Genomic DNA, 114,494 nt, shown 5'->3' on the forward strand with positions numbered 1-114,494 from the left:
GTAACGTTCGGCCACATTTCTTAACTCGCGGACATTACCTGGCCAGTTATGCGTCAGGAGTGTGCGTATTTGATGGCTTGATGGAAGCGGCGCTTCCATTTGGTAACGCGCATTTGCGACTAAAAGAAAATGATGGAACAGGAGCGGAATATCTTCCCGGCGATCTCTTAATGGTGGAACCTCCAAGGTCACCACATTGAGGCGATAGAGCAGGTCCTGGCGAAACTGTCCTGCTTCACTGGCCTCTTTAAGATCTATCTTCGTGGCTGCCACCACGCGCATATCCAGCGGTATTAATGTGTTCGACCCGAGCCTTTCTACCACGCGTTCCTGTAATACTCTGAGCAGTCTCACTTGAACGGGCATTGGCATACTCTCAATCTCGTCAAGAAAGAGGGTGCCTCCATTGGCATGTTCAAACTTTCCTATGCGTCGTTCATTGGCCCCGGTGAAAGCGCCGGATTCATGTCCAAACAGCTCGCTCTCAATCAGACTCTCGGGTACTGCACCACAATTGATTGCAACAAAGTTTTTATCACGTCTTTTTGAGTGCTCGTGTAGTGAACGCGAAATCAGCTCTTTACCTGTGCCTGTTTCGCCCAGCACCAGTATATCGGCAGCCGCATTCGATACCTGGGCAATCGTTGCACGCAGTTTTTGCATCGCCGGGGTGCGGCCAATAATGCGTGGACCCGGTACGGCCTGTGCCTCAAGTTCCAGCTTCAGCGACCGATTCTCCAATGTCAGCGCACGCTTATCGACCGCACGACGAACCGTATCGATGAGCTTTTCAGCGGCAAAGGGTTTTTCAATAAAATCATAAGCACCATCCTGGATTGCACTGACTGCCATGGTAATGTCGCCATGACCGGTAACGAGGATAACCGGGATATCCCGATCAATCTGCAATGCCTTTTCAAGAAACGTGAGGCCATCCATACCTGGCATTTTAATGTCACAGACCACCGCGCCATTCCATTCCAAAGAGAGTAGTGGCAATACTTTTTCAGCACCGTTGAAACTTTGTACATCAAAGCCCGCTAATTCCAACGTCTGTTGATTGGCCATTCGAATGTGTTTTTCATCATCAATGAAAAATATGATTGGGTTTATATTACTCATTGCTTGGTATAATTTCCCAGCTTATGCAGCTGTAAGATTGGAAAGTTAACGTTAGGTCGTCACTATACGTTGATCTACTTGTTTTTCACGCAAAACGGCCAAGTCTAAACGCAAGGTAAAAATTGCCCCACCTTTTTCCTGGTTGCCTGCCGTTAATGAGCCATGCAACATCTCAACAATCCGATAGGATATTGAGAGCCCAAGCCCAAGCCCTCGCTCTTCAGATTTTGTTGTAAAGAATGGATCGAAGATACGCTCTAAATTTTCCTCGGCGATTCCGGGGCCGTTATCCAGTATCTGAATTGAAGCCTTGTTATCATCAGTAGCGACTCTTAGCTGAATCCACCGAGTGGATTGTTGTTCAACCGCATGAACCGCATTGGAGATCAAGTTAACCAAAACCTGTTCAAGCTGAACCATATCAGCCATCACATAGACCTCTTCTGCAGGGAGGAAACGACGGAATTCCGTTTCAGTATCTTTCAGCTGTGGCCCCACAATTTTTAGCGCATTCTCAATAACGGCTTGAAGTGATACGGTCACTAACTGACCCGTCGTCTTACGTGAAAACACTTTCAACTGTCGGCTGATCTTTGCCATCCGCTCGGTTAGTTCAGCAATCTGTTCGAGGTTCCAGCTTGCTTCCTCTTTTCTGTCTCGAGCGAGATAGGCTCTAGCATTATCCGCGTACGACCGAATAGCCGCGAGTGGCTGATTCAATTCGTGATTGATACCGGAAGACATCTGCCCTAGTGCAGCCATCTTCGCCGCTTGTATCAGTTCATCCTGTGTTTTACGCAGTGTTTCATCGGTACGCCGATGTTCTTCAATTTCTCTAAGCAGGCGGATGTTTGCATTGGTGAGATCAGACGTACGTTCTTTCACGCGCTGTTCAAGAATACGTTTTGCCCGTTGCTCATAGCGTTCCCGCTCTTTCAATCGTCGGCTTCTTTGCACGAAATAAAAAACCAGAAAGACCAAAGCAATATAAACTATCGTGGTAATAAAGAGTGACTTGAGCACTTGCGCATTGACCACACCAAGTCCCGCAAAGATATGGACTTGCCAACCCGCATCAGGCATGGCTCTTACAAGCATAAGGTGATCACTTTTCCTTGGGTCGCCAATATTGACGACCTGCGCCTGACCAGTAAGCTCATCTTTCAGTGTAACGTTTAATGTGCCGATTTTGGCATTACCATAACGACGGCTGTCTTGTACTCGGCTAATGACTTCTTCATCCAGTGGATAGAGGCTTTTATAGCGCCAATCATCATTGGTCGAAATGAAAATCACCCCGTCGGGGTCGGTAACGACAAACTCCTCTTTCAGCTCCCGCCAACTCTCTTCGAAACCCTGAAGCTCGATTTTGATCACAACCGCGCCAAGAATTCCGGCATCACCTTTAACGGGATACGCAAAATAGTAGCCCCGTTTATTGGAGGTTGAACCCAGTGCAAAATAGCGCCCGAGCTTACCTTTCATCGCCTCTTGGAAATAGGGGCGATAGGCGAAGTTTCGACCAATGAAGGGGCGCTCTGAAAGCCAGTTTGATGCCGCAATGGTCCAACCTTCCGCATTCATCAGATAGGTATCAGAGGCATTCGCCACCTCGTTAATCGTTTCAAGATAGCGGTTTAAGGCGGTGATGCTTTTTACATCATTGGGGTTTTCAAGAAAATTAATCAGGAGACTGTTTGTTGCCAGCAGTTCAGGCAAAAACTTGTACTTTTCAAGCTCCCCTTCCAGGTTCGCAATGAACAGGCGGAGTTGATGCTGATTCTGTTGTTGTAGATTTTCGAGGGCCAATTGGCGCGACCAGTGCCCGGTCTGCCATAACAGTATAATGAGGAATAAACCCACCCCCAGAAACAGCGATCGCTGAATCACACTAAAGTGTTTTATTTGTAGGCTGTTTTTATCCATAACTTGAAACCAAGTATAGGCCGTATAAAAGAGATATACCCCATACAAACAAAAAACCCCGCCAGATTGGCGGGGTTTTTTGCACAACATACACTCAGGACTTTTTGATTTTCCGAAGTTTTTCGATTGCTCGTAACTGAGCGACTGCTTCTGCCAATTCAGCTTGCGCCTTGGCATACTCAAACTCTTCTTTTTGACCCGCTAGCGCATCTTCTGCTCTACGTTTGGCTTCGATAGCCGCTGCTTCGTCAATATCTTTAGCACGTATAGCCGTATCCGCCAAGACAGTCACCAGATGAGGTTGTACCTCAAGGATTCCGCCCGAGACATAGAAATGTTCCATCTCTCCTTTACCTGTATCTACCCGGACATCACCTGGTTTCAGACGTGTCACAAGCGGGGTGTGGCGTGGCGCAATACCGAGTTCGCCCATCACACCAGGCGCATATACCATCTCTGCCTGACCCGAATGAATCGCTCCCTCTGCACTAACAATGTCCACATGAATAGTCATGGCCATTTAGTTTCTCCAGCTTCGATTAGTCGCCAGCTCCACGCTCAACGGCTTCTTCAATGCCGCCAACCATGTAGAAAGCTTGCTCTGGCAGGTGATCATACTCACCCGCAAGGATCGCCTTGAAGCTCGCAATGGTATCTTTAACAGATACATACTTGCCTGGGCTACCCGTAAATACCTCAGCAACGAAGAACGGCTGAGAAAGGAATCGCTGAATCTTACGTGCACGAGCAACGGTCAGTTTATCTTCTTCAGACAGCTCATCCATACCCAGAATCGCGATAATATCCTTCAGCTCCTTATAGCGTTGCAGGGTACCCTGTACGCCACGTGCTACACCGTAGTGTTCTTCACCCACAACGTGTGGATCAAGGATACGTGAGGTAGAGTCCAATGGATCCACCGCTGGGTAGATACCCAGCTCAGCAATCTGACGGGACAGAACCAGCGTCGCATCCAAATGCGCAAATGTGGTAGCAGGGGAGGGGTCAGTCAAATCGTCCGCAGGTACATAGACCGCCTGGAATGATGTGATTGATCCTGTCTTGGTCGAGGTAATACGCTCCTGCAAGACACCCATTTCAGCCGCCAGCGTGGGCTGGTAACCTACCGCCGATGGCATACGACCCAGCAGTGCCGATACCTCGGTTCCTGCCAGGGTGTAACGATAAATGTTATCAACGAATAACAGTACGTCACGACCCTCATCACGGAAGTTCTCCGCAATGGTCAAACCGGTCAGTGCAACACGGAGACGGTTTCCAGGAGGCTCGTTCATCTGGCCGTAAACGAGCGCCACTTTATCAAGTACGCCGCCTTCAGCCATCTCGTGGTAGAAGTCGTTACCCTCACGAGTACGCTCACCTACGCCGGCGAATACAGAGAAACCTGAATGCGCTACCGCGATGTTACGAATCAGCTCCATCAGCGTTACGGTCTTGCCAACACCCGCACCACCGAACAGACCAACCTTACCACCCTTAACGATAGGCATGATCAGGTCGATAACCTTAATACCGGTTTCAAGAATTTCGGTCGCTGTAGACTGATCTTCCAGTTTCGGTGCAACACGATGAATCGGCATGAATTGGTCGGTTTTAACAGGACCTTGCTCATCGATAGGTGTACCAAGAACGTCCATGATACGACCCAGGGTGCCCTGGCCAACTGGAACAGTAATAGGAGCACCTGTGTTAACGGCCTCCAAACCACGTTTCAGACCATCCGTTGAACCCATTGCAATGGTACGGGCAATCCCGTCACCCAACTGCTGTTGAACTTCCAGGGTCAGACCCACTTCTTCGATCTTCAGCGCATCGTAGACCTTCGGCATATGGCCCATGGGGAACTGTACGTCCACCACAGCACCGATGATTTCCACCACTTTACCCGAACTCATCTCTGGTTCCTCTTGTCGCTGTCGACGACTATCAAATGTTTAAAATCTTAACCTGTTCTACACAAGGACTTATACTGCGGCGGCGCCAGCCACGATCTCAGAGATCTCCTGGGTAATGGCTGCCTGACGTGCCTTGTTGTAGACCAGCTGTAGCTCATCAATAAGGTCGCCTGCATTATCGGTAGCGGATTTCATCGCCACCATACGTGCAGACTGCTCACAAGCTCCATTTTCTACCACCGATTGATAGACCAATGACTCGATGTATCGTGTCAACAGTCCATCTAGAACCTCTTTAGCATCAGGCTCATAAATGTAGTCCCAGTGATGCTTCAGTTCTTTTTCTGTGCTTCCGGCGATGGGCACCAGCTGCTCAACAGTTGGGGCTTGTGTCATGGTATTTACAAAAGCGTTGTAGGCTATGTAGATCCGATCAATTTCGCCTTTTTCATACGCATCAAGCATCACCTTAACCGTACCGATCAACTGTTCGATATGCGGTGCATCGCCAAGATGGGTTGCCTGGGCAAGTACCTTGCCACCGAAGCGCTTGAAAAAGCCCAATGCCTTGGATCCGATGGTGCAGAAATCAACCTGTATACCCGCTTCCTGCTGTGCCCGAATATCTTTCGACAACTTACGAAACAGGTTGCTGTTCAAACCGCCACAGAGCCCTCGGTCTGAAGAGATAACGATATAGCCAACCCGGCTAATATCGCGCTCCTTCATAAAGGTATGGGTATACTCTGGATGCGCGTGATACAGGTGTCCGATAACATTTCGCATCTTGTCCGCATAGGGACGCGTTGCGTCTTTCCGGTCCTGCGCCTTGCGCATCTTGGCAGCTGCCACCATCTCCATAGCAGAAGTGATCTTCTGCGTATTTTTGATGCTGGCAATCTTGGTGCGTATCTCTTTTGCGCCTGCCATGATTAAACCTTATCTTTCAGCTTTATAGACTTCATGCTTACCAAGTATGGTTGGCCTTGAAATCCTTGATGGCGTCATGCAGTGACTTGGCAATCTCGTCATTGTAATCAGCCGATGCATTGATCTGATCGCTCAGTGCTTTCTGATTGCTACGCATGTAGGAGTGCAGCGCTGCTTCAAAATCAACGATCTTGTTTGCAGGTACATCGTCCAGATAGCCTTCGTTGGCAGCGAACAGGGAGGTTGCCATCTCAGCAATAGAGAGCGGGCTGTACTGTGGCTGTTTCATCAGCTCAGTTACACGCTCACCACGCTCCAGCTGGGCACGGGTTGCGTCATCCAGATCCGAAGCAAACTGAGAGAAAGCCGCCAACTCACGGAACTGAGCCAGTGCGAGACGAACACCACCACCCAACTTCTTGATGATCTTGGTCTGTGCGGCACCACCTACACGAGATACCGAAAGACCTGCATTAATAGCAGGACGGATACCTGCGTTGAACAGATCGGCTTCGAGGAAGATCTGACCATCCGTAATGGAGATTACGTTGGTCGGTACGAACGCTGATACGTCACCGCCCTGGGTTTCAATGATGGGGAAGGCGGTCAATGAACCGGTCTTACCTTTCACTTCGCCGTTGGTAACCTTCTCAACAAACTCAGCATTAACTCGAGCAGAACGCTCCAGCAAACGAGAGTGGAGATAGAAAACGTCACCAGGATAGGCTTCACGACCGGGTGGACGACGCAGCAACAGGGAAACTTGACGATAAGCCCAAGCCTGCTTGGTCAAATCATCATAGATAATCATGGCGTCTTCGCCGCGATCACGGAAGTACTCACCCATGGTTGCGCCAGCATAAGGTGCGATAAACTGCATTGCTGCAGAATCTGCTGCTGGTGCCGCAACGATGATGGTGTGGTCCATGGCACCGTGCTCTTCGAGCTTACGGACAACCTGTGCAATGGTAGAGTTTTTCTGACCAATCGCTACATAGATACACTTAACACCGGTACCTTTCTGGTTAATGATCGCGTCAATAGCGATAGCCGACTTACCCGTTTGACGATCGCCAATGATCAACTCACGCTGACCACGACCTACCGGTACCATAGCATCGATAGCTTTCAAACCAGTCTGAACAGGTTGATCAACCGACTTACGATCAATAACGCCTGGTGCTACCTTCTCAATTGGGGAGGTCTGGGTAAACTCCACAGCACCTTTACCGTCAAGAGGGTTACCCAATGAATCAACCACGCGACCGAGCAGACCTTCGCCGATCGGCACCTCCAGTACACGGCCGGTACACTTGACTGCATCGCCTTCTGAAAGGTGGGTGTATTCACCCAGGATTACCGCACCTACGGAGTCACGCTCCAGGTTGAGAACCAGACCATAGGTATTGCCTGGGAACTCCAGCATCTCGTATGACATGGCATCTTCGAGGCCATGGATACGGGCGATACCGTCGGTGAGACTGATAATAGTGCCCTCGTTACGGGCTTCAGTCTTTAGATCGAACTTTTCGATCTTCTTTTTGATCAGCTCGCTGATCTCGGATGGATTGAGTTGCATGATGGCTTCTCGCTTAGATTCCTAATTCGTTCGCCAGTTGCTGCAGCTGCCCGCTGACGGAACCGTCTATTACCATGTCACCTGCTCGGATGTGGAGACCACCAATCAGGCTGGCATCCTCTTCGCTTGTGACAATAATGTCGTATCCCAGTTTGGCTTTCAGCGCATCGGCTATTTGAGTTTCCTGATCCTGCTCCAAAGCATAAGCAGAGGTCACATGCACATGCAGTATCCTCTGGCTTTCCGCCTTGAACTGCTCGTAAAGAGCGGCTATCTCACCCGCAAGGGCAAGGCGACCATTCTCTACCAACACTCGAATCAGGTTCTGCCCCTCTTCATTGAAGCGGTCATCACCAATTTCAAGGACAAGCTCGATCAAGCTGTTCTTGTCGAATTTGGGATTGGTAATAACCCCGGCCATGGTTGATTCTGCAACCACCGCCGCGAGAAACTCTAAAGTTTCTGACCATGGACCCAGTGTCTCGGTCTCTTGGGCTCGGCTAAATACCGCTTCGGCATAAGGACGGGCTATTGTGGTTGTTTCTCCAGCCATAGCTGCGCCTTAGATCTGTTGGGCCAGTTTTTCGACGATATCTTTGTGGGCTGCGATGTCGATCTCCTTACGAAGAATCTTTTCCGCACCCGATACCGCCAGCTCAGCTACCTGTCGACGCAGTTGTTCACGAGCACGATTAACTTCCTGCTCGATCTCCGCCTGGGCAGCAACAATAATACGTTCGCTTTCTGAACGTGCATTGCCTGTAGATTCATCAACAATCTCGGAAGCACGCTTCTGAGCTTGATTAACGATTTCTGCTGCTTGGCCTTTTGCTTCACGGATAACTTCTTTGGCGCGTTCTTTAGCCAACTCTTGTTCGTGTTGACCATGTTCCGCGGCCGCCAAGCCGTCTGCAATCTCCTTACGCCGTGTATCGAGTGCGCCCATGATGGGAGTCCATACGAACTTCATCGTGAACCACACAAACACTGCAAAGGATAGAAGCTGACCAATAAGAGTCAGATTTATGTTCATCCCGGATTTACCTCGCTTTTGACGAGATGAAAGTCAGTATGTTCGAGAGAAGCCAAAATTATCCAGCAACCGCGAACAAGACGTACATCGCCAAACCAACAGCGATCATAGGAACGGCGTCAACCAGACCCATTACGATGAAGAATTGGGTACGCAGCATTGGAATCAGTTCCGGCTGGCGGGCAGCGCCCTCGAGGAAACGTCCACCAAGAACACCGATACCGACTGCGGCGCCCAGTGCACCTAGGCCCATCATCAATGCACCAGCAATGTACAACAGTGCAGTTGCTTCAGTCATTTCTATCTCCCGTTTGTCGTGAGGTTGTAAAGTTAAACGAAAAAACGCTATTAAATTAATGCTCGTTATGAGCCATATCCAAATAAACTATCGTCAGGGTCATGAAGATGAACGCCTGCAGTGTAATGATCAGGATATGGAAGATCGCCCAGCCCAGTTGCAGTACTCCACCAAACAGGCCAAGTACCACGCCAGCGTTATACATGATGGCGATCAGGATGAAGATCATCTCGCCCGCATACATGTTACCGAAGAGTCGAAGCGCCAATGAAATCGGCTTTGCTATCAGACTGACGAACTCAAGGACAAAGTTGATCGGAATAAACAGCAGTTTAATGATCGCATTGTCTGAAGAGAAAGGTTGCAGGGTCAATTCACCCATGAAGCCACCCACACCCTTGATCTTGATGCTGTAGTAGAGGGTGAGTATAAATACGCCGATCGCCATACCAAAGGTAGCATTGGGATCCGTTGAAGGTACGACCTTCATAAAGTGGATACCCACCGCACCGGCCAGGGCGGGGATGACATCAACAGGCACCAGATCCATCAGGTTCTGCAGGAAAATCCAGATGAAAATGGTCAGTGCCAGTGGCGCAACCAATGGATTGCGGCCGCTGAAGGAGCCCCGGACGCTGTCGTCAATGAACTCAACCAGCATTTCGGCAAAGTTCTGCGTTCCAGTCGGAATGCCTGCAGTAACGCGATCCGCTATCTTTTTTCCAAAATAGAGAAACAGAGCGCCCAGCAGAATTGACCAGAACATGGTGTCCACGTGGATAGCCCAGAAGCCCATCTCTTTGGCTTCTTCTGCACTGTGTGCAATGCCCCAAGTACCATCCGCATGCTGACCATAGGTCAGATTGGTCAGATGGTGCCTAATGTATTCGCTAGAGGTAAGTGTATCGCCTGCCATTGTGCTATCACGTAACCCAAAAGTCGTTTAGTCCAAAAGTTGGATGATCACTATTGGCATCATCTGCACCAGCAGAAAAACGCCAAATAGGGCCCCAACACTCAGTGGCTTGATCCAGAGGATAACCCCTGCAAAAAGCAAACCCGTCAGAACGAGTTTCAAAATTTCTGCCCCGTAAAAGCGGGCGAGTAACTTACCTGGCTCTTGTGCGGTGTAGCGGACAAATATCCGATACGCAAAAAGGGCGTTCGCCAGGGTTGCGATCACACCCCCTGCTAAACCTGAGTAAGCAAAAACACCCCCTGCGACGACCAGCAAGAGCAAAGCCGCAGTCAATGTAGCTACCAGTTGTACCAGGATGGTGCGGTAGGCTTGACGCTTATCTGCCAGATGCATCAGCAAAGATCTCCAGCAGTCAAAAACCGTACTTAAAAAGCCGGCGCAGTATAAATGCTGCGCTGCATAAGGTCAAACGATGGGCGAATAAATTTTTTGATTATCCACTGAAACAGGCTTAATGGTTTGCACAAAAACAGGATTTAACCTACTGAATATGCTCAAGAATGCCGTCCAGCTCATCCAAACTGTTATAACTTATAATCAATTTTCCCTTACCGCCGCTACCTTGTTGTAGCTTCACACGAGCGCCTAATCGCTCGGTAAGGTCCGTCTCCAGTGAACGCACATTCGGATCTTCCTTGACCGGCGCTTTACTCTTAGCGCCTTCCGGCCCTTCACCCTGAAGTCGACGTACCAGCTTTTCAGTCTCACGCACTGATAGTCCCTGGAGACTCACTTGGCGTGCGGCTTCGCTCTGCAGGGCCCCTTTCAAGCCAAGCAGGGCACGGGCGTGGCCCATCTCTATGCGGCCCTCTTCAATCAGGGTTTTCACATCAGGATTAAGTTCAAGCAGACGTAGCAGGTTGGTGACCGTGGTGCGGGACTTGCCTACCGCACGAGCAATCTCCTGATGAGTCAGTTCGAATTCATTCAACAGACGGTGCAGCGCACCGGCCTCTTCCAGAGGATTGAGATCATCTCGCTGAATATTTTCGATCAGCCCCATCGCCATGGCGGTCTGGTCATTCACATCCCGAATAACCACCGGAATCTCGCTTAGCCCGGCTTGCTGTGTGGCGCGCCAACGTCGTTCACCGGCAATGATCTCGTACTCGTTATTATCGACAGGACGCACCACGATGGGCTGAACGACACCCTGTGCCGCGATGGAATCTGCCAGTTCCTGCAAACTATCCGGATTGAAGTCCCGGCGCGGTTGATAACGACCCCGACGTATCCGATCCACCGGCAGGGAAGTCAGGTTATCGGAAGCCCTTGCTTCAGCCGGGGCATCTTCAGATTCTCTGCTTACGGCATTACCCAGGAGGGCATCCAGTCCGCGTCCGAGGCCTCTTTTCTTTGCTGCCATGTTCTGGTTCCAAAATACGCGTGTCGCAGTGCGACAAGATTTTTATTATGCCTGTGCGGCCACTCGTTTTTCCTGTCGGCGCAGGAGCTCGCTGGCCATCGCCAGATAAGAGACTGCACCCCGTGAGCTTTTATCATACAGTAAAACCGGTAATCCATGGCTGGGCGCCTCGGCTACCCGCACATTCCGCGGAATGATTGTCCGGAAAACCTGATCGCCGAAATGTTGGATCAGCTGAGCCGACACCTCATTGGTCAAATTGTTTCTCGGATCATGCATGGTGCGAACGATGCCGTCGATTACCAGATGACTGTTACGGCTGCCCTGAATCTGCTTGATGGTGCTGATCAGCGCCGATAGTCCCTCAAGGGCATAGTATTCACACTGTAATGGGATCAATACACCGTCCGCGGCCACCAAGGCATTCACCGTCAACATATTGAGCGAGGGGGGGCAATCGATCACGATATAATCGTAGCGATCTTTAGCGCCTGCAAGGGCCAGACTGAGCCGCTTCTCTTTTAGCGGCACATTCATCAAACCCACTTCTGCAGCCGTAAGATCAGCATTGGCAGGGAGTACGTCAAAGCCCGCTGCAGGCGTCTTCACCACGGCTTCGGAGAAAGTCGATTCGCCGAGCAGGACATCACAGCTGGAGCTGGAGAGATTATGTTTATCCACGCCGCTGCCCATAGTCGCGTTGCCCTGTGGATCCAGATCCACCAGCAGCACCTTACGTCTGAATGAGGCCAACGAGGCCGCCAGGTTGACTGCCGTTGTGGTCTTCCCTACGCCACCCTTCTGATTTGCGACACAAATTATCCGACCCATAACCTAATTCCACGCTTGTTAACCGGCTGTGCCAGGTATGCCTAATCCCTTTCTCGTCTAAAATATCGAGCGAGCCGTTGAGAATATCAGAAAGCAGGGGAGATGCACGACCTTTACCCCATGATTCCCCCTAAAATTTCTCATTGTGCAGGCAAATCTACTCAACTGGTCGAATATGAATCCCCTGAAGGCTGAATTACTTGAACAGATCTTCAGCAGCCTGACGGAGATTCTGGTTGGCCGTGTTGCCTTCTGAATCAAGCTCCGCTGTGGCTTCGAAGAATTCGCAATAATTGGCCCGCTCCTTCGCCATAACCCTTTCTGCCATCGGTTCCTGGCACTGATTAGTCCGGGCAGGATCATACCAGCGGCAGTTACGACAGACTCGGGTGGGTTTACCGCAGGCTAGGCAGGCCGTCTCTCGCCCATAGTCGGCGGCTGACAATTCAGCACCACAGTGCCAACATTTCCCAATGATTGATCTGGTCACCTGCTCTCCTCCTTTAGACGTTTGGAGCCACAACGATAGCTCACTAGCGGCGGCACAAGGCCAGTCTACTCCAAAAAAAGAATCCCGCGGAGTGATTCACAACCGGTTCTAACCTTGAAGTTCTGCCTTGGGTAACGCATATTTACCTGACATGGGTATTTACCCTGACTCGTCACAACCGGTGGCAAAGGACTATCTAATGTATGAAACATTGCGAGAACTGGGCGTTACCGATCTTGACCGGATTGAGAAATATACCCTGAGGCAAGAGGGTGATGAAGATATTCTGAAGATCTATTTCAAACGCAAGAAGGGCGATCTTTTCGCCCATAGCATGAAGTTCCGCCATGGTCGCTCCAAAAAGATGGTGCAAGTAGACAGTGGCACACACAAATACAAAGAGGTGAGCGAAATCTCACCGACCATGCTGAAATTAACCCAAGAGCTGGATCAGGTGGTGCGGCATGAAGAGAGTGTCTCTGACTTCAAGAAGCGGATCATCAACGATATCGATCACCTGGAGGCGGTAATGAAACGCAAACTGGATCAGCTGAGGAGTGATATCGAAAACCTCGACTAAATCTGCCTGATCACACTTCCCTAGGATCGGTTTTTCGCCAGAAACCGATCCAGCTGATTGGCAAAGGCCTGACGATCACGTTTATCCAGGGTAGGGGGGCCTCCTGTGTTGACCCCACTGCTACGCAATTCTTCCATAAAATTGCGCATGGAAAGCCGCTCCCGAATATTCTCCCGGGTATACATCTCCCCGCGCGGATTGAGCGCATAGGCACCTTTCTCTATGGCGCCCGATGCCAGAGGGATGTCTGCGGTAATCACCAGATCACCAGCCACCGCCTGACGAATAATCTCATTGTCCGCCACATCAAACCCGGCCGGTACCTGTATGGATCGAATAAAGGACGATGCAGGTGTCTTTATAGGCTGATTCGCCACCAGTATTACCGGAAGGCTCAAGCGTTCGGCCACCCGAAACAGGATCTCTTTGATTACATTGGGGCAGGCATCCGCATCAACCCAGATCTGCATTATATTCTCCTGCTAAGATTAGGCTGGTTTTACCAGTAGGGCATGACGCTCGCCATCACTGCCATGCACCTTAAGGGCTTCAACATCAATTCGATAACCCTCCGCTACCAATTCTGCAATCTCATCACTGGGTATGGTGCCTTTCATCGCCAGCAGTAGACCCTCTCTTGCCAAAAGATGGTGGGTCAATTGCACCATCTTCGGCAGGGCGGCAAAGGCACGTGAGGTAATGGTGTCAAAGGAAACATCCGAGCGGTAGGCCTCTACCCGTGCCTGCACAACCTCTACATTCTGCAACCCCAGTGTAGTTATCGCCTGTTGGATGAAGCGGGTCTTTTTTCCGTTTGAATCGATCAGGGTGAATTGGCAGGCAGGTCTGGCCACGGCAAGGGGAATACCCGGCAATCCAGGACCTGTACCCACATCCAGAATGCGCTGGCCTTGTATCAGATGCAGGATAGACAGGCTATCGAGCAGCTGCCGGGAAACCATCTCATTGGCATCCCGGATGGCGGTAAGATTAAAGGCCTGGTTCCATTTGAATAACAACGCGAGATAATCCAGCAAGGATTTCTGCTGCAGTTCAGACAGATCGACCTCCATCGCCTGAAGACCCTCATGGAGTTGGCGTTGCCACAACGCCCTATCAATGCTCATGATTTCCGCTTCAGATGGATCAGCAACAGAGAGATGGCGGCCGGCGTCATACCGGGAATCCTTCCGGCCTGACCAATGGTAGCAGGTTGGCTTTTAATCAACTTTTCACGGACCTCCGTTGAAAGACCGCGCACCTTGGCAAAATCAAAACCCTCTGGCAGTTTTAAGCTTTCGTTTGCCCGCTGTCGTTCAATCTCCACCTCCTGACGCTTGATGTAGCCGGCATATCGCGCTTGTATCTCCAACTGCTCCGCAGCAGCACCATCGGCTATTGGCGGACTCAACTCTGGGATCGCACAAAGCTCTGCGTAGTTCACATCCGGACGCGCAAGCAGATCCAACGCCCGTGTCTCTTTCGAAATAGGTGTACCAAATGCAGCCGTTACCTGCGCGGCGATGGCCGAGTTGGGCTGCACCCAGATATCGCGCAGACGCTGCTGTTCCCGTTCAATGGCCTCTCGTTTCTGTGCAAAACGTTGCCAACGTTCATCTGGAACAAGCCCCAGTTTCCGGCCTTGCGCCGTGAGACGCAGATCCGCGTTATCTTCCCGCAACATCAATCGGAACTCTGCCCGACTGGTAAACATCCGGTAGGGCTCCTGAGTGCCCTTGGTAATCAAATCATCCACCAGAACACCTAAATAGGCTTCATCACGACGCGGACACCAAGCATCTTGATCGCGAATTTTCAACACGGCATTCAGGCCCGCCAACAGACCCTGGGCAGCCGCTTCTTCGTAGCCCGTCGTACCATTGATCTGTCCGGCAAAAAACAACCCATTGATAAAGCGTGTTTCGAGGCTCGGTCGCAGATCTCTAGGATCAAAATAATCATACTCAATCGCGTAACCCGGTCGCATAATCCTGGCCTGTTCAAAGCCAACCATTGAGCGCACCAGCTCATACTGCACATCAAAGGGAAGGGAGGTGGAGATACCGTTTGGATACACCTCATTACAGTCCAGCCCTTCCGGCTCAATAAAGATCTGATGAGCATTTTTATCGGCAAAACGCACTACCTTATCCTCAATCGAGGGGCAGTAGCGTGGGCCGACACCTTCAATCACACCGGTATACATGGGTGAACGGGACATGCCGCCACGGATAATCTCATGGGTCCGTTCATTGGTGTGGGTGATGTGACAGCTGACCTGACGGGGATGCTCTTCCCTTGATCCCATAAATGAGAACACGGGTGCCGGGTCATCCCCTGGTTGCGCCTGTAACTGTGAATAGTCGATAGTCCGACTATCGATCCGCGGAGGCGTGCCGGTCTTGAGCCGGGCCACATTGAGCGGCAGTTCCCGCAATCGCGCCGAAAGTGCATTAGCGGGTGGATCACCAGCACGCCCACCTTCATAGTTGTTTAACCCAATATGAATACGGCCACCCAGAAAAGTGCCTGTCGTCAGTACCACCGCCTTAGCGAGAAACTTGAGACCCATCTGGGTTATGACGCCGGTAACCTGGTCATTCTCTACAATCAGGTCATCCACCGCCTGCTGGAACAGATCCAGATTAGGCTGATTTTCTAAGGCATAGCGAACCGCCGCCTTATAGCGTACCCGATCGGCCTGGGCGCGAGTCGCCCTGACCGCAGGTCCCTTGCTTGCATTAAGTATGCGGAACTGAATGCCACCTAAATCCGTAGCCCTGGCCATTACGCCGCCTAAGGCATCGACCTCTTTGACTAGATGGCCTTTGCCTATCCCACCAATAGCAGGATTGCAGCTCATCTGACCTAGGGTCTCAATATTGTGACTGAGAAGGAGGGTACGCGCGCCCATTCGGGCCGCCGCCAAGGCCGCTTCTGTGCCGGCATGTCCGCCACCCACAACAATCACATCATAACTATCGGTATAAAACATGTTGACTCAAGTGTTAAATAGATCAGCCTAATAGTGTACCCCTTGAGGACGATTTGCTGAAACAGGCCTGTTCCCATTTAAATTTAATGGGAATGCTATTGAGGCAGGCGGCTCAACCACCCTATTTGCCGGGAACTGTCCTAAGGAACCGTATTGCGTAGGTCTCGAAAAGAAATTCCTAGACTGATGAAACACCCGATGCCAACACCAAGCGGCACAACTGTAATCAACAAATTATAAAGTAATGAAGCCGCAATCGACTCCTCCTGGCTTATTCCAAAAGGTAACAGACCCACTACAAAGGCCGCCTGAATGGTACCGATAAACCCAGGGGCGGTAGGCAATGACATCCCGACTGCGGATAGAAATAACACAATAGCCGCGGCCGCAAGCGATATCTCAATATTGAGTGCAAGCAGGGTCAAATAGAGTGAAGTCAGCATTGCTAACCAAGTCAGTACACTCAGAAAGATAACTTTGAGCAGAATCGCTCCCTTTCGCAAAACTGTCACACCCTCTATGGCATCCTCAATCCATCTTTTAACGGTTATTAAAAATACTTTAGACGGCAGGGAGTCGAACAGGGCCTTCAGAAAAGATCTGGTATGCGGGGGAGAGAAGAGGAGCAGTGCAATTGGAATGATGGCAAGCAATATCAGGTAACTCACCGTCATTACAAAACTGTTCAGCAGATCTGAATGAAATGTGACGAAAACAAAAGAACATAACAAAAAAATAAGCACCATCAATAAATCAAATATTTTTTCTAACGCAATGGTTGATAGTGCAGTGAATGCCGCGACAGGATAGCGGCGAGAGAGGAGAATAGCCCGAGTGATCTCACCCGCTTGAAACGGCAGTAGAATATTTCCAGCATAACCTAGCATCACATAGGGGATTAATTGTTCGGTTGAGAGATTAATTTTTGATGAGAGCAGTAAATGCCACCGGTATGTTTTAAAAACAAAAAAAAGCGCGTAGGCAAAAAGCGCCCAAAGAATCATTTTACCGTCTATCTGCTGGCTGCCAATTTGCCAAACATCCGCCAACTTGACATTGCGAAGTGCAAGCCACAGAAACAGTATTGATAAGGCAATACCACCCAGAAATAGTAAGCGCTTTCTAACGGTTGGCGAATTCATTGGCTGGCATTACATAGGTGGACCCTACCTCTGATGAGGCGTGCACTCGTTTCATTGCCCTTTGTAATCTTGTCAAAGAGTCTTGGTCTTTAGATAGGTTCATCGCAACCTTATTATTAGTTTGGTAAAACTCCTCAAATAGAATAATTCTGCCTGACTTTTTTGCAGCCTGTTCAATTAGGGCCGTAATCGATTGCCCTCCAAAATCCCGACCAAAGGTAGAAATGGAAATGATAGGCAACCGTTTGTTCAATAGCGCATCGGCAAGCACTGGAGCAGTGCGCGAACTTATTAAGGCTATTTGGCTTTTTGACAGATAGCGCATGGCTTCTGCCAATCCGGCATTATCTGTAACAATAACTAAATCATTTACAGTGGCTTGGCTAATAACCCAAGCACCTTTGACCCGGTCATACTCATGTTCAGGGTTTTTTACCAAGAACATACCACCAACAAAATTGTGCACGAGTAATAGACCCGCAAATACCATCAGGGCACTTTGTTTTTGTTTTACAACACAGGCCTCAAAGAGAAACACCGCTAATAGAATCATTAAAGGCGGCAAGGCCATAATCCAGGCCTCAATCCCTGCCGGATTCAACCGCCCAACCACAGCGCCGTATAGTAATAGCCATACAATAATGGTCACTGTTTGAGTATCAAGAACACGCTTAAGGGATAAAGGCCAAGATACAATCACGATACGCGACGCGACAACCAGTAACAATATCAATGACACAATTGGAAAATAAACTATCCATCCCGCACGTTGTGCTAAAAATACCTCCTCTGCAATAACATTATTAGAGAAAGCACGATTGATTAATTGCACGACAACATCAAAGCCGAAGATCCAATTAGCTGATACCAAATCATGTGATAGCGAAAATGCTGATCGAATAAGTGAAACAAATACCGTCTTAACAGAGAGGGTCGGAATCATAAACTCATCCGAGCGCTGTGATAGAAATGCAATAAAGCTATGGAGAGAAAAGGTCGCTTGCCAATAGAGAAAGTAGCCGGCCAGGTATCCTATCCCCACAACTAGCGATCCAGGAATTAGATACTGCGCAAGCAAAACAAGGCCTTCTTTGTACTCCTTCGTGATAAAGAGCACTGGAAACGCAAAAAACAGGGGGATGACAGCAGGCTGATAAAAAAGAACCCCTAATCCCGCCACACTTCCCACTAATGAGATTTTGAAACCTGTGCTACATTTTTCCAGCTTTTGGCTATCCAAATACTGTGCTAATAAATGGTAGATCAACAAGCAGAGTAAAATAGCCGGTATATACACTTCTGCTTCCGATGCATAACGCCAAAACCCATAGCTGCTGCCTAATACTATGGCTGCCATACCTGCTGTAAAGTTCGAAAGTTTGAAGTTCAGTGTTAAAATTCTAATTACAAGGATAAGGGCCGTGGCAGCACACATTGCCGAAAAGAATCGCATTAATGCAAGCGCAGAGATATCCAAGCTGAATGCAGAGCCTACTACGTACAGCCCGCGCATCAACATATGATAGAGCATTAAGCGCGGATCAGAGATGTGCGTAATGGGGAAATTTTCAGCACGATAAGCAAATGCATAAACATCGTCAGTTTCACTAAGATTACCAGCCGTAGTAAAATAGTAGAACGCTACAATACCTACAAATAAAACACTTGTTGTAAACCTCCGGCCTTCGGCAACCTTCCGAACTAATACTGAAAGCGTATGACTGTGCATATTCATTTGTTTAATTAAACTTGGGCACTATCTGTTTAAGGCTTTCGACATTAAGGTGATTTACTTGTGAAATCAGTGGTCGAATTTCAAATAGTTGACTGTAGCGTTTCATTATCCTCGACATCAATGCGATCTTCTCTTGTGATGTTTTCCTCATACCAGGTATATAATGTACGTCAACAGAATCATCACTGCCCAAAAAATCCGTCGCATGCAAAAGGAATGAAGGTGTGATATTAAATGTGCGGCAAAGTGAAAACGCCATGTGAAAATAAATATTTGCTAAAAACTCTGATCTATCGGCAAGGTAATTGATGTATGTGCCATGGAAGGGTAAACGTAACAATGGCAGGGTAGAAACAGGTAGTTCTACTATGCGTCCCATGTTAGTGATTAATGTATAGGGCTTTAGTGGTTGCCAGCACTCAGCCAAGCTACCGTACAGATGGTTATTCAACGTCGTTTCTGTTTTTAGGTTTGCCGATTGTGTACGCTGATACCAGCGCGCCAACATACCGAGTGAGTTGGGCAATGATGAAGTATCATAAATATAATCACACTCTTGCAAGACCTCCAGCATTGCCTTGGAAATACCAAATGCGGGGCCACGAAATCCCCGTGGCTTTTGGCCCGTCGCGTTTTGAATAGAAACTTCGGCTCTTTTAATGTCTGCCAGAATGGTTTCTTTGGGAAGATCATGTAAATCGATAGCGTGATCGTAAGAGTGGTTGCCTATTTCATGCCCACGCTGAGAACATTCAGATAACAGCGATTGCAGTGCACAATTTTCAGCATCACGTCCAACAATAAATACCGTCAAGCGTAATTCATGCTGATCTAAAAAATCGAGGATCCTTGGTAGGGCAATTTCTAAAAAAGAAGGATAGGTCTCCCAACCTTTAATGCCAAAGCTCCGTTGATAACACCACAGATTATCCAGATCAATAGACAGGGTAGCGGATTGCTTGGCGTCTATATCCACTTCTTTTATACACCCGCTTCTTGTGCAAGAAAATATTCGGCCCCGGTGTTCGCAAGATTAACCGTTTCATCCACACTTAATGAAGCATTCACAATGTGTGCAGAATTAATGATATAAAGGCCCGGAACAGAGGTAGCCATTGACGGTAATTTTGAAGTGTAGTTTTGTGTTGCAACAGCTACAACATGACGTGTTCGTGATATCTTAAATGCCAATATTTCTGATCTCTTTAGATCCGGGAACATACGCACTAAGCCAGCAATAAAACGGGCTTCTATCACTTCATCTGCTGCAGCAAAAAGAGGATCATCAACGGGTAGGTACTTCGGAAGATAGACTAAATGTTTGCCATTAAATTCTACTGCAGAATCCACCAACGTTGACATTTCAATAATGGTTGTGAAGGGTATTGTTTCATCGGTAATATAGGTCAGGTAAGCTTTGCCCAATGGTCGCGTCAAAATAAGTGATGCGCAAATAATCCCCTGATAAAGAATTTGACTATGAGCCTTTATCTCATCTTCACTCAGCGCTTTACAATGGTCTACTGCAATAGGTGATGCACATGTATCGATAATGCGATCAAATTTTAGGCTATCCTCTTTACTGTCCACCGTTAGCTCATTGATACCCTTGGTTATTGAGGATACGCGCAACCCCGTTTTGATAGTAACACCTTCTGATAAAGCCCTCTGTTCAAGCACAGATAATACTTTTTGGTAACCACCAGGGACATAACCAAACATCTCTTTTTTCATTCCACCACGCCGCGCCGCATAAAAGCGCCGGATCACTGACCAAATATAGGCCGCAGATGCCTTTGAATAATTACTGCCTAATTTTGAACGCAGTAGAGGCCGCCATAAATTCTGGTATGTACTTTTTCCCGACAACTGCGTCAGCCACTTTTCAGCACTAATGGCTTCCAGCTTTTTACCCTTTTTGATCCGTGACCCATAAACAATGGTTGCAGCCAGACGTACTTTATCAATAAGCGTTAATGCGGGAAGGCGAATATAGTCCCACGCATTATTCAAAGGATATAGATCCTGTCCGGTGTAGAAATTTGTCTTAGTCACTCGCCACTCAATCAGCGCTTCAATCGCCAATTCTTCTAGCAACGATCGTAACCGAAGATCCGACAACATAATGACATGATAATAACGATCCCAGCTTATACTGCCCAACTGCCAAGAAGAGACCAGCCCACCCAAATTGGAGGCCGCCTCTATCACTGTAACACGGTAGCCAGCCTGGGTTAATCGGAGAGCAAGCGTCAAGCCGAGCATACCACCACCTACAACACCAACCGATGGCCTCTCTTTGTTGATATCTTTACTCATATGTGTGATGGGTCAATCCTAGGATCTTCCGGCATCGGCTTTCTAAACCAGCGCTTCGCTGCCAAATGGAAGATCAGTTTCAAATGATCTCCTGTTGTCTTAATCAAGTTAATTTTTGATTCGCCTAAAAGCCTTACTTCCAGGATTGCAGGGTATTCTTTGATCCTATATCCTGCTATATCCAGCCTCCCTAATATTTCAGTAACACCACAAAACCCATGATTATAGAGTTTCATATCCTGTACCGTCTTGAGACGATATAAGCGGAAGCAACTGGTATAGCTTGTTAACTTATGCCTTAAAACACAGCGATACATCAATGCTGACCCACGCGATAATACTGTGCGCCATAATGGAACATTACGCATAGCCCCTCGTTCATGTGCGGGTGATGCGACAACCACATCAACATCCTCTCTGAGTAGCTCAATCATGTCCAGTAACTGGTCAGGTGAAAAAGTACAATCTGCATCAAGTACAGAAAGCAAATCGGTAGTCGTATGTTGGATACCGGTTAATATTGCAGCCGCTATTCCCTGATTGTTTTCATGTCGTAGAAACTTGCAGTTCTCCTGTTCAGAAAACAACTGATTCAACTCCACCCATGTGTTGTCTCTACTTCCATCATCTATGAATATGTACTGTAGGTTAAAAACAGATTTTGATTTTATTGCAAAACGATCCAGCGTCTTTTTTAAATAGGGCAGAGTGGCTTCTTCGTTATAGCACGGTATAAGCAATGTCAATGGCTGGCTGGCTGTTAATCGACCAAGGTGTTCTTGTACTGATACTGATTCAATACGCCGAGTTAACTGTGGAGCGGGCTGTTGCATAATATCCAGCTCCAAATATTCAGCAACAGATGAAAATTGATGTGTTGTCAGGTAATACTTAATCTTATCTGACATCGAATCCAGATTACGATAGTGGCGTAACCTCTGTAATATGTTTGCGGCGGCTATGATCGGTTGTCCTGTATCCAATTCCCATGTGTGGAAATAGAGCACCAGTGGTTCTTCATGTTCAAGCAGCCATCTTTCAACACCCCATTTTAGTAACCCATGGGGTAACTGCCGAAAGTAATTTCCTCCCGAAATGGGTAAAGACCAATAGAGTAACTGTTGAGAGGAAATCGGTATCTCAAAAAGTGAACCCTTAATGCCACTATGTTGATGTATTACCGTACGAGACGGTTGATTTGAAAACTCACGACCTAAACGGCAAATACTGGAATCATAACTAAATCCTTGTTCAATTAATTGGTCCAGAATCCATAACTCTTTTTCACCGATCCAACCACGCCCTAAACGAAAGCCATAGATGGCTGTTCCTAGTGCATCCTCCATCGCATAGCGTGATCTTCTCAGGTCCTGAGCAAAAACATTTTCAGATACTTCATTTATGTCATAGTGAAAATAGCCCTGACAGGCTACCTCATGCCCCGCACCTATAATATCTATCAACAAATCTGGATGATTATCAGCGATCCAGCCACAAGCAAAAAAAGTCGCTGTATTATTTGTTTCAGCTAACAATTCAAGCGTTGTGTATAAATTACTTTTTAACCTCGTCTCGAATCGTTCCCAGTGATCCGTTGGTATGAGATTACGAAATGCACCCACCTGAAAGTAATCCTCCAACACAATAGTAAGGATATGCTTACGCTCTCCCATATTGGTAGAGCCTTCAATCATTAGCTGATTTATCAGTTGGGTAATGCAAAGTGTACAGCGGATGCTTCAGGGTCTTTACGAGAAGATCATAGTCTATCTCTATCCGAAGATTACTTAACAAGGCCGGTATAAGGCCCACCTGTTGTGAAGTGCAGACTATGTAAGTGTAAATCCGCGGATTGTCTTGTAGCACCTTAATAACCCGTTCCAGTTTGATTATTTCAGACCAGGTTCCACGAACAAACATAACCACTTTGGGTTTTGTGACAGGATGCTGAATCATTCAGGCCAAACCCCCGCTTTATTTGAGGGAAATGTAAATCTTACTCTTGTCAGAGTGTACAAGATTCAGGTCTACATACCAGCCATAATTATACCGGACACAACTCGACTAATGACTTTTCAACTCAAAATAGCCTGAATTCCAGCCGTCCATTAAGCTTACCCTTTGAACAGATTGGTAGGTTACCGGTCATTTGCACTCAACAGACGCCCGAGCACCTTACACTGAGTTCCCATGTGAACCATGACGGGAGTGGTAGCACCTTGCTCATCACAAAACTCGCGGCAGGTGCGGTAAACGCTGTTCAACTGCCAGATCAACTCATTGGCCAGCAGTTCCATCTCATTGATCTCTTCCATGGCGGATTCCTGTGGATCATTTTCCACACCTCGGGACCAGTCAATCAACTCATCCTGATCGAGTCCAGAACGCTGAATCATGTTAAGTACGTTAGTCGCGACCACTGTAGTTAATCGTCCTTGCTTATTGAGAGAGGGGAGTTCATGCGTCAGTCGGGTAAGTTTTTCAAGTACAGGTAACACCTTCTGCAGAGTGACCAGGCGATCCTGCAACCTTGCGGCTACTATCGCAAGCTCATCACGATCACAGCCTGTCATCTGCAGACCCGATTTTTTCAGGATCTGCATCATCGCCTCATAGACAGGTTCTGAGTGCTTCCCAACATTCAGTTGCAGATAGGGCCGAGCATCCATAAGATTGCGTCCCCGCCTTGAAAACTGCTTCATTCGCAGTGCCTGCAGTGTATCGACCAATCCAATGATATTACTCAAAATGCTCAGCCGGTTGCCAGAACGGCCAGTTGGATAGCCCGTACCATCAAAGCGTTCATGGTGTTCAGCAACGGCGGTGACCACCTCCTGGGTCACACAAGAGAGGTTGGAGAGGAACAGGTCGGCGACTAGCACATGACTCATAATTGCTCGCCAATCTTCAGCCGAAAGTGTGCCTTTCTTGTAAACAATGGCCGGATCAATGTGGAGAAAACCCAAATCCCGCGTCAGACCCGCAAAAAAAGCCGCACGGATCAGATCACTGGGCATCCGCATCTCTCTGGCCAGCAGCGCACCCAGCCAACCACCAAACAGGCCCCCCTCATAATGCTCAGGTAATCGCTCCTTGAGTACGGTTACCTTTTGACAGAGACAACTGCTAACGGCAGGAAAGTGGAGCAGTGCCTTGAAATCCGCTTCAAAATTAAGCATTCGATTGATACGAGCAACATCGGTGAATCGGCGGGACAACAAGGAAAAATCCACGGCCAGTTTATCACCATTAATCTGATTATTGAGGGCAACCTGTTCTTCCAGCGGTTTTATCAGTTTGTGTTGCAGTATTTTGTCGGCGACCGCCCGATCTATTCGTGAACCTGTTTTAACCAACAACACGCCACGGTTGTTACAAATATCCTCAGTCGCTTGTACTTCATTCGTCTCATTAACTTTGGCAAGGTACTCGACGTAGTGATCCGGTTGAAAGGTACTTTCCAGTGGAGTTTTGAGCGGATTGCAGTGAGCGTCGACTAAGGCATCTTCCATTTGTAGCTCTCCCTTTCGCAAACATGACAAGGAAAGATACGACTAATCCTTAGTGCTTGGGAAAAATTAGCACTGAAACCTTAGTGTGACAAGGGAATTATCAAATTAATCTATCCCCGCAAATAAAATTTGCCCTAAACGTAAAAAACCCCTGGCCAGCAATGCAAGCCAGGGGTCATTTCATTCAACACTTCAATCCTGACCCAAATCTTCGTGCCATCCCGTATCCAGACCAAACTCAAAGGTGTGCATACGGTAACCTTCAGGAAAGGCCTGTTTTAGACGCCGTTCAAATTCAGCATAGACCTCTTGTTTATGCTGCTGTACATCATAATCACGCGTGCCTGTTTCAACATCAGGCACATCAAGTTCCATCTTGAATTCGATTTCAGGTGCCATTTGGATTCTGACTTTACCCATCTTCATTCTCCTCTTCCGGGAGTGGAGGCCGGGAAGCCCCAGCCGCACTCATAGGGATTACTTACATCAACGGTACGATCATCAACGCTACAATGTTAATGATCTTGATCAATGGATTAATCGCTGGGCCCGCCGTATCTTTGTAGGGATCACCCACGGTATCGCCAGTTACGGATGCCTTATGTGCCTCTGAACCTTTGCCGCCGTGATTATCATCTTCAATAAACTTCTTGGCGTTATCCCAGGCACCACCACCAGTGGTCATCGATATCGCTACGAAGAGCCCGGTAATAATCGAACCCAGTAGCACACCACCCAATGCCTGTGGCCCAAGCAATAAACCCACCGCCAGTGGTACGGCAATAGGCAGGAGGGAGGGGAGTACCATCTCCTTGATTGCTGACTTGGTCAACATATCAACTGCGCGTGAATAATCCGGCTTGGCAGTCCGATCCATGATGCCGGGGATCTCTTTAAATTGCCGACGTACCTCAACCACAATACCGCCCGCTGCACGACCCACCGCTTCCATGGCCATTGCACCAAACAGGTAGGGCACTAGACCACCAATAAACAGGCCGACAATTACCAGGTGGTTGGATAGATCAAATGTCATGTCTTGGCCGGTATGATGGGACAGTTCACGGGTATAATCCGCAAACAGTACCAATGCCGCCAGTGCAGCAGAACCGATTGCATAACCCTTGGTAACAGCCTTAGTGGTATTACCTACGGCATCCAGTTCATCCGTAGTGGTACGGATCTCATTAGGCAGTTCTGCCATCTCCGCAATACCACCCGCGTTATCGGTGATCGGACCATAGGCATCAATGGCAACAATAATACCGGTCATGGAAAGCATGGCCGTTGCCGCAATCGCAATACCGTAGAGTCCCGCCATACTGTAGGAGGCAAGAATACCTGCACAGATAACAATCAGCGGTGCAGCAGTTGAACGCATGGAAAGTGCCAAACCCGCAATGATATTAGTACCATGGCCGGTAGTGGATGCTGCTGCCAGTAGACGCACGGGTTTGTAATCCGTTGAGGTGTAGTAATCGGTGATCACCACCAGTGCAGCGGTAATCAGCAGGCCAATCAATGCCGCACCATACACGTCCATAATTGCATAAGTACCATTGTCACTCATTAACCACTGGGTCACTGGATAAAAGGCAATCGCAGACAATACCGCTGAAACGCCCAGTGCTCGATACAGGGCATTCATGATCTTGCCGCCCTCTTTTACCGATACAAAGAAGGTGCCAATGATCGAAGTGATAATTGAGATACCCCCTAATACCAACGGAAGTAATGCCGCATTCGGGCTATCCGTAAACATCAGCGCACCGAGCATCATGGTCGCAATGGTGGTAACGGCATAGGTTTCGAAGAGATCCGCTGCCATGCCTGCACAGTCACCCACATTATCACCCACGTTATCAGCAATAACCGCAGGATTGCGTGGATCATCCTCTGGGATTCCCGCTTCAACCTTACCAACTAGGTCGGCGCCCACATCAGCACCTTTGGTAAAGATGCCACCACCCAGACGCGCGAAGATGGAGATCAGCGAACCACCGAAGGCCAGACCAATGAGGGGGGACAGTTTTACCACTTCACCTGCCGGTGTTAATTCCACCAGCATGCCGTAAAAACCTGCTACCGCTAACAGCCCCAAACCGACAACCAGCATTCCGGTGATGGCGCCACCACGAAAGGCAACGGCTAAAGCCGGATTGAGTCCTTGCTTGGCTGCCTCTGTCGTGCGCGAATTGGCACGTACCGAGATATTCATACCAATATAGCCAGCCAGGCCGGATAAAATTGAACCAACGGCAAAACCAAAGGCCGTAATAGGATCAAGCAACAGATAAATTACGCCGAACAGGATCACTCCAACAACCCCGATGGCCATATACTGACGATTAAGATAGGCGGACGCCCCCTCTTGTATCGCCTGACTGATGTTGCGCATCTCTTCTGATCCTTCCGGCTTGGCGAGTAGCCAGCGGATGGAATAGGCGCCGTAGGCAATCGCACCTACCGCACACAACAGTGCAAAAACAAGACCCGATGACATGTATACCTCCAAAAATCGTTTTGATTTAAGGCCGGGCCACTCTAGTTTTGATGGTCATGATTATATAACCCGGCAACTGCTTGCCAGGCAGGGATACTTGCGGATGTCTAATGACGCTAGACTGCAAGCGTGAGTATCTTTTTCTCTGAGCTAACTGAACCGATCTCTGGCAAACGGACTCATCCTAGACCTGCTCGAAGCGGTGGGATAATCAGAATTCACTTTGCAACAATTAAAAAAAGCTATGTTGCATTAGCAGCATATTAATAGTTCACGATGTGCTAAATTCAGTGCTAGTAAGGGCTAGCGGTTCTGCTGCTTTGCAATAAATGAGGGGGAGTCAATCCAGAAAAAGTCCCTAATGATTAATCAGACTTTTTTTGGTTTAAAGCAACTTTTACTTATGTTTGACAAAACGCAGATTTATCCCCGTTTAACCGGTAATCCTGCGGTTTGGCGCCTAAACTTTTTGAACCATCCCAAAAGGTATTACTCTTTAAATAAAGCGATAATAAAAACAGGAAAAACCATGAAAGAGCTGCTAGATCAGGTTGTTCGTGAAGCGGGTAGGATTATTGTTGGAAAAGAGCAGACCTTGCGTTTGGCCCTTACCTGCCTTCTGGCTAATGGGCATCTTCTGATCGAAGATCTTCCAGGTGTAGGCAAAACCACCCTGGCTCATACCCTGGCCAAACTACTTGGTTTGCAGTATCAACGTATTCAGTTCACCAGTGATCTGTTACCGGCTGATATCATGGGTGTCTCTGTCTATCACCGAGGTGATGAGTCATTTCAATTTCATCCGGGGCCAGTCTTCACCCAACTGCTGTTGGCAGACGAGATCAACCGGGCTACTCCGAAAGCGCAGAGTGCACTGCTGGAAGCGATGGAAGAGCGACAGGTTACTACGGATGGTAAAACCCGCGCACTCCCTCAGCCCTTTTTTGTTATCGCCACCCAGAATCCCGCCCATCAGATTGGCACATTTCCACTGCCTGAATCGCAGCTCGATCGCTTTCTGATGCGTCTGCATATCGGTTACCCCGATGAACAGGCCGAACGGCTGCTACTCAGTGGAGAAGATCGACGGCGCCTACTGGAACAGTTGCCGGCCTGTCTGACACTCGAACAACTCAAGATTTTACAGCAGCAGGTATCGAACATTTATGTCGCCGATGCCCTGCTCGACTACATTCAGGATCTGCTTAAGTTCAGCCGCACAAGCCCCCGATTCAATCATGGGCTTTCACCCCGTGCCGGCCTGGCGCTGATTAACAGTGCCCGCGCCTGGGCCTTACAAGCGGGTCATCAAGAGGTGTTGCCAGAGGATGTTCAGGCCGTACTTGCTGCAACCGTAGGACATCGTCTGCACTCCAGTGGTGACACAGGTATCGATGAAGGCGCTTCACTCGCTCAGCACTTGTTGCAGTCTGTCCCCTTGCCATGAACATCCGACTGCCGGAACGTTTTATCAGACGCTGCCGGTGCAATCACCGTGATGAGGCGATGATAGGAACACGGCAGATCTACATCATTCCCTCACGCTACGGGTTTGGATTCGCACTCTTACTGTTGTTGATGTGGATCGGTTCCATCAACTATGCCAACAATCTGGGTCTGCTCCTGACCTTTCTCCTTGCAGGACTCGGCCTGGTAACGATGCTCCACACCTGGAGAAATCTGCTTGGTCTGGGCCTTCGGCTGAGTCGTGCAAATCAGATCTTCGCCGGCGAACAAGCCTGCTTTGAGATTCAACTGATCAACCAACGCGCCGATGAACGTCCTGCAATCTGTTTACAGTTTGAGCAGGGTGAGGCGCTGTATCGTGATCTGCAACCCGACAGCGACCTAATCGTTAAGCTGCACATCGACACCGAACGAAGAGGGCGCCTGCCGATCCCCAGATTGCAGGCCTCAACGACCTATCCACTTGGTCTGTTTTATGCGTGGAGTTACATCGAGCTGAAGGGCGAAGCACTGGTTTATCCTGCCCCGGGCCCCAAGCAAGCCGTGACTCACCTGCCCAGTTATCAACGCAATCAACAGGGTGACAAAGGTGTGGGCGCCGATGATTTTGTCGGGTTGCGTAGTTACCGCCCAGGCGACTCACCAAAGCAGATCGACTGGAAGGCCCAAGCGAGAGAGCAAGGGTTACACACCAAACAGTTTGGCGGCGACCGGGCCGATCTCTCCTGGTTAGATTGGGATCACTATCCCCACCTGGATGTCGAGGCCCGCCTTAGCGCACTCTGTCGTGGTGTGTTGGATGCCGTTGAACAACAGCAGGCGTTTGGACTTCGTCTGCCAGATCAGATACTCAAGCCCGCACGCAGTGAAGCACAGCGATTAGCGGCACTGCGAGCCCTGGCACTGTTTGGCGAGACGGCCCAATGAAGCACGCCGACAATATCAATACCCCCTTGTTGTATCGCCTTAGCTTCATAACGGCACTGGTGGTGGCACCCCATTTTCAGCGCCTGGATCTGAGTATCACGTTAGCCTTGCTGGCCGTCCTGACGCTGCGGTTAACTACACTCTATTTCACGCGCTGGAAACCCGGTCGGCTGCTGCTGTTTTTCGTCACGATCCTTTGCGCTGTTTTGATTTTTTCTGTTTACCCCTTGCTGATGGGGCTTGAAGCAAAAGTAGCCCTGCTGTCACTGATGCTCAGTCTTAAATTGATGGAGTGTCGTACACAGCGGGACCTGAAGATAGTTGTGTTTCTCGGCTACTTTACCTTGATCACCCATTTTCTGTTTGATCAAGAGATGCTATTGGTCGGTTATATCTTTTTAATGGTCATTGCGCTGACCAGTCTGTTGGTCGAATCCAGTCGCTCATCGAAGGCGACGGGCTGGCGTTTTACTTCATTGCGTTATTCCGCGTCACTGTTGTTACAGGCGATGCCTATTATGCTGGTGCTGTTTTTCCTGTTTCCCCGGATCAGTGGCCCATTGTGGAATCTCGGAGTGGATAACTCCACCGGCCGTACCGGGTTGAGTGACAGCATGACACCAGGCAGTATCAGTAATCTGATTCGTTCACGGGCGGTGGCCTTCCGGGTTGACTTCGACCAGGCGGCACCGCCACCCAGGCAACGCTATTGGCGTGGCCCAGTGCTCTGGCGCACCGATGGAAAACGCTGGACACGTGCAAAATTTTTACAGGCTGCACCGGTCACCTACCGCAGTTCAGCGCAACCTATACGTTATCAAGTGACCTTGGAGCCTTCGCCTAACGACTGGCTCTACGCACTCGACTTGCCGGAGACCCTGCCCCCGGAGGCGACGCTCCTCCCGGACTTCCAGATATTGGCTAAAGAGATTCGCAATCAACGTTACCGGTACGCCGCCACTTCACGACTGGCGTACCACACCGGCCCACTCAATCAACGTGAACAACGCCTGGCCCTGCAGTTGCCAGACAATATCACCACCCGCATGGAAGAGTTGGTGAGACAGTGGCGTCTCGAGGCAAGCACTGATCGTGATCTGGTCAATCGGGCACTGCGCCATTTTCGGACAGAACCTTTCTATTACACCCTGACGCCACCCTTGTTGGGTGACAATCCAAGTGATCAATTTTTATTTGAGAGTCGCCGTGGCTTTTGTGAGCACTATGCCACCAGCTTTACTACCCTGATGCGCATCGCGGGTATTCCCTCCCGCGTAGTGACCGGTTATCAGGGCGGTGAACTGAATCCCATTGGCAACTACCTGATTGTCAGGCAATCCGATGCCCATGCCTGGAGTGAGGTGTGGCTGGAGGAGAGTGGCTGGACACGGGTTGATCCTACCGCCGCCGTTGCTCCCGAACGCATTGAGCAGACGTTTGAGTTTGATCTGGAAGAGAACAGTGGTTTAGGTATCCCGGTGATCTTCTCGGCAGGTGACTATGGCCTGTTTAAGAATTTAACCCGGCAATTCCGCCTCGGCGTTGATGCGGCCAACGCCTCATGGCATCGTTGGATTCTGGGCTACTCTAAAGAGCAGCAACAGAAGCTGATGCAGCAGTTCGGGCTGGAAAACCTCTCCGCGATGAAACTGGCTTTGGGTATGATACTGGCAACCGCGCTGCTGATACCCATATTGCTCTATCTGTTACGGCTACGCGGCGAGGTGAAACCCGATCCGGTGGTTAAAGATTACCAACGGTTTTGCAAACGGCTAAGCCGCACAGGGATCAAACGCTTTCCCCACGAAGGCCCGAAGGACTTTGCCCAACGGGTGATGCGTAAGCGGCCCGATTTGAAACCATCGGTCAATGCCATCACCCAGCACTACATCAAACTGCGCTATGGTCGATCAGACGGCACGAAACTTCGCCAGCAGTTTCACCGACTGGTGAGACAGTTTCGTGCCTGAGTGCCAACGGCTTCTTACCAGTTCTCCGCCAACAATTCAAAATGAGCTTGAGGGTGGAGACAGGCCGGACAGACATTGGGGGCCGCCTCGGCCTCATGCAGATAGCCACAATTGCGACAGCGCCACACCATCTTGCCTTCACGTCTGAACACCTTGCCCGCCTCGAGATTGTCCGCCAGCATTTTATACTGCTTTCCGTGCTGCTTCTCGGCAATGCTGATGGCTTCAAAAGCGGCTGCCACCTGTTTGAATCCCTCTTCACGCGCTATCTTGGCAAAACCAGGATACATCTCAGTCCACTCATGCTCCTCACCTGCTGCTGCCGCACGCAGATTCTCAAGTGTGGTTCCAATCATACCTGCAGGGAAGGTCTCGGTGATTTCAACCTCACCGCCTTCGAGAAAATTGAAGAATCGCTTAGCGTGCTCCTTCTCCTGATTGGCTGTCTCTTCAAAGATGGCGGCAATCTGCACCAGACCCTCTTTGCGCGCCGCACCGGCAAAATAGGTGTAACGATTCCTCGCCTGGGACTCTCCGGCAAAGGCAATCAGCAGATTCTTTTCTGTTTGTGAACCTCTAATACTTTTTTCCACGGTACATCTCCCTTCAAACCTTATAACACGTCTGGTTTATAGTACCGCTAAACGCTTTGCGAATACCACTTGGATAGATAAGTGGCTAATAAGATACCGAGGAAAATAGTGACCATGCCGATGACATGAAAAGGTCTGAACGCCTCCCCCAAAAACAACACCGCTAACAGGCTGGCGAAAACTGAAATCAGGTTGCAATAAAGTCCCGCTTGATTCGCCCCACCGATCAATACCGCCTTGTTCCAAAAGTAGTAGGAGAGGATGGAGGGAAAGATCCCCACATAGCCAAGGATCAACAGCGTATCAATGTTGAGACTAAGAGTCTCCCGCCCACTGGTATCCCAAAGATAAAAAGGCAAAATGCCGATAGTACCGAGGAAAATCAAAAACAGTAGTAAGCCCAGCTTATCCAACTCAGTGGGCAACTTCTTGACCAAAACCGAGTAGAGTGCAAAACCGAATACCGCAGTAAGCATCAACAGATCACCGGGATTGAGTTGGAGGCCAAACAGCACCTGCAACTCTCCCCGGGAAACCACCACACCGACCCCGATCAATGCCAACAACATACCCAGTTTTTGTAGCCCGTTCGCACGTTCCTGCCCAAACAACCAGGTAAGAAGAAATACACTCAGTGGCATGGTCGCACTTACGACACCGACATTGATGGCGCTGGTCCACTGCAGGGCTAAATATTGAAATGAGTTGTAGAGCGAAACACTCAATAAGGCCAGAAGAGTGAGTAGCGCGATATGCCTTCGGTAATAAGCCAGATCCCGCAGACAGGCGCGCCAGGCAAAGGGCAATAATATGACAAAGGCCAGCACCCATCGCCAGAAGGAGAGCTCAATACCCGACATGAAGTTAAGGGCATACTTACCGACCACGGCATTGCCGCCCCAGAACAGGGTGGTCAATATCAGCAGTATCGCAGGCCGTTCAAGCGGTCCTGTCGTGCTCAATGGGTTAGTGACTCAAAGTCAGCCACACTCACATCAATTAATGCCGAGGCCTGTATGTGGTCGGGCATTGTCGCCACGCAATCATTGATCACCTGAGTCGCATCTGCACCGAAAGCGCCGTGTTCGGTCATGAACTGATCCAGCGCCGCACTCTGCCCTCGGATCATCTCCCGCACAACGGAATGGGTGCCTAACGTTTCACCGGGGTAGCGTTTTAAGAGGTAAGCGAAGACAAAGGCCATATTGGTCATACCTTGAATCGAGATCCTGGCAAGACCCGCGGCAACCGCCAAACGTGCCGCATAGATGGCATCGATCACGGCATGATGAATGCTGAAGCCCTGATCCCAGCAGTCATGCACAATCCCTTTGCTCAGTCCCACTTCCCACTGTCGGGTACCGCCCGCGCCCCCATTAAGAAAACTGAGGTAGTCCGATTGTGCCTCACCCCCCAGTTTACCCTGATTAAAACAGTCCGCATGGATAGCCGCCGCCGTGGCGATCCCATTCAGGCCATTGAACACCATGTGATGGCCAATCAATTTTGTAACGGCACCCGCGGAGGGGGAGGGACCAAAATATTTTGGATGCCCTAGTCTTTGCAGCATTGGCAACAGACGCTGGTAGATTGGCTCATCACCGCTGGCCAAGATCAACATCCCTTTCGGATCAGCACCGCCCAACTGGGCACCCAAAGGACCACCGGTCAAGGGATAGTTGATGTAATCAACGTGTTGGCCGGTACAGAATTGAAATGCCGCCTCCGCAAAATCCGGGCTCACCGTTGAGAGATGCAGGATAAAAGAACGCTTTGTTGAAACCGCCTTTAAACGTTGGGTCAGTTCACTGATAATCTGGATGTCATCTCCATTCTTCCCGGCACAGACCACCACACCATCCAGATCGCCCTGACCTACCAACGCATCAAGCGACGGGACCAGTTCAGCACCATGGGTTTTCCAATCTGCACGGTATTGATCCCGGCTACCACCCCGTGTTCCCCGATCCTGAACACGCAGCACTTTAGCCGTTCCCCCTTGATTCAGGTGGGTAGCCGCAGGCCCTGCCATCATGCCCAAGCCACCTACATAAGCCAGTTTCAACATACCTTTTTCCTAATCACTGAAGCGTCTTTAAAAATCGCATCTTAGCAGAACTGGGCAGCGAATATCCGATACAGATAGGGTGGGTTTTGATAAGTTTGCAATTGCTGGGGAATCACCGATAGAGTGGGGTGTCATAACCCGGAACGAGATTATCCAGGTAGGGAATAGGATACATGAACAAGCCGTTAAAGTGGTTGCTGTTAGGATTACTGCTAATGGGTCTGATAGGTTGTGCCTGGAAAACCTGGGAACAGGCCACGGCCTATGAACATCAAACACTACAGATTATCCAACAACTTCAGGCCGATACTCAACTGGAAAACAGTGGCAGGCAATTGCTTGAGGCGCTCAGCTTCGGCCTTTATGACGGCTATTCAAAACAACTCGACAGCCTAAACCAACAGAAGGCGTTACAGGCCGCTTATAAAACCTCTGTCGATCAGTTAACCGGGCTGTTTTTACTCCTATCCGCAAGCTTCATGCTCTTCGCTTGGCTGCTGGGACAACGGAAGGTGGGGGAATTGGGTTACGCCATGTTAACCATCGCCGTTATTGCTTTAGTTGTCGGGTTGACCACGCCGATCCTTTCCGTTGAAGCGAGCAAAGATCTACCCGTACTGGGGGATACGGTACTGCAGTTTCAATCGAAAGGTATCTTGACCACTATCACCGGGCTTTGGGAGCATGGCAACCAGTGGCTGGCACTGCTGCTGCTGCTGTTCAGTGTGTTGCTGCCGTTGTTGAAAACGGCTGTCGCCTGGTTGACCCTATTCAGCCGAACCCACCATATCTCCCTGCGTGGCCTTCATCTCAGCCGGCATTTGGGGAAATGGTCCATGGCGGATGTCTTCGTAGTAGCGATTCTGGTGGTGTTCTTTTCCAGCAATGAAGGTGGCCTGACGCAGGCGGAAGTACAGGCAGGGCTCTGGTTTTTTGCACTCTATGTACTACTTTCGCTGCTTGGTTCCCAGTTGATATCCCGAGCACTCAAGCATCTACCGAAAAAGGACTCTCCCTCAGTGGAATGAGAGCATCTTTGCCTTGGTGAGTAACAGCTCCCAAGTCATCTCATAACTGGGCGGAACCACTTGTTTGCGGCGCTGTTTAGGCAGGTCACTCAGCAGGCAAGCACCTTCCGGCTTATCTTTGGGAAAGGTGCAATCACCCGCAAATAGCACAATACCGCTCACTGGAATGTTTGGAACCAGCGATTTGACCGTGGCCGTGAGCAGGTGGATTTCGTGGAGCGGGTTGGTGAACCGGTTCGATGCACCCCTGAGTACTTGCGTCCACTGGTCGGTATCCTTACCCCCGAAGATATTGCCATCAAACCAGTTGACCACGACCAGAAGAACGCCCTTGTGTGTCAACACAACAAAGTCTGCCGCCACCACACCATCGAGGCCATCAGGCACCATCAACCCTTGATGGACCTTTGGCCCCAACCGCTTAACCGCCCGGCGAATCTGGTACTGTTTCAGCGAGGCGCTGGCATTTTTACGGAGTACAAAACCAAGCAATAAGATGGCTATCACCGCAATAGCAATGACCAACCAAAGGGTTTGTTCGGGTGTCAGAGAAAACATGGGGAAGTAAAACAATCCGTCCGGGATACTTCAGACCGAACATCCGGTCTGACAAAAAGATTCAACAGATGCGGAGTTTGGCGAACTCCATCGGTCAGGACAACCTTTTTTTAGTCTTTCTGAAAACCAGCACTCAACATGCCTGTCGCCTCGACTTATTTGCCAATACAAAAACTACTGAAGATCTGGCCCAGAAGATCATCGGCGGTAAACTCACCGGTGATCTCACTCAGTGCCTGTTGGGCCTGACGCAAATCCTCTGCCAAAAGCTCACCTGATCCTTGCCCTTCTAATGCGGTCTTACCCGTAAGTAGGTGCTCACTAGCACGCTTGATTGCATCCAAGTGTCGGCGACGGGCAATGAACTCTCCTTCCTGTTCGGAACTAAAGCCCATGCATTGCTTCAGGTGCTCTCTGAGTAAATTGATGCCGCTTCCGCTCTTGGCGGAGAGGGCAATCTCCGTACCGCTCGCGGTTTCACTTTTTTTGGGTAAACCACCGCTCTGGTCGATCTTGTTGCGCACAAAAGTGATAGGGATTTCCGCAGGCAGCAGGGTAGGATCATAGGCGCTGTGCTGCGGATCCAAGTGATCATCGAAAATCCACAGGATCCGATCGGCCTTGGCGATCTCGGCCTTGGCACGCCGGATGCCCTCCTGTTCTACCTGATCCAGACTCTCACGCAAGCCGGCCGTATCGATCAGGTGCAGGGGCATACCATCAATCTGAATCTGCTCGCGCAGCAGATCCCGCGTCGTACCCGGAATATCTGTCACAATGGCAGACTCCCGCCCTGCTAAGGCATTCAACAGGCTCGACTTGCCGGCATTCGGCAGTCCCGCAATCACCAGCGTCATACCATCCCGCATCAAGCGACCCAGTTGAGCACTCTTCTCCACATCCTCAACCGCCAGGATAATCTCTGCCAGATCTCCGCTCACCTTGCCATCCGATAGAAAATCGATCTCCTCTTCGGGAAAATCAATGGCGGCCTCTACATACATACGCAGTAGAATCAGCTGTTCAACCAGCCTGTGAATCCGTTTAGAAAATTCTCCCTCCAGGGAACGCACGGCAAGACGCGCGGCCGTAGCTGTACCACTCTCAATCAGATCAGCAATCGCCTCAGCCTGGGCCAGATCGAGTTTGCCATTGAGGAAGGCGCGTTGACTGAACTCACCCGGATGGGCCAGGCGCACACCGCAATTCAAAACCTGCTGCAGGAGTAGATCCAGCACAACAGGGCCACCATGACCCTGCAGCTCCAGAACATCCTCGCCCGTAAAAGAGTGGGGGCCGGGGAAAAACAGGACTAAACCTTCGTCCAGAACTTGCCCCTCCCCATCACGGAAACGGGAAAACTGAGCATAGCGGGGTTTGGGTGTTTTGCCGGTAATGCGCTCGGCTACGTGCGTAGCCAATTTACCAGAGATCCGGATAACGCCGATCCCGCCCATTCCGGGCGGGGTGGCGATAGCCGCTATCGTCTCCTGTGAATCCACAGGGTCACTCGACGCATCAGGCCTTAGCGGCGGCATTCTCTATCTGGCGGGTGATATACCACTGCTGGGCAATGGAGAGGATATTATTGGTCACCCAGTAGAGTACCAAACCCGAGGGGAAGAAGGCGAAGAACACCGTAAACACAAACGGCAAGGCCATCATGATCTTGGCCTGCATCGGATCGGGTGGTGCCGGATTAAGCTTCTGCTGAATGAACATGGAGATACCCATGATCAAGGGCAATACGAAGAACGGATCTTTAGTGGCCAGATCTTCAATCCAGAAGATAAACGGCGCTTGGCGCATCTCGACACTTTCCAACAATACCCAGTAGAGCGAAATAAATACCGGTATCTGTACCAAAATAGGTAGGCAGCCACCCAGTGGATTGATTTTCTCTTTCTTATACAACTCCATCATGGCTGCATTCAGACGGGTTTTATCTTCGCCAAAACGCTCTTTCAATGCCTGAATGCGCGGGGTCATCCTCCGCATATTAGCCATCGATTTATAGCTCGCCTCGGACAGTTTGTAGAAGACCAGCTTGATCATCAGGGTTAGTAGAATAATCGACCAACCCCAGTTACTCACCACAGACTGAATCTGCTTGAGCAACCAGAATATCGGCTGTGCAATGACGGTCAACCAGCCGTAATCAACACTCAGATCCAGCCCTTTAGAGATGGCCTTCAACTCATCCTGAAGCTTTGGGCTGGCGACAAAGCCCGTGGTGAAGGTTTGAGCAGAACCATTAGCGATGGTAACTGAAGGGGTGTAAGCACCCAATACATAACGATTGCCAGGCAGTACGTTAGTGTAGAAGGTTCCTTGCTGATCTTCAGGTGGAATCCACGCACCCAGGAAGTAATGCTGCAGCATGGCGATCCAACCACCTTTGACGGGTCGTTCTAACTTGGCCTCTTCCATATCTTCAAAGTCGATCTTTTCGTATTTGTTCTCTTCGCTGTAGATCGCACCACCGGTATAGGTGTAGATCAGTTTCGATGAGGCACTCTCATTTGCAGGAGGGGTACGCATCAATTGACGGTATTCACGACCTACCCAAGGCTTATCGGAACCATTTTCAATAATGTGCTGGACCGTCACCAGATAACTGCCACGCTGATAAGTGAAACGCTTGGTTACCTTTACACCATCAGGACTGGTCCAGAAGAGATCAACCTGTAATTGTTCTGCCCCCTCTGCCATCTCAAAGTGGGTACCACTGGCCTGATACGGGGTCTCATGGCTGGGCGCATGACTCCCTTCACCACCAATCAGTCCTGACTGGGCTATAAACAGGTCCGGTACTTCCGGTTTCATCAATTGAAAACTGTTTACCTTGTCACCCAGACTTGCGGGGTAGTCATTCAGAAATACTGTCCGGATATTACCGCCCACAGTACCAATTTCCATACTGTAGAGATCGGTCTTGACCGATACTGATGGGACAGAGAGCTGTTGTTGCGGGCTGGACTGGGGAACCGCAGAGGTCGAGGATATAACCGGTACGGACGTCGGTGCACCAGTGGAACCGGGGACAGAAGCGGAAGGAATAGCACTCTGTGCATTACTGTTTTCCGCAGGCTGCGCCGTAGTCGCCGTTAGCTGAGGTTTAGGTCCATAGTCCTCTTCCCACGCCTGCCAGATCATCATCAAAATGAAGGCCAATGAAAAAAACAGTATCAGGCGAAGGTTATCCATGGATTCTCTCAAACTCGGATGTCGAAAATGATCTCTGCCGTTGTGGCAAAAGCAGCATTATGAACTGAAAAAGCAGTTAAGCGGAGTTTTTTTGATCTCAACCACTGTTGGCTGGCAGTGCTTGAATCGCACGCGTCCAGTGTTTGTCGAGAGAGTGGCGCAGCTGTTGTTTATCATCCAACTTAACGCCGCGTCCGCACAATACTACAACATCCAGTCCAGCTAACTCCTGCTGCCTGAGCCGAAAACTCTCTCTGACAACCCGCTTAACCAGATTTCTGTCAACGGCCCGCTTCAGGATTTTTTTTGCTATTGCTGTGCCCAGACGGGCAGTGGCCTTACCATTCGCCAGAAAGAGCACAGTAAAGTTTCGATCAGATGATCTGCTGGACTTTTGGAAGACCCGCTTGAAATCTGCAGGTTTTAACAACCGCAGATCTCGACCAAAACTTGCCTGACTATGGGGCAAAGCTGATCGAAGGAAGTTTTATTTAGAGTCCGAGACGCTCACGGCCCTTAGCACGACGTGCGCTGATGACCTTACGACCGTTACGTGTCGCCATACGAGCACGGAAGCCGTGGGTACGTGCACGCTTCAGATTGCTGGGTTGAAAGGTTCTTTTCATGACTAGATACCGGGTAAATTGTTTATAAAGCTTCTCTTAACCAAATGGCAGAAAAAGCCCCTGAAAAAGGGCGCGTATGTTACGACGCCAATGGGGTTGCTGTCAACACGGTACGCGCTTTTAAAGTCACGCTAAGCCGCTGATTTAGCAGAAACAATAGGTAAGCTGGTTTAGACACCGAATAAGTCCGGAACAAAACCTCCATAATTCTGACATGCTATAAAAATATTCTTACTAATCAATTTGTTAATTAATTTTATTAAGCAGGCAATAGTAAGTCGTACGGTGCCAAGGGTGATGTTTAAAAGCTGTGGATAAGCCAAACAAAGCAGAGTAAACTCACGCCACCGCATAGCGAATGACCGAATGCAGGCTCTATAAGAAAGCCCGACATCTCTATTGCCGCGACACTAAGTCAGCCGCTAAGCCAATCTATTGCCGTTCGCATACACGGCCTTAAAATATAAAGATAACGAACGATCGTCTCTCAAACTAGGATAGTCAGCACACGTGAATTTTTGGAGCAAGTGTACAGATCGTTTAGAGAATGATCTTCCTCAGCAACAGTTCAATACCTGGATTCGCCCACTGCAGTCGGTGGAAGATGCGCAGAGCATCCGCTTGTTAGCACCCAATCAATTCGTGCTCAACTGGGTTCAAAATCATTATCTAAACGATATTACCGAATACCTACAAAGCATCGCTGGTGCCAATGCCCCTTCTGTGTCACTTGAGATTGGCTCTCGTGCAGCCGTGCAGTCACCGCAAGAATCCAGCATAGAGCGAATTCAATCGTTCAAGCCAACACCCGCTGCACCAATTCGTCATGTTGACGAAGCGCCCATGCCGAGCAACCTGAATCCTAATTTTGTCTTTGATACCTTTGTAGAGGGTAAGTCAAATCAACTGGCCAGGGCCGCTTCCATACAAATTGGCGAAAATCCAGGCACGGCCTATAACCCATTATTCATCTACGGAGGCGTCGGCCTGGGCAAGACCCATCTAATGCATGCCGTGGGTAACATGATCGTAAAAACCAATCCCAAGGCGCGGGTCGTTTACGTCCATTCTGAAGGCTTTGTTGCTCAGATGGTAAAAGCACTGCAGCACAATACGATTGATGATTTCAAACGGCGCTTTCGCAGCGTCAACGCACTCCTGATCGATGATGTGCAATTTTTTGCCGGGAAAGAACGATCACAGGAGGAGTTTTTCCATACCTTCAATGCCCTTTTCGAATCACAACAACAAATCATCCTCTCGAGTGACCGTTTCCCCAAAGAGGTGTCCGGTTTAGAAGAGCGTTTGAAGTCCCGTTTTGGCTGGGGTCTGACCGTTGCCATTGAACCACCAGACCTGGAGACACGGGTTGCGATCCTGAAGAGTAAAGCCGATCAGTTATTTGGCGTCGACCTGCCCAATGAAGTGGCCTTTTTTATAGGTAAACGTGTCCGTTCAAATATTCGAGAACTGGAGGGTGCCTTGCGGCGGATCATCGCCAATGCAGAATTCACCGGACGAGCCATCACCCAGGAATTTGCCAAGGATGCCCTGCGTGACATGCTGGCGGCACAGGATAAGCAAGTTACTATAGAAAATATTCAAAAGACCGTTGCAGAGTATTTTAAGATACGGACGTCTGAATTACTCTCCGCAAAGCGGAGCCGGACCATCGCCAGGCCAAGGCAGATTGCCATGGCACTGGCCAAAGAGCTGACTAACCACAGCCTCCCGGAAATTGGTGAAGCCTTTGGTGGGCGTGATCATACAACGGTGCTTTATGCCACGCGGAAAATCGTTGAGCTGAAAGAGAGTGATCATCGAGTGGAAGAAGATTATGCAAACCTGTTAAGAACACTCACCAGTTAGTGTGGATAAACTGTTGATGTTTTCACAACAAAGCAGCATGCTTAAGTTATCCACAGATCATAAACAAATCTTTCATGAGATATACGGCTGTTATCAACAACAATAATTGATTACAACGCCTTGAATAATATAGTGAATATCAAAACAACTAACTGTTTTATGGCTGTGTAATAATAACAATAAATTTATATAAATAATTTATATCTATTAAGAGTGCTCTGACATGAAGATCGTTACAACAAGGGATAATCTATTAAAACCTCTCCAACAAGTAGGTGGTGTAGTAGAGAGAAGACAGACCCTACCGATTCTCGCCAATGTCTTGATCAATGCGGCAAACGGAAAGATAAACATCACAGCAACAGACCTTGAAGTTGAGATGAAAACTTCAGCGGCTATTGAGTGTGATGGGGAAATTGATTTCACACTCCCTGCAAGAAAGCTTCTTGATATTTGTAAGTCATTACCTGAAGACGCCAATATTGAGTTCAATGTTGATAATGAACGAACGGTCATAAGATCAGGAAGAAGTAGATTCACATTAGGTGTTCTACCCGCAAATGACTATCCATCCATTGAACCTTCCGCAAGCAGTCATCGATTTACTGTCACGCAAAAATTATTAAAGCGACTCATTGAAAAAACACAATTTGCCATGGCCTTGCAGGATGTCAGGTACTATTTGAATGGTCTGTTACTTGAAATAGGCAATGGGATGATACGCGCCGTGGCAACAGACGGTCATCGTTTGGCGTTGAGTGAGGCTGAATGTGCCATAGACCAGGAGTCAGGGATACAAGTCATTTTACCCAGAAAGGCTGTATTGGAATTGGCTAGATTATTAGCCGATACAGAAGATCAGATCGATATTGATGTCAGTAGCAATCACATCCGATTTTCATTGGGAGAAACCAGTTTTACCTCTAAACTAATCGATGGTAAATTCCCTGATTATCAGCGTGTTATACCCGCAAACCCGGATAAAGAAGTGCTCGCTAATCGTGACATTCTAAAGCAAGCTTTGACACGAACATCCATTTTATCCAATGAAAAATATCGGGGAATACGCTTTCAAATCAGTTCTGGCTTACTGCAACTTCTTGCACATAATCCTGAGCAAGAGGAGGCAGAAGATGAGATGGAAATTGACTATCAAGGTGACGAACTGGTTATTGGATTCAACGTTGGCTACTTGATCGAAGTCCTTAATGTCATTGAAAGTGAGAACGTTAGAATGTCATTGAGTGACTCAAACAGTAGCTGTCTGATTCAAAATGTAGCTTCCGATGAGAGTCGCTACGTCATTATGCCTATGCGTCTCTAGCCATAAAGTGGGACTGATGGCCTACATCAGTCCCTAATTCACACAACTAAATTCCTCGGAAACGGGCATCACCCGTGCCAATCAAGCGCCTAAAAGTAGAAAACCTTCGTAACATCGCTTTAGCAGATGTCGTTTTCGGTCCTCAGTTTAATTTCATCTATGGTATCAATGGGTCGGGAAAAAGCACACTACTCGAAGCCATATACATGTTGGCACGTGCGCGGTCATATCGTTCTAATCGTTTTGGATCGGTAGTGCGCCAAGGCGAAAAACAGTTACAACTCTTTGCAGAAACCGAACATTTTCAAAAACACCGTATCGGGCTACAAAAAACGTCAAGCCAAACGAAGATTCGCGTTGATGGAAACAATATTAAAAGGGTTTCCGAAATAGCCAGAATCACACCCCTTCAAATTATTACGCCGATGTCACATGAAATACTCGATCGTGGTCCGGAGTATAGAAAGCGCTTTATTGAGTGGGGGGTGTTCCACGTGGAACACAATTACTTCAAATGTTATCAGCAGTTTTATAAAGCACTAAGACAGAGAAATGCCTTGGTTAAAATTGGACAGACTGATATCGATAGCTGGAATATATCTGTTGGTGAATTGGGTGAAAGGGTTAATGAATATAGGGAATCTTACGTTGAGGCACTCTCAGTAAAATTTAAGGAAGAGAGTGAGTATTTAAACCCAAATAGTAATTACAATTTAATTTGGAAAGCGGGCTGGGATCGGAGCAAAACACTTTATGAAGTGCTGAATGGATCTGTCGTTTCCGATATCAAAAGAGGTTTTACACAACATGGCCCACAAAGAGGTGATATGAAGATCTTTGAAGGCAACAGGTGTGTGGAACAAACGCTGTCACGAGGGCAACAGAAAATGCTTATCGTAACGCTGCATCTAGCACAAGCATCGCTTTACAAAGAACGTACCGGCCTTTCCCCTATAGTCATCATAGATGATTTGATCTCTGAGTTGGATTTAGATAATCAGAAAAAGGTGCTTGATCGATTGCTGGATCAGGCATGCCAAGTATTCATTACAAGTATCGATAATATTCAATATATAAAGCCCAATCTGAGAAAGGATTTTGTAATTTCCTCAGGTTTAATAAAGGCCCTTTGATTAGTTATAGAATAGTGGTTCCACGTGGAACATAAGTGTTAAAGATAAACTTAAAAGGCTCAAAAGTGTATAATGAGTCGTTCTTATTCAGGAGTGTTATATGAGTTACGACTCTTCAAATATCAAGGTTCTAAAAGGTCTAGACGCTGTCCGTAAACGTCCTGGTATGTATATTGGTGATACCGATGATGGTACGGGTCTACACCATATGGTTTTTGAGGTGGTTGATAACTCAATAGATGAAGCGCTTGCAGGCCACTGTACAGAAATAACAGTATCTATATTAGACGACGAGACTGTCCGAGTGACAGATAATGGTCGTGGCATCCCAGTGGATATGCATCCTGAAGAAGGAAAATCAGCGGCAGAGGTCATTTTGACCGTGCTCCATGCCGGCGGTAAATTCGATGATAACTCCTATAAAGTATCCGGCGGACTTCATGGGGTGGGTGTTTCTGTTGTTAATGCGCTTTCAGAAGTGCTTAAACTGACCATTCATCGTAATGGGCATACGCACTACCAAGAGTATTTTCACGGTGAAGCGAAAGCACCATTGGCTGTTATTGGTGATACGGATAAAACGGGTACAGAGATAACCTTTAAGGCGAGTAAGCAGACGTTTACGAATATTGAATATCACTATGAATTGTTGGCAAAGCGTCTTCGAGAACTTTCATTTTTGAATTCAGGTGTACGCATCAAACTGACAGATGAACGTAATGATCGCCAAGATATATTTGAATATGAGGGTGGCATCAAGGCTTTCGTAGAGCACTTGAATAGAAAGAAGACACCGTTACATGAAAATGTATTCTCATTTACTGTTGAAAAAGATGATGTATCGGTCGAGTTGGCGATGCAATGGAATGAGTCCTATCAGGAAAATGTCTTCTGCTTCACCAACAATATTCCTCAAAGAGACGGTGGCACACACCTTGCCGGTTTTAGAGCGGGCCTGACACGCACCTTAAATCAATATATTGATCAAGCGGGGCTAGATAAAAAGCAGAAGGTCAATACATCAGGGGATGACGCGCGCGAAGGACTGACGGCGGTCCTTTCGGTCAAAGTCCCTGATCCTAAATTTTCCTCCCAAACCAAGGATAAACTTGTTTCATCTGAAGTGAAGGGCATTGTTGAATCCGTTCTTTCAGAAAAATTGAGTGACTATCTGTTGGAGAATCCGGCAGCTGCAAAACAGATTGCCGGTAAGATGATAGAGGCCGCGCGGGCTAGGGAAGCCGCACGAAAAGCTCGAGAGATGACACGCCGTAAGGGTGTCCTCGATATTGCGGGTCTTCCGGGAAAACTGGCAGATTGCCAAGAGAAGGACCCCTCTCTGTGTGAAATCTATCTGGTGGAGGGTGACTCTGCGGGTGGGTCAGCCAAGCAGGGTAGGGATAGAAGGACACAGGCCATTCTACCCCTTAAGGGTAAGATCCTTAATGTTGAAAAGGCGCGTTTTGACAAGATGCTCTCCTCTGCAGAGGTAGGCACCCTGATTACCGCATTGGGATGTGGTATTGGACGTGAAGAGTTTGACCCAAACAAACTGCGCTATCATCGAATAATAATCATGACCGATGCGGATGTGGACGGTGCTCATATTCGTACGCTTCTATTGACCTTTTTCTACCGTCAGATGCATGAGCTGATAGAACGGGGCCATGTCTATATTGCCCAGCCACCGCTCTACAAAGTCAAAAAAGGCAAGCAAGAACAATATCTGAAAGATGATGCTGATTTGAATGCATACCTCTTACAAGCCGCACTGGATAACGCAGAGTTATACGTTGGAAGCGGTGCACCCGCACTGTTAGGTGTATCCCTGGAAGAGTTGTCACAACAGCATCTCTCTACCATGGCAACTGTGGTGAGAGTCGGTCGGCGCTTCGATCCATCCGTTGTTGAAAAGCTGATCTATATGCCCCGTCTCACTGAAGAGCTTATCTCAGATCAAACGGCCTGTTCGAATTGGTTGAGTGAGTTACAGCTTCGAATGAATGTTGATCAATTCGCCTCTAATCGCTTTGAGATTCATCCAGAAGAGGACAGTGAAGGTGCACTTATAGGTATTAGGATCATTCGTTATGTCCATGGTATCAATACCGATACTATGATACCAATGGAGTTTTTCAGCAGTAGTGATTATCGTCGACTGGTTGAAATGGGTGAAAAACTCGATGGCCTTATTGGGGAAGGGGCCTATGTAAAACGTGGTGAAAAACAGGCTGAGATAAGCAGTTTTTCACAGGCGCTCAACTGGCTAATGGAAGAGGCAAAACGAGGGCAACATATCCAGCGCTATAAAGGTCTGGGAGAGATGAATCCAGATCAACTGTGGGAGACGACAATGAATCAGGAGTCCAGACGGCTGCTTCAAGTGAAAATTGAAGACGCGGTTGGCGCCGATGAGATATTTACCACCCTGATGGGTGATCAGGTTGAGCCAAGAAGAGATTTCATCGAAAAAAATGCGTTGACCGTGGAAAATTTAGACGTCTAATAATAGCACTCTGGCAAAAAAAGAAGGGCCGTACAGGCCCTTTTTTTGGGTGTCATTGTAAAAATGTTAGTAAGTACTTACTCTTGCGGCTGTATCTGTTGCATAGTTGTTTCTATCCAGTTTTCAACTTCCTGATTAATCTCAGCAGCCTTTCGGCCAGTGGTCGGAATTGGATCACCGACTTTAACGATAACGGTCCCGGGATATTTACGAATGTCACGGCGTTTCCAGAAGCTACCCGCATTATGCGCAATGGGAATGACAGGTGCGCCCGTCTTTTCGGCAAGTAGAGCGCCACCCATGCCATAGCGCTTACGCTGCCCTGGCGCAACGCGGGTCCCCTCAGGAAATATCACTATGAGGCGTTTCTGTTTGAGACGTTCGATTCCCGTGTCGATTACCTGCTTGGCCGCTTTCCTGCCGGCTTTTCGATTGATTGCGATAGGTTGTACGGTGGCGGCAGCCCATCCAAAAAAGGGCACCCACATCAGTTCACGCTTTAATACCCAGGCTTGCTCCGGTGGCAGCAGTGAGCGTAGGGCCATGGTTTCCCATGCAGACTGATGCTTTGCAAGAACTATGGCACCTGATTCGGGGATCTTCTCCAATCCTTCTATTTGATAGTCCAGATTGCAAAACAGCTTAAGAAACCAAAGATTCACACCACCCCAGGCATTGGCGATCTGACAACGCTGCCGATAGGGGAGTATCCACCCGACAATTGACAGCAAGCCTGCCATGATAATGGTGCTGATCACCATGCTGGACAGATAAAGTAGGGATCTGATTAAGATCATTGCGATACACTTTCCTCATGCAATAACGCATCTACGGCGTCACTGAGATTATTATAAATAGGGATACTCGGGTCTAAATCAGGATGTGCTAACGTGCGTTCCCCCTTTCCCGTTTTGACTAATATGGGTCGGGCACCAACCGCCGCTGCAGATTGCAGATCACGTAGGCTATCGCCTATGCAAGGTACGCCGGAGAGATCGGCGTAGAATCGCTCGCTGATCTGCTTGAGGAGTCCTGGCAGAGGCTTCCGACAGTCACATTTATCTTTGGATCCATGGGGGCAGTAAAAGATCCCTTGGATCTGTCCGCCTTCACCGGCAAGACTGCGGAGTAATTTGTTGTGGATGGCGTTCAAATCATCTATCGACAATAGACCCCGTGCCAAACCTGACTGGTTGGTGGCAATAACGACGCGATAACCCGCCTGATTCAGGCGAGCAATGGCTGCCAGGCTACCGACTATCGGGTGCCACTCTTCAGGTGTTTTAATGAACTCATCAGAGTCTTCATTAATAACACCATCACGGTCTAGGATAATGAGTTTCATGAAAGTAAGTGCTTACTCCGTTTGAAAGTCATGCTTTTAATGGCTGATTCTATCGGTATGTACTAAGCCTGCAGTATAGAAATATCCGCGACACCCAGGAACAGTGCACTCAACCGATTTAGCAAGGCTAATCGATTGGCACGAATGGCCGGATCATCGGCCATCACCATCACCTGATCAAAGAACGCGTCTACAGGTTCTCTCAATGTAGCCAGACTTGTCAGAACCTGTTCGTAGGCAAACTTCTCCATAAGCGGTGAGATTTCCAAGGTCTTTTGATCGATACCCGCATAGAGGGCCTGCTCTTGTTCGGACTCAAACAGCGAGGGGTTAACGTCGCTGGCGATTGGCAGCTCACTCTTTTTCAGGATATTGCGAATCCGTTTGTTGGCAGCTGCCAGTGATTCAGCCTGCGGCAGGGCCCGGAAGGCGATTACAGCCTGTATACGGCGGTCAAAATCGGCAATCGATTCAGGCCTTGTGGCGGCCACTGCTTCAAACAGATCGATAGCAATCTGTTGATCCAGATAGATGCCCTTTAAGCGATCCATCATAAACCCATACACCTGATCAACTGTGTCTGCTGCGGGTTGTCTATCCGCGAGCAGTTTGGCTGCCGCTTCTAACAGCTGATTGAGATTTACGGGCAGATTATGCTCACGCATGATGCGCAGGGCACCCAGCGCCGCACGGCGTAGTGCGAAGGGATCCTTGTCGCCCGTAGGTTTCATACCGATGCCAAAGATGCCAACCAGGGTATCGAGTCGTTCTGCCAGAGAGAGCGCGATTCCGGTTTTCGTTTTCGGCAGCTTGTCGCCTGAGAAACGGGGCATGTAAAACTCATCCAGGGCTGTGGCAACCTCATCTGCCTCACCATCACGCTTGGCCAGATAGCGCCCCATGATGCCCTGCATCTCGGGGAATTCGAGCACCATCTCAGACATCAGATCACACCGACTCAACATGCCGGCTTTTTCAGCCAGCGCCTTATCACCCTCGATCATGCTGGCGATCAGGGAAGCCAGGGCCGCGACACGGACACTCTTGTCGTACATGGAGCCCAGTTTTTGCTGAAACAGGACGGTTTTTAATGAATCAATCCGACTGTCGAGTGTGTGCTTGCCATCCTGACGCCAGAAAAACATGGCATCACTCAGCCTGGGTCGAACAACACGCTCATTGCCCTCTTTAATGAGCTCTGGTTTCGGGCTGTCGATATTGGCGATTGTGATGAAGTGGTTCATCAGGTTTCCTTGATGATCCACCAGATGGAAATACTTCTGGTTTTTCTTCATGGTGCTGATCAGCGCCTCGTGGGGCACTTCAAGAAAACCTACCTCGAAACCTGCGGTGATGGGAACGGGCCATTCAACCAATCCTGTCACCTCATCCAATAAATCAGGATCGATCTCCGCATGTCCGCCAATGGCTTCGGCACTCTGCTGCACCTGCAGGCGGATTTTTTCCCGACGCATTTCAAAATCGGCCAGGATATAGCCCTGCTGTTCTAACTGTTCAGCATAACGGCGGGGGCTTTCGATGGTGATCGTATCCGGGTGATGGAAACGGTGTCCCCGAGACTCATTGCCGGCTTGAGTATCTAAAAGTTGGCAGGGAACAATGGCGTCCCCCAGCATGAAGACCATCCATTGTACGGGACGCACAAACTGGGCCTCTGAACTGCCCCAGCGCATGCGCTTGGGAATGGGCAGGCGATTCAGTGCTTCTTCAGCAATACTCGGCAGAAGGGTCATGGCAGGCTTGCCCTGTTCACTGACCTGGTAGACCAGCCATTCACCCTTATCCGTGGTTAGACGTTCAAGTTGGTCAACCGTCGTTCCACAGGAGCGGGCAAACCCCTCGGCCGCTTTTGACGGATTACCCTCGGCATCAAAGGCGGCTTGAACGGCGGGTCCACGACGCTGCGATTCACTATCCGGTTGCGCCGTTTGGCAGTCTTCGATCAACAGAGCGAGGCGTCTCGGCGTGGCATACGCCTTGACGGCGCCATGGCGGAGATTGGCTCGATCCAGGCCTTCCAAAAAAGAGGCCGTGAAAGAATCTGAGAGTTTCTTCAGTGCAATCGGGGGCAGCTCTTCGGTGCCGAGTTCAAACAGCAAATCGGCAGACTGACTCGCGCCTTCCGGCCGTCCAATTTCATTCCCGACGAAATTGTCAGCCATTGGCTTGCTCCTTCTGATCTTTAAGCATGGGGAAGCCGAGTTTCTCTCGGGCATCAAAATAGGCTTGGGCGACGGCACGGGCGAGCGTGCGCACCCGTAGGATATAGCGTTGTCGCTCGGTTACCGAGATGGCATGACGGGCATCCAGTAGGTTGAATGCATGGGATGCCTTTAAGACTTGCTCGTAGGCAGGCAGTGGCAATCCAAGCTCAATCAATTTGCTGCTCTCTTTTTCGCACTGGTCAAACAGGGCAAACATGAACTCTACATCGGCATGCTCAAAATTGTAGGCAGACTGTTCAACCTCATTCTGATGGAAGACATCGCCATAGGTGACGGGGCCATTCGGGCCATGCGTCCAGATCAGGTCAAACACACTCTCAACACTCTGCAGATACATCGCAATGCGTTCCAGTCCGTAAGTGATCTCCCCGGTTACCGGACGACAGTCGAGTCCACCAACTTGCTGGAAATAGGTAAACTGGGTCACCTCCATACCGTTTAGCCAGACCTCCCATCCCAGACCCCAGGCTCCCAGGGTAGGTGATTCCCAGTTGTCTTCGACGAAACGAATATCGTGGACCTTGGTGTCGAGTCCCAGCATCTCCAGTGATCCCAGGTAGAGTTCCTGAATATTCAGCGGTGAGGGCTTCATTGCTACTTGAAACTGGTAGTAGTGCTGTAAACGGTTGGGATTTTCGCCGTAGCGACCATCCGTCGGACGACGTGAGGGTTGTACATAGGCGGCATTCCACGGCTCGGGGCCGATGGAACGGAGAAATGTGGCCGTGTGGAAAGTGCCGGCACCCATCTCCATGTCGTAAGGCTGAAGAATGACACAACCTTGATCTGCCCAGTATTGCTGCAGGGCAAATATTAAACCCTGAAAAGTCGTTGCGTCAGGGCTATTTTTAGATATTGTCATAGCTTAAAGTTAAGGCTCTATATATAAAAGGAAAAGTTAATCGCGCCAGTATATCTTTTTGGCAGCTGATTGTTGAGCCTGTTGCACATTTATGATGGATTTTGCCTCTTTGCTACCTGTCGGTGGGTTATCCGGCCAGAGTTGTCCCTAGGATTATATTTCCATATTGAACAATACTTTGAAGTCAGGTGACCCAAGCGCATACAATACCCGTTCGATACGCCTCCAGATTTATTACCGTCATGACAAAACAACGTAAAGCCGTAGCCCTCATCTCCGGTGGGCTCGACTCATTATTGGCCGCCAAAGTGATTCAGGAACAGGGTATTCATGTAGAAGGGATCAACTTTTTCACCGGCTTTTGTGTTGAGGGACATACCCATGCCATCCGCCAAAAGGACCGCTCCCGGCCCAAGCGCAACAATGCCTTGTGGGTTGCAGAGCAGTTGGGGATCAAGCTGCATATCGTGGATATTATCGAGGAGTACAAGGATGTGGTGTTTAATCCCAAGCATGGCTATGGCGCCAATTTAAACCCTTGCCTGGATTGCAAGATCTTCATGGTTAAGAAGGCCTTTGAATGGATAGAGGAGAATGACTTCGACTTTATTATCACCGGTGAAGTCGTTGGACAGCGGCCAATGTCGCAGCGTAAAGATACCATGCCGGTAGTGGCCCGGGATTCAGGCGCGGCAGATCGCTTGGTCAGGCCGCTCTCTGGTCAGAATCTGCCGGTAACACTGCCTGAGCGTGAGGGTTGGATCTCCAGGGATGGACTGTATGGTTTCAATGGCCGGAGTCGCAAACCCCAGATGGCATTGGCCAAACAGTTTGGTTTGGAAGATTACGCCCAACCGGCGGGGGGTTGCTGTTTTTTGACCGATGCGCAATATTCAGTCAAGTTGGCTGATCTGTGGAAGGCGCGTGGCGAAAAGCAGTATGAGATCGATGATATTATGTTGCTTAAGGTCGGTCGTCATCTCAGGCCAAAGCCACACTTCAAGGTGATTATCTCCCGGGAGGAGGGCGAGGGTAATTTTCTCCACGGCTACCGCAAAGAGTACGTTGCCCTGAGTACGGTCAGCCATGCCGGTCCGCTGGCTCTTATTGAAGGTGAGGTTGATTCCGCTGACATTGAGCTGGCTTGCCAACTGGTTGCCCGTTACAGTCAAGGCAAGGCTGAAGCGCAGGTCGAGATGGATGTGCGCCATTTGGATGGCACCCACCAGCAGGTCAGCGTGAAACCACTTTCCAGCGATGCAATTCCACAAGCGTGGTATATATGAAAACAGTGATTGTCGACGCAAGGCGTTTACTCTGTCCTATGCCCGTGATTAGGGTGCAGAATCAAGTGAAGGAACTGCCTGCTGGCACACGGGTTGAGGCGATCTGCACCGATCCCGGTGCACTGAATGATATACCGGCCTGGTGCAGGATCAACGGCCATAAGCTGATTGAAACCCGAACGGAAAATAACGAATACATCATTGTTGTGGAAGTGGTTGAGGGCGATTGAAGGCGATGGATCAGCGAGCGGAGGAGAAACAGCTACGTTATCAGGCCATTCAGCGCGTCACGATTGTGGGTGTGCTGGTCAACCTCGTACTCGCAGTCAGCAAGACCAGTATTGGTTTCATTGCCCAGTCTCAATCACTGGTGGCGGATGGTATTCACTCTCTATCTGATCTGCTGTCGGATGCGCTGGTATTCTTTGCTTCAAAACATGCCCATCAAGGCCCAGATGAGGACCACCCCTATGGGCATGGGCGTTTTGAGACGGCAGGAACGCTCGGTCTGGGTCTGTTGCTGGCCCTGGTGGCCATTGGCATCACCTGGGATGCGGTGGAACGCCTCTTCTCACCGGAGGCACTGCTTCATCCTAAGCCCCTTGCCCTGTATGCCGCACTCTTCTCGATCCTCGCTAATGAGTGGCTTTACCATTACACGGCACGGGTAGCAAGGCGGATAAAATCTGATCTGTTGCAAGCCAATGCCTGGCACCATCGTTCGGATGCACTCTCCTCCATCGTGGTATTGGTGGGTGTCGCCGGTACTATGGCGGGTCTTCCCTATCTGGATGCCATCGCAGCCATCGGCGTCGGTCTCATGATTGCCAAGATTGGCTGGGATCTGAGCTGGCCTGCATTCCAGGAGTTGGTGGATGAGGGTCTGGATGAAGATCGGCTGGAAAAGATTCGTGGAATCATTTGCCATATTGGCGGAGTGCAGGATATTCATATGCTTCGCACCCGACGCATCGGTGGCGAGGCCACGGTTGATGTGCATATCCTGGTTGAACCCTGGTTGAGTGTTTCGGAAGGCCACATGATTGGCCAGACGGTGATTGATCGGTTATTGGAAGGGGTCAGTGAAGTGATGGATGTCACCGTCCATATTGATCCGGAAGATGACGAAATCGCCATTCCCTGTGAGGGGTTGCCCTTGCGGGCGGCCGCAGAAAAACTGCTTGAACAGCAGTGGACCGATATTCCAGGTGCTGATCGTCGTAAGCGGGTCGTGTTTCATTATCTGGAGGGAAAGATAGGCGTCGACGTCTACTTCTCATTGGATGACTTGGCGGAGCCTGAAATACTGCGAGCCTTTCAGCAGACGCTGGAAGAACGGGCCTTGCGAAGACCAGAGTTTGGCGCCGTGCGGGTATATTATGGCTAACGCACCATAATGGGGCCTTATTGCTGTTTTACGCACCATTATAGTGCTTTTATTGATCGCTGACCGCCGGAACCCCTTCATGGGCGTACCTTTTTTGCACCTCCGCCCACGCTGTGATGGGGCGCTAATTGACTGTATTTATTTCTGTTTCCAGAGATGGGTACATTCGTAGTAAAATCACGGGCTCGGTCATGGAGGGGAGTTTTTTGGTCCCATGGTCGTGGCACAGTACTTGCTAATTCTACGGGCATGCTTTGACTGCCCTGAACTGGGCATCTCAAAACTTACTCATTTTTTAGTGTGTGGCCACAGTGTGGTCCAAACAATTTAATACTAACTGCTGGAGAACCTCATGGCCTCAAAAGTCCTGAAGATGATCAAAGACAACGAAGTGAAGTTCGTCGATTTCCGCTTCACCGATACCCGTGGTAAAGAGCAACACGTTTCTGTTCCTGCTCACACTATCGATGAAGATCTCTTCACCGACGGTAAGATGTTTGATGGTTCTTCCATCGCAGGTTGGAAGGGTATTAATGAATCTGACATGATTCTGATGCCGGATGCATCAAGTGCTGTTCTGGATCTCTTCTCGGATGAAGTGACCATCAACATCACCTGCGATATCCTGGAGCCTTCCACCATGGAAGGGTATGAGCGTGATCCCCGTTCTGTAGCACGTCGTGCTGAAGCTTACCTGCAATCTACCGGTATTGCCGATTCCGCATTTTTTGGCCCAGAGCCTGAATTCTTCATCCTGGATGATATCCGCTGGGGAGCCGACATGAGCGGAGCCTTCTACAAGATTGATTCGGAAGAGGCTGGCTGGAACTCTGAGCGCGTTTACAATGACGGCAACATCGGTCACCGTCCTGGCACCAAGGGCGGCTATTTCCCCGTACCGCCAGTTGACTCACTAAACGATATCCGTGCCGCCATGTGTCTGGCGATGGAAGAGATGGGTGTTCCTGTTGAGGTTCATCACCACGAGGTTGCTACCGCAGGTCAGTGTGAGATCGGTACCAAGTTCAGTACTCTGGTAGAGCGTGCAGACTGGGTTCAGATCCAGAAGTACGTCACCTGGAACGTCGCTCACGCTTATGGCAAGACGGCTACCTTTATGCCGAAACCGCTGGTAGGTGACAACGGTTCCGGTATGCACGTGCATATGTCGCTGGCGAAAAATGGCGAGAACCTGTTTGCCGGTAACCTCTATGGTGGTCTGTCTGAGACTGCACTGTATTACATTGGTGGTGTCATCAAGCATGCCCGTGCCCTGAATGCCTTCACCAACCCTTCCACCAACTCCTATAAGCGTCTGGTCCCTGGATTCGAAGCCCCTGTTATGCTGGCTTACTCAGCCCGTAACCGTTCTGCCTCCATCCGTATCCCATTTGTCAGTAGCCCCAAGGGTCGCCGTGTTGAGGTTCGTTTCCCGGATCCTACCGCTAACCCCTATTTGGCCTTTGCTGCATTGATGATGGCTGGTCTGGACGGTATCCAGAACAAGATTCACCCCGGTGAGGCGATGGATAAAGACCTGTATGACCTGCCAGCCGAAGAGGCCCTCTCTATCCCGACCGTCTGCCACAGTCTGGATCAGGCGCTTGAGGCACTGGATGCAGATCGTGAATTCCTCACCGCTGGTGGTGTATTCACCGATGATCTGATTGATGCCTTCATCGCCCTGAAAATGGAAGATGTGACACGTATCCGCATGACCACCCACCCGGTGGAGTTTGACATGTACTACAGCTTGTAAGCACTTCCTTTCTACGTTGTTAAAAACGCCTCCATCCGGGGGCGTTTTTTATACAGGCTTTGTTCCTCTAGCATCACTCATCGACAAAACAGTACGGTTGGTCTGGCCGCTATTGAGAGGATCACTACCCTGAGCTATGCTCACAGTATGAGAGCATTATTCGTTTTATGTCTGCTTTTGCTATCCGTCCCCGGGCAATCGGAGATTTATAAATGGGTGGACAGTAAAGGCGAAGTTCACTATTCCGACACGCCCTCGCGGGATGCGGAGCAGATAAAGCTGTCTGATCCCACCATTTACACGCCAACGGGTGTCGCAGCTTCAGCCGGTTCTGCTCAGACTCCCGCAGCAAAGGCCCCAGATAAAATTAACTACAGCAGTTTTGTCATTGTGGCGCCTGGAAACAATGAGGTGGTGCAGAGCAATGATGGTACCGTGACGGTCCAGTTTCAGATTGAGCCCGGATTGAAGTCAGGTCATTACATCTTGCCCGTGTTGGATGGCACTATCCTTACCCAGAAAGCGACCAGCTCAGTCTTGATACTGAATGGGTTAGAGCGAGGCGCGCACATGCTGCATGCCAGTATCTATAATGCGGGCGGCAGTCTCTTGTCTCGCTCTAATATCGTACAGTTTTTTGTTCGACAAACCTCTGTTGTGGAAGATGGTAAGTCTCCGGATTTGCCAGATTCTGGCAGTAGTGGCCAATCGGGTGTTGATGCGCCTCAGTACAAACCTGGTGCAGCTCCTGGTTACACGCCAGGAGCCAGTAGCAACTTCACACCTGATCCCACCGATTCATCACCTGGCCAGGACAACACTAAGTTCGACCCCACCAGTAAACCGATCTCATCGTCACCTGGGCAGACTAATCCGGCCTTCAAGCCGAATTATTAATCCTGCCGGAGCGCTCTAAAGCAGCCTCCCTACAGAAGGGTTGTAATAAAACTCGTCTGATTGAACACCCATGCACTATATTAGTGCATGAGTGTTCTCTGTCTTTTGCCTCTTCCTCGCCGTACAGGCCTGTAAATAGTGCTAAAAGCGTAACAGAGCGCTATTTCGATTATTGGTTCAGAAATTGCTACAGGCTCAGCTATGAATGAGATCTACGCCACACTGAAAACATATCAGCAGCGCATTTTGGAAAATCTCAGTACCGCTGTGCTGCTGTTGGATAAAGCGCTCTGCCTACGCTATATGAATCCTGCGGCAGAGATGCTTTTCGAAGTCAGTGTACGCCACATGGTGGGTAATCCCGCTGAATTGCTGATTCACTGCGAAGAAGGGGTAACCCGTGAGAGTCTGATGCAGGCATTGGAAACAGGCCACCCCTTTACTGAGCGCGAACTGAATCTTTCCCTGCCGGATGGCAAACGAGCAACAGTAGATTGTACGGTCATTCCACTGCATGAGTCGGATGAGGATTGCGGTCTATTGATCGAGATTCAGCAGATTGACCGGCAATTGCGCATCAGTCGTGAAGAGCATCTGCTGTCGCAGCATCAGGCCGCACAGGAGTTGATCCGTGGTCTGGCCCATGAGATCAAGAATCCTCTCGGTGGTTTGCGAGGTGCGGCGCAACTACTGGAACAGGAGCTGCCCGATTCGGCGCTGATTGAATATACACAGATCATCATAAACGAAGCGGATCGCCTGAAAAATCTGGTCAACCGGATGTTGGGCTCTAATCGGTTACCCACTCTGCAGGAAGTGAATGTTCACTCACTACTGGAGCGGGTACGCAATCTGGTGTTAGTGGAGTCACAACAAAAACTGAATATCACACGTGATTATGATCCGAGTATTCCAGATCTACTGTTGGATCGTGACAGCATTATTCAGGCGTTGTTGAATATTCTTCGCAATGCCGCCCGAGAAATTAGTGGTGATCCACAAGGCTGCATCATCTTGCATACCCGTATCTTGCGGCAATTCACCATCGGTAATCGACGTTACCGTCTGGTGGCGCAGATTGGTATTGAAGATAACGGCCCGGGTATCCCCGAATCGATCAGAGAAAAGCTCTTTTACCCGATGGTGACTGCCAGCGATGATGGGGTAGGCCTAGGCCTCAGCATCGCTCAGTCACTGATTAATCAGCATGGTGGACTTATTGAGTGCACCAGCGAGCCCGGAAAGACACTTTTTAGTGTGTTGCTGCCAGTGGAGAACCCGAATGCCACCAAATAGTAGTGTATGGGTCATCGATGATGATCGTTCTATTCGCTGGGTCCTGGAAAAGGCCTTTGAAAAAGCCGGCTTGAGTGTCCGCTGCTTTCCCAGTGCGGATGGCGTTTTGGAGTCGCTGCTGCGAGAGCAGCCAGACGTGATTGTCTCGGATATTCGCATGCCGGGAATGGATGGATTATCACTGCTGGAAAGGATTAACGAGGTCTATCCCGATCTGCCGGTGATCATCATGACTGCCCACTCGGATCTGGACAGTGCCGTAGCCGCTTATCACGGCGGTGCCTTTGAATATCTTCCCAAACCCTTTGATGTAGATGAAGCGGTAGAGCAGGTCTCGCGCGCCTGTCGCAAGAGCCGTGGTGCTACACAACGGAAAGAGGAGGAGACCCAGTCGAGTCCGGAAATAATTGGCGAGGCCCCGGCAATGCAGGAGGTGTTTCGTGCCATCGGTCGCCTTGCACGCTCCAATATCACTGTATTGATCAATGGTGAGTCCGGCACCGGCAAGGAGTTGGTTGCCCAGGCGCTGCATCGACATAGCCCGCGGGCGAAGCAGCCCTTTATCGCCTTGAATATGGCGGCTATTCCAAGAGATCTGATGGAGTCTGAGCTATTTGGTCATGAGCGCGGTGCCTTTACCGGCGCACAAGCTCGAAGGGTGGGTCGCTTTGAGCAGGCCGATGGTGGCACCCTGTTTCTGGATGAGATCGGTGATATGCCTCCAGAGCTGCAGACTAGGCTGCTGCGTGTGTTGGCGGACGGTGAGTTTTATAGGGTCGGTGGCCATGAACCGGTGAAGGTGGATGTGCGGATCATTGCGGCCACACATCAGAACCTGGAGCAGTTGGTTAAGGAGGGCCGTTTTCGCGAGGATCTGTTTCACCGCCTGAATGTGATCAGGATACACATACCCTCGCTGAGTGAACGTCAGGAGGATATCGGTCTGTTGATGCGTTATTTTCTCTCTTTGGCCGCAGAAGAGCTGGGGGTAGAGACTAAGACGCTACTACCTGAAACGTTATCCACACTAGAGCAGTTGAGTTGGCCGGGCAATGTTCGGCAGTTGGAGAATACGGCCCGCTGGTTGACCGTCATGGCTTCTAGTCAGGAGGTCCACATCAAGGATTTACCACCCGAGCTGCTTGAGTCGGATGAGCCGAGAGAACAGGGAGAGGATTGGCAATTATCTCTGCGTAACTGGGCACGCAAGCGATTGCTACAGGGGCATGAGGCTTTGCTCGATGAAGTTACGCCCGCCTTCGAGACGATTATGATTGAAACTGCACTGGAGCAGACTGGCGGTAGAAAGCAGGACGCTGCTAAACTACTGGGGTGGGGCCGCAATACCCTGACCCGTAAGATTAAAGAGCTGGGTCTGGAGGTCCAAGATACCTAACGAGCAGTACGCATAGGAATATAAAAATGGATAGTAGCAGTATCGAACTACCAGGCACTGAGATTGAAAGCATCGACATTGAGAATGGCCAGGTTTCGATCCGTTTTTCGCCGGCCTACATCATCAAGACAATATCGGGCTCAGATGAGCGCACACGCTGGCGCCAAGTGGGTACCCTGATTTTTTCCGAGGCTGAACTGGAAGGCGAAATACCGACAGTACCCTGTATCTGTGAAGGGGGCGATGTTGGGCAGAGCGTCTTTACCTACCGGGATATGATTCCACTCCCGTTTGAGGGGAGAGGCCATGCCCACTGTGATCTGCGTATTAAAGGAACAGATCAGCACCTCAAGGTAGTGGGGGAGCGGGTCAAGCTGGATATGGATGACCGGCCCTACTATATCGAACATATTCGTTCGTCTTAAACTATTTCGCTTGGACTGGTTTTGCTCGGTTACTAGCGCGGCAATGCCAGTGCCCGAATAGGTACCAACAGTTCTGGCTGATCCCACTCCCGGCTTCCCAGGGCGCGATAGACAATACGTCCTTCCTGATCCACGACATAGGTAATGGGCAGGCGCATCGCATCCCAGCGGGTTGATACCTCCGTATCAAGATCGAGCAGGATGGGGAAATCAACTGGCTCTTTCTGCAGATAGTCTGTAACCCGTTTTTCCTTCTCCCCGACATTGATAGCGATCAGCTCAATGCCGTGCTTTTTTAACCATGCCGCCCCACGATTTAAAGCAGGCATCTCCTTTCGACAGGAAGGGCACCAGGTGGCCCAGAAGTTGATAACTACGACTTTACCCCGATAATCATTCAGCGATACCGTTTTTCCATAGGTATCCTTTAATGTAAAAGGCGGTGCTTCGGGACGCGCATCCACGAGTGACAGGAGACGCGCCGCTGATGCAGTCCCAATAGAGAAAAAGAGCAAAAGCGCCAACAGGGTAGCGGTTAATCGCGGGGTATTCATGGGATTGTTTCCAGCAGCAGCTTGGCCATAGCACTTCGGCATATCATGGCTTAGATATTCAGTAGGGCCTGGGCGTGGGCGATTTGGTCTTTTGCCTGCTCCAGTATTTTAAGGCTCATACGAGGCGTTAACTCGCCCAACTCAAGCCGGCTGTGGGCCGGGACTTCATCAATAGCCGGCAGGTGTAGTCCCTTGTTGTTGCCGATATAACTGTGCAGTTGGGCGATGATCACCAGGTCACAGTAGTCTGGAACCTCACCTTTATTCCGCATCCACTGTTCGGCCTCCAGGGCGGTGATGACAAAATCGCTGGGAAAGCGCCAGTTGTTCATGATCATGCTACCGATCTGGGCACGCATATTGGTGATGGCCTGATCAATCATTGCTGGCTGCATTGCTTCGTCTGGAAAATTTTTCGCGTAGTTCAGAATGGCCACGATACCGATATCGTGCAGGAGTCCTACCAGCATGGCATGCTCTGGTTTAAAGCGTCGATCCTGTTTTGCCAATACATAGCAGATTGCTGCCACATGGGTGCTGTGTTTCCAGAGTTGTTGCATACGACTCTGCAGGAGCGCAGAGTCAGATTGAAACAGCTCTTTAAGGGCATAGGAGAGGACCAGCTTGTGGGTGACATCACCCCCCAGTCTGACCACCGCTGCGCTGCAGGTGTCGACGGGGTTTCTGCCGCCATAAAAGGCGCTGTTCGCCGCTTTAATCAGTTTTGCCGTGATGACCGGGTCAATCTGTATAAGCTCGGCAATCTGCTGAGCATCACTTATACCATCCTCCAGGGCTCGGCCAATACGAATGGCCACTTCGGGTAGGCTGGGCAGCTGAAGACAGTCTTGCTCGAGGTCACTTAGTAGTTGCGCTGAGAGCTGATCTTCAAAATCGGTCGTTTCATTGAGCGCCTCACCACTGACCTCATACCCTTCAATTCCTCCTTGGATGGGGTGGTTGGCCGACAGGTTTTCCAGATAGGCATTATCGATCATCAGATACCGAACAGGGGTCTGGCATTTGACCTGATATTGACGCGGGCGCAATTGGGCAATAGGGGACATTGCTGAGCGGTCGTCGGCGCTGATCTCCCGCTTATGCCCATCCTTGGAGGAAAGTAACAGGGTGCCTTCCAGTAGAAAATAGGTTTGATCATCATTGCTGGCCAGTTCCATCAGTATCTGATTAGGAACGGCTTGCTTTATTTCAGCCACGCCAGCCAGCAGCGTTAACTGCTGACCGCTGAGCGCTTGCAAGGGTATGAAGCGCTTAAGTTCGTCAGTGCTGGGGTGGTTTATTGTACGATCCATGATGCTAAACCCTGTTACCGCCTGCTTCACAAATGAGCGGGGTTGGTATTGAACCGGTTTTAAAAAATCTTGCCTGTTGCGTTAGTCACTCAAAGGGCGTAATCGTTCAGCAGCAGGTTCTGGCCGGTCTGGGACTATTAAGCGCAAGCGTACCCGTTAACTGCTGAACCGATTGCAATCCGTGTCTTTCAAGATACGCTGTTATACCACGATTTATCTTGCCGCAGATCAGCGGGTCGTAAAACAGTGCTGTACCAATGCCCACTGCCGTTGCGCCGGCGATCAGGAACTCCAGGGCGTCTTCTGCCGTAGTGATTCCACCTTGACCGATAATGGGGATGCCGTGATCTCTGCACACCTGATAGACCTGGTGCACCTTGAGCAGTGCAACTGGCTTGATGGCAGGACCAGAGAGCCCACCCTGATTATTACCAATGATAGGTGTTCGGCTTTCGATATCAATGGCCATGCCCATTAAAGTATTAATCACCGCGAAGGCATCTGTTCCTGCCTCGATACAGCCGCGAGCATTGGCAGCAATATCGGTCTGATTAGGAGAGAGCTTGGTGATCAGGGGTTTATTTGTGAGCTTGCGACACGCTTCCACTACGCGGGCAGACATCGCGGGATCATTACCAAAGGCCACGCCACCCTCTTTGACATTTGGGCAGGAGATATTGATCTCGATGGCATCAATGGGGGAATCATCAAAACGCCGGGTGACTTCCTCGTACTCCTCAATGGTAGAACCAGAGACATTGGCAATAAAGCGTGTTTCAGTGAAATCCAGTGTCGGCAGGATTTCCCGTACCACCTTGTCGACGCCGGGATTCTGCAGGCCGATCGCATTGAGCATGCCTTCCGGGGTTTCGTAGATCCGGTGAGGTGTATTACCCAGCCGTGCTGCTCCGGTGGTGCCTTTCAGACAGATCGCCCCGGCATCCCTATTGCTAAAGCCGGCCACCCGTGTGTACTCTTCGCCAAAGCCTACACAGCCTGAGAGTAGCACCAGGGGTGTGTTGAATCTGAGACCGCAGAAATCAACGGCAAGGGGCGAGTCACTGGTTGTTGTCATTTTAATGGTTCCGTTTTCATGTTTAACATAGCGCTGTATGAGCCCGAAATTCCGCCCAATACAGGTAATATCATACGCCTCTGTGCCAACAGTGGCAGCAGACTTCATCTCATCCATCCGCTCGGATTTACTCTGGAGCATAAGCAGCTGCGAAGGGCCGGGCTAGATTATCATGATCTTGCCTTGCTCGAAGAGTATGCAGACCTGGATACCTTTATGGCTGAGCAAACCCCCCAGCGACTATTCGCTTGTTCGACGCGGGGCAAGCGCTGTTATAGCGATGCTGAATTTCTACCGGGGGACACGTTATTGTTTGGTCCAGAAACACGCGGTCTTCCGCAGGTGTTGTTGGACGGGTTACCGGATGAGCAGTTGATTCGAATACCCATGCAGGCGGGCAACAGAAGTCTTAATCTCTCCAATGCAGTCGCCATCATTCTTTACGAGGCGTGGCGTCAGCAGGGCTTTGCAACGTTATCGCGTTAACCAATTTCTGGTTTTTTATCTCTTTCCAGCAGGGCTTGCACCGCAGATTTTGGATCAAGACCCTGATACAGCACCCGTTGAATCTGCTCGGTGATAGGCATCTCTACACCGAGTGCATGCGCCTTGCTACAGATCTCCCGGGTTGCCATTACCCCTTCAACTTCTTGGCCAATCTCCTGCTTCGCCTGTTTGATGGTGGCACCACGTGCCAATGCCAGCCCCATTCTGCGGTTTCGGGATTGGTCATCCGTGCAGGTCAGTACCAGATCGCCCATACCCCCGAGGCCGATAAAGGTCTCCATCTTGCCGCCCATTGCGAGCCCCAGACGCATAATTTCATTCAGGCCCCGGGTGATCAGTGCGGCACGTGCATTGGCGCCGAAGTGGAGGCCATCGGAGATCCCGGCACCGATGGCCATGACGTTTTTTGCAGCTCCGCCTATCTCCAGGCCAATAACATCATTCGTGGTATAGGCGCGAAAGCAGTCGGAGTGGAGATAGCTGGCAATGCGTTCAGCATAGACCTCGGATTCAGAGGCGACGGTTACGGCGGTTGGCAGACCTGCCGCAACCTCTTTGGCAAAGCTGGGTCCTGAGATCACCGCTGTTGGTCGTGTATTACCAAGGATCTCTTCAGCGACCTCGTGAAGTAAGCGGCCGGTTTCCGGCTCCAGTCCTTTGGTTGCCCAGCAGAGACCGATGCCGCTTGGCAAATACGAGGCAATGTTTTTCAGCGCGCTGGCAAAGGCATGGCTGGGTACGGCAACCAGCACTTCATCCACGCCCTTCAGCGCTTCCGTGAGCTCAGCAACCGGATGAAGATTCTCCGGGAATGGAATACCCGGAAGAAAAACCCGATTCTCCCGATCGTTTGCAAGTGCCTGCATCTCTTCAGGCAAGTGTCCCCACAGCTTTACCTTGACGCCATTGCGCGCCAAGAGAATCGCCAGTGCCGTGCCCCAAGAGCCGGCACCAATGACAGCAAAGACGGTAGAAGCCCCGGACATGGTCAATTAGTGGGTAGCCGGCTCTGCTGACTGGGCTTGCTCTTGCATGTGCTGAGCGTAGAGTGCGTCAAAACTGACTGGAGTGAGGAGCAGTTGCGGGAAGCTGCCTTTGCTGACCAGATCGGAGACCACTTCACGGGCATATGGGAAGAGGATATTAGGACAGTAGGCACCCAACATGTGTCCCATCTCTGCATCCGGGAAGTTGCGGATGGTGAAGATACCACCTTGTTGTACCTCAACCAGATAGGCAGTCTTATCGCCGATCTTTGTGGTGACGGTGACGGTTAGGACAATCTCAAACAGGTCATTATCCAATTTGCTGACGTTACTGTTGAGATTCAAGTTAGATTCTGGTTTCCACTCTTGGGTGAATATGCTCGGCGAATTAGGCGTCTCAAAGGAGATATCTTTCACAAATATACGCTGCAGTGAAAATTCGCGGCTCGGCTCAGTAGCTTGGGCATTTTCGTCGGTCATAACTTGGATCTCGGTTGTCGTTCAATTAAAGGGTTAAGAGGATTATTTCTTGCTGACGGGCAGACTATCACTCTGCCAGGCTAGCATACCGCCTTGCAGGTTATAGACCGGTTCAATGCCAGCGTCGCGCAGGGTTTTGCAGGCGGCGGCGGATTGAGCTCCCGAGCGGCAAGCGACAATGATCGGTTTTCCCTTATGCTTGGCGACCAGATTGATCTGATTCTTCAAGGCAGTGGTCGGGATATTGATGGCATTGACGATATGGCCGTTGTTGAAATCAGCAATTGGGCGAACATCCACCACAACGGCATCCTCACGGTTGATCATCTGGGTAGCCTGCATCGGTGCAACGGAGAGCTTACCGCCAAACCCGGCAATCAGATTCTGTGCAATCAGCACCAGCACGATCACGAGGCCGGAAAAGAGGAGAATGTGATTGGTTATAAATTCAATAAGTTGTTGCATGGATATCGGCTGCTTGATGTCAGTAAATAAATGGGATTGTTCGAGGGAGCCCATTCTAGACCAGGGCGCGGGGACGTACCATCCTTGAGCAGGAAATTATACCTTTACGAAATGGGATCGCCATCCTGCGTTGGATTAAACACAAAACGGGAAATTAGCGTTCCCGTTTTGTTTTATGCATGAGCTCAATCGCGCAATGTGTGGGTTGTTTAGTGCCCGTGCGAGCAAAATACCTCACGCATCATGCCGATCAGTTTTAAGGTGCGGGAATCACTGACCCGATAATAGACGCGATTGGCATCCTTACGGGATGCGAGAATACCTTTATCCCTAAGAATGGCGAGATGCTGTGATATGTTGCTTTGGGAGGTGCCGACGTGCTCAACGATCTCTTGCACACTGATCTCTTCATCGCCAAGGGTGCAGAGAATCTTCAATCGCAGCGGGTGTGACATCGCCTTCAGTGAGCGCGATGCGCGTTCAATATCTTCATCATCAGCCAACAGGCCGTCGATATCATGATCGACTTGATTTGTGCTACCGAGCACAGGGACTTTGGGGCTTCCAAATTTTTGTTCCATTACACTGGGCCTTGGTTAATACAACTATGGTTACTAAAAAATACACACGTTGGTAATCAGAGAAAAGAGATTGGGCAAGACCCCGATATAGCTGATAAACCGCCAGGTTAGACGTGCTACAGCATTTCTCTACTACTACTTAAACCCACTGAAACTCAACGAAACTCAACGAAACTTTATAAAGAAAACAATAATAAGCTGTTTTACGCAAATGTATCCTGTTTTTCAATCACAATAAATACTTAACCCATATTTATTAATGGGTTTTATCCAGAAACGGTTAATGTTGATCCTATTAAAATGGTGTAATATCGCGTTTATTTCAATGAGTTAGCCCATTTACTGGGATAATACGCATTATGGAGTGCCAACAGAGATGTCTTCCAGAGTAAAACCTGCTGTTCTGCTGATCATGGATGGCTGGGGTTATAGCGAGGAACCGCGCTCAAACGCCATCCTCGCCGCCCATACACCAGTGTGGGATCAGTTGTGGGAGCAATCGCCCCATACCCTGATTGGTACTTCCGGGGCTGAGGTGGGTCTCCCGGATGGTCAGATGGGCAATTCTGAGGTGGGTCACCTTAATCTGGGTGCCGGTCGTGTGGTCTATCAAGAGTTTACCCGCGTCAGTCGCTCAATTCGCACAGGCTCCTTTTTTACCAATCGAACCCTGGTGGATGCTGTTGACCGGGTCATTGAAAAGGATAAGGCGGTTCACATCTTTGGTCTGCTCTCTCCCGGCGGCGTGCATAGCCATGAAGGGCATATCCACGCCATGGCCAAACTGGCCGTAGAACAAGGTGCCAAACGGGTCTATGTGCACGCTTTTCTGGATGGGCGGGACATGCCCCCCAAGAGTGCGGCCGCTTCTATCAGGGCAATGAATGACCAGTTCGAGGCGCTTGGATGTGGGCGCATAGCCAGTATTGTAGGTCGATTTTATGCCATGGACCGGGACAATCGCTGGGATCGGGTACAGCAGGCCTATGACATGCTGGTATTGGGGCAGGCTGAATTTACCGCCACAAATGCCGAACTCGCATTGCAGCAGGCCTATGAGCGAGGCGAAACGGATGAGTTCGTCAAGACCACCCGCATCATCCCTGAAGGCGAGACCGGCATTACCATAGAAGATGGTGATGCGGTGCTGTTCATGAACTACCGCTCTGACCGCGCCAGGGAGTTGACTCGGGCCTTTATTGAGGCCGATTTTGATGGGTTTGAGCGGATGCGGGTTCCACAGCTAAGCAGTTTTGTCAGTCTTACCGAGTACAGCAGCGATTTTGATATTCCCGTGGCCTTTCCCTCAGAGCGGCTGGACAATGTCTTTGGCGAGTACATCTCCAAGCTGGGATTGAGGCAGCTGCGTCTGGCAGAAACAGAGAAGTATGCCCATGTTACCTTCTTCTTTAACGGTGGACGTGAAGAGGTCTTTGAGGGTGAGGATCGCATTCTAATCCCTTCACCAAAGGTCAATACCTATGATTTGAAGCCGGAGATGAGTGCGCCAGAGGTGACCGATGCACTGGTTGAGGCCATCGCCAGTGGTAAATATGATGCCATTATTTGCAACTATGCCAACTCAGACATGGTGGGTCATACGGGCCAGTTTGATGCGGCGGTGAAGGCGATTGAGGCACTCGACCACTGCCTTGGAAGAGTGGTTACCGCCGTGCAACAGGTGGGCGGCGAAATGCTGATCACGGCTGATCATGGCAATGCGGAGCAGATGGAGGATGTAGAGAATGATCAACCTCACACTGCCCATACCCAAAATCCGGTACCCTTGGTCTATGTGGGCCGCCCGGCCCAGCTAAAACAGAACGGTGCGCTGTGTGATATAGCCCCCACCTTGTTGACCCTAATGGGACTGCCAGTTCCCTCCGAGATGCAGGGCCACTCATTGCTGGAGATGATTGATGCGGATGAAGAAAGTGCAGTGCAGCCGGCCTGATGTCCCGTGAATTGCCTGTGATGAGGCGGGTGGGTGTTTGCCTGCTGGTGCAGCTGATGTTGCTTTATCCTTGTGTCGGTGTTGCAGAGACCTCAATCAGTAGTCGAGAGGGCGAGCTGCAAAAACTGCAAGGAGCAATCTCCTCGCTGCAGAGTGAATTGAGTGACAGTGAAAAAGCCCGACAGACCTTGCAAAGCCAGTTACAAGTAGCTGAACAGAAGATCGGAAAAACTACCCGGCATCTTCGGGTACTCGCAGGTAGTTTGAAGCGACAACAGCAGAAGTTGGATCAACTCAAGAGCGAGCGGGCCGATCAGATTAAAGCACTTGAACTTAATCGACGGGCTCTGGCTCAGCAGCTTCGTTCTGCTTATGCCATGGGGCGTCAGGAGCGCGTCAAGATCTTGCTAAATCAACAGGACCCTGCCGTGGTAAGCCGCATGTTGGTCTACTACGATTATTTCAACCGTGCCAGGAATGAACAGATTGCCCGCATCGGAACGGTGCTGAGTGATTTACAGGAGACGGAAGCCGCCTTGTTGGTAGAGGATCGGCATCTGCGAGAAATCCAGGCCAAAGTTGTCAGCGAGAAGACTGCGCTTGATGAAGAGCAACAGACAAGGGAGAGGGTGCTCGCCAGTTTGAAGCTGGATATTAAGAGCAAAGGTGAGATTCTGCTAGGCTATAAAAAGGATGAACAGCAGCTCCAATCGCTGGTCAAAAGGCTACAAACAGAGCTATTGACGCTCCCGGTCGAGACAGAGAAGCATAAGCCGTTCAAGCAACTAAAAGGTAAGCTGAAGTGGCCAACCAAAGGGCGCCTGGCGAACAGTTTTGGAACGGCCAGAGGTGCCAGCCTAAAATGGGATGGTGTTGTGATCGCCGCAAAAGAGGGCCAGGAAGTGCGTTCGGTGCATCATGGCCGGGTCGCCTTTGCCGACTGGTTGCGGGGTTTTGGTCTGTTGCTGATCATTGATCATGGCGATGGCTATATGAGTCTTTACGGCCACAATCAAAGCCTTTTTAAAGAGGCCGGCGAATGGGTGGAACCCGGGGAATCGGTTGCCTTAGTGGGCAACAGTGGTGGCCAGACCAACCCAGGGGTATATTTCGGCATCCGCTACAACGGACGACCCGTCAATCCGAAGCAGTGGTGTGAAGGTATTCGAGGAAAAAGGATAGGGATGCAACAGTTGGATTTTGCGAATACATCCAGACTCGCCTCCTTAATTAACGATGCATCCATGATCAACAGGCCTGACGCTATTGACATGGCGGCAAGATAACCGAAGCAGAGAAGCAGGGTATGAAAAATCGAATTGGTGTGGTGCGGTTACTCTCCATGGGTTTTGTGGCCGGTGTGTTCATCACCCTCAGTACAGCCTTGTTGGCTGAAGCGCCTAAGCAGCCCCTTCCGATGCAGGAGCTGCGGGCGTTTGCGGAAATCTTCGGGCGCATTAAAGAGAACTATGTTGAGCCGGTGGAAGACAAGGTGCTTTTGGAGCATGCGATACGTGGCATGCTGGCTGGATTGGATCCCCATTCATCCTATCTGAATGAAGAGGAGTTCAGTGAGCTACAGGAAGGCACAAGCGGAGAGTTTGGTGGATTGGGCATAGAGGTCGGCCAAGAAGATGGTTTTATCAAGGTCATATCACCGATTGACGATACACCTGCTCAGCGGGCAGGTGTCAAGGCGGGTGATCTGATCGTACGCTTGGATGAGAAACCGGTGAAAGGGATGAGCCTGGAAGAGGCGGTCAATCTGATGCGAGGCAAACCAGGCTCTGAAGTGGTTTTAACCATCGCCAGAGAAGGTTTAGAGAAGCCGCTGAGAATCACCATTGTGCGGGATGTGATCAAGGTAGCCAGTGTCAAGGGCCGCTTTTTGGAAGAGGGCTTTGCATATATTCGCCTCTCCCACTTTCAGTCGCGAACCACTGAGGATATGTTGAAAAAGATCAGTCAGCTGAAGGGCGAGAGTAAAGCCGGCATCAAGGGGTTGATACTCGATTTGCGTAACAATCCAGGCGGTATTTTGAATGGTGCAGTGGCCATTAGCGATGCTTTCCTGACCGATGGCATTGTTGTCTATACCCAAGGTCGAACGGAAGATTCACGACTTGATTTTAATGCCGCGCCCGATGATGTACTGGAAGGTGCGCCGATAGTGGTGTTGGTTAATGGTGGCTCGGCTTCAGCCTCCGAGATTGTTGCAGGCGCCCTGCAGGATCATAAGCGGGCCATCATCATGGGCAGTCAGACCTTTGGTAAAGGCTCGGTACAGACCATTATTCCTGTGACAAAAACCGCAGCGGTAAAGCTAACGACGGCGCGCTACTTCACACCCTCTGGCCGTTCCATCCAGGGTGAGGGTATTAAACCCGATATTGAGCTTTCCGATGCTCAGCTCACCCGCAAGGAGGTAGACGAGGCGACACGGATAAAGGAATCAGATCTCGCGGGCCATTTGGAAAATGGCAATGGCAAGCAGGAAAAGACCGATAAGACGCAGGACAATAAGCCTGCGAGTGAGGTGGCCAAAAAGTCGGCTATAGAAGATGATTATCAACTCAATGAGGCACTCAATCTATTGAAAGGCCTCAGTATCTTCAATAGCTGGGGATAGAATGACACTAAGTTGCGCTCAGAAGATTAGCGCCAGGGTATGGCTACTGAGCCTGCTTTTGCTCAGTGCCTTCCATCTCAATGCAGCGGGTAATCCTCCGCAGCCTGTTATTGCGGTGATCATTGATGACATGGGGAATCATGGTGGTTGGGGTGACGCGGCACTTCAACTTCCTGGGGCGGTTACTTATGCCTTTCTGCCGCACACCCCACATGCACATCGATTGGCGCTCGAAGCGCATGAGAAGGGTAAAGAGGTGATGCTGCATCTACCGATGCAGTCCCATGAGGGGAATCCACTTGGCCCCGGTGCTCTGACACTGCACATGACTGAACAGGCCTTCAAGCGTACGCTGGATGAAAATCTTCAATCCATTCCCAATGTGAAAGGGTTGAATAACCACATGGGTAGCCTATTGACCCGTCACCCCGGTGCAATGGCCTGGCTGATGCAGGGCATCAAGACGCATCCTGAACTCTTTTTTATTGATAGCCGTACCACCTTAGCGACGGTGGGTCAGCAGATGGCCACCGAGTATGAGATCCCCAGTGCCAGTCGTGATGTTTTTCTGGATAATGATCGGGATCCTGTGGCGATTGCCCGGCAGTTTGACCAGCTCATCAAGCGAGCGCAACGCCAAGGCTATGCCATCGGTATCGGGCATCCCTATCCGGAGACCGCCAGGGTACTGAAGCAGAAGCTGCAGGAACTCTCACCGCTCGGTATCCGTTTGATCCCCGCCTCTGAAATGGTTGAATACCAAAGGAGCAGAAACCCATGGCCCGCATCCTCATCCCCCTCGCTCAAGGTTGTGAAGAACTCGAAGCCGTAACGGTAATTGATCTGCTAAGAAGGGCAGGCCTTGATGTTGTCACAGCCGGTCTTGAGGCCGGTCCGGTCAAAGCCAGCCGTGGCGTGATGTTATTACCCGATGTGCTGCTGGATGATGTGCTTGACCAGCCGTTTCAAATGATTGTGTTACCGGGAGGCCTGCCTGGGGCCGATCATCTGGACCGTGATCCCAGAATTCGCACGCTACTCGAACGTGTTACCCGTGAAAATGGGTATACCGCGGCGATCTGTGCGGCGCCAAAGGTGTTGGCCAGTGCCGGTCTACTCGCTGGCCGACGGGCCACGGGCTATCCCGGTGTACTTGAGCCGCTCAATTTACAGGATGTAGCGATTGATACGGCGGCTGTGGTACAGGATGGTCAGGTCATCACTTCACGGGGACCCGGAACCGCGATGGATTTTGCCCTGGAATTGATCAGCATCCTGGCCGGTAAGGAAAAGCGTGCCGAGGTCGAAGCCGGGCTGGTTCGCTAATCGCCCAAGCTGGTACCTACCCGTTTTGCACTGATTATCCAGGGGTGATCCAGCGGCACCAACTTCTTGCGACCCGCGACCTCTTCAAGCGGTACGGCTACGGCGTGCTCGCCTTCAGAAGCCACCATCACGCCATAGGTTTCTGCAGCAATCAGATCGGCACAGGCACTGCCCAAGCGGGTAGCCAGCAGACGATCTGCTGCAGAGGGTGCGCCCCCTCGCTGCACATGACCTAAAATAGTGACCCGGCTCTCTAGGCCTGTCAGTAGCTCCAGCTGCTCTGACAACTGAACGGTATGGATGCCGGAGTGATGTGCCTCCAGTGATTTGAGCTGCTTTTTTGCCTTCTTCTGTTCTTTCTTATCGATTGCATTGAGTCGCCGCGCCTCCGCGGCTTGGATGAGTGCTGCCTGCTCCAGGGACCGGGCGCCCTCCGCCACGGCGACAATACTGAAAGGTTTGCCGTGCTTTACCCGCTGTCGGATCGCCTCTGCCACGTGGTCGATGTCATAGGGGATCTCTGGTAGCAGTATCACATCGGCGCCACCGGCAATGCCGGCCCCCAGCGCCAGCCAGCCGGCACGATGACCCATGATCTCCACCACGATGATGCGGTGATGACTATGCGCCGTGCTGTGCAGGCGGTCGATTGCCTCGGTGGCAATACCCAGTGCGGTATCAAAGCCAAATGTGGTGTCGGTTCGTGCTACATCGTTATCGATAGTCTTTGGCAGGGTGATGATATTGAGGCCTTGCTGTTTCAGGTGTAGGGCGTTTTTCTGCGTACCCCCGCCACCTAGGCAGATCAGCACATCCAGCTGGTTTTTATGGTAGTTCTTGACGATAGTTTCCGTCATATCCTGCATTATGCCGTCGACCAGCATGCGGTGTGGTTTGTCCCGACTGGTGCCCAGTATCGTTCCGCCGCGGGTCAGAATACCCGACAGGATGTTACCATCCAGCCGAGTTGAGCGGTTCTCCATCAGTCCACGAAAACCGCCTTGAAAGCCGATCATCTGCATACCGTAGTGGCCTTGGGCGCTCTTACCCACACCACGGATGGCTGCGTTTAAACCGGGACTGTCCCCTCCCGCCGTTAATATACCTACCCGTTTGCTCATTATTTTTATCCTGGATTAGTCAAATCAGTTTATGACAAGATAGCAAATAAAGTGTGTCGACAGCAGAATCGAAATATTCGTCAGACGCAATATAATAATAACCAAGGAGGTGTCGATGTCGTTGCGAATAGTCACTCTATGCGGCCTGCTATGGTTCTTATTCGTAATAGCACGCGTGGGCTATGCGGCGCCCTCAGGTTACGATGTGGTGACGCTCAATAACGGCGACATCCATAATGGCACAGTTGCTCAGCCTCGCTTCACACTCAAGACAGACTATGGTCTGGTATCCATACCCTACGCAAGAATGGCCAGCCTGGTGCTGGGTGATGGCGAAAGGCCCGATCGAATTACCACGCATTTTGGTGACCGCTTCAGTGGCGAGTTGCAGGAACGCGAACTGACCGTACTCCGGGTGCTGGATCCAACATTGCCCGTGGCCTTAGAAGATATCAGCAATATTCAGTTTGCCCATCGCACGCTACGCCCGAAAATACACAAGTCGCCGGATATTGTAATCACGCAAAGTGGAGATAATTTTTCAGCACGGGTGGTATCGGAAGCATTAATGATGAGCAGCCAGTCTGGATTGAAGATGCTCAGTCCCTCAGATATGCAGTTGCTGGATGTGGTGTCGTTGAATGACGGGGAGGACTATCAGGCACAGATTACCGCTAACGATGGTGCGATATACCAAGGAAAGCTGGCGCTGCCATCCGTCACGGTTGAAACGCGCTTTGGTAATCGACTGGATATACCCCTTACCCGCCTGAGTCGTTTGGCGCTGCGTGTCAATCATTCAGGCAAGCGTAGCCTTTTTCTCTCTACGCTACGGCTTAACCCGGCGGATCTGATTCAGGATCGCATGCGGGATGGCTCAATGGGTCCCCGGTTGATTGCACTGGGCGGTGGCGCTTTCTCCAGGGGAGATCTGCAGGGCGATGGGGATGGGGATGAACAGCCCCCAGTGAAGGTTCAGCTTGCGCCCTTTGCCATAGGTATCTACGAAGTGACCTTTGATGAGTATGACCAGTTTTGTGAAGATACTGGATATCCTAAGCCAGACGATCAGGCTTGGGGTCGGGGTAGCCGTCCGGTAGTGAATGTATCCTGGGAAGATGCCAAGGCCTATTTAGAGTGGCTGAGTCGCCGTACTGAACAGCGCTATCGACTACCAACGGACGCGGAATGGGAATATGCCGCGCGGGCGGGAACCAGCAGTCGTTACTGGTGGGGTAATGAACCCGCACCTTATCGCGCCAACTGTGCCGAATGCAGCAGCCTTTGGGATGGAGAGAAGAGCGCACCGGTGGGACGATTTCTCCCGAACCCATTTGGCTTGCATGACACGGCAGGTAATGTGTTTGAGTGGGTGGAAGATTGCTGGGTCGATAACTTCTCTGAACTATCGCTGGATGGCAAGGTGCCGGATCAGACAGCGTGCGGCAAGCGAGTCATTCGGGGCGGTGCCTGGAGCTTTCCTGTTAAAGAGGTGCGGTCAGCCAATCGCTGGCGGGATTTCCCCTCGCGCAGCAGTGATGATACCGGCTTTCGTGTGGTGCGGGAGTTGGATTGATCCCGAGCTATTTATCGTGCGGGGTCAGAGTCAAGCCGTGCCAGGTAGTCAGCTCAATTCTCTTACAGTGGGCGGCATGACTCTGACCCCTATCACTATCAGCCGTTGTGCTCCTGCCAGGGCGTATCGGGCAGGGATTTGATATAGAGATCCTGTTTCATATAGGGGATCTCGATGCCTTCCGCCATGAAGCGTTTGTAGATGGTGCAATTGAGTTCATGGGAGACCTTGCCACGTAGTTCTGGTTTTTCCACCCAGGCCATCAGGTCAACCACCAGACCGGAATCGCCGAAACTGCGAAAACGCACCCGAGGTACGGGGTCACTACACACCTGCGGCTCCTCCTCCCCGATGGCCTGCATCAGGGCGCACACCTGATCAATATCACTGCCATAGGCCACACTGACGCGGATGCGAATACGGTATTTCTCATGGGGCCCGCCCGACTCATTGATCACCTTGCTGTTGCCCATGACCGAGTTGGGTATGGTCACCTCTACATCATCCCGGGTCAGCAGGCGGGTGCTGCGGATACCGATATGGGTCACCATGCCGCGCACGGTATTGTCGATCACCACATAATCGCCAATCTTGTAGGGTGAGTCGGCCAGGATGAAGACGCCAGAGAAGAGATTGGCCAGGGTGTCCTTGGCGGCAAAACCAATCGCAATACCGGCGATACCCGCCGAGGCGAGCCAGGCGGTCATGTCCACATCCCACGCCTGGAAGATGAAATAGACCCCCAAGGCAATGATGATAATGGCGACCAGATTGGTAAACAGTGGCAGGGTCTGGGGTCGAACCAGGCTGGTGGCATCACCGTGTCGGCTGAAGCTGCTGAGGATCACCCTGGAGGCGCGCAGGCCAAACAGCATCCACCAGAACAGCAGCAGACTGATGATGGCAGCGCGGGTGGCTGTGAGCAAGGTGGGTGACAGCTCAGCAACTGCGGCAGCCAGCAGCATACCGAGCAGCACCACGGTCCAAAACAGGGGGCGGTGCAGCAGGGTGATCAGCTGATCATCCAGGGATGTCTTGGTATGCTGGGTCAACTTGCGGATACCCCGGTTCACAAACAGACCCACCAGTTTGGCTGCCAGTAGCGATAACAACAGAATGACCGCCGCCTTCATATAGGGCGATTGACCAAACAGGCCGATTACCGGCTTGAGCTGTTCCAGGATCGATTCCATCTATTAAGGGCTCCAGCGTCTGTATAACAAGTTAGTTTTCGGATGCTTCAATTTGAAAGCCATGGCCTGAGCGGAAAAGCGCAAACAGTGCCAGCAGGGGAAGCATGGCGTACAGGGCGACCTCATAGGTTGAAAATAAATTAACACAACAGAATGCCAGGAAAACCAAGGTCAAAAAATAGACAGCCCTTGTCATACGCAGCCTGATACCACAGGCAGGACAAGTGTAGGTCACATCCATAAAGCCATGCTTGACCAATGAGCGGTTAAGCGCCTTTGTTTTGATGGTCTGTTTGCAGCTTGGGCAGAGATAGATGTTCATTGGGTGATTATAGCTAAGGGGCTTGGAGCTATAGTGCCTCGGTGAGCAATGGAAGTAATTTGTATTTTTGTGTGGCTATACAAGTTGTAATTCTTCTCGCACTTTACACCACAAAAGCAGAGTTTCTGCCCATTCAGAGGTGAATTCTTCTTCGTCAGAAGTTTGTAAGGCCCTGATGTTTTCTTCTAGTAGTTTTCTGGCTAACAGACAGTATTCTTGTTTTATTGCTGAATTGGGTATTCGCTTTGCGATGTCTACATATCCTAGGTTATGCATATCATTTTCAGTTAATCCTGTTTCGTGATAGACAGACTTCATGAATTCACGAAATTGAGATCGGGTGTGCTGGAGTTGTTCCAAATTATCCATATTTTGAATTTGTCCTTTTAGAATACTTAGAGTGCTTGTCTCAAAGGTATTATTTTTTAACACACCCCGTGTCACCTAGTACAACCTTTCCTGCCATGGTTCAAGAAAACCGGGGCAGGGTTCATGCTATGGTTCATCGTTACAGGATTACACGGCAAAAGGAGCGTTCATGGCTTATATCCTGGCAATACTGGGTGGGTTGCTTTCTATCGGTACACTGGGTTTTGAAGCAGGTGTCTTCGGGGCATTGATCGGTTATCTGTTGGGCAGTGTGTTACTGCAGGGGCGTCAGTTAGAGAAGCTCTCTACTGAGGTTCAGCAACTGCGTTCTCAACAACAGCAACCTCGTCATCCCGATCGGCAGACGGCACAGCAAACTGCGCCACCGAGTGGTGTATCGGTTGCACGGGAGATGGATACGGAACCCCCTGAGATCGATTTTGATCTGGAGTTGCCGGATGAAACGATTGTGCGCAAGGCCTCGCCGAAACCGCAAACCAAGCGGGGGCCGATTCGTCCGAAAGAGCGGCATCAGCAACCGGATATCTTGGAAAAGCTCACCGCCGCAATCAAGGGCTACTTTACCGGTGGCAATCTGATCGTCCGGGTGGGCGTGATAGTGCTCTTCTTCGGTGTCGCCTTCCTACTCAAGTACGCCGCTGAGCATAGCCAGATCCCGATCGAGTTCCGCCTGGCTGGTGTGGCGATCGGCGGCATGGTGATGCTGGCCCTGGGCTGGCGGTTGCGCAGTCGGCGTGAACTCTATGGCCTGGCCCTGCAGGGTGGTGCAGTGGGTGTGCTCTACCTGACCGTGTTCTCAGCGCTGCGACTCTACAGCGTCATCCCCGCAGAGATCGCCTTTGGTCTGCTGGTCCTGTTTGTGGTGTTCTCCGGTTTGCTGGCGTTGTTACAGAATGCCAGTTCTCTCGCCATACTGGCGACGGCCGGGGGGTTCCTTGCACCGGTGCTGACCTCCACGGGAGAGGGCAGTCATGTGGCCCTGTTCAGTTACTATCTGCTGCTCAATGCCGGTGTCCTGGCGATGGCATGGTTCAAGGCGTGGCGACTGTTGAACCTGGTGGGGTTCTTCTTCACCTTCGTTATTGCTTCGCTCTGGGGTTATCAGTATTACCGTCCTGAGTTCTTCGCTACAACAGAGCCGTTCCTGATCGCCTTCTTCCTGATGTATCTGGCCATCGCGGTCCTGTTTGCTCTGCGTCAGGCGCCGAATCTGAAGGGTGTGGTGGACGGCACGCTGGTGTTTGGTGTGCCGTTGGTCTCGGCCGCGTTGCAGGCAGCCCTGGTAAAGGATATGCCGTTTGGACTGGCGTTTAGTGCCCTGGCGATGGGTGCGATCTATCTGTTGCTGGCCCTCTGGCTGTTCAAGCGGGGTGGCAGCGCACTGAGGATGCTATCGGAGAGCTTCCTTGCAGCCGGTGTGGTGTTTGCCACCTTGGCGATTCCGTTTGCGCTTGAGGGGCGACTGACCTCGGCCTTCTGGGCGTTAGAAGGTGCGGCGATGGTATGGATTGGTATCCGCCAGTCTCGCCGGATTCCCCGTCTGTTCGGCCTGCTGTTACAACTGCTGGCAGGACTGCTTTATCTGGAAGGGGGCTACTGGGCGGATTGGGGTATGCCGATCCTGAACAGCCATTTCCTCGGTGCCACGCTGATCGCCTTTGCTGGCCTGTTTACTGCCTTCTATCTGGATCGACATGCGGATAAACGTGCGGCCTATGAGGCCCTCGTGCCACCGCTGCTGTTTGTCTGGGGCATACTCTGGTGGTTGGGTGGTGCCATCCAGGAGCTTGATCGTTTCAGTCATGGCCGTGATGAAGGGGCCTGGTTACTGCTTCTGTTTGCCCTTACCGCCGCTGTTGCGGAGTGGCTCAGAGTCCGGTTGAATTGGCCGCGGCTGGTGCAGGTTGCACTGGGGTTATTGCCGGCACTGGCGCTGGTTGCTTTGGGCATCTGGCTGGATAAGGGCCATCCCATGACAGGCTATTTTGTCACCTTCGCTTGGATTGTGGCGCTTACGGTTCAGTATGGTCTGCTTTATCGAAGCGATCGTCAGGAAATGACAGCAAGGCCCTTCTGGCATGCCGGCAGTTTCTGGTTACTCACCTTCCTGTTGACCACGGAGGCGGCCTGGCGTCTGGACAAGGCGGTAGCAGGTAGCCACCTGTGGGAGATGATCCCCTGGGGAGCGGTGCCGGTGGTGATGGCTTTGGGGCTGTTGACCCTGGGTCAAAGGCTGGCCTGGCCGGTGCAGCGGCATATCCTCAGCTATAACATCCATGCGCTTTTGCCGGTCGCCCTCTACCTGTTGGGCTGGTCGATGCTGGCCAATGCCGTCAGTCCGGGTAACCCCTGGCCGCTGGATTATCTGCCTGTCATCAATCCTCTGGATATGACCATTCTCTTCTCGCTATTGTTGCTGGTGAAGTGGTGGCAGCGGGTGGGAGACTGGTTGCTGGAGCGGGGGCTTGCCGCACGGGACTTTTTCGCTGTGCTGGGTGTGGCGCTGTTCCTCTGGTTCAATGGCATGGTGGCCCGCTCTGTACATCACTGGGCCGGAGTGCCGTTTGATCCCGATCTGCTGTTTCAGTCCCAGGTGTTTCAGGCCGCTATCGCGGTACTCTGGGCTACCCTTGGGCTGGGCTGTATGCTGGCCGGCACACGTACGCAACGCCGGGTATTATGGCTGGTGGGTGCTGGCCTGATGGGTCTGGTGGTGCTCAAGCTGTTCCTGGTGGATCTCTCCAATACCGGCACGGTGGCACGCATTGTCTCCTTCATGGGGGTGGGTGTACTGCTGCTGGTCGTAGGCTATTTTTCACCCGCACCGCCGCGGCAGATAGCGGAAGTAGAGCCGGTTCAAAAGGAGGAGGTATGACGATGTGGCGGGTGTTCCTGATAACGGCCCTGGTCTGGAGCGGTGGCTTGTGGGCCGAGCCTGAAAAGGCCCTTGAGCAGAACGATTTTGCCTGGGGTATCACACTGGAGCCGGGTGCCAGCAGCCCGTTCTATCAGTTGCCGTTGCCCCCGGCGGTCTATGAAGGGGTCACCCGTGGGGATCTGGGTGATCTACGGCTGTTTAATGGTAAAGGGCGTCTGTTGCCCCATGAGTTATCGTTACCACCACGGATAAAAATGGCGGATGAGTCGTTGGCACCGGTCAAGTTATTCCCCCTGTTTGGTACACGGACGGCGGATCTGCAACTGCTCTCCATGCGCTTTAGCCGTTCTACCGAGCAGGGTCAACTGACCCTGGAGCAGCGCCAGTTGCATCGTGATCGGAATGAGGTACTGCGTGGCTATCTGCTACAACTCTGGGATGGGGAAGAGCGGCCTGCTATTCGGGCAATAAAGCTGCAGTGGGCGTCCGAATCTCAGGGGTTTATACATCCGCTTCGACTGGAGCAGAGTGATGACCTGAGTCGCTGGCGTCCACTGGCCAGCGCGGCCGTGATGGCGGATCTCGGTTATTCCGGGGAGCGCCTGATCAAGCGTGAAATCGAGCTGCCGAAAAAGACCGCCCGCTATATCCGTCTGACCCGGGTGGATGGCGAGTCTCCAATTGAACTGACCGCTGTTGATAGGGTGATTAAGGGGCGTTCGGTCATACAGCCAACCTCCATACTCAATATCACGACAATTCAACGGGGTGAGCAGCCGGGAGACTATCGGTTTGAACTGCCCGGGCGTCTGCCTGTGACCGGAATGAACGTGATACCGGGTGAGCAGAATACCCTTGTGCGGGTATCGCTCTATTCCCGTGACGATGAGCAGGCGGCCTGGACACGCCGATCCAGTGGCCGGGTCTATCGATTACAGGTGAATGAGACACCCTTTGAGCAGACCAGTTTGACGCTCAACCGAACCAGTGATCGCTACTGGAAACTGACGGTGGATCAGGTCGGGGGCGGTCTGGGTGAAGTCCTGCCCACGATCAGGGTTAACTGGCTGCCACATCAGTTACAGTTTGCCGCCCGGGGAGAGGGGCCATATCTATTGGCTTACGGCAGTGCGCGGGCAAAGGCGGCCCAAGCGGCATCACTGCTCAATGGTTTTACCCCTCTAGAGCAGGAACAACTGGTCAGTCAATCCATTGCTGTGGGTGAGCCGTTGGCGTTGGGCGGTCCAGCGGCACTTACTGTTGAACGAAGCTATGATTGGAAACAGTGGTCACTTTGGGGTGTGCTGATACTGGCTACCTTGTTACTCGGGTGGATGGCCTGGTCTACCCTGCGGCAGATGAAGCGGGCGGATGGCTGAGGTGGTGGAAGTTTAGAGCTGCATTTTTCAATGAAGGTAGGGTGGGCGCGTTTTTTGTGCCCACGCGGACAAATTTTTCACCAGACAGTTCGTCTGATCTATACCATTTCCCCGCCATCCCAATCCCTGCGGGGCAAGGATACCATCTAGGTGGATATGCAATTCGTCTATTAACTAGTATTGTTCTCTGGCTCGGTTTCCCTTACTTTGAAGATTATTAAAACTGCGTGGGCAAAACATCTTGCCCACCCTACCCGGCTGCATAGAAAACGAGGCCCAAAACTAAAATCGGATAGCAAGAGAATAGATATGAACAGATTTAATGCCTTATTATTTATCGGATTATTGGTAACCAATGTGTTTACTTTAGGCGGAAAAGTAAACGCAAGCACAATTAGTAGTGTTGACGATGCGTTATCATCAAAGTCGAGCACATACGATTTATTACTAAGCCGAATCGAAAATGAACTAGGCTGCGGGATTTACAAGGAATCTAATGACAAGCTATGCATATCATCGATCCGCCATTTTCCCGGTAAACCGGAAGTATTAGTAACCGTAACTTTTTCCGAGAGCAGTGAATATCTGTTGAAATATTACAAAACTAATACTCCAACTAATCATACTGATAAATTAAAGAAAATAGCCAAATCTACAGCAGAAAAGCTAGGAATCATTCCATCACCTAATACTGATGGAAAGCTTTGGTATGGGGCGCTACAGGATCTTAATCTTGAAATAGATGGGTTAGATAATAAAGCCTTCATTAAGAGTTTTGTACGTAATATTACGTTGCAAATATTTGTGAAAGATAAGGAGTCTGTATTTTTAATACACCTAACAAACGGCGATAATATAATTATTCGATCCTTTCCAAGGAAGATATGATAAGCCATGTAGGGTGGGCACGTTTTTTGTGCCCACGCGGAGAATCATTCACCAAACCGTTCGCCTGAACAGGTCAATTCCCCACCACCCCAATCTATCCCCATTTCACCACGGGCCACATAGCGATGAAACGTAGAATAAGGCCAATCGACTACGTGCTCGCATAGCCCATGCTTGACCGGGTTGTAGTGTATGTAATCGACGTGCCGCGTAAAGTCCTGGTCATCGCGGATGCGGTGTTCCCAGTAACGTCGTTGCCATAGTGTCGATTCTCGATGTTTATGTTTCGAAGCGCTCATCCAATCAAGCCGTTTATAGTCCGTTGCACAGGCTAAGCTTACGGAACGCTTTATCAGGCCCCATCGGACTGCATAGTCCGCATCATCCGATGGCAGGGTCCAGATGCAATGCAGGTGATCAGGCAACAATACCCAGGCATCGATTTTGAAGGGCCGATTGGTCCGAACCGATTCTATTGCTTTTCACAAGGCATCGCGTACCTTGGTGTCGCATAGCAGGGGTTGTCGGCGATAAGTGACCAGCGTGAAGAAATAGGTTGCGCCTTTCGTGTTGGCGCGGCGATAGTGGGACATCCTTGTTCCATTTGTTTATGCAGATTGTTAAAGCCGCGTGGGCAAAACATCTTGCCCACCCTACCGAGCTTTTTTATTCTAGCCCTTCAGCCAAGACCGGAGCAGGGTCAAACCACCTACGGCAGTAAGCCCAATACCCGCTGTGGTTACAACGGCAGCAGAGAGCAGTTGTCCGGGGCCAAGCAGCAGGGTGAGTGTGCCAGTGATCAATAGGGTGCCACCACTGATGGTGCCAATCAGATTGCGTTGGTGCTTTTTAGAATCCGCCCGGAGTTTTTCCAGTTCTTCCGATTTCCAGTTCAGTTCTAGCCGTCCCTCGGAGGCATCCACCAGGACCTTGTGCAGCAAAATGGGCATGTCGGCCGCATATTCGGTCATCTTGGGCAGGTTCTTTTTCAGCTTGCGGGTGAAGGCTTTCGGCCCTACCTGATCTTTCATCCAGCGTTCCAGATAGGGTTTTGCGGTGGCCCACAGATCTAGCTCGGGATAGAGCTGACGACCCAATCCCTCGATATAGAGCAGGGTCTTCTGCAGCAGCACTAGCTGAGGCTGTACCTCCATATCAAAACGCCGCGCGGTCTGAAACAGATTGAGTAGAAAATGCCCGAAGGAGATCTCACTCAGGGGTTTGTTGAAGATCGGTTCACAGACTGAGCGGATGGCGGATTCAAACTCTTCAACCCGGGTGCCTTTGGGTACCCAACCGGACTCCACATGCAGTTCAGCCACCCGGTAATAATCGCGATTGAAAAAGGCCAGTAGATTCTCAGCCAGATAGCGCTGATCCTCGGTAGTGAGTGAACCGACAATGCCAAAATCGACCGCGATATAGCGTCCGCTGGGCTCGACAAAGATATTGCCCGGGTGCATGTCGGCATGGAAAAAGTTGTCCCGGAATACCTGGGTGAAGAAGATCTCGACCCCCTGGGTGCCCAGCTGTTCCATGCTGATTCCGGCGGCCTTGAGTGCCGCTATGTTACCGACCGGGATGCCGTGGATACGCTCCATGACCAAGACATTGGTGCGGGTGTAATCCCAGTAGATCTCAGGCACAAAGAGGATGTCACTGCCTTCCCAGTTACGACGCAACTGGGCAGCATTGGCGGCCTCACGCTGCATGTCCAGCTCATCCAGGATGGTCTTTTCGTAATCTCTAACCACTTCCACGGGGCGCAGCCGTTTGCCGTCTTTCCAATAGCGATCAGCCAGTCCAGCGATGATATAGAGCAGTCCGACATCCCGACGAATGACCCGTTCGATATCCGGCCGAAGGACCTTCACAACCACCTGCTTGCCGTCCTTCAGCTCGGCGGTATGAACCTGGGCGATGGAGGCGGAGGCAAGTGGTTTCTCGTCAAACGAGTTGAGGACATCCTCAATCGGGTGACCAAATGCATGTTCAATGATTTTTCGGGCCTTCTGGCCGGAGAAGGGGGGGACGGCATCCTGCAGCTTGGCCAGCTCATTAGCGATATCATCCGGCAGCAGGTCCCGGCGGGTGGAGAGGATCTGACCAAACTTGATAAAGATCGGCCCGAGATCTTCCAGTGCCTGACGTATCCGCACCGGATAGGGCGGTAACTTGTGCCGGCGCAGCCAGTAGAACGGCGACAGATAGAGCAGAAACCGAACCGGACGAAACAGGTGGGTGGCGAGGATCACCTCATCCAGACCATGGCGTAGCAGCACCCAGTTGATATGCAGGAGGCGCAGGGCCTCTTTGGGACGGATCACTGAGTATCGCCTCGCTTTTCGTTGTTGAGTTTTTCTTGTAGCAGTGCGGTGCGAACCTGTAGCCGCTCAACGTCATCCCGGGTCTGGTCGACTTCTGCCAGAAACTGCTCAATCTCTTCCCGTTCCGGGAGTATCTGAATCTCCTGCTGCAGCAGCTCCTTGAAGTCCAGTTTGAGGGTATCAAGAGAGCGTCGTCCCCACCCGGCAATATCCTTTATGACGCCAACAATATCGTCGGCAACCAGCGTGCCGGTATAACTGGCGAGCTTGGCCTCCCAGTCGATGCTCATGCCACCCAGTATCTTGCCAAAGCGGTGTGCCAGTTCGGTATCGCCAGCGATCACCACATCGCCGGAGAAGAGCTGGTCAGAGCTGGTCTGCTGGTTGCCCATGCGGGCCAGGGCCAGAGGGGTCCCACGCAGGGTGCAGTCCGGTTCATCTTCACAGTGTGAGAATAGCTGCACGCCGGCCGGACCTGGGATCAGGTAGAGGGTCTGGCCGAGACCGGCCAGCTCAAAGGCGATCACCTTGCCATGCAGACTGGCCATCTGAGAGCGGGCTTTGGAATCCAGATTGAGATACTGGTTAAAGACCTGTTCGAGGCCAGCGACTGCAACAGCGGATAGGCTCATTGTCAGAACCCCTGAGGTTACAGTTTGAAACCGCGGTGAACAGCGACGATACCGCCTGTCAGATTGTGATAATCGCAGCGCTCCAGACCGGCCTGCTCCATCATTCCTTTGAGGGTCTCCTGGTCCGGGTGCATGCGGATTGATTCCGCGAGATAGCGATAGCTCTCTTCATCATTGGCCACCACTTTGCCGATTTTCGGCAGCAACTTGAATGAGTAGAGGTCGTAGACTGTCTTCAAAGGTTTGCCCTGGGGGTGAGAGAACTCCAGTACCAGGACGCGTCCACCCGGTTTCAACACCCGCTGCATCTCATTCAGTGCTTGTTGTTTGTCGGTGACATTGCGCAGGCCAAAGGCGATGGTGATGCAGTCGAAACTGTTATCCGGGAAAGGGATCTGCTCGGCGTTGACCTGGGTGTAGGCGAGGTTGCCCACCAGCCCCTCGTCGGCCATGCGGATGCGACCCTGGTTGAGCATGGCGGCATTGATGTCGGTCATCACCACCAGGCCTTCGGGGCCCACCAGCCCGGCAAAACGAGCGGCCAGATCACCGGTGCCGGAGGCGAGATCGAGGATTCGCTGACCGCGGCGGATGCCCGCCAGTTCAACAGCAAAGCGTTTCCAGATCCGGTGGATGCCGAAAGACATCAGGTCATTCATCAGGTCGTAGCGGGTGGCAACAGAGTCAAAAACCGCCTTCACTCGTCCGGCTTTTTCCTGGGCGTTGATGGTCTCAAAACCAAAATGTGTGGAGTTGTTATCCGTCATGTTGCTGCCTTGAACTGCATGTGAGAATAGCGTTATTACCGAATGGTGCAGAGTGTATCGGTTTTTGACCTATTCAGGAACCAACACTCAGTTATCGGCTTTACGTTTGTGACCGGCCGCTTCCAGGCGTTTCAGGTAGCTTTGCCAGTTTTGCTCATAGTTGGCACCCAGGTTATACAGGTATTCCCAGGAGTAGATCCCGGTGTTGTGCTCATCATCAAAATGGAAGGTGACGGCGTAATTACCCACAGGTGTGATCTGGGCGATGTTTACATCCTCTTTGCCAATCTGCAGCACCTCCTGCCCGGGACCATGGCCCATGACCTCTGCCGAAGGGGAGAAGACCCGCAGATATTCACAGGGGAGGGTGAATTTAGCGCCATCATCGAAGGTGATATCAAGCACTCGTGAGTGCTGATGGAGATTCAACTCTTTGGGTACAAACTTGGACATGTCATCTACTCCAGACAGTGGGGCCGGCCCTGCTTACAGGATAAACCGGCTCAGATCCTCATCCGAGGCCAGTTCGGATAGGTTGTTGTCAACATAGGCCGCATCAACAATGACGTGGCTTCCAGGGACTTCTGTGGCGGTGAACGAGATACCCTCAAGCAGGCGTTCCATCACCGTGTGCAGGCGACGTGCGCCGATATTCTCTGTGCCTTCATTAACCTGCCAGGCCACTTCAGCGATGCGGCGGATGCCCTCCTCAGTAAACGAGAGGGTGACGCCCTCCGTTGCCATCAGGGCAATGTATTGCTCAGTCAGCGAGGCATCGGGTTCGGTTAGGATGCGAATAAAATCTTCTGTACTGAGGGCATCCAGTTCGACTCGAATCGGTAGGCGGCCTTGAAGCTCCGGAATCAGGTCCGAAGGCTTGGCCAAATGGAAGGCACCCGAGGCGATAAACAGGATATGGTCGGTTCGTACCATGCCTTGTTTGGTGGAGACGGTACAGCCTTCAACCAGTGGCAGCAGATCACGCTGTACACCCTGGCGGGAAACATCGGGACCGCCGTGTTCGGAACGGGTGGCCACTTTGTCCAACTCATCCAGAAAGACAATGCCCTGCTGTTCAACTTTCTCCAGTGCGGTGAGTTTGAGGTCTTCATCATTGACCAGCTTGGCGGCCTCTTCATCCTGCAGGATGCGCAGGGCGTCCTTGATGCGCATCTTGCGCTTGCGGGTCTTGCCGCCACCCATGTTCTGGAACAGACCCTGTAGTTGGCTGGTCATCTCTTCCATGCCGGGAGGGGCCATGATCTCGACACCCAGGCTGGCACCGGATACTTCGATCTCGATCTCTTTGTCGTTCAGTTCGCCATTGCGTATCTTGACCCGAAACTTGTTGCGGGTTGCCGATCCGTCCTGGCTGTTGCTGTCACCTTCCCAGGTGGTGGGGCGCGGCAGCAGAACATCCAGTATGCGCTCTTCGGCGGCATCGGCGGCCTGATCCTTGACCTTCTCCATGGCCTGTTCCCGGACCATTTTCATGGCAGAGTCTGCCAGGTCACGGATGATGGAATCGACATCCCGGCCGACATAACCGACCTCGGTAAACTTGGTCGCCTCGATCTTGATGAAAGGGGCATTGGCCAGCTTGGCCAGACGGCGTGCTATCTCGGTCTTGCCGACACCGGTGGGCCCGATCATCAGGATATTCTTGGGGGTGATCTCACTGCGCATGGCAGGATCAACCTGGCTTCGACGCCAGCGGTTGCGTAGGGCTATGGCCACAGAACGCTTGGCGGCTGATTGACCGATGATGTGCTTGTCCAGCTCCTGGACGATCTGTTGTGGGGTAAATTCAGGCATGATTTTGGGGTTCAGCTTTCCGCGTCGAGTTCTTCGATGACGATATTGTGATTAGTGAATACGCAGATATCGGCGGCAATGCCGAGACCTTTTTCGACGATCTCCCGGGCGCTGAGATCGGTGTTATGTAAGAGTGCGCGGGCGGCGGCTTGGGCGAAGGGACCGCCAGACCCAATGGCCATCAGATCCTCTTCCGGCTCAATGACGTCGCCAAGGCCGGTGATCATCAGTGAGGCGGTCTTGTCTGCGACCAGCAGTAGCGCCTCCAGTTTGCGCAGGGTGCGGTCGGTACGCCAGTCTTTGGCGAGTTCCACAGCGGCCCGCATCAGGTGGCCATGGTGTTTCTCAAGCTTTGCTTCAAAACGCTCAAACAGGGTGAAGGCATCTGCTGTAGCACCGGCAAAGCCAGCCAGTACCTGGTTTTTATACAGACGGCGAACCTTGCGGGCGTTGCCTTTCATGACGGTATTGCCCATGGAGACCTGGCCGTCTCCGCCGATTACGACCTTGCCATTACGGCGGATTGAAAGAATTGTTGTGCCCCTGATTGGCTCCACTCTACTGCCCCTTGTGTCTAAATTGTTACCTATTCTAACTGATCCAACATGGGGAGAATAACCGCCAATTTCAAGGGAAGTCCTGAAGCGTGTAAAAATACCGGTATAATCCGCGCGGGTCCAAACCGGACCCGGCAAGACTTTGTGGAGCGCTGATGGCGATTACTCATTTCATATCCCACCATTTTCACCTCAACGAGCAGGCGGAACCTTCAGTTCATCTGCGTGAAACGGAATTGGCCGTGGATGATTTGACCGAGACCCTGGCGATGGATCTGAAGCGGGCCTATCTGAGCCGGGTCAATCGTCAGCATGGGCAGTTTTCTGGTGAGGCTGAGACGGCGGGACTAGCCGGCTGGCTGGATGGGCTGCTGCAGGAAAAGAGCGATTTTCTGGCCTTTAGCGGACAGGTGGCCAATCAGTTGTTGGCGCTGCTCAAGGAGCAGGAGGTCGAGCTGCGGGGGCACCTGGTGCTGTTTCTGGAACAGCAGTTTGATCAGCAAGCGCTCTATCTGTTTGTTGTTAACCAGCGTATTGCGACCCGGATAAATGAGCAGCAGGCGGTTGAGCCAGTCCTGACCCTGGATCTGGGGGCCTCGCTGATGGCGATCAAGGTTGATCTGACCCAGTGGAAGGGCGAGGGGGGTGCCTACCTCTCCATGACAGCCTCCCGCGCCGGTAAGGGCGGGGCGACATTGCTGGAGCAGCTGACTGGATTCAGTGAAGGCATTGATAAAGCGGCGGTAACCCGGGATTTTCTTGAGCGCATCGAGCTGTTTAGCCAGAATCTGCCTGAAGAGCAGGTGAATGACTACCGCAGTCAGGTGGTCTCTTACTGCATGGAGCAAGATCTTCAGGATGAGCCGGTAGAGATCGGTGGACTCTCTCAGGCCGTAGAGGGTGTTGATCCCTCTGTCTTTTCCAGTTACCTGGCGGATAACCTGCCTAGTGGAAACAGCAAATTGCTATTGGACCGAAAAAGTCTACAGCGCTATGTGAAATTTGCCGGCCGGGAAAAAGATCTTGCCATCAGCTTTTCTTCCTACCAGCTGAACAAACGGATCCATTATCAGGCCGACTCCGATACCCTAAGTATCACCGGCCTACCGAAGACGCTGCGCAGTCAGCTATTGGGGCATGTGGAGGAGTAGCGTGATTGTGCCGGCTCCAGCTTATGCTGGATCAGCCGCTAAACTTTGATAGCCGATTGAATAACCGAAGTGCCTACTATGACCAAAAGAGCAGATGCATTACAGATTCGTCCGGTGGGCGAGGGCGAAGGGCTGGTTTTCGTGACCCGGAGGTTGGTGCGATTCAGTCATGTGGATCCGGCGGGTATCGCCTATTTTCCCCGTATTCACAATTTTATCCATGAGTCCTTCGAGGACCTCTGGGAAGAGTATATCGGGGTGCGTTATTTCTACCTGATTCAGGATCTGCGTATCGCATTCCCGATGGTGCATACGGAAGTGGATTTTATCCAGCCACTGCGGTTTGGCGAGCGCCCGGAGATCCGGGTCTCCTGCTTCAAGCTGGGCCGTAGCTCACTGGGCTTGCGGTATAATATCTATGTGGATGATCGACTCTGCGTGGATGCTCGCACCACCACTACCTGCATTGATGCGGACAAGCTGAAGAGTCAGCCAGTTCCCCAGGAGTATCGGACCTTCTTTGAAAAGATCTACCATCCCCAATAGCTATGAGTTGTGACGCCTTTGACGAAAGGCGGCGTCTTCCGCTTCCAGGCGGTTCAGTTCGTTTTCACTGAAACCGCACTGTATACGGGCCTCGTGATTAAAGGGTCCCTTGGGGTAACTCCCCAAATACTGCTGCAAAAGCTTGAAAAAGGTGGCGTCCGGTTCCAGCCCTTCCTCTCTACAGCGGTAGTGAAACCAGCGAGTTCCCGCGCTGACATGGCCGATCTCTTCATTGGCGATTAGGGTCAGGATGGAGGCCGTTTTACTGTCTCCCAGCTCCAGAAATTTTTCCCGGGTCTGAGGGACCACATCCAAAGCCCGCGCTTCAAATACCCGATGCACGATAGCCATGCGATCCATCAAGTCGTGTGCCGTATCGACGGCACTGCCCCATAATTCATCGTGGGCCGTGAAGTCGCCGTAGTCAAAGCCCATGGCCCTGAGTTGGTTACGTAGGGCGAAAAAGTGCTGGCTTTCTTCCCCGGCACATTTGACCCAATCTGCATAATAGTCACGGGGCATCCTGCGAAAACGGTAGATCGTATCCCAGGCCAGGTTCACTGCGGTCAGTTCTATATGGGCCAGAGAGTGTATCAGTGAGGCGCGTTTGGTGACCGAGCCAAAGCCACGCTTGCTGACCTGTTGCGGCGGTACCAGAATGGGGCGATTGAGGCGGCCTGGCTGTGAGTAAGCGATAGGCTTGTCATCGGCATCCAAGGAGAGACAGCCGGCATTCCAGGCTGCAACCACCTGCAACGAGGCGTCCAACTTTTGATCGGGATCTGCGATCAAAAAGCAGCGCTGTGCCTCTTCGTAAAGCGTCTTCACAAATCTAACCTGCTGTATCGGCTGTGTTTGTGTGGGGTCACTTCTTTTTCCGGGCCCGGGGATGGGCACTGTCATAGACTTGGGCCAGGTGTTGAAAGTCCAGATGGGTGTAGATCTGTGTGGTGCTGATATCGGCGTGGCCAAGTAGTTCCTGCACTGCGCGAAGATCACTGGAAGATTCCAGTAGATGGCTGGCAAAGGAATGCCTGAACAGGTGTGGGTGAAGGTTGCGATTGATCCCCTGCTTCAAGGCCCACTGCTTCAGGCGTTGCTGAATGGAGCGGGGCTGTAATCGGGTGCCGCGCTGGCTGACAAACAGGGCCTGTTCATCGGGTTTTGCAATGTTCCCCCGTAGCTTTTTCCAGGCTGTGATGGCAGCCAGTGCCTTGCTGCCTACAGGGATGCGGCGGCTCTTGGCACCCTTTCCGGTGACTTCCAGCGTGGCGTCGGTTGTGTCGATATCATGGAGGTTTATTGAGACCAGTTCGGCCAGCCGTAACCCGGATGAGTAGAGGAGTTCCATGATGGCCAGATCACGTTGATCCAGAGCCGTTTCAGGGACGGCATCTAACATGCTGCTGAGCAGATCGGCATCGAGGGTGTCAGGTAGGTGCTTGTCTGACTTGGGTGCCCGGATGCCAACGGCAGGGTTATTATCGGCCTTGCCCTCACGCATGAGATAGCGAAACAGGGCGCGTATGGCTGAAAGTTCGCGCTGCAGGCTTTTGCCGCTGATGCCCTGGCGGTGTCGTTGCGCAATGAATGTACGGATGTGATGGAGGGTGACACTGTGCCAGGCGGTTATTTTCTGTTCATGGCACCAGCCAGCGACCCGTTCAAGGTCGCGAGTGTAATTTGTGAGGGTATGCGCTGCGAGACGTCGTTCGTAACGCAGGTGCTGATTAAATGCTTCCAGCTCCTGTTGAAGCGGGTCAGAATGGTGCATCAGAGACCGGGTTCCGAGACTACCTCCAGCGTCTTGCTGACAATCTCTCCCAGCCGGATCAGGTAATCTGTCCCCATGCCGGGGTGGAAGCGGTGTTCACTGTGGCTGCCGATCGCCAGGATGCCCAGCAAGCTCTCGCCTGAGATCGGTATGAGAGCGGTTGAGGCGATGTCATCCGCTTGTGGCCCAAATAAATACTTTAACTGCTTGGTGGGGAAGCGACCGCAGCGCGGTTTATTGCTGTTGAGAAACTCCCGGAACCCATCCAGATCAGGGTTGGTCTGGGCGTCGGCCTCGCTGGTTGAGTAGAGATGCAGTTCCACCGCCTCGGCACGAAAATCGTCATGTAGCAGATCCTGCAAGGTATTGATCACCTCATCAAAATCGCAACACTCAATCAGCTTTACGGTCAGATGGTGTAGGCGGTCATTGAGCAGCTCGTTCTCTCTGGCAATAGCAACGAATTCGTCCAGCTTGCGCCGGTTCTGTTCGCCCTGTTCACGCAGAGCAGTCACTTGGCGCTCAATAAGTGAAACTGCTTCACCGCTGGTATGGGGCAGCCGTAGCTTGCACAGAATATCGGGATTGCGTTCAAAGAAATTTGGATTCTTGTTTAGAAAATCGATAACCACCTGCTCCATTTCTGAATAATCAGTGGTACGTTCAGATTGTGGACTCATAGCTCGATCATTCCTTCAAAAACCGTTACTGCGGGGCCATACATGAGTACAGGGTCGCTTTTATTCCGCCACTCTATCACAAGCTCACCACCGGGCAAGCTGACCTTAACCCTTTTGTTAAGCAGTCCGCGTAGCTGCCCTGAGACGACGGCCGCACAGGCACCGGTACCACAGGCCAGTGTCTCGCCCACGCCGCGTTCATAGACCCTGAGACGGATCGCCTCGGGGGATAGGATTTGCATGAAACCGACGTTGACGCGTTGAGGAAAGCGGGGGTGTTTTTGCAGGGCCTGACCCAGCGTTTCAACCGGTGCGGTGTCCGTATCCTTCACAACGATCACGGCATGAGGATTGCCCATGGATACTGCGCCCAATTGTACGGTTTCACCGGCTACTTCAAGCGTATACTCAATGGATTCCTGGTCGGCCACAAAGGGGATTTTGGGCGGATCAAGGACAGGCTTCCCCATGTTGACGCGGACTTGACCACTCTCCTCCAGCAGCAATTTAATGATACCTGCATTGGTGCCGACAGTTATTTCGGGTTTGTTGGAGAGCCCTTTTTCATGCACATAGCGGGCAAAGCAGCGTGCGCCATTGCCGCACTGTTCCACTTCATCGCCATCGGCATTGAAAATCCGGTAGTTAAAATCGGTGTCAGGCAGTGTGGGTGGCTCAACCAATAAAATTTGGTCACAGCCAATACCAAAATGGCGGTCGCCTAAAAAACGCAGCTGATCAGGTGACAGCTGCAGGGGCTGGGTAAAGGCATCCAGTACGACGAAGTCGTTGCCGAGTCCATGCATCTTGGTAAAGGCATATTGCATAATGGCTTTACTGTTTGTCCTTGGTTTTTTCCTGTTGCTCTGTCGCGGGGTCCGGGAGATAAAGCGGCCCTTTTTGGCCGCAGGCAGACAGCATGCTGCTTGTGCCAAGGACAAGGATGACAAGCCAGAGAAGGTAGCGCGACCAGCAGAACATGGTTTGTTGCTCCAAAATTGATTCAATTCGGCGCATTGTAACCCTGGGCGGTGTCAAACCCAATGCCTGGTGATAGGCGGTCAGTGATTGATTTTCAGTAAAGCCTGATTTAGCCGGCCTTCCAGTCGCTTTTTGAACTTCAGCATCTGGATGGTGGTATTGTCCTCTCCGGAGTCGATACCGGAAAGTTCAAGACCGGTCAGATAGATGGGGTAAGCCTTCTGTCCGATTCGTTGGTTAAGCAGGTGTTGGGCAACCGCGCCGTAAAGGCGAGTACCATATTCGAGGGAGCTGAACTCACTTTCACCACAGACCAGCAGATGGGGAGACTGATTCAGATCCAACCCCTCACTGATCAGGCGTAACTCCATATAGCTGTCAGGCAGGCGATGGCGCGGAGGCGTGCGTGGCTCCGCGCTGTACTGGCCGTCACGATCTCGCTGCAGTTGATAGAATTCAGGCGCATCGAGCAGATAGCGATGACTTGGTTGATCAGTATGCAGGCTGCGTGATAGTTGCAGGCCTTTAAGGAAGCGCTGCTGCTGCACCAGCAGGTAGTGTTCATCCGCTTCGTGCATCTGTTGGTGGAATAGGGAACCCTGCTCATCCAGGATGTAGAGTTCGGTCTTACCGGCCCGTGAGATATAAAAGACCTGAATCACATCGGCGCGGTTATAGCCCAAGATACAGGGCAGGGGTGTATCCGCCAGTGTGAGACTGTCAATGGTGGTCGGTCGGAAGGTGCGAGAAGGTTCGGCAAGGATATCCATCACCTCCGCTTCGCTCGCCATAGAGAAGTATGAAAACTTGTCGTTTTGATAGTGGATCAGATAAAAATCATCATCGATGCGCAGCAGATAGCGGCTGTTCAAGCCGGCAGCGCTTTCACTGAAACAGGCTGCAATATGATTGAACAGCGAGTCGACCCGTTTTGCCGTACTCCCGCCCCTGACCGAGGCAAAACTATGCGCAGAAACAGGGGGTGGTTGATGTTTGCTGTCGGCTACCAGGCTCATTCTCAAGAAGTGACAGAGTGCATTGAGTAACCCATGGGTCCCTTTATGCTGGGTGACCAGTGTCTCCCCCCAGCTGGTTGTGATCAGTTGTTCAACCGTTTCAACCAGGGAGCTGTGGGCCGAGCCAAAACTGAGCGGATCACACCGATCGGTTGTCAGCTGTTTGCCCAGTTTGGCCAAGTGGGCCATAGGATCGGTGCCGGTGTTGATAAACAGGGTGCAGGAGAGGGCATAGGGGGGTTGCTTGAGGCGCTGCATGGGGACCGGATCAACATCCTGATGCGGATAGAGCGTGGTCAGCGTGCTGAGTATGGCACTCAACTCCTCCTGGCGAACAGGGTTCTCTTTTGGATAGAGGGTGACGATGGTACTCTGGTTAATCAGCCGATTGAGGTGGCACCAGGCCAACACTTCGGTCAGGCTGGCAGTTGTTTTCAGTGGGCTGGTGACCCGAGCCGCTTTTTCATTGACGTCCCCCAGATAGAGTGACCAGGCGAATTGATCGCCCTGGGTTTGCGTGTAATAGAGTGAAATGCGCTCTTCATACAGGTTGCGGGTGATACCGGGATTGATACAGTCGATCTTTCCAGGGCGTTTCTCTAGCGCTGTGTAGAGTTTGCGACCCAACAGGCTGATCTCTTCAGGGTCGATGGCATTGGTGGAGACATATTCCCGGGCGAAATCGGTTAACAGGCGGTAGCTTTCACTTAACTCGCGGACCAGATGGTTTCGCTCGTCCATCACCTGATCAATCTTCCAGCTATGGCGTGAGTCCAGATTAACCAGATTGCCGCGGCGCCAGCCCCACTGATGGGTCATCTGTTGTAGCAAGTCACGCTTCCAGTTGTCACGCAGGCGTGACTGGTCCTGGCTCAACGTCTGCTCAGCCTTGAAGTAGAGGCAGCGTCTGGCCAGCTCAAGGCGGTCTTTCTCGCGTCGTTCCACCAGGTACTGTTCAACCCGCTGATACATGAGTACGTACGGATCGAGTTTTTGCAGATCTAACTCGCCGTTGTAAATGGCTGTCTTGGCCTCCTGACAGAGCCAGCGGATGTCCGGATAGTCCCGCGCATAGGCCTCGGTTAAGAACAGCTTAAGGATGGTCTTGTAGGGCGACTCAATGCCCTTGAACAATTGCCAGTGGGCAGCGCCGAGGAACTCCTCCACCGGGATAGATTCCAGGCTGCCAAAATCGATACAGTCCATGGGATCAACAAACCGCTTTTCGAACAGCATCTGCACATATTGAGTGTAGTGCGCTTCCTCTTCTGGAGGCACCAGCCACCAGACGGGATAGCGGCCCGCGAGGAGAACGCCGGTTCGATAAAATTCTTCCAGGAGCAGATGTGGCTGGGTGGTGCCGCTACTCTCATGTGACAGCGCGTCCAGCTTACCGCTACGAAAGGCATCCACATCCATGATGAAAAAATGAACTTCGAGATTAAACTCACTCCCCCAGGCTTCAATTTTTTTCGCCTTGAGTTTGAGCAGTTCACGCTCAGAGTGACTTATGTTTGGGTCGTGGCAGAGCCAGATATCAAAATCGCTGCCACTGGTGTGGGCAATACTGCCAATACTTCCCATCAGGTAAAGGGCGTGGATATAAAAACGCGGTAACGCGCGTTTTTTATACTCGAAACTGCGGCTGAGTTTGTGAGCTAAACGTAACACCGACTGGGAGGGGGTGTAGTCCGGTATACCCGTGGGCGCCTCGGTACCGGCAAAGCCTGGCAGTGTGGGATGGTTGATGTGAAACAACAGCGGCAGAATATCGAGAAATGCCTGCTGATTTGGCGTTAACTCCCTACCAATGGTGCGCAGGCGCTCCCGATGCAGGCCAAGAAAACGCCGGCGAATGGTTCGTAGTTCCTGGCGGCCGATACCGTCTTTGTAAGATACTGCATCGGCCATCGTCATGCCCTCAGGAGGGGTTGGCCCCAGTTTCGCCCTCATTTAGACTGGCGAAGGCCTGCTTCATCAGCAGACGAGCATCCTGCCCCTTGTGCCATTCCGCCAGGCCGAACTGTAATCCCAGATTCCCCGGTTCAAACTGATCCGGCCAACTGAGATCAGTAAACTCGGCCAGTACTTTGTCCATGAGTTCGCTGCAATCTTGTAGGGTGGTTTCAGGGAGTATGGTGATGAACTGGTTGTGATCCCAGCGTGCGATCAGGTCCACCCAGCGCAGGCGGTCGCGCAGATAGCGACTAATGGCCAGGATGACCTCATTGGGGAGCTGTTCATCATTCTTTTTGTCGACCAGTGATATGACGGCCAGGCTGAGTGGGTTTTGGTAGCGGCGGCTACGGGCAACCTGTGCATTAAGTGCACGCGTGAGGGCTTGGCGGTTGGCCAGGCCAGTCAGCTCATCGGTGATGGCCAGTTCTTCGACCTGCTTTTTGAGGCGCTGATTCTCATCGCTCAACTGAACCTGCTCGGTAACATCCTGGAAGTATTTGATCGTGTGAATGGATGGATCGAGCTGGTTTTGCTCATCGACAGTACAGAGTAACCAGCGTTCCTGCTCGACCCCCGGCCCAAACAGGTGCATCAAACCTGAACTTTTGAATAGCCCCCTGTGTGTGGTGAATGGGAAGCGCTCTCTGCTTTGTCCTACCAGTTGATCTGACTTCAGTGCCAGCATCGCCTCCAGTGCGGGATTGAGCCAGTTGATCTTGCCGGCCTGATCCAGAATCAACACGCCACAGGGACAGGCCTGCAGACACTGGTAGATATTGCTACTAGGGTGAGTCAAAACTGCGATCCTCCGATCTGATATTTTTATAGGGTCCCAACACACTATAGTGCGTCCAAAAGGGCCCAAACTTTAGATCTGACTGCATTAAATCGTCTATAGTAGGTTTCAACTGATGCCAAAATTATGTGGATGAGTAATGACGCTACGAATCATTGATCAGGATCAGCAGCTACTGCCCGGTCGCCCACTCTGGCGTAGGGTGCCTACCGTCGACCCTTCTGGAAAATATCTGAATGATTTTATGCTGCTGATTCCTGGCCTCAAAAGAGAGCCAAGTGTCCGGCGAGAGCAGGTACTCGATGCGCTGAAAGAGCTATTTGAGCTGCACGCGGATCAGGTGGTGTTTGCGGATCTGAATCTGAAGCTGAATTTACTCTGGGTCAGTCATCGGCAAGGCAAGGGGGTCACGCTGAAACTGTTTGAGGCGATCCGGGCGCGGGTACCCGAGGCGGTATTGGTGGCTAGTCAGGCGGAGGCTCAGTTGGGCTGGTTGGAGCAGCACCGGCGTAAACCAAAGGCCATTCTGCGACTATTGAGCTGGATGCGCTGACTCCCTCAAGTGCTACTCCTTATATTCGTCGGCCCGTCGGGCGTCCCCGTAGACCTTGTGAGCAGGATAACGTGACTCATTGATCTCAATCTTGCGATTGGCAGCTGCAATCAGGTCAATGTCCAGTCGTTCAGCCGTGCGAATGGTGTAGATGAGGATATCCGCTAGCTCCATGGCTACCTCGTCTTTTTTATCCGGCGAAAGCTCCTGGCTCTGCGCTTCTGTGAGCCACTGAAAGTGCTCGACCAGTTCGGCGCATTCAGCAATCAGCGCCATCGCCAGATTTTTTGGTGAGTGGAACTGTTCCCAATCCCGCTCCCGTGCAAAGGTCAGTAGTCGTATGTTGAGCTGATCAAGGGAGTCTTTTGTTGTCTCAGTCATCGTTAAACCAGGCCTGTAAGGTGGCGATATGGTGGGCGCACTCTGCCTCAGTATAGGCGATGGGTTGGCCGCATCCCCATATTGGTCCTGGCCAGCAGGGATCATCTGACCGCCGCGCTACCACGTGCCAGTGAAGCTGAGGCACCAGATTGCCCAGTGCCGCTACATTGATTTTGTCCGGTGTGTAGAGCTGTTCCAGCGCCATGGAAGCGTGGCTGCTCTCGCTGATCAGTTGTTGCTGGTCTGCCAGGTTGAGTTGGTGCACTGCGGTGATAGCGGGTCGTTTGGGGATCAGGATCAGCCAGGGAAAGCGTCGGTCGTTCATTAGCCGTACTTCACACAGCGTCAACCCACACAGCGGCAGGGTGTCGGCCAGAAGCCGCGGATGAATTTGGAACATCGACGGTTTACCGGTCCTGCCAGTTGGGCGGGCGCTTTTCGGTGAAGGCATCGATGCCTTCGCCGACATCGCTGAACATCATATTGTCTGCCATCGCCTCACTGGCGAATTGATAGGCCTGTTCAACACCCATTTCCAGTTGTTTGTAATACATCGCCTTACCGAGGGCGATAGACGCGCTCGACTTGTTACAGATCGACTGGGCCAATTTCAGGACCTCGGCGTCGAGTTGGTCCAGTGGCACGGCGCGATTGATTAATCCCTCTGCCGCAGCCTGCTGGGCGGAAATAAAGCCGCCGGTCAGCAGCATCTCCATCGCCTGTTTACGGCCGACGTTTCGCGATAGCGGGACACTGGGGGTGCCGCAGAAAAGTCCTACATTGATGCCGGAGACGGCAAATCGCGCCCCCTCTTCGGCGATGGCGAGATCACAGGAGGCGACCAACTGACAGCCCGCGGCCGTGGCAATGCTGTGTACTCGGGCAATGACCGGCTGAGGCAGAGTGCTGATGCGGGTCATCACTTTACCGCAACGGGTAAAGAGCTGTTGAAAGTAGTCCCGTTCGCTCTGGGTGCGCATCTGCTTCAGGTCATGTCCGGCACAGAAGGCGCGCCCATTGCCAGCCAGTACCACCACCCGAATTGACTTATCCACAGCAATCGCGTCGAGTTGTTTTTGTAGGTTTTCCAGTAGCTCCTCTGAGAGGGCGTTGAACTGGTTGGGTCGGTTCAGGGTCAGGTAGGCGATGCCTTCCCGGTCATCGCGCAGTATCAAGGCGCTCTCGTTCTCGGTCTGTTGGGTTGATGTCATGGGCTGCCCTCGTTTTTGGTTACCCGGGTAACTATACAGATAATGAGCCGGTTAATGTAAGCCTTGAGTTTGTAGGGTGGGCACGTTAAATGCGCCTACATCGTGCGAGCGATGCAGGTGGTGGTGGGCACAAAAGACGTGCCCACCCTACCGGCTAAACGGGTTCAGCCGTATCTGGCGAGTGCTACTCAGCGGCCAGACGCTGGCGGGCGCGTTCAATGGCCGCCCGCACCTGGGCTGGTGCGGTGCCGCCAATGTGATCACGGGCCGCCACCGAACCCTCCAGGGTCAGCACCTCATATACATCATCGGTGATCTGGTCAGAGAAGGCCTGCAGTTCATTCAGGCTCAGATCTGAGAGATCGCATCCCTTGGTCACACCCAGTGCAACGGCCTTGCCCACTACCTCATGGGCATCCCGGAACGGGGTCCCTTTACGCACCAGATAATCGGCCAGATCGGTTGCCGTGGCAAAGCCCTTCATGGTGGCTTCGCGCATGCTCTGATGTTTACAGGTTATGGCCGGGATCATATCGGCAAACACCTTGAGTGAGCCTTTCAGGTTATCTACGGTATCAAATAACGGCTCCTTGTCTTCCTGATTGTCCTTGTTGTAGGCCAGCGGTTGGCCTTTCATGAGGGTGAGCAGGCCGATCAGGTGGCCAAAGATACGACCGGTCTTGCCGCGCACCAGCTCAGGCACATCGGGGTTTTTCTTCTGCGGCATAATGGAAGAGCCGGTGCAGAAGCTGTCCGACAGATCAACAAAATTGAACTGGGCGGAAGACCAGATGATCAGCTCCTCTGACATGCGGGAGAGATGCATCATGATCAGGGCGGCGGCGGCGCTGAATTCTATGGCGAAATCCCGGTCACTCACCGAATCCAGAGAATTTTCACTGGGGCGGTCGAAACCCAGCAACTCTGCCGTATAGTGCCGATCGATTGGATAGGTGGTGCCGGCCAGGGCAGCGGAACCCAATGGCATGATGTTGACCCGCTTGTTGCAGTCCGCCAGACGCTCGCGATCCCGGTCCAACATTTCAAACCAGGCCATCAGGTGGTGGCCGAAGGTTACTGGCTGTGCAGTTTGCAGGTGAGTGAAACCGGGCATGATGGTGTCGGCCTCACGTTCAGCTGTGTCCAGCAGGGCCTGCTGCAGACGTAGGATCTCGGTACGGATGATCTCGATCTCGTCGCGCATATAGAGCCGTATGTCAGTAGCCACTTGATCATTGCGTGAGCGGCCGGTATGCAGTTTCTTGCCTGCGTCACCAATCGCCTTGGTGAGGTGGGACTCCACGTTCATGTGGACGTCTTCCAACTCGACGGACCATTCGAAGTTCCCGGATTCGATCTGATCTCGAATCTGCTCCAGTCCGGTTGTGATAGCGTCACGCTCATCCAGCGTTAGAATGCCAGATTTGGCCAGCATGGTGGCGTGGGCGATGGAGCCCTGGATATCATAGCGGTAGAGGCGCTGATCAAACTCTACCGATGCTGTGAAGGCCTCAACGAAGGCGTCTGTCGGTTCGCTGAAACGCCCGGACCAGAGTTTTTTGTCGCTCATGTGATATATATTCCTGCTTGAGAACCAAGAAGCTAATGGATCATTAATAGTAGCGTGTAAGATATAACAACTTAACCCGTGTCCCGGAAGAGATGGGGCTGATGTGAATTGGACCAATTGTATCAGGATTTGCCACCAGGTTAAGTTGCATAGGAGAGATATGGGCCAGAAAGGAACAAGCAGACAGACGCCAGAGCAGATAAGGGTGGCCTATCTGCCGAATTTCTGCAGCATTCGCATGGTGTTTGGTGTGGTGGTCTCGGCCGAGCTACTGGCGGTTATCCTGACCCTCTCCTCGCTGGAGTCGTTGTCGGCATTTGCCAGTGATCTCAGTCTGCGCTCGCTCTATATCCAGTGGATCGCCCTAGTAGGCAGCGCCATGATCTGTCTGATCCGCCCCTGGATCAGTCACCTTAAGACCTGGGTTGCCGGATTGATCGCTTGGTCGGTGCTGCTTCTGGTGACGCTACTGATTGGGCTGTTGGCAATCTGGATTTTGGATATGCCCAATGGGGAGCACTTTTTATTCAAGAGCTTGGTCATCAGTGCCTTGGTGTCGGCCTTATTGATGCACTATCTGTCTATCCAGTATCGCTGGCGTCTGCAGGTCGAGGCCGAGTCAAAGGCCCATTTGCAAGCCCTGCAGTCACGTATACGCCCACACTTTTTGTTTAATAGCATGAATACCATCGCGAGCCTGACCCGGAGTAATCCGACTTTGGCAGAAGAGGTGGTTTATGACTTATCGGATCTGTTTCGTGCATCACTTTCTAATGCCCAGCGCATGTCTACACTGGGGGAGGAGTTGGAGCTGAGTCGCGGTTATTTGCGTATTGAAGGGCAGCGTCTGGGCGATCGGTTACAAGTGACCTGGGATCTGCTTGATCTACCCGAGGAAGCCGAGTTGCCCGCCTTGATACTGCAACCCCTGTTGGAGAATGCGATCTATCACGGCATAGAACCGTCGACAGCGCCTGGCAAGATACAGATTGTGGGTCGCTACCGTCGAAAAAGAGTCAATATCAGTATTCGCAACACCTTGCCTGCCGATGGTGCAAAGGGGCGTCGTGCGGGTAATCACATGGCCTTGGATAATATTCGTGAGCGGCTACAGGGCTTTTTTGATGAAGAGGCTTCTCTCAGTGTTAGTCATGTGGATGGTGAGCATCAGGTTAGGGTGGTGTTTCCCTACCCTTGGAAAGAGCAATGAAAATCCTGATCGTTGATGATGAAGCGCATGCCCGGTCTCGCCTAAGGAGTCTGATCGAGGAGATTGGCCCTCCCCATCGAGTGGTTGGTGAGGCGGATAATGGTACCGATGCCGTTCAACGGTGCCGGACTGGGGACGTGGATCTGGTGTTGTTGGATATCCGCATGCCAGGACGGGATGGTATGGAGGCCGCGGCTGATCTGGCACGCTTTCCTGCCCCCCCTGCGGTTATCTTTGTCACCGCCTATGATGAACATGCCCTGGCGGCCTTTGAGCGACAGGCCGTCGACTATCTACTCAAGCCCATTCGCCGGGAGCGGCTGGAAAAGGCGCTTGAGAAGGCCGCGACCCTGAACCGTCCACAACTACAAGCCCTGCAAGCTCTGCAGGAATTGCCCGATGCGGGCTATATCAGTGTCAGTTATCGCGGTGGGCTACAGCGTATACCACTTAGCGAGGTGATTTACTTTCAGGCGGATCATAAATATGTCACGGTCTGCCATACTGGCGGTGAGGCGTTGCTGGAAGAGTCGCTGCGATCACTTGAAGAGCGCCATCCGGAACGCTTTATTCGCATCCACAGAAATGCCTTGATCGCACGGGATCGGCTACTCGGACTGCATAAGTTATCGGCTGGTGGGTGCAGTGTGATGCTGGCAGGCAGCGACGCTGAACTTGAGGTCAGTCGGCGTCATCTCGCCGAGGTCAGGAAGCTGCTGCGTGGCAAAATCTAAATACACTTAATTGGTGTGATCGGGTTGCGTTAGTCTGCCAGGATAGTACTACAGCCGACCTGTTTTTTCGCTTGGTACATGGCGAGATCAGCCCTTTTGGTAAAGACATTGGGTGGCTCGCCATCGCTGTACTCGGCTATGCCGATGCTGAGGGCAACTGGCGCTGTTTCCTGTGCAAGCTCAATCAAATTACTCGGCTGGTTTTCATTGAAGTAACTTATCAATCGGTTAGTGAAATGGGTCGCGTTCTGCAGGCTCGTCTCAGGCAGGATGATCATAAACTCGTCACCGCCATAGCGGAATCCAAAATCGGTTAGTCTCAACACACGACAGATCGCTTCCCCGATAAAGCGCAAAGCCCGATCGCCCTCGATATGCCCTAATTGATCATTAACCGATTTGAAGTTATCGAGATCAAAACAGACCAGGCTCAGAGCGTGTTTATAGCGTTTGCTGCGTTCAATCTCCTGGCCGAGGACGGTGTGGAAGTGGCGCTGATTGAACAATCCGGTGAGGCTGTCGGTTACTGATAGATGCTTCAACGAACGCTCCCATGCCAATCTTTCGGTCAAGTCATGGAAGAATCCAACACTTCCGGTTTCTTCGCCCTGATCCAAGAGTATGCAGGCAGAGAGTTGTATCGGGATAGCCGTACCACTATTGGAGATGAGCTTGGCTTTGTGTCCAATGATCTGGCCTTTTTCGCCCAGCTCCTCCGAATACATCAGTCTTTTGATTTCGCGGGCGGATTCTGGCGATTCATAAAGCTGGCTTATCTGAAATTGCCCTACCATCTCTTGGCTGCTATAGCCTAACAACCGTTCGGCCGCAGGATTAAATAAGGTGATAATGCCAGCCCGATCGACTCCGATCACCGGATCCGGACAAATGAGCGCAAGTTCGTTATTAATCAAGTTAACGGCCATTATTGTGAGATTGTCTGATATTAGGAGCAGATAGCGACCGATATGGCAAAAGCTTAAGAGTTTAAGGCATATTATTTGGCGAATATATAATCTAAAGAAAAAATCGGTTGGTATTTGCCTGGATAAGCCAGAAAATATAGCATTCCCTCTTTTGAATCGAGATTTAACCGATGTCCCAGCTCCTCCGTATCGCTACCAGAAAGTCGCCCCTTGCCATGTGGCAGGCAGAACATGTCGCCAAACTGCTGCGTGAGGCCCATCCTGATCTGGAGATTGCGCTGGTGGGCATGAGCACGCAGGGAGACAAAATCCTGGATACGCCGCTGGCCAAGATCGGCGGTAAAGGGCTGTTTGTTAAGGAGCTGGAACAGGGCATGCTGGAGGGTCAGGCGGATATTGCGGTTCACTCCATGAAGGATGTCCCGGTTGAACTGCCGGAAGGTCTGCATCTGGCGATCATCATGGAGCGCGAAGACCCTCGGGATGCCTTCGTCTCTAACACCTATGATAGCCTGAATCAGTTACCCGAAGGCGCAGTGGTCGGGACTTCAAGTCTCAGAAGGCAGTGCCAGTTGGCAGATGTACGGCCTGATCTGAAAATTGCACCGCTACGGGGGAATGTAAATACACGTCTGCGCAAGCTTGATGAGGGTGAGTTTGATGCCATCATCCTGGCGGCCGCAGGCTTAAAGCGCCTTGGTTTCCAGCACCGCATTACTTCTTTTTTAGAAACCGAGCAGAGCTTGCCGGCGATTGGTCAGGGTGCCATTGGCATTGAATGTCGCACGGATGATGCGCGGGTTAATGCCCTGATACAGACGCTACACGATGAAGAGACAGCATGCTGTGTTACAGCGGAGCGTGCCATGAATAATCGTCTTATGGGTGGCTGCCAAGTCCCCATAGCGGGGTTCGCGATTCTCAATCATGACAAACTCTTTATGCGGGGGCTGGTGGGTGAGCCCGATGGCAGTCGCGTCATGCGTGCCGAGATCAGTGGCCCGGCATCCGAGGCGGAATCCCTGGGGATCGCGTTGGCTGAAGATCTTTTGGGACAGGGCGCTGATCAAGTGCTTAAGCATCTCTACGAAAACTGAGTAACTTAGATGTCCTTTCTTTCGTCGAATTCAGAGTGCAGTCTGGCCGGTATCGGTGTGCTGGTGACACGGGCCACGCATCAGGCGGCAACGCTCTGCCGATTGATTGCAGCCAAGGATGGATTGCCCCTGCGTTTTCCCACCGTTGAGATACTGGATCCTCCTGATCCAGGAGCGGTAACACGGCAACTTGAGCAATTCTCCCGCTATGATATTGCCATTTTCATCAGCCCAAATGCGGTGCTTTGGGGACTTAAGTGGGCACCAGATCAGGAGCTTCCTGAAGGTGTGGCGCTGGCGGCTGTTGGCAAACGCACGGCTCAGACACTGGCCGAATCTGGCTATCCGGTGGATGTGGTGCCTGAAGAGTCGTTTGATAGTGAAGGACTGCTTGAGACACCGGAGCTCAGGGATGTGCAAGGTAAGCGCATCCTGATTTTACGAGGAAACGGAGGCCGGGAGCTGTTGGGTGAGGAGCTCTCAAAGCGTGGTGCTGTTGTTGATCATGTTGAGGTCTATCAGCGTGCCTGTCCAACATTGGAACCGGATAATTTGATCTATCGTTGGGCCGATGATGTGGATGTGGTCACGGTCACTAGCAATATCCTGCTGGACAATCTCTTTACACTATTGGGTGTTGAGGGTCGGCCCCTGCTACTGCAGACCCCAATGGTTGTGGTGAGTGACAGGATGCGCCAGCATGCGCGTGAACTGGGCTGCAGTCAGATCATTCTGGCACCCGGTGCCGATGAGCAGGACCTGATAAAGGCGATCTGCCAGTGGGTCAGCAACCGGAATTAACCGATCGGGGCTGGGGAAACTGAAGTCCGGTTCGGTCTATGGCGGGTGGTATAGTCATAGGGAAAGGCCGATTTTTTGCGAGTCTGGATGCATGTGTTGCCAGCGTCCTTTGCTAGACTAGATTGAGGGATCAGCGACCTGACTTGCTGTAGAGGCGGCGCCTTTTCCCCGCACCTATTTGTCAACGAGTGCGTGTGGCACCCAATATCCAATCTCTATCAACCGGGTCAGCCGGTTGCAACACAAGCAAGACGGAAGAGTGAATGAGCAATAAAGATGCAAAAGATCCAGGAATGGATGAAACCACAGCGCTGGATGTGGAAGCCCAGATTGAAGATGCTGAGATTATTGAGTCGACACCGCTAAAGGAGAAGCCTGAGAAAAGTACAGCAAGTGGCGCCCCGAAGCTGCCACTGATTCTGGCCGTGATTGCGATTATTCTGGTCTTTGGCACCCTCGGCTATGGCTATCAGTATGCGGCTTCACTGAAGGGCTCTTTAGCGCAGATGAATCAGGCGTTAGGCAAGGCAGGAGAGCAGCAGCAAGTGTTGCAAAGCCAACTGTCCACGGTTGAAAAGGCGTTTGAAGAGCAGAAGCGTGAGATTGCCACCCAACAGGGTGCCCTGGCAGCTCAAGATCAAAAATTGACCGATGAACGTGATCGCTTGAGCCGACAGGCGAGCGAAATGAAACAGTCGCTGGAGTCGGTTTATAGCAAAGTCGGTCGAACCAGCAATGCCTGGATGGCCGCTGAAGCAGAATACCTGATGCGAATCGCCAACCATCGTCTGAAGCTGGAGCGCGATGTCAATACGGCTATTGCCGCATTAGAAACGGCCGATAGCAGGCTGCGCGATACGGGAGATCCTGGATTAATCGAGGTGCGGGAGACGTTGGCCAATGAGATAGCAAGCCTAAAGTCGGCAGGTCATCTTGATAGAGTGGGACTTTCGGCCCGGATTACCGGGCTGATTGGCCAAGTCAATGCTTTAAAAATGGTTGGGCTCGAGTACACGCCTTCCCAGCCGGATGAAGCCAAGGGCTCATCGTCTGAAGGCGAGCGCAGTCTTGATACCCTGCTGAAGGATGGCTGGGAAGGCTTCAAATCAGTGATGGTGATTCGTCATCGAGACAAGCCGGTGAGTGCGATGCTACCGCCCGAGCAGCAGTTTTTTGTCTATAAAAACCTGGAGCTGCAACTCGAGGCCGCACGTTTGGCTTTGCTTAAGGGTGATCCGGAACTCTACAGCACCAGTCTGAAACAGGCCGCGACCTGGATAGGCGACTTTTTTGACGCCGAAGCCACCTCGACCCAGGCTATTCAGAAAGAGATAGCGGCCCTTGAAGCGGTCAATGTCAGACCACAGTTACCGGATATCTCCAGCTCGCTGACGGCATTGCAGGCCCGCATGAAGGCGGCTGGAGAAGAGGGCGCCCAATGAGAATTTTGATATTAGGACTGCTTGGACTGGCAGTCTCGGTCATTTTGGCCCTGGCAGTGAAGGAGGATAATGGTTATATCCTCCTGGGTTATGGTGAGTGGACTGTAGAAGGCAGCTTGGCCTTTTTTCTGCTGATGAATCTGCTGATGTTCGGTGTCCTCTACCTGGCACTGCGTATTCTTTCCCGTATTGGAGCGACCCCAAAAAAGATTCACGATTGGCGTGAACAGCGTGGTGCAAAGCGGGCGCGTAAGGCACTTACCATCGGTTTGGTGGAGTTGTCGGAAGGCAACTGGAAAAGGGCGGAAAAAGATCTGGTCCGATTTGCCGGACGATCAGAAACACCCCTGCTGAATTACCTGGCAGCGGCACGCTCTGCCCAACAACAGAACGCCCATGATCGACGGGATCATTATCTTCAGTTAGCCCACGAAAGTATGCCGGAAGCCGATGTGGCGGTTGGCTTGACCCAGGCCGAGCTGCAATTGGATCATGAGCAGCTTGAGCAGGCACTGGCAACTCTGAAACATCTGAAAGAGATCGCACCGCGCCATACTCATGTGCTGAAATTGCTGAAAGAGCTCTATCAGCGGTTGGGGGATTGGCAGGAGATGGGGCAATTGTTGCCAGAACTGAAGAAGCGCAAAGTGATCAATCCCGATGAGCTATCGGTCTTGGAGTTGCGGGTCTATCAGAACCAACTGACAGTAGCCGCTCAGGATGAGAATTTGACCCAACTACAGGCGGCCTGGAATCGTATTCCATCTGCCGTACGGGCCAAAGAAGAGATGATTACACCCTATGTCAATCATCTGATGAATCGCGATGAACATACCCAAGTGGAGCGCCTACTCCGTGACGCCATCAATCGGCACTGGAGTGATGATCTGGTGGAGCTTTATGGGCGTGTGCCAGCAGAAGATTCCGCACGTCAATTATCGGTGGCAGAAGGGTGGCTGAAAGATCGTTCACGCAACCCCCTCCTGTTGCTGACCCTTGGTCGACTCTGCTTGCGTAATAAGCTGTGGGGTAAGGCGAGAACCTATCTGGAGGCCAGTATCGGGATTGAGCCGAGTACGGCGGCCTATCGAGCGTTAGGCGCTCTGCTTGAGAAGATGGATGAGAAGGATAAGGCACTCACCTGTTTTAAAGCGGGGCTAGAACTGAACAGCGACCATCATGGATTGTTGGAGTTACCGGCTTCACTTAAATTGCCTGCTGGAAAACAGGAAGAGGGTGAGGCCAAACAGGAAACGCCCAAGCTTGAGGTCGTGAGTAAACAGCAGGGTTGAGCGAGGTGCTTCAGTCAACACAGGGGTCGAGAGGCCCCTGTGTTGTTTCAGTCTGTTTATTTGTTGGGATTATCCTGAGCCCACTCAAAGACATCGGAATACATCCGGTTGGCATCCAGGCCTGCCTCGACAAAGGCGTCTCGGGCAGAGAAAATCATCACAGGTGGGCCACTCATGTAGAGATCAAACGGGCTCATATCGGGGTGATCCCGTAACACCGCTTCATGGACAAATCCCCGTTCACCTTCCCAGTCGTCATCAGGTTCGGACAGGACCGGCGTAAAGGTGAGATGGGCATGTGCCCTGGACCAAGCCTCGGCCAGCGCGCCCAGGTAGAGATCCTGTTTGCTGCGAACGCCCCAATAGAGATGGATTGGCCGTCTGTCACCGGTATAGAAGCAGTGCTCAATAACCGCTTTCAATGGGGCAAACCCCGTGCCGCCTGCCATGAACACCATCGGGCGCTTTGATTCTTCCCGTAGATAGAAGCCACCCATCGGTGCGGCAATCTTCTGTTCGTTGCCGACCTGCATCTCATCAAACACGTAGTCGGTGAACTCACCGCCGGGTACATGGCGGATGTGCAGTTCAATCAACTCATCATCATGAGGGGCATTGGCTATGGAAAAGGCGCGACGGCGGCCATCTTCCAGAATAAAATCGAGATATTGACCGGCCAGGTATTTGAGTCGTTCGTTCTCTGGCAGGCGCAGGTAGACCCGCATCACGTCATGGGACAACTTGTCCATCTGCTCTACGGAGCAGACAAAGTTACGGACCTCTTCATCCGCTTCATCCTCAATTTCATGGGCCCTAATGGTGACATCACTGCTGGGTATGGCCTGACAAGTGAGGCAATAATCATCGGGCTTGTCGCTGACCAGATCTTCATCCCCATCGGGATAGATCACAGTCCCTGAAACCAGGATGCTGGCACAACTGCCACAGGCGCCATTCCGGCAGCCGTAGGGGAGCGATATGCCTTGGCGATCGGCCGCTTCCAAAATGCTTTCCCCCATTTCTGTGGTAAAAGTATGGCCACTGGGTTCAACTGTCACATTAAAACTCATAAAATTCCTTCAACATTCATTAGGGTATCGTGAAATTCTCTACTATTTTACTGCGAAATACAAAAATGACGACGCATAAAGTGATTATAGGCTGTGGTTACCTGGGAACAAAGGTCGCAAAATTCTACCTGGAAAGGGGTGATGTCGTGACCGGCGTGGTACGGACAGCCCGCAGTGCCGAAGCGCTTCAGGCCGCCGGAATTACCGGACAGCTCCTGGATCTCGATCAGGACTCAACAGCGCAGCACGAGCTTCAGGGTGTGGAGCTATTTTACTTTGCCCCGCCACCCAAATCGGGTACTGATGAGACGCGGGTCAGACGGCTTCTGGAGGGGCTGGACAGTACGAATAGTCCACGGCGGATTGTTTATCTCAGTACAACAGGCGTCTATGGTGACTGTGGGGGCGTCTGGGTTGATGAGACGCGCCCGGCCCATCCGGTGGTTGACCGGGCCAAACGCCGATGGGATGCTGAGCAACGCTTCAGGGCCTGGAGCCAGGCAACAGGAGGTGAGCTGGTCATCCTGCGGGTGGCGGGTATTTATGGACCGGAAAAGCTGCCACTTGCTCGGCTGAAACGGCAGGAGCCCACGGTTGCAGAGTCACAGGCACCCTATACCAATCGTATTCACATCACCGATCTGGTGCAGGTCTGTGTGGCAGCCATGTCGAGAGGGGTCAATGGCGAGATCTACAATGTGAGTGATGGCTCGCCGGGCAACATGACCGATTATTTCAATCAGGTGGCCGACTGGGCGGGCCTGCCCAGGCCCACACAAATTTCACTGGAAGAGGCGGGTACCCAGTTATCGGCGGGTATGCTCTCTTATCTGCAGGAGTCCCGGCGTCTGGAAAGCCGCAAGCTACGCGACGAACTTGGCGTCGTCTTGCGTTATCCAGATCTTCAGAGTGGCTTGGCGGGCTGCCGGACTGAAAACTGAAGGCTACTTTTTCTCCAGCCATTCCAGGACTGGGTCCCACAGCTCGATATCCTGCCATACCTGTGAGGGGGCCATCTCAAAAATGCCTAAGCCTCGCTCGGCGGCACGGATATAGTTTTGGCTCTCCCGTAGATGGGTCAGGAAAGGTAACTCCTGATGAGCGAGATAATCTTCAAGCTGCTTGTAGATCAGGGTATTTTCCCGTGCCCGATTGGCCACGATGGCGATGCGTGTCTGTTTTCGAGATACCCGTCCACTGGCCAGCAGTTCATCAAGAAATCGGCGGCAGGCACGCATGTCGATGGGTGAGGGCAGAACCGGGATGATCAGTGATTCAACCTGTTTCAGCATACGGTTGATCTCAGGACCGTGGGTTCCAGCGGGGGCGTCCATGATCAGGTAGTCTGTCCCCTTGGCCGGCTTCACTGGGCCACGGGTGCCATCAATGCCTTCGATCACCGGTATCCCTTCATAGTCACGGCGAGCGTCAAGCCAGTCGAGTGAAGAGCCTTGCGGATCAAAATCTGCCAAAGCGACGGTAGCGCCTTCATCGGCAAACCAAGTGGCGATATTGGTCGCCAGTGTGGTCTTTCCGCAACCCCCTTTGGCATTCATCAACATGATGGTCCGCATCTTCACTCCTCCTGATTTATTGTTTTCAGTAGAACGTAATTATAGCCTCAGACCCCTGGGGAGATTCAATCACTCGGGAGCTTAATTTCCAATGATTGCCAAATCGTGTCCACATGCTGTTTAACCTTATCATCCATTGCAATAGGGTGTCCCCACTCTCGTTGGGTTTCTCCCGGCCATTTATTGGTGGCATCGAATCCAATCTTGGAGCCAAGGCCCGATACGGGTGAGGCGAAGTCGAGATAGTCGATCGGTGTGTTTTCAATCATCGTGGTATCTCTGGCTGGATCCATCCGGGTGGTCATGGCCCAGATGACGTCATTCCAGTCACGCACATTGACATCATCATCTGTGACAATTACAAACTTGGTATACATGAATTGCCGTAGGAATGACCATATACCCAACATCACCCGTTTGGCGTGACCGGGGTACTGTTTTTTCATTGAAACCACGGCCATGCGGTAGGAGCACCCTTCGGGGGGCAGGTAGAAGTCAACAATCTCTGGGAACTGCTTCTGCAGTATGGGTACGAATACCTCATTGAGTGCGACACCCAGAATAGCGGGCTCATCGGGCGGCCGTCCGGTATAGGTGCTGTGGTAGATCGGATTTCGCCGATGGGTGATGCGCTCGATCGTGAATACCGGAAAGTTGTCGACCTCATTGTAATAGCCAGTGTGATCACCAAAGGGTCCCTCGGGTGCCTGATCATCCGGATAGAGGTAACCTTCGAGGACGAACTCAGCCGAGGCCGGGACCTGCAGATCGTTGGTCAGACTGCGCGTGACCTCGGTGCGGCTACCGCGTAACAGTCCGGCAAAGGCATATTCGGAGAGACTGTCCGGTACCGGGGTGACGGCACCAAGAATGGTTGCCGGGTCGGCACCGAGTGCGACGCTGACTGGAAAGGGTTCACCCGGGTGACGCTGCTGCCAGTCACGGAAATCCAGTGCCCCGCCACGATGAGAGAGCCAGCGCATGATGACCCGGTTTTTACCGATTACCTGCATCCGGTAGATGCCGAGGTTTTGCCGGCTCTTTTCCGGCCCTCGGGTTATTACCAGGCCCCAGGTGATGAGTGGTCCCGCGTCGCCCGGCCAGCAGGTCTGGATGGGTAACTGGGCGAGATCAATCTGGTCCTGCTGAATAACAACGGCCTGGCAAGGCGGATTTTTGACCTCTTTCGGCGCCATATCCAGTACTTTCCGAAACACCGGCAGCTTGGCCCAAGCATCTTTCATCCCTTTGGGGGGCTCCGGCTCTTTCAGCATAGCGAGCAGTTTACCGACTTCCCGCAGGGCCTCGACCGACTCTTCCCCCATGCCGAGTGCAACCCGTCGGGGTGTGCCGAACAGATTTCCCAGTAGGGGGTGCTTGGAACCCTTGACGTTCTCAAACAGTAGCGCCGGGCCTCCCGCTCGCAAGGTGCGGTCACAGATCTCAGTGATCTCCAGATAGGGATCAACCTCTACTGAGATACGCTGCAGCTCTCCCTGAGCCTCCAGTTGCTGAATAAAGTCTCGCAGATCCGAATATTTCATAGGCTTGTTTTCAATAGTGCTCGCTTAGATCCGGAAGCCGCCATAGCGTTTGGCCAGTCTGTAGTTTTTAAACGCCACACCACCAATAAAACTGAGCAGCAGGGCGAGTAATATAACGGGAAGATGCCAAGCGTTCAGGCGGATGCCGCTTTGCTCGACCATCGCCGGTGATTCATCTGTATAGGAATGCTCTGTTCTAACAATCTGGGCTATCTGATCCAACTGCTGCTGAAGCCTCAAATTAGTCTGTTCCATCTGCACCAGTTCAGCGCTTTTTGCCGGTTGTGCTGGGAGTACAGCCGGGATCTGCTTGGCCTGTTCCAGTGCGGCCTTGGCTTCCTGCCTGCTCGCTTCAAGTGCCTGCTCAAGACTAAGCACCTGTTGCTTCAGCTTCTCATTCTCTTTATCGGGTTGTGCAGCAGGTGGAGTTACCTCCCGCTTCAGCAGGTCTATCTCCGCCTTGGCGTCGGCTAGCTGACGTTTCAACTCGGCAATCTCGGGGTCGGGCTGAGTGTCGTTGGCATCCGTTTCGGTCTGGCCCAGTGCGCTCAGCTCTTTGTTGGCTTCTCTGAGTTTCTGTTGCAGTTCGCTGTTTTTGACCTGCAGCTCCAGCAACATGATACGGGCCGGTTTTTCGTCAGTAATAAAGCGACTCTCTACCCAGCCTTCTGTGCCATCGCCCAATCTGACCTTGGTGAAATCGCCCTGTTTCTCAAGCCGTTCCAGTGGGGTATCACTGGGCACAACCCGGATAGGTGCGGTAGTGGCGTCCGGCTCGTCATAGAGACCGGCCAACAGCTTGTCGGTGATACGTGCAGCCTGGGCCGTGCCAATCAACAGTCCAATCAGTAGCCCGATAATCAGCTTTTGCAAGTGCTTACGAGTCATGCGTTTATTCCACTGTGCCGAAGCAGTGCATCGACCTGAGGTTCCCGGCCCCGGAAAGCAACAAACAACTCCATGGCATCCTTTGATCCACCCTGTTCCAACACGTTGTGCAAGAAGGAAGCGCCTGTCTCATGATCAAAGATACCGCGCTCTTCAAACAGCGAAAAGGCATCAGCCGATAGCACTTCAGCCCATTTGTAGCTGTAGTAACCCGCGGCATAGCCGCCGGCAAAGATGTGGGAGAAGCCATGGGCGAAGCGGTTGAAGGCGGGTGGAATGAGGACGGAGACCTGATTCCGAACTTCAGCCAAAATCGGATAGATTCGGCCACCCTGTGCAGGGTCGTACTCCCGGTGCATGCGGAAATCAAACAGGCTGAACTCCAGTTGCCGCACCATCTGCATGCCAGACTGGAAGTTTTTGGCAGCGGTCATCTTCTGATAAAGCTCGTCGGGCAGTTTTTCGCCGCTCTCATAATGGGCCGCGAACAGGTCCAGTGCCTCGCGCTCCCAGCACCAGTTCTCCATGAACTGGCTGGGCAGTTCCACCGCATCCCAGGCGACGCCGTTGATACCGGCTACGCCCGGATAGTCGACCCGGGTCAGCAGGTGGTGCAGGCCGTGGCCGAATTCATGGAACAGGGTCTCCACCTCATTATGGGTGAAGAGCGCCGGTTTATCTCCCAGCGGCGGGGAGAAGTTGCAGACCAGATAGGCGACCGGGATCTGGTCACAGCTGGGGGTGAACATGCGCACGATGCACTCATCCATCCAGGCGCCACCCCGTTTGTTTTGACGCGCATAGGGATCGAGATAGAACTGACCCTGCAGATGGCCTTCCGCGTCCCGTATCTCGAAGAAACGGACATCCGGGTGCCAGCTGTCGAACACCTCAACCTGACTGATCTGGATGCCATAGAGTCGCTGCACCACGGCAAACATCCCTGATAGCACCTGTCCTTCCGGGAAGTAGGGTTTCAGCTCTTCTTGCGTGATGGCGTAGCGGTGCTGGCGCAATTTTTCGGCATAAAAACCGATATCCCACGCCTCCAATTCGCTGACGCCGTGTTGTTCCTGGGCGAATGCCTTGAGCTCTTCCAACTCTTTCAATGCCTGGGGGCGCGATCTCTCCGCCAGGTCCGTGAGGAACTCGACCACCCGGTCGGTGCTGGGGGCCATCTTGCGGGCCAAAGAGCGTTCGGCATAATTCTCAAATCCGAGAATCTGTGACTGTTCATGACGCAGCTGCAGGATCTGCTCCATGATCTCACTGTTGTCCCATTTGCCGGCATCAGGACCCTGATCGGAGGCACGGGTGGAATAGGCCTCGTACAGCTCCCGGCGCAGCTCACGGTTTTCTGCGTAGGTCATCACCGGCATATAGGAGGGGAAGTCCAGGGTCAGCATCCAACCGTTCTGCCCGCGCTGTTCGGCGGTTTGCCGGGCAAGGCCCAGGGCACTCTTGGGCAGGCCTGCCAGTTCACTTTCATCGGTGATCAGCTTGCTCCAGGCATTGGTGGCATCCAGGACGTTTTCACTGTATTTGCTGGTTAGGCTGGAGAGGCTCTGACTGATTTCTTTATAACGCTTTTTCTTATCTTCAGGCAGGTCGACGCCGGAGAGGTGGAAGTCTCGCAAGGCGTTTTCCAGCATCTTGCGCTGGGCGGCATCCAGTGTCGAATCCGTTTCAGCGACCGATTTGTAGGCGGCATAGAGCGCGGCGTTCTGACCCATTTCAGTACCGTAATCACTGAGTTTCGGCAGGCAGGCGTTATACGCCTTGCGCAATTCATCACTGTTGACCACCGCGTTCATGTGGCTGATTGGCGACCAGGAGCGGTTGATACGGTCTTCCATAATCTCCAGCGGCTCCACCAGATTTTCCCAAGTGAAAGGGGGTGTCTGCGCGAGCAGCTTTTCGGTCAGGGCACGACTCTCAGCCAATAGCTGATCGATAGCCGACTCGGCATGCTCAGGACGGATTATTGAGAAGGGCGGCAGGCCCTCCAGATGGAGTAGGGGATTATCCATGGTGTACAGGTTCTCTATTGGGTTGCAGCATTTAGCGCCTATTCTGACATAAATCGGCAAGGGGGGTGAGCATGGCTTATAGCTTCGATTGACGTTAGCGGGAGATGCCTTTTTTAGCCCAG

The 114,494-nt window shown here is 51.6% G+C and carries 109 protein-coding genes and 1 pseudogene (2 of these 110 cut by a window edge); 37 read left to right on the plus strand and 73 right to left on the minus strand.

Annotation, left to right across the window (positions count from 1 at the left end):
- The 14 genes from FHP88_RS05120 to FHP88_RS05185 form a co-directional block, all read right to left on the minus strand.
- On the minus strand, window positions 1-1,122 hold the 5' portion of the coding sequence (locus FHP88_RS05120; RefSeq protein ID WP_144357937.1) for a sigma-54-dependent transcriptional regulator. Its footprint begins 249 nt before the window's first position; 1,122 of the gene's 1,371 nt are visible here — the first part of the coding sequence; its start codon is at window positions 1,120-1,122; its stop codon lies beyond the left edge, outside the window.
- 51 nt (window positions 1,123-1,173) lie between these two features.
- A complete protein-coding gene (locus FHP88_RS05125) occupies window positions 1,174-3,048 on the minus strand; it encodes a sensor histidine kinase (RefSeq protein ID WP_186297616.1) in 1,875 nt (624 codons plus the stop codon).
- Window positions 3,049-3,142: 94 nt separating this feature from the next.
- Window positions 3,143-3,568 (minus strand): F0F1 ATP synthase subunit epsilon, encoded by a 426-nt coding sequence (locus FHP88_RS05130; protein ID WP_144357939.1) that lies wholly within the window; start codon window positions 3,566-3,568, stop codon window positions 3,143-3,145.
- Between the two features lie 19 nt (window positions 3,569-3,587).
- Complete coding sequence (atpD, locus tag FHP88_RS05135) at window positions 3,588-4,964, minus strand: F0F1 ATP synthase subunit beta (RefSeq protein ID WP_144357940.1); 1,377 nt, start codon at window positions 4,962-4,964, stop codon at window positions 3,588-3,590.
- 69 nt (window positions 4,965-5,033) lie between these two features.
- Window positions 5,034-5,894, minus strand: coding sequence for a F0F1 ATP synthase subunit gamma (gene atpG, locus FHP88_RS05140; protein ID WP_144357941.1), 861 nt, complete (start codon window positions 5,892-5,894; stop codon window positions 5,034-5,036).
- A gap of 37 nt (window positions 5,895-5,931) precedes the next feature.
- Complete coding sequence (gene atpA / locus FHP88_RS05145) at window positions 5,932-7,473, minus strand: F0F1 ATP synthase subunit alpha (RefSeq protein ID WP_144357942.1); 1,542 nt, start codon at window positions 7,471-7,473, stop codon at window positions 5,932-5,934.
- 13 nt (window positions 7,474-7,486) lie between these two features.
- Complete coding sequence (locus FHP88_RS05150; RefSeq protein ID WP_144357943.1) at window positions 7,487-8,026, minus strand: F0F1 ATP synthase subunit delta; 540 nt, start codon at window positions 8,024-8,026, stop codon at window positions 7,487-7,489.
- 9 nt (window positions 8,027-8,035) lie between these two features.
- Window positions 8,036-8,506 (minus strand): F0F1 ATP synthase subunit B, encoded by a 471-nt coding sequence (locus FHP88_RS05155; RefSeq protein WP_144357944.1) that lies wholly within the window; start codon window positions 8,504-8,506, stop codon window positions 8,036-8,038.
- 58 nt (window positions 8,507-8,564) lie between these two features.
- The gene (gene atpE / locus FHP88_RS05160) at window positions 8,565-8,804 is read right to left on the minus strand and encodes a F0F1 ATP synthase subunit C (RefSeq protein WP_046860058.1); all 240 of its coding nucleotides are present in this window, start codon (window positions 8,802-8,804) and stop codon (window positions 8,565-8,567) included.
- Between the two features lie 55 nt (window positions 8,805-8,859).
- On the minus strand, window positions 8,860-9,720 hold the full coding sequence (gene atpB / locus FHP88_RS05165) for a F0F1 ATP synthase subunit A (protein ID WP_144357945.1): 861 nt from the start codon (window positions 9,718-9,720) through the stop codon (window positions 8,860-8,862).
- A gap of 27 nt (window positions 9,721-9,747) precedes the next feature.
- On the minus strand, window positions 9,748-10,116 hold the full coding sequence (locus FHP88_RS05170; protein ID WP_144357946.1) for an ATP synthase subunit I: 369 nt from the start codon (window positions 10,114-10,116) through the stop codon (window positions 9,748-9,750).
- 148 nt (window positions 10,117-10,264) lie between these two features.
- Window positions 10,265-11,149: a ParB/RepB/Spo0J family partition protein gene (locus FHP88_RS05175; RefSeq protein WP_144357947.1), complete on the minus strand. Its 885-nt coding sequence runs from the start codon at window positions 11,147-11,149 to the stop codon at window positions 10,265-10,267.
- A 45-nt stretch (window positions 11,150-11,194) separates the two neighbouring features.
- On the minus strand, window positions 11,195-11,980 hold the full coding sequence (locus tag FHP88_RS05180; protein ID WP_144357948.1) for a ParA family protein: 786 nt from the start codon (window positions 11,978-11,980) through the stop codon (window positions 11,195-11,197).
- A 196-nt stretch (window positions 11,981-12,176) separates the two neighbouring features.
- A complete protein-coding gene (locus tag FHP88_RS05185) occupies window positions 12,177-12,470 on the minus strand; it encodes a hypothetical protein (RefSeq protein WP_144357949.1) in 294 nt (97 codons plus the stop codon).
- 199 nt (window positions 12,471-12,669) lie between these two features.
- Between FHP88_RS05185 and FHP88_RS05190 the strand changes: the two genes are divergently transcribed.
- Window positions 12,670-13,050, plus strand: coding sequence for a DUF3461 family protein (locus FHP88_RS05190; RefSeq protein WP_144357950.1), 381 nt, complete (start codon window positions 12,670-12,672; stop codon window positions 13,048-13,050).
- Window positions 13,051-13,070: 20 nt separating this feature from the next.
- On the opposite strand, the gene FHP88_RS05195 is transcribed toward FHP88_RS05190, so the two are convergent.
- The 11 genes from FHP88_RS05195 to FHP88_RS05245 form a co-directional block, all read right to left on the minus strand.
- Window positions 13,071-13,520, minus strand: a complete 450-nt coding sequence (locus FHP88_RS05195; RefSeq protein WP_144357951.1) for a YaiI/YqxD family protein — start codon at window positions 13,518-13,520, stop codon at window positions 13,071-13,073.
- Between the two features lie 18 nt (window positions 13,521-13,538).
- On the minus strand, window positions 13,539-14,177 hold the full coding sequence (rsmG, locus tag FHP88_RS05200) for a 16S rRNA (guanine(527)-N(7))-methyltransferase RsmG (protein ID WP_144357952.1): 639 nt from the start codon (window positions 14,175-14,177) through the stop codon (window positions 13,539-13,541).
- Window positions 14,174-16,045 carry a tRNA uridine-5-carboxymethylaminomethyl(34) synthesis enzyme MnmG gene (mnmG, locus tag FHP88_RS05205; protein ID WP_144357953.1) on the minus strand — a complete coding sequence of 624 codons (1,872 nt, stop codon included), beginning with the start codon at window positions 16,043-16,045 and terminating at the stop codon, window positions 14,174-14,176. Before mnmG ends, rsmG begins: the two co-directional genes overlap by 4 nt.
- A 140-nt stretch (window positions 16,046-16,185) precedes the next feature.
- On the minus strand, window positions 16,186-17,187 hold the full coding sequence (locus tag FHP88_RS05210; RefSeq protein ID WP_144357954.1) for a lysylphosphatidylglycerol synthase transmembrane domain-containing protein: 1,002 nt from the start codon (window positions 17,185-17,187) through the stop codon (window positions 16,186-16,188).
- Window positions 17,168-18,922, minus strand: a complete 1,755-nt coding sequence (locus FHP88_RS05215; protein WP_186297617.1) for a hypothetical protein — start codon at window positions 18,920-18,922, stop codon at window positions 17,168-17,170. The genes FHP88_RS05210 and FHP88_RS05215 overlap by 20 nt, the downstream gene beginning before the upstream one ends.
- A gap of 4 nt (window positions 18,923-18,926) precedes the next feature.
- Window positions 18,927-19,898 carry a polysaccharide deacetylase family protein gene (locus FHP88_RS05220; RefSeq protein WP_186297618.1) on the minus strand — a complete coding sequence of 324 codons (972 nt, stop codon included), beginning with the start codon at window positions 19,896-19,898 and terminating at the stop codon, window positions 18,927-18,929.
- 5 nt (window positions 19,899-19,903) lie between these two features.
- Window positions 19,904-21,241: an FAD-dependent oxidoreductase gene (locus tag FHP88_RS05225; RefSeq protein ID WP_144357957.1), complete on the minus strand. Its 1,338-nt coding sequence runs from the start codon at window positions 21,239-21,241 to the stop codon at window positions 19,904-19,906.
- Window positions 21,238-22,935 (minus strand): glycosyltransferase, encoded by a 1,698-nt coding sequence (locus FHP88_RS05230; RefSeq protein ID WP_144357958.1) that lies wholly within the window; start codon window positions 22,933-22,935, stop codon window positions 21,238-21,240. The genes FHP88_RS05225 and FHP88_RS05230 overlap by 4 nt, the downstream gene beginning before the upstream one ends.
- Before the next feature lie 444 nt (window positions 22,936-23,379).
- Window positions 23,380-24,753 (minus strand): HD-GYP domain-containing protein, encoded by a 1,374-nt coding sequence (locus FHP88_RS05235; RefSeq protein WP_144357959.1) that lies wholly within the window; start codon window positions 24,751-24,753, stop codon window positions 23,380-23,382.
- Window positions 24,754-24,945: 192 nt separating this feature from the next.
- A complete protein-coding gene (locus tag FHP88_RS05240; protein WP_186297634.1) occupies window positions 24,946-25,152 on the minus strand; it encodes a hypothetical protein in 207 nt (68 codons plus the stop codon).
- Between the two features lie 82 nt (window positions 25,153-25,234).
- Window positions 25,235-27,256 (minus strand): sodium-translocating pyrophosphatase, encoded by a 2,022-nt coding sequence (locus FHP88_RS05245; RefSeq protein ID WP_144357961.1) that lies wholly within the window; start codon window positions 27,254-27,256, stop codon window positions 25,235-25,237.
- Between the two features lie 529 nt (window positions 27,257-27,785).
- Between FHP88_RS05245 and FHP88_RS05250 the strand changes: the two genes are divergently transcribed.
- Genes FHP88_RS05250 through FHP88_RS05260 form a run of 3 tightly spaced genes read left to right on the plus strand, consistent with a single transcriptional unit; the run spans window position 27,786 to window position 31,620 of the window.
- The gene (locus FHP88_RS05250; protein ID WP_144357962.1) at window positions 27,786-28,703 is read left to right on the plus strand and encodes an AAA family ATPase; all 918 of its coding nucleotides are present in this window, start codon (window positions 27,786-27,788) and stop codon (window positions 28,701-28,703) included.
- A 59-nt stretch (window positions 28,704-28,762) separates the two neighbouring features.
- Entirely contained in the window at window positions 28,763-29,650 is an 888-nt protein-coding gene (locus tag FHP88_RS05255) for a DUF58 domain-containing protein (protein ID WP_186297619.1), read from the plus strand.
- Complete coding sequence (locus FHP88_RS05260) at window positions 29,647-31,620, plus strand: transglutaminase TgpA family protein (RefSeq protein WP_144357964.1); 1,974 nt, start codon at window positions 29,647-29,649, stop codon at window positions 31,618-31,620. The genes FHP88_RS05255 and FHP88_RS05260 overlap by 4 nt, the downstream gene beginning before the upstream one ends.
- Window positions 31,621-31,634: 14 nt before the next feature.
- Here FHP88_RS05260 and rbr read toward each other — a convergent pair whose 3' ends face one another.
- The 3 genes from rbr to FHP88_RS05275 are packed head-to-tail and all read right to left on the minus strand — an operon-like array spanning window position 31,635 to window position 34,281.
- Window positions 31,635-32,213 (minus strand): rubrerythrin, encoded by a 579-nt coding sequence (rbr, locus tag FHP88_RS05265; protein ID WP_144357965.1) that lies wholly within the window; start codon window positions 32,211-32,213, stop codon window positions 31,635-31,637.
- A gap of 47 nt (window positions 32,214-32,260) precedes the next feature.
- A complete protein-coding gene (locus FHP88_RS05270) occupies window positions 32,261-33,175 on the minus strand; it encodes a DMT family transporter (RefSeq protein ID WP_144357966.1) in 915 nt (304 codons plus the stop codon).
- Window positions 33,172-34,281: an NAD(P)-binding domain-containing protein gene (locus FHP88_RS05275; protein WP_144357967.1), complete on the minus strand. Its 1,110-nt coding sequence runs from the start codon at window positions 34,279-34,281 to the stop codon at window positions 33,172-33,174. The genes FHP88_RS05270 and FHP88_RS05275 overlap by 4 nt, the downstream gene beginning before the upstream one ends.
- Before the next feature lie 173 nt (window positions 34,282-34,454).
- Between FHP88_RS05275 and FHP88_RS05280 the strand changes: the two genes are divergently transcribed.
- Complete coding sequence (locus tag FHP88_RS05280) at window positions 34,455-35,309, plus strand: paraquat-inducible protein A (protein ID WP_144357968.1); 855 nt, start codon at window positions 34,455-34,457, stop codon at window positions 35,307-35,309.
- Here FHP88_RS05280 and FHP88_RS05285 read toward each other — a convergent pair.
- From FHP88_RS05285 to rpmH, 5 genes are all read right to left on the minus strand, one after another.
- On the minus strand, window positions 35,298-35,867 hold the full coding sequence (locus tag FHP88_RS05285; RefSeq protein ID WP_144357969.1) for a nuclease-related domain-containing protein: 570 nt from the start codon (window positions 35,865-35,867) through the stop codon (window positions 35,298-35,300). The genes FHP88_RS05280 and FHP88_RS05285 overlap by 12 nt on opposite strands.
- A 155-nt stretch (window positions 35,868-36,022) precedes the next feature.
- Window positions 36,023-37,405: a tRNA uridine-5-carboxymethylaminomethyl(34) synthesis GTPase MnmE gene (gene mnmE, locus FHP88_RS05290; protein WP_144357970.1), complete on the minus strand. Its 1,383-nt coding sequence runs from the start codon at window positions 37,403-37,405 to the stop codon at window positions 36,023-36,025.
- A complete protein-coding gene (gene yidC, locus FHP88_RS05295) occupies window positions 37,386-39,074 on the minus strand; it encodes a membrane protein insertase YidC (protein ID WP_144357971.1) in 1,689 nt (562 codons plus the stop codon). The genes mnmE and yidC overlap by 20 nt, the downstream gene beginning before the upstream one ends.
- Window positions 39,075-39,171: 97 nt before the next feature.
- Entirely contained in the window at window positions 39,172-39,543 is a 372-nt protein-coding gene (rnpA, locus tag FHP88_RS05300; RefSeq protein WP_260843166.1) for a ribonuclease P protein component, read from the minus strand.
- Between the two features lie 22 nt (window positions 39,544-39,565).
- Window positions 39,566-39,700: a 50S ribosomal protein L34 gene (gene rpmH / locus FHP88_RS05305; protein WP_144357972.1), complete on the minus strand. Its 135-nt coding sequence runs from the start codon at window positions 39,698-39,700 to the stop codon at window positions 39,566-39,568.
- 510 nt (window positions 39,701-40,210) lie between these two features.
- On the opposite strand from rpmH, the gene dnaA reads away from it, so the two are divergent.
- The 4 genes from dnaA to gyrB all read left to right on the plus strand — a co-directional run bounded on the left by dnaA (window position 40,211) and on the right by gyrB (window position 46,532).
- A complete protein-coding gene (gene dnaA / locus FHP88_RS05310; protein ID WP_144357973.1) occupies window positions 40,211-41,569 on the plus strand; it encodes a chromosomal replication initiator protein DnaA in 1,359 nt (452 codons plus the stop codon).
- A gap of 223 nt (window positions 41,570-41,792) precedes the next feature.
- A complete protein-coding gene (dnaN, locus tag FHP88_RS05315; protein ID WP_144357974.1) occupies window positions 41,793-42,893 on the plus strand; it encodes a DNA polymerase III subunit beta in 1,101 nt (366 codons plus the stop codon).
- A 74-nt stretch (window positions 42,894-42,967) separates the two neighbouring features.
- Window positions 42,968-44,026 carry a DNA replication/repair protein RecF gene (gene recF, locus FHP88_RS05320; RefSeq protein WP_186297620.1) on the plus strand — a complete coding sequence of 353 codons (1,059 nt, stop codon included), beginning with the start codon at window positions 42,968-42,970 and terminating at the stop codon, window positions 44,024-44,026.
- A gap of 100 nt (window positions 44,027-44,126) precedes the next feature.
- Window positions 44,127-46,532 carry a DNA topoisomerase (ATP-hydrolyzing) subunit B gene (gyrB, locus tag FHP88_RS05325; RefSeq protein ID WP_144357976.1) on the plus strand — a complete coding sequence of 802 codons (2,406 nt, stop codon included), beginning with the start codon at window positions 44,127-44,129 and terminating at the stop codon, window positions 46,530-46,532.
- A 77-nt stretch (window positions 46,533-46,609) separates the two neighbouring features.
- Here gyrB and FHP88_RS05330 read toward each other — a convergent pair whose 3' ends face one another.
- The 4 genes from FHP88_RS05330 to glyQ form a co-directional block, all read right to left on the minus strand.
- Complete coding sequence (locus FHP88_RS05330; RefSeq protein WP_144357977.1) at window positions 46,610-47,329, minus strand: lysophospholipid acyltransferase family protein; 720 nt, start codon at window positions 47,327-47,329, stop codon at window positions 46,610-46,612.
- On the minus strand, window positions 47,326-47,877 hold the full coding sequence (gene gmhB / locus FHP88_RS05335; protein ID WP_144357978.1) for a D-glycero-beta-D-manno-heptose 1,7-bisphosphate 7-phosphatase: 552 nt from the start codon (window positions 47,875-47,877) through the stop codon (window positions 47,326-47,328). The genes FHP88_RS05330 and gmhB overlap by 4 nt, the downstream gene beginning before the upstream one ends.
- Window positions 47,878-47,939: 62 nt before the next feature.
- Complete coding sequence (glyS, locus tag FHP88_RS05340) at window positions 47,940-50,060, minus strand: glycine--tRNA ligase subunit beta (protein ID WP_144357979.1); 2,121 nt, start codon at window positions 50,058-50,060, stop codon at window positions 47,940-47,942.
- Window positions 50,053-50,985 carry a glycine--tRNA ligase subunit alpha gene (glyQ, locus tag FHP88_RS05345; RefSeq protein ID WP_144357980.1) on the minus strand — a complete coding sequence of 311 codons (933 nt, stop codon included), beginning with the start codon at window positions 50,983-50,985 and terminating at the stop codon, window positions 50,053-50,055. The genes glyS and glyQ overlap by 8 nt, the downstream gene beginning before the upstream one ends.
- Window positions 50,986-51,227: 242 nt before the next feature.
- Here glyQ and FHP88_RS05350 point away from each other — a divergent pair, with 242 nt between their 5' ends.
- The 8 genes from FHP88_RS05350 (at window position 51,228) to FHP88_RS05385 (ending at window position 59,431) form a co-directional block, all read left to right on the plus strand.
- Window positions 51,228-52,271, plus strand: coding sequence for a tRNA (5-methylaminomethyl-2-thiouridylate)-methyltransferase (locus FHP88_RS05350; protein ID WP_144357981.1), 1,044 nt, complete (start codon window positions 51,228-51,230; stop codon window positions 52,269-52,271).
- Window positions 52,268-52,501, plus strand: coding sequence for a sulfurtransferase TusA family protein (locus tag FHP88_RS05355; RefSeq protein ID WP_144357982.1), 234 nt, complete (start codon window positions 52,268-52,270; stop codon window positions 52,499-52,501). Before FHP88_RS05350 ends, FHP88_RS05355 begins: the two co-directional genes overlap by 4 nt.
- A 5-nt stretch (window positions 52,502-52,506) precedes the next feature.
- The gene (locus FHP88_RS05360) at window positions 52,507-53,658 is read left to right on the plus strand and encodes a cation diffusion facilitator family transporter (RefSeq protein ID WP_144357983.1); all 1,152 of its coding nucleotides are present in this window, start codon (window positions 52,507-52,509) and stop codon (window positions 53,656-53,658) included.
- Window positions 53,659-54,010: 352 nt separating this feature from the next.
- Entirely contained in the window at window positions 54,011-55,417 is a 1,407-nt protein-coding gene (gene glnA, locus FHP88_RS05365) for a glutamate--ammonia ligase (protein ID WP_144357984.1), read from the plus strand.
- A gap of 147 nt (window positions 55,418-55,564) precedes the next feature.
- Window positions 55,565-56,314, plus strand: a complete 750-nt coding sequence (locus tag FHP88_RS05370) for a DUF4124 domain-containing protein (protein WP_144357985.1) — start codon at window positions 55,565-55,567, stop codon at window positions 56,312-56,314.
- A gap of 201 nt (window positions 56,315-56,515) precedes the next feature.
- On the plus strand, window positions 56,516-57,610 hold the full coding sequence (gene glnL / locus FHP88_RS05375; RefSeq protein ID WP_144357986.1) for a nitrogen regulation protein NR(II): 1,095 nt from the start codon (window positions 56,516-56,518) through the stop codon (window positions 57,608-57,610).
- Window positions 57,597-59,006: a nitrogen regulation protein NR(I) gene (ntrC, locus tag FHP88_RS05380; RefSeq protein ID WP_144357987.1), complete on the plus strand. Its 1,410-nt coding sequence runs from the start codon at window positions 57,597-57,599 to the stop codon at window positions 59,004-59,006. Before glnL ends, ntrC begins: the two co-directional genes overlap by 14 nt.
- A gap of 26 nt (window positions 59,007-59,032) precedes the next feature.
- Window positions 59,033-59,431, plus strand: a complete 399-nt coding sequence (locus FHP88_RS05385; RefSeq protein WP_144357988.1) for a hypothetical protein — start codon at window positions 59,033-59,035, stop codon at window positions 59,429-59,431.
- A 32-nt stretch (window positions 59,432-59,463) separates the two neighbouring features.
- On the opposite strand, the gene FHP88_RS05390 is transcribed toward FHP88_RS05385, so the two are convergent.
- From FHP88_RS05390 to FHP88_RS05400, 3 genes are all read right to left on the minus strand, one after another.
- Window positions 59,464-59,985, minus strand: a complete 522-nt coding sequence (locus FHP88_RS05390; protein ID WP_186297621.1) for a peroxiredoxin family protein — start codon at window positions 59,983-59,985, stop codon at window positions 59,464-59,466.
- Between the two features lie 50 nt (window positions 59,986-60,035).
- Window positions 60,036-61,298: an HDOD domain-containing protein gene (locus FHP88_RS05395; protein WP_144357990.1), complete on the minus strand. Its 1,263-nt coding sequence runs from the start codon at window positions 61,296-61,298 to the stop codon at window positions 60,036-60,038.
- Between the two features lie 106 nt (window positions 61,299-61,404).
- Window positions 61,405-62,373: a dihydroorotate dehydrogenase gene (locus FHP88_RS05400; RefSeq protein WP_144357991.1), complete on the minus strand. Its 969-nt coding sequence runs from the start codon at window positions 62,371-62,373 to the stop codon at window positions 61,405-61,407.
- Window positions 62,374-62,391: 18 nt separating this feature from the next.
- Here FHP88_RS05400 and FHP88_RS05405 point away from each other — a divergent pair, with 18 nt between their 5' ends.
- Window positions 62,392-62,859, plus strand: coding sequence for a tRNA (cytidine(34)-2'-O)-methyltransferase (locus tag FHP88_RS05405; RefSeq protein ID WP_144357992.1), 468 nt, complete (start codon window positions 62,392-62,394; stop codon window positions 62,857-62,859).
- Here FHP88_RS05405 and FHP88_RS05410 read toward each other — a convergent pair.
- The 4 genes from FHP88_RS05410 to FHP88_RS05425 form a co-directional block, all read right to left on the minus strand.
- Window positions 62,856-63,866 carry an NAD(P)H-dependent glycerol-3-phosphate dehydrogenase gene (locus FHP88_RS05410; protein ID WP_144357993.1) on the minus strand — a complete coding sequence of 337 codons (1,011 nt, stop codon included), beginning with the start codon at window positions 63,864-63,866 and terminating at the stop codon, window positions 62,856-62,858. The two genes, FHP88_RS05405 and FHP88_RS05410, sit on opposite strands and share 4 nt — an antisense overlap.
- A 6-nt stretch (window positions 63,867-63,872) precedes the next feature.
- Entirely contained in the window at window positions 63,873-64,346 is a 474-nt protein-coding gene (secB, locus tag FHP88_RS05415) for a protein-export chaperone SecB (protein ID WP_144357994.1), read from the minus strand.
- A gap of 42 nt (window positions 64,347-64,388) precedes the next feature.
- A complete protein-coding gene (locus tag FHP88_RS05420) occupies window positions 64,389-64,811 on the minus strand; it encodes a rhodanese-like domain-containing protein (RefSeq protein ID WP_144357995.1) in 423 nt (140 codons plus the stop codon).
- Window positions 64,812-65,020: 209 nt separating this feature from the next.
- Complete coding sequence (locus FHP88_RS05425) at window positions 65,021-65,392, minus strand: ArsR/SmtB family transcription factor (RefSeq protein WP_144357996.1); 372 nt, start codon at window positions 65,390-65,392, stop codon at window positions 65,021-65,023.
- A 376-nt stretch (window positions 65,393-65,768) separates the two neighbouring features.
- On the opposite strand from FHP88_RS05425, the gene gpmI reads away from it, so the two are divergent.
- Genes gpmI through FHP88_RS05450 form a run of 5 tightly spaced genes read left to right on the plus strand, consistent with a single transcriptional unit; the run spans window position 65,769 to window position 71,301 of the window.
- Complete coding sequence (gene gpmI, locus FHP88_RS05430; RefSeq protein WP_144357997.1) at window positions 65,769-67,346, plus strand: 2,3-bisphosphoglycerate-independent phosphoglycerate mutase; 1,578 nt, start codon at window positions 65,769-65,771, stop codon at window positions 67,344-67,346.
- On the plus strand, window positions 67,346-68,632 hold the full coding sequence (locus tag FHP88_RS05435) for a murein hydrolase activator EnvC family protein (RefSeq protein WP_144357998.1): 1,287 nt from the start codon (window positions 67,346-67,348) through the stop codon (window positions 68,630-68,632). The genes gpmI and FHP88_RS05435 overlap by 1 nt, the downstream gene beginning before the upstream one ends.
- 20 nt (window positions 68,633-68,652) lie before the next feature.
- Window positions 68,653-69,975 (plus strand): S41 family peptidase, encoded by a 1,323-nt coding sequence (locus FHP88_RS05440; RefSeq protein WP_144357999.1) that lies wholly within the window; start codon window positions 68,653-68,655, stop codon window positions 69,973-69,975.
- A 1-nt stretch (window position 69,976) separates the two neighbouring features.
- Entirely contained in the window at window positions 69,977-70,807 is an 831-nt protein-coding gene (locus FHP88_RS05445; protein WP_144358000.1) for a divergent polysaccharide deacetylase family protein, read from the plus strand.
- A complete protein-coding gene (locus FHP88_RS05450; protein WP_144358001.1) occupies window positions 70,753-71,301 on the plus strand; it encodes a DJ-1 family glyoxalase III in 549 nt (182 codons plus the stop codon). Before FHP88_RS05445 ends, FHP88_RS05450 begins: the two co-directional genes overlap by 55 nt.
- Here the strand turns inward: FHP88_RS05450 and FHP88_RS05455 are convergent.
- A complete protein-coding gene (locus tag FHP88_RS05455) occupies window positions 71,298-72,422 on the minus strand; it encodes a 6-phosphofructokinase (protein ID WP_186297622.1) in 1,125 nt (374 codons plus the stop codon). The genes FHP88_RS05450 and FHP88_RS05455 overlap by 4 nt on opposite strands.
- A 115-nt stretch (window positions 72,423-72,537) precedes the next feature.
- Between FHP88_RS05455 and FHP88_RS05460 the strand changes: the two genes are divergently transcribed.
- Complete coding sequence (locus FHP88_RS05460; RefSeq protein WP_144358003.1) at window positions 72,538-73,998, plus strand: formylglycine-generating enzyme family protein; 1,461 nt, start codon at window positions 72,538-72,540, stop codon at window positions 73,996-73,998.
- A 98-nt stretch (window positions 73,999-74,096) separates the two neighbouring features.
- On the opposite strand, the gene FHP88_RS05465 is transcribed toward FHP88_RS05460, so the two are convergent.
- The 3 genes from FHP88_RS05465 to FHP88_RS05475 form a co-directional block, all read right to left on the minus strand.
- Window positions 74,097-75,191, minus strand: a complete 1,095-nt coding sequence (locus FHP88_RS05465; RefSeq protein WP_144358004.1) for a mechanosensitive ion channel family protein — start codon at window positions 75,189-75,191, stop codon at window positions 74,097-74,099.
- A 31-nt stretch (window positions 75,192-75,222) separates the two neighbouring features.
- Window positions 75,223-75,513, minus strand: coding sequence for a hypothetical protein (locus FHP88_RS05470; protein ID WP_144358005.1), 291 nt, complete (start codon window positions 75,511-75,513; stop codon window positions 75,223-75,225).
- A 75-nt stretch (window positions 75,514-75,588) separates the two neighbouring features.
- Window positions 75,589-75,945: a hypothetical protein gene (locus tag FHP88_RS05475; protein WP_144358006.1), complete on the minus strand. Its 357-nt coding sequence runs from the start codon at window positions 75,943-75,945 to the stop codon at window positions 75,589-75,591.
- Between the two features lie 106 nt (window positions 75,946-76,051).
- Here FHP88_RS05475 and FHP88_RS05480 point away from each other — a divergent pair, with 106 nt between their 5' ends.
- From FHP88_RS05480 to FHP88_RS05490, 3 genes are all read left to right on the plus strand, one after another.
- Entirely contained in the window at window positions 76,052-78,778 is a 2,727-nt protein-coding gene (locus FHP88_RS05480) for a DUF2339 domain-containing protein (RefSeq protein WP_144358007.1), read from the plus strand.
- The gene (locus FHP88_RS05485; protein ID WP_144358008.1) at window positions 78,775-80,160 is read left to right on the plus strand and encodes a DUF3999 domain-containing protein; all 1,386 of its coding nucleotides are present in this window, start codon (window positions 78,775-78,777) and stop codon (window positions 80,158-80,160) included. Before FHP88_RS05480 ends, FHP88_RS05485 begins: the two co-directional genes overlap by 4 nt.
- Before the next feature lie 309 nt (window positions 80,161-80,469).
- The gene (locus FHP88_RS05490; RefSeq protein ID WP_144358009.1) at window positions 80,470-81,048 is read left to right on the plus strand and encodes a hypothetical protein; all 579 of its coding nucleotides are present in this window, start codon (window positions 80,470-80,472) and stop codon (window positions 81,046-81,048) included.
- Between the two features lie 44 nt (window positions 81,049-81,092).
- On the opposite strand, the pseudogene FHP88_RS19515 reads toward FHP88_RS05490, so the two are convergent.
- The 7 genes and pseudogenes from FHP88_RS19515 to hslV all read right to left on the minus strand — a co-directional run bounded on the left by FHP88_RS19515 (window position 81,093) and on the right by hslV (window position 87,146).
- A pseudogene (locus FHP88_RS19515) lies at window positions 81,093-81,641 on the minus strand (REP-associated tyrosine transposase).
- 78 nt (window positions 81,642-81,719) lie between these two features.
- On the minus strand, window positions 81,720-83,375 hold the full coding sequence (gene ubiB / locus FHP88_RS05500) for a ubiquinone biosynthesis regulatory protein kinase UbiB (RefSeq protein WP_144358010.1): 1,656 nt from the start codon (window positions 83,373-83,375) through the stop codon (window positions 81,720-81,722).
- Window positions 83,372-84,007 carry a ubiquinone biosynthesis accessory factor UbiJ gene (locus FHP88_RS05505; protein ID WP_144358011.1) on the minus strand — a complete coding sequence of 212 codons (636 nt, stop codon included), beginning with the start codon at window positions 84,005-84,007 and terminating at the stop codon, window positions 83,372-83,374. The genes ubiB and FHP88_RS05505 overlap by 4 nt, the downstream gene beginning before the upstream one ends.
- A gap of 17 nt (window positions 84,008-84,024) precedes the next feature.
- Window positions 84,025-84,774 carry a bifunctional demethylmenaquinone methyltransferase/2-methoxy-6-polyprenyl-1,4-benzoquinol methylase UbiE gene (ubiE, locus tag FHP88_RS05510; RefSeq protein WP_144358012.1) on the minus strand — a complete coding sequence of 250 codons (750 nt, stop codon included), beginning with the start codon at window positions 84,772-84,774 and terminating at the stop codon, window positions 84,025-84,027.
- An 87-nt stretch (window positions 84,775-84,861) separates the two neighbouring features.
- Complete coding sequence (locus tag FHP88_RS05515; RefSeq protein ID WP_144358013.1) at window positions 84,862-85,227, minus strand: gamma-butyrobetaine hydroxylase-like domain-containing protein; 366 nt, start codon at window positions 85,225-85,227, stop codon at window positions 84,862-84,864.
- Window positions 85,228-85,260: 33 nt separating this feature from the next.
- Window positions 85,261-86,589, minus strand: coding sequence for an ATP-dependent protease ATPase subunit HslU (gene hslU, locus FHP88_RS05520; protein ID WP_144358014.1), 1,329 nt, complete (start codon window positions 86,587-86,589; stop codon window positions 85,261-85,263).
- An 11-nt stretch (window positions 86,590-86,600) separates the two neighbouring features.
- Complete coding sequence (gene hslV, locus FHP88_RS05525; RefSeq protein ID WP_144358015.1) at window positions 86,601-87,146, minus strand: ATP-dependent protease subunit HslV; 546 nt, start codon at window positions 87,144-87,146, stop codon at window positions 86,601-86,603.
- A gap of 155 nt (window positions 87,147-87,301) precedes the next feature.
- On the opposite strand from hslV, the gene FHP88_RS05530 reads away from it, so the two are divergent.
- On the plus strand, window positions 87,302-88,297 hold the full coding sequence (locus FHP88_RS05530; RefSeq protein WP_144358016.1) for a nucleoid-associated protein: 996 nt from the start codon (window positions 87,302-87,304) through the stop codon (window positions 88,295-88,297).
- A gap of 78 nt (window positions 88,298-88,375) precedes the next feature.
- On the plus strand, window positions 88,376-88,843 hold the full coding sequence (locus FHP88_RS05535) for an acyl-CoA thioesterase (protein ID WP_144358017.1): 468 nt from the start codon (window positions 88,376-88,378) through the stop codon (window positions 88,841-88,843).
- Here FHP88_RS05535 and FHP88_RS05540 read toward each other — a convergent pair whose 3' ends face one another.
- From FHP88_RS05540 to FHP88_RS05570, 7 genes are read right to left on the minus strand one after another with little or no spacing between them, the layout of a single operon-like run.
- Window positions 88,844-89,671 (minus strand): ferritin-like domain-containing protein, encoded by an 828-nt coding sequence (locus FHP88_RS05540; RefSeq protein ID WP_260843168.1) that lies wholly within the window; start codon window positions 89,669-89,671, stop codon window positions 88,844-88,846.
- Window positions 89,672-89,708: 37 nt separating this feature from the next.
- The gene (gene xerC / locus FHP88_RS05545) at window positions 89,709-90,617 is read right to left on the minus strand and encodes a tyrosine recombinase XerC (protein WP_144358019.1); all 909 of its coding nucleotides are present in this window, start codon (window positions 90,615-90,617) and stop codon (window positions 89,709-89,711) included.
- On the minus strand, window positions 90,617-91,297 hold the full coding sequence (locus tag FHP88_RS05550; protein WP_144358020.1) for a DUF484 family protein: 681 nt from the start codon (window positions 91,295-91,297) through the stop codon (window positions 90,617-90,619). Before FHP88_RS05550 ends, xerC begins: the two co-directional genes overlap by 1 nt.
- Window positions 91,294-92,124 carry a diaminopimelate epimerase gene (gene dapF / locus FHP88_RS05555; protein ID WP_144358021.1) on the minus strand — a complete coding sequence of 277 codons (831 nt, stop codon included), beginning with the start codon at window positions 92,122-92,124 and terminating at the stop codon, window positions 91,294-91,296. Before dapF ends, FHP88_RS05550 begins: the two co-directional genes overlap by 4 nt.
- 7 nt (window positions 92,125-92,131) lie before the next feature.
- Entirely contained in the window at window positions 92,132-92,314 is a 183-nt protein-coding gene (gene lptM, locus FHP88_RS19445; protein WP_313957281.1) for an LPS translocon maturation chaperone LptM, read from the minus strand.
- A gap of 44 nt (window positions 92,315-92,358) precedes the next feature.
- Entirely contained in the window at window positions 92,359-95,205 is a 2,847-nt protein-coding gene (locus FHP88_RS05565) for a class I adenylate cyclase (protein ID WP_186297623.1), read from the minus strand.
- A 10-nt stretch (window positions 95,206-95,215) separates the two neighbouring features.
- Window positions 95,216-96,049, minus strand: a complete 834-nt coding sequence (locus tag FHP88_RS05570; protein ID WP_186297624.1) for a GGDEF domain-containing protein — start codon at window positions 96,047-96,049, stop codon at window positions 95,216-95,218.
- A gap of 139 nt (window positions 96,050-96,188) precedes the next feature.
- Here FHP88_RS05570 and FHP88_RS05575 point away from each other — a divergent pair, with 139 nt between their 5' ends.
- On the plus strand, window positions 96,189-96,602 hold the full coding sequence (locus tag FHP88_RS05575) for a hypothetical protein (RefSeq protein WP_186297625.1): 414 nt from the start codon (window positions 96,189-96,191) through the stop codon (window positions 96,600-96,602).
- A gap of 12 nt (window positions 96,603-96,614) precedes the next feature.
- On the opposite strand, the gene FHP88_RS05580 is transcribed toward FHP88_RS05575, so the two are convergent.
- The 4 genes from FHP88_RS05580 to argH all read right to left on the minus strand — a co-directional run bounded on the left by FHP88_RS05580 (window position 96,615) and on the right by argH (window position 99,764).
- A complete protein-coding gene (locus tag FHP88_RS05580; protein ID WP_144358024.1) occupies window positions 96,615-96,983 on the minus strand; it encodes a nucleotide pyrophosphohydrolase in 369 nt (122 codons plus the stop codon).
- Window positions 96,976-97,383: an HIT domain-containing protein gene (locus FHP88_RS05585; protein WP_260843169.1), complete on the minus strand. Its 408-nt coding sequence runs from the start codon at window positions 97,381-97,383 to the stop codon at window positions 96,976-96,978. The genes FHP88_RS05580 and FHP88_RS05585 overlap by 8 nt, the downstream gene beginning before the upstream one ends.
- Window positions 97,384-97,390: 7 nt before the next feature.
- Window positions 97,391-98,194: an enoyl-CoA hydratase gene (locus FHP88_RS05590; protein WP_144358026.1), complete on the minus strand. Its 804-nt coding sequence runs from the start codon at window positions 98,192-98,194 to the stop codon at window positions 97,391-97,393.
- Window positions 98,195-98,378: 184 nt separating this feature from the next.
- A complete protein-coding gene (argH, locus tag FHP88_RS05595) occupies window positions 98,379-99,764 on the minus strand; it encodes an argininosuccinate lyase (RefSeq protein WP_144358027.1) in 1,386 nt (461 codons plus the stop codon).
- A gap of 160 nt (window positions 99,765-99,924) precedes the next feature.
- On the opposite strand from argH, the gene FHP88_RS05600 reads away from it, so the two are divergent.
- Window positions 99,925-100,974 (plus strand): sensor histidine kinase, encoded by a 1,050-nt coding sequence (locus FHP88_RS05600; protein ID WP_144358028.1) that lies wholly within the window; start codon window positions 99,925-99,927, stop codon window positions 100,972-100,974.
- On the plus strand, window positions 100,971-101,708 hold the full coding sequence (locus FHP88_RS05605; protein WP_144358029.1) for a LytR/AlgR family response regulator transcription factor: 738 nt from the start codon (window positions 100,971-100,973) through the stop codon (window positions 101,706-101,708). The genes FHP88_RS05600 and FHP88_RS05605 overlap by 4 nt, the downstream gene beginning before the upstream one ends.
- Window positions 101,709-101,737: 29 nt before the next feature.
- Here FHP88_RS05605 and FHP88_RS05610 read toward each other — a convergent pair whose 3' ends face one another.
- The gene (locus tag FHP88_RS05610; protein WP_144358030.1) at window positions 101,738-102,634 is read right to left on the minus strand and encodes a sensor domain-containing diguanylate cyclase; all 897 of its coding nucleotides are present in this window, start codon (window positions 102,632-102,634) and stop codon (window positions 101,738-101,740) included.
- A gap of 170 nt (window positions 102,635-102,804) precedes the next feature.
- Between FHP88_RS05610 and hemC the strand changes: the two genes are divergently transcribed.
- The 4 genes from hemC to FHP88_RS05630 all read left to right on the plus strand — a co-directional run bounded on the left by hemC (window position 102,805) and on the right by FHP88_RS05630 (window position 107,266).
- Window positions 102,805-103,731 (plus strand): hydroxymethylbilane synthase, encoded by a 927-nt coding sequence (hemC, locus tag FHP88_RS05615; protein ID WP_144358031.1) that lies wholly within the window; start codon window positions 102,805-102,807, stop codon window positions 103,729-103,731.
- 9 nt (window positions 103,732-103,740) lie between these two features.
- The gene (locus FHP88_RS05620) at window positions 103,741-104,532 is read left to right on the plus strand and encodes a uroporphyrinogen-III synthase (protein ID WP_144358032.1); all 792 of its coding nucleotides are present in this window, start codon (window positions 103,741-103,743) and stop codon (window positions 104,530-104,532) included.
- A 263-nt stretch (window positions 104,533-104,795) separates the two neighbouring features.
- Window positions 104,796-105,974: a uroporphyrinogen-III C-methyltransferase gene (locus FHP88_RS05625; protein WP_144358033.1), complete on the plus strand. Its 1,179-nt coding sequence runs from the start codon at window positions 104,796-104,798 to the stop codon at window positions 105,972-105,974.
- Window positions 105,971-107,266: a heme biosynthesis protein HemY gene (locus FHP88_RS05630; protein WP_144358034.1), complete on the plus strand. Its 1,296-nt coding sequence runs from the start codon at window positions 105,971-105,973 to the stop codon at window positions 107,264-107,266. The genes FHP88_RS05625 and FHP88_RS05630 overlap by 4 nt, the downstream gene beginning before the upstream one ends.
- A 56-nt stretch (window positions 107,267-107,322) precedes the next feature.
- On the opposite strand, the gene FHP88_RS05635 is transcribed toward FHP88_RS05630, so the two are convergent.
- Window positions 107,323-108,336, minus strand: a complete 1,014-nt coding sequence (locus FHP88_RS05635; protein WP_144358035.1) for a CDP-6-deoxy-delta-3,4-glucoseen reductase — start codon at window positions 108,334-108,336, stop codon at window positions 107,323-107,325.
- A gap of 65 nt (window positions 108,337-108,401) precedes the next feature.
- On the opposite strand from FHP88_RS05635, the gene FHP88_RS05640 reads away from it, so the two are divergent.
- Window positions 108,402-109,277: an SDR family oxidoreductase gene (locus FHP88_RS05640; RefSeq protein ID WP_144358036.1), complete on the plus strand. Its 876-nt coding sequence runs from the start codon at window positions 108,402-108,404 to the stop codon at window positions 109,275-109,277.
- Window positions 109,278-109,280: 3 nt separating this feature from the next.
- Here FHP88_RS05640 and FHP88_RS05645 read toward each other — a convergent pair whose 3' ends face one another.
- From FHP88_RS05645 to FHP88_RS05665, 5 genes are all read right to left on the minus strand, one after another.
- Window positions 109,281-109,910 (minus strand): AAA family ATPase, encoded by a 630-nt coding sequence (locus FHP88_RS05645; RefSeq protein WP_144358037.1) that lies wholly within the window; start codon window positions 109,908-109,910, stop codon window positions 109,281-109,283.
- A gap of 65 nt (window positions 109,911-109,975) precedes the next feature.
- A complete protein-coding gene (gene ubiD / locus FHP88_RS05650) occupies window positions 109,976-111,454 on the minus strand; it encodes a 4-hydroxy-3-polyprenylbenzoate decarboxylase (RefSeq protein ID WP_144358038.1) in 1,479 nt (492 codons plus the stop codon).
- A gap of 24 nt (window positions 111,455-111,478) precedes the next feature.
- A complete protein-coding gene (locus tag FHP88_RS05655; protein WP_144358039.1) occupies window positions 111,479-112,342 on the minus strand; it encodes a TIGR04211 family SH3 domain-containing protein in 864 nt (287 codons plus the stop codon).
- Window positions 112,339-114,372, minus strand: a complete 2,034-nt coding sequence (prlC, locus tag FHP88_RS05660) for an oligopeptidase A (RefSeq protein WP_144358040.1) — start codon at window positions 114,370-114,372, stop codon at window positions 112,339-112,341. Before prlC ends, FHP88_RS05655 begins: the two co-directional genes overlap by 4 nt.
- Window positions 114,373-114,466: 94 nt before the next feature.
- A protein-coding gene (locus tag FHP88_RS05665) for a MerR family transcriptional regulator (protein ID WP_144358041.1) crosses the window boundary here: on the minus strand, window positions 114,467-114,494 show its 3' portion. It continues 506 nt past the right edge of the window; only the last 28 of its 534 coding nucleotides appear in the window; its start codon lies beyond the right edge, outside the window; its stop codon occupies window positions 114,467-114,469.

The sequence above is a fragment of the Sedimenticola selenatireducens genome (assembly GCF_007625115.1).
GTDB lineage: Bacteria > Pseudomonadota > Gammaproteobacteria > Chromatiales > Chromatiaceae > Sedimenticola > Sedimenticola selenatireducens_A.

What these genes read in the sequence shown, in the direction of transcription:
- FHP88_RS05125 (WP_186297616.1), bottom strand. Translation starts at nt 3,048, where the DNA reads ATGGATAAAAACAGCCTACAAATAAAACACTTTAGTGTGATTCAGCGA.
- FHP88_RS05130 (WP_144357939.1), bottom strand. Translation starts at nt 3,568, where the DNA reads ATGGCCATGACTATTCATGTGGACATTGTTAGTGCAGAGGGAGCGATT.
- atpD (WP_144357940.1), bottom strand. Translation starts at nt 4,964, where the DNA reads ATGAGTTCGGGTAAAGTGGTGGAAATCATCGGTGCTGTGGTGGACGTA.
- atpG (WP_144357941.1), bottom strand. Translation starts at nt 5,894, where the DNA reads ATGGCAGGCGCAAAAGAGATACGCACCAAGATTGCCAGCATCAAAAAT.
- atpA (WP_144357942.1), bottom strand. Translation starts at nt 7,473, where the DNA reads ATGCAACTCAATCCATCCGAGATCAGCGAGCTGATCAAAAAGAAGATC.
- FHP88_RS05150 (WP_144357943.1), bottom strand. Translation starts at nt 8,026, where the DNA reads ATGGCTGGAGAAACAACCACAATAGCCCGTCCTTATGCCGAAGCGGTA.
- FHP88_RS05155 (WP_144357944.1), bottom strand. Translation starts at nt 8,506, where the DNA reads ATGAACATAAATCTGACTCTTATTGGTCAGCTTCTATCCTTTGCAGTG.
- atpE (WP_046860058.1), bottom strand. Translation starts at nt 8,804, where the DNA reads ATGACTGAAGCAACTGCACTGTTGTACATTGCTGGTGCATTGATGATG.
- atpB (WP_144357945.1), bottom strand. Translation starts at nt 9,720, where the DNA reads ATGGCAGGCGATACACTTACCTCTAGCGAATACATTAGGCACCATCTG.
- FHP88_RS05170 (WP_144357946.1), bottom strand. Translation starts at nt 10,116, where the DNA reads ATGCATCTGGCAGATAAGCGTCAAGCCTACCGCACCATCCTGGTACAA.
- FHP88_RS05175 (WP_144357947.1), bottom strand. Translation starts at nt 11,149, where the DNA reads ATGGCAGCAAAGAAAAGAGGCCTCGGACGCGGACTGGATGCCCTCCTG.
- FHP88_RS05180 (WP_144357948.1), bottom strand. Translation starts at nt 11,980, where the DNA reads ATGGGTCGGATAATTTGTGTCGCAAATCAGAAGGGTGGCGTAGGGAAG.
- FHP88_RS05190 (WP_144357950.1), top strand. Translation starts at nt 12,670, where the DNA reads ATGTATGAAACATTGCGAGAACTGGGCGTTACCGATCTTGACCGGATT.
- FHP88_RS05195 (WP_144357951.1), bottom strand. Translation starts at nt 13,520, where the DNA reads ATGCAGATCTGGGTTGATGCGGATGCCTGCCCCAATGTAATCAAAGAG.
- rsmG (WP_144357952.1), bottom strand. Translation starts at nt 14,177, where the DNA reads ATGAGCATTGATAGGGCGTTGTGGCAACGCCAACTCCATGAGGGTCTT.
- mnmG (WP_144357953.1), bottom strand. Translation starts at nt 16,045, where the DNA reads ATGTTTTATACCGATAGTTATGATGTGATTGTTGTGGGTGGCGGACAT.
- FHP88_RS05210 (WP_144357954.1), bottom strand. Translation starts at nt 17,187, where the DNA reads ATGAATTCGCCAACCGTTAGAAAGCGCTTACTATTTCTGGGTGGTATT.
- FHP88_RS05215 (WP_186297617.1), bottom strand. Translation starts at nt 18,922, where the DNA reads ATGAATATGCACAGTCATACGCTTTCAGTATTAGTTCGGAAGGTTGCC.
- FHP88_RS05225 (WP_144357957.1), bottom strand. Translation starts at nt 21,241, where the DNA reads ATGAGTAAAGATATCAACAAAGAGAGGCCATCGGTTGGTGTTGTAGGT.
- FHP88_RS05230 (WP_144357958.1), bottom strand. Translation starts at nt 22,935, where the DNA reads ATGATTGAAGGCTCTACCAATATGGGAGAGCGTAAGCATATCCTTACT.
- FHP88_RS05235 (WP_144357959.1), bottom strand. Translation starts at nt 24,753, where the DNA reads ATGGAAGATGCCTTAGTCGACGCTCACTGCAATCCGCTCAAAACTCCA.
- FHP88_RS05240 (WP_186297634.1), bottom strand. Translation starts at nt 25,152, where the DNA reads ATGGCACCTGAAATCGAATTCAAGATGGAACTTGATGTGCCTGATGTT.
- FHP88_RS05245 (WP_144357961.1), bottom strand. Translation starts at nt 27,256, where the DNA reads ATGTCATCGGGTCTTGTTTTTGCACTGTTGTGTGCGGTAGGTGCGATT.
- FHP88_RS05250 (WP_144357962.1), top strand. Translation starts at nt 27,786, where the DNA reads ATGAAAGAGCTGCTAGATCAGGTTGTTCGTGAAGCGGGTAGGATTATT.
- FHP88_RS05255 (WP_186297619.1), top strand. Translation starts at nt 28,763, where the DNA reads ATGATAGGAACACGGCAGATCTACATCATTCCCTCACGCTACGGGTTT.
- FHP88_RS05260 (WP_144357964.1), top strand. Translation starts at nt 29,647, where the DNA reads ATGAAGCACGCCGACAATATCAATACCCCCTTGTTGTATCGCCTTAGC.
- FHP88_RS05275 (WP_144357967.1), bottom strand. Translation starts at nt 34,281, where the DNA reads ATGTTGAAACTGGCTTATGTAGGTGGCTTGGGCATGATGGCAGGGCCT.
- FHP88_RS05280 (WP_144357968.1), top strand. Translation starts at nt 34,455, where the DNA reads ATGAACAAGCCGTTAAAGTGGTTGCTGTTAGGATTACTGCTAATGGGT.
- FHP88_RS05285 (WP_144357969.1), bottom strand. Translation starts at nt 35,867, where the DNA reads ATGTTTTCTCTGACACCCGAACAAACCCTTTGGTTGGTCATTGCTATT.
- mnmE (WP_144357970.1), bottom strand. Translation starts at nt 37,405, where the DNA reads ATGCCGCCGCTAAGGCCTGATGCGTCGAGTGACCCTGTGGATTCACAG.
- yidC (WP_144357971.1), bottom strand. Translation starts at nt 39,074, where the DNA reads ATGGATAACCTTCGCCTGATACTGTTTTTTTCATTGGCCTTCATTTTG.
- rpmH (WP_144357972.1), bottom strand. Translation starts at nt 39,700, where the DNA reads ATGAAAAGAACCTTTCAACCCAGCAATCTGAAGCGTGCACGTACCCAC.
- dnaN (WP_144357974.1), top strand. Translation starts at nt 41,793, where the DNA reads ATGAAGATCGTTACAACAAGGGATAATCTATTAAAACCTCTCCAACAA.
- gyrB (WP_144357976.1), top strand. Translation starts at nt 44,127, where the DNA reads ATGAGTTACGACTCTTCAAATATCAAGGTTCTAAAAGGTCTAGACGCT.
- FHP88_RS05330 (WP_144357977.1), bottom strand. Translation starts at nt 47,329, where the DNA reads ATGATCTTAATCAGATCCCTACTTTATCTGTCCAGCATGGTGATCAGC.
- gmhB (WP_144357978.1), bottom strand. Translation starts at nt 47,877, where the DNA reads ATGAAACTCATTATCCTAGACCGTGATGGTGTTATTAATGAAGACTCT.
- glyS (WP_144357979.1), bottom strand. Translation starts at nt 50,060, where the DNA reads ATGGCTGACAATTTCGTCGGGAATGAAATTGGACGGCCGGAAGGCGCG.
- glyQ (WP_144357980.1), bottom strand. Translation starts at nt 50,985, where the DNA reads ATGACAATATCTAAAAATAGCCCTGACGCAACGACTTTTCAGGGTTTA.
- FHP88_RS05350 (WP_144357981.1), top strand. Translation starts at nt 51,228, where the DNA reads ATGACAAAACAACGTAAAGCCGTAGCCCTCATCTCCGGTGGGCTCGAC.
- FHP88_RS05355 (WP_144357982.1), top strand. Translation starts at nt 52,268, where the DNA reads ATGAAAACAGTGATTGTCGACGCAAGGCGTTTACTCTGTCCTATGCCC.
- FHP88_RS05360 (WP_144357983.1), top strand. Translation starts at nt 52,507, where the DNA reads ATGGATCAGCGAGCGGAGGAGAAACAGCTACGTTATCAGGCCATTCAG.
- glnA (WP_144357984.1), top strand. Translation starts at nt 54,011, where the DNA reads ATGGCCTCAAAAGTCCTGAAGATGATCAAAGACAACGAAGTGAAGTTC.
- FHP88_RS05370 (WP_144357985.1), top strand. Translation starts at nt 55,565, where the DNA reads ATGAGAGCATTATTCGTTTTATGTCTGCTTTTGCTATCCGTCCCCGGG.
- glnL (WP_144357986.1), top strand. Translation starts at nt 56,516, where the DNA reads ATGAATGAGATCTACGCCACACTGAAAACATATCAGCAGCGCATTTTG.
- ntrC (WP_144357987.1), top strand. Translation starts at nt 57,597, where the DNA reads ATGCCACCAAATAGTAGTGTATGGGTCATCGATGATGATCGTTCTATT.
- FHP88_RS05385 (WP_144357988.1), top strand. Translation starts at nt 59,033, where the DNA reads ATGGATAGTAGCAGTATCGAACTACCAGGCACTGAGATTGAAAGCATC.
- FHP88_RS05390 (WP_186297621.1), bottom strand. Translation starts at nt 59,985, where the DNA reads ATGAATACCCCGCGATTAACCGCTACCCTGTTGGCGCTTTTGCTCTTT.
- FHP88_RS05395 (WP_144357990.1), bottom strand. Translation starts at nt 61,298, where the DNA reads ATGGATCGTACAATAAACCACCCCAGCACTGACGAACTTAAGCGCTTC.
- FHP88_RS05400 (WP_144357991.1), bottom strand. Translation starts at nt 62,373, where the DNA reads ATGACAACAACCAGTGACTCGCCCCTTGCCGTTGATTTCTGCGGTCTC.
- FHP88_RS05405 (WP_144357992.1), top strand. Translation starts at nt 62,392, where the DNA reads ATGTTTAACATAGCGCTGTATGAGCCCGAAATTCCGCCCAATACAGGT.
- FHP88_RS05410 (WP_144357993.1), bottom strand. Translation starts at nt 63,866, where the DNA reads ATGTCCGGGGCTTCTACCGTCTTTGCTGTCATTGGTGCCGGCTCTTGG.
- secB (WP_144357994.1), bottom strand. Translation starts at nt 64,346, where the DNA reads ATGACCGACGAAAATGCCCAAGCTACTGAGCCGAGCCGCGAATTTTCA.
- FHP88_RS05420 (WP_144357995.1), bottom strand. Translation starts at nt 64,811, where the DNA reads ATGCAACAACTTATTGAATTTATAACCAATCACATTCTCCTCTTTTCC.
- FHP88_RS05425 (WP_144357996.1), bottom strand. Translation starts at nt 65,392, where the DNA reads ATGGAACAAAAATTTGGAAGCCCCAAAGTCCCTGTGCTCGGTAGCACA.
- gpmI (WP_144357997.1), top strand. Translation starts at nt 65,769, where the DNA reads ATGTCTTCCAGAGTAAAACCTGCTGTTCTGCTGATCATGGATGGCTGG.
- FHP88_RS05435 (WP_144357998.1), top strand. Translation starts at nt 67,346, where the DNA reads ATGTCCCGTGAATTGCCTGTGATGAGGCGGGTGGGTGTTTGCCTGCTG.
- FHP88_RS05440 (WP_144357999.1), top strand. Translation starts at nt 68,653, where the DNA reads ATGAAAAATCGAATTGGTGTGGTGCGGTTACTCTCCATGGGTTTTGTG.
- FHP88_RS05445 (WP_144358000.1), top strand. Translation starts at nt 69,977, where the DNA reads ATGACACTAAGTTGCGCTCAGAAGATTAGCGCCAGGGTATGGCTACTG.
- FHP88_RS05450 (WP_144358001.1), top strand. Translation starts at nt 70,753, where the DNA reads ATGGCCCGCATCCTCATCCCCCTCGCTCAAGGTTGTGAAGAACTCGAA.
- FHP88_RS05455 (WP_186297622.1), bottom strand. Translation starts at nt 72,422, where the DNA reads ATGAGCAAACGGGTAGGTATATTAACGGCGGGAGGGGACAGTCCCGGT.
- FHP88_RS05460 (WP_144358003.1), top strand. Translation starts at nt 72,538, where the DNA reads ATGTCGTTGCGAATAGTCACTCTATGCGGCCTGCTATGGTTCTTATTC.
- FHP88_RS05465 (WP_144358004.1), bottom strand. Translation starts at nt 75,191, where the DNA reads ATGGAATCGATCCTGGAACAGCTCAAGCCGGTAATCGGCCTGTTTGGT.
- FHP88_RS05470 (WP_144358005.1), bottom strand. Translation starts at nt 75,513, where the DNA reads ATGAACATCTATCTCTGCCCAAGCTGCAAACAGACCATCAAAACAAAG.
- FHP88_RS05480 (WP_144358007.1), top strand. Translation starts at nt 76,052, where the DNA reads ATGGCTTATATCCTGGCAATACTGGGTGGGTTGCTTTCTATCGGTACA.
- FHP88_RS05485 (WP_144358008.1), top strand. Translation starts at nt 78,775, where the DNA reads ATGACGATGTGGCGGGTGTTCCTGATAACGGCCCTGGTCTGGAGCGGT.
- FHP88_RS05490 (WP_144358009.1), top strand. Translation starts at nt 80,470, where the DNA reads ATGAACAGATTTAATGCCTTATTATTTATCGGATTATTGGTAACCAAT.
- FHP88_RS05505 (WP_144358011.1), bottom strand. Translation starts at nt 84,007, where the DNA reads ATGAGCCTATCCGCTGTTGCAGTCGCTGGCCTCGAACAGGTCTTTAAC.
- ubiE (WP_144358012.1), bottom strand. Translation starts at nt 84,774, where the DNA reads ATGACGGATAACAACTCCACACATTTTGGTTTTGAGACCATCAACGCC.
- FHP88_RS05515 (WP_144358013.1), bottom strand. Translation starts at nt 85,227, where the DNA reads ATGTCCAAGTTTGTACCCAAAGAGTTGAATCTCCATCAGCACTCACGA.
- hslU (WP_144358014.1), bottom strand. Translation starts at nt 86,589, where the DNA reads ATGCCTGAATTTACCCCACAACAGATCGTCCAGGAGCTGGACAAGCAC.
- FHP88_RS05530 (WP_144358016.1), top strand. Translation starts at nt 87,302, where the DNA reads ATGGCGATTACTCATTTCATATCCCACCATTTTCACCTCAACGAGCAG.
- FHP88_RS05535 (WP_144358017.1), top strand. Translation starts at nt 88,376, where the DNA reads ATGACCAAAAGAGCAGATGCATTACAGATTCGTCCGGTGGGCGAGGGC.
- xerC (WP_144358019.1), bottom strand. Translation starts at nt 90,617, where the DNA reads ATGCACCATTCTGACCCGCTTCAACAGGAGCTGGAAGCATTTAATCAG.
- FHP88_RS05550 (WP_144358020.1), bottom strand. Translation starts at nt 91,297, where the DNA reads ATGAGTCCACAATCTGAACGTACCACTGATTATTCAGAAATGGAGCAG.
- dapF (WP_144358021.1), bottom strand. Translation starts at nt 92,124, where the DNA reads ATGCAATATGCCTTTACCAAGATGCATGGACTCGGCAACGACTTCGTC.
- lptM (WP_313957281.1), bottom strand. Translation starts at nt 92,314, where the DNA reads ATGCGCCGAATTGAATCAATTTTGGAGCAACAAACCATGTTCTGCTGG.
- FHP88_RS05565 (WP_186297623.1), bottom strand. Translation starts at nt 95,205, where the DNA reads ATGGCCGATGCAGTATCTTACAAAGACGGTATCGGCCGCCAGGAACTA.
- FHP88_RS05575 (WP_186297625.1), top strand. Translation starts at nt 96,189, where the DNA reads ATGACGCTACGAATCATTGATCAGGATCAGCAGCTACTGCCCGGTCGC.
- FHP88_RS05580 (WP_144358024.1), bottom strand. Translation starts at nt 96,983, where the DNA reads ATGACTGAGACAACAAAAGACTCCCTTGATCAGCTCAACATACGACTA.
- FHP88_RS05585 (WP_260843169.1), bottom strand. Translation starts at nt 97,383, where the DNA reads ATGTTCCAAATTCATCCGCGGCTTCTGGCCGACACCCTGCCGCTGTGT.
- FHP88_RS05590 (WP_144358026.1), bottom strand. Translation starts at nt 98,194, where the DNA reads ATGACATCAACCCAACAGACCGAGAACGAGAGCGCCTTGATACTGCGC.
- argH (WP_144358027.1), bottom strand. Translation starts at nt 99,764, where the DNA reads ATGAGCGACAAAAAACTCTGGTCCGGGCGTTTCAGCGAACCGACAGAC.
- FHP88_RS05600 (WP_144358028.1), top strand. Translation starts at nt 99,925, where the DNA reads ATGGGCCAGAAAGGAACAAGCAGACAGACGCCAGAGCAGATAAGGGTG.
- FHP88_RS05605 (WP_144358029.1), top strand. Translation starts at nt 100,971, where the DNA reads ATGAAAATCCTGATCGTTGATGATGAAGCGCATGCCCGGTCTCGCCTA.
- FHP88_RS05610 (WP_144358030.1), bottom strand. Translation starts at nt 102,634, where the DNA reads ATGGCCGTTAACTTGATTAATAACGAACTTGCGCTCATTTGTCCGGAT.
- hemC (WP_144358031.1), top strand. Translation starts at nt 102,805, where the DNA reads ATGTCCCAGCTCCTCCGTATCGCTACCAGAAAGTCGCCCCTTGCCATG.
- FHP88_RS05620 (WP_144358032.1), top strand. Translation starts at nt 103,741, where the DNA reads ATGTCCTTTCTTTCGTCGAATTCAGAGTGCAGTCTGGCCGGTATCGGT.
- FHP88_RS05625 (WP_144358033.1), top strand. Translation starts at nt 104,796, where the DNA reads ATGAGCAATAAAGATGCAAAAGATCCAGGAATGGATGAAACCACAGCG.
- FHP88_RS05630 (WP_144358034.1), top strand. Translation starts at nt 105,971, where the DNA reads ATGAGAATTTTGATATTAGGACTGCTTGGACTGGCAGTCTCGGTCATT.
- FHP88_RS05635 (WP_144358035.1), bottom strand. Translation starts at nt 108,336, where the DNA reads ATGAGTTTTAATGTGACAGTTGAACCCAGTGGCCATACTTTTACCACA.
- FHP88_RS05640 (WP_144358036.1), top strand. Translation starts at nt 108,402, where the DNA reads ATGACGACGCATAAAGTGATTATAGGCTGTGGTTACCTGGGAACAAAG.
- FHP88_RS05645 (WP_144358037.1), bottom strand. Translation starts at nt 109,910, where the DNA reads ATGCGGACCATCATGTTGATGAATGCCAAAGGGGGTTGCGGAAAGACC.
- ubiD (WP_144358038.1), bottom strand. Translation starts at nt 111,454, where the DNA reads ATGAAATATTCGGATCTGCGAGACTTTATTCAGCAACTGGAGGCTCAG.
- FHP88_RS05655 (WP_144358039.1), bottom strand. Translation starts at nt 112,342, where the DNA reads ATGACTCGTAAGCACTTGCAAAAGCTGATTATCGGGCTACTGATTGGA.
- prlC (WP_144358040.1), bottom strand. Translation starts at nt 114,372, where the DNA reads ATGGATAATCCCCTACTCCATCTGGAGGGCCTGCCGCCCTTCTCAATA.